This is a genomic window from Pseudotabrizicola sp., assembly GCF_030684215.1.
In the GTDB taxonomy this organism is placed as follows: Bacteria; Pseudomonadota; Alphaproteobacteria; order Rhodobacterales; family Rhodobacteraceae; genus Pseudotabrizicola.
On sequence record NZ_JAUXOV010000071.1, the window covers coordinates 1 to 115,343 of the forward strand.

The window sequence follows — 115,343 nt, forward strand, 5'->3', positions numbered from 1 at the left end:
GACTGAACTGATGCGGTGGATGCCCCCACCCGCCGGCATCGGATAGCATGACGGTTGTATATTCGCTTAGTGGAGGGCACATCGATGACATCAAAGATCAGTATTTTGGCGATCGACTTGGCAAAAGGCAGTTTTCAGGTCTGTGCAGTTGGGCTTGATGGGATGGTTGTTTTCAACCGCGCTATGTCGAGAACGCGTTTGGCAACGCTGTTGGCTGACCACCCTGCCTGCACTGTGGCAATGGAGGCTTGTGCCACCTCGCATCACTGGGGAGGTTTGCGCAAAGCCACGGCCATAAGGTTCGGCTTGTACCAGCTGCTTACGTGAAGCCGTTCGTAAAACGCCAGAAGAATGACCGCGCGGATGCAGAAGCCATTGCGGAGGCGGCCTTGCGACCAACCATGCGGTTTGTGGCAGTAAAGAGCGCGGCAACCCAAGGTCGTGCTGTCGCATTCCGAACGCATCAATGTATGGTTCGACAGCGGACGCAGCTGATCAACGCCCTGCGCGGCCATTTGGCTGAATTTGGGTTGGTCGCACCCAAAGGCCCCGCAAGTCTCAAGCTGCTTGAGAACGCCCTTGCTGACGAGAACACAGACCTGCCCGAGCCGGTCCGACACATGGGGTCGATCTATGTTGAGCAGATTGCGCATCTCACCGAAGTCGTTGACCGGCTTTCCGATGAGTTGGAAACCTCATCGAAGACAGATGAACAATTGCGCAGGCTTTGCACTATCCCCGGTATCGGCCCTGTCACCGCCGGCGCTGTCGCGGCATTCGCCCCTGATCTTGATACATTTGACAGCGGCCGCAACTTCGCCGCTTGGCTGGGCGTGCGGTCCGTCACTCGGACGGATCGCGTTTCGGCCCGCACTGCCGCGACAAAGGTCAACGGGCGGAAAAGCCAGACTGGGATCGGTCAGCAAAATGGGGCAAACCGACATCCGTAGATTGCTGATCGTTGGTGCCATGAGCGTAATCCGCTGGGTAGTTCGCAGAGGCGGCAGTGCAAACCGCTGGTTGGCCGCACTGGTGGCACGCAAACCAAAGATGGTCGCCGCCGTTGCCTTGGCGAACAAGATGGCGCGGATGATCTGGGCACTTTCGACAAAGAAGGAGAATTATCGAATGGCGTGACCTAACCCCGAAAAGGAGAAAGGCACGGCATGGCCGCAAGGCCAGGGTGAGCGATCGACGAGGAGTATGCGATACGGACTTCGAAGTTCAAGGCAGGGAAATTCAGACCCGGGGCTCGAGCGCTTGCAGCTCTCTGAACCGATGTGAACCCAGCCTTCCGAACAGCATACCGGCCCGTGGCGTCATAGAGGGCCACACTCAGAGGCCTGACACACGTCCGATCGAAGACCCCGCAGAAAATCAAAGATAGTGCTTGCCAAACAGGGGGCATCCACACACGTCATGGTATCAGATGCCGGCGGGTGGGGGCATCCACCGCATCAGTTCACCTGGCCAGCGCCGAAGTCGTCCCGCTCACCCTGCGCGAACCATGCCCTTGGCTCGCGGCGGCCCGATGCGGATCGTCGAGATCTTCCGGCGGGGCGCGATGACACAGTCACGCGCACCACCACGGGAGCAGGTCACTCCGGGCGTCTCTGCCAGTTGGAAACGAGGGCGTTCCATCCCTTGCAAGCCAAGATTGCACCAACGTCAAGCGGCAAGAACTCTCCGGCTGCGTCAACATCACACCGTCGCTGTTCCTCTGATAGGGAAACGGTGCCACCTTCACCACTCTTTACCCATAGACAGAGCCCGGTCCGCGCAGCTGCTTTCCTTAGGCAGTCTTTTGCATACGGGGAATGGCGAAAGGTATCGCCATTTGTCTCAAACCCTTTTTCAGCATTTGAAAGGTTCCGACAAAACGATGTCCCGCTCTGTGTTTCATGTCGGTATAAAGGCGGGAAAGTTTGCTAAAGAAGCCTGACTGGGTATTGAGACCCATCAAATAAGCCGAGGTTTGCCATGCGTGTCGATGTATTCAGCACCAAGCCCCACGACCGGTCCCTGCTGAGCCTCGCCGCCGAGGGGCAGGCGCTGGAGTTGAACTTTCACGAAGCGCGCCTGAACAAGGACACCGCCCGGCTGGCGGAAAGCGCAGAGGTGGTCTGTGCCTTCGTCAATGACGATTTGGGCGCCGAGGTGATCGCCGAGCTTGCCGCTTTGGGCGTGCGGATGATCGCGCTGCGCTCGGCCGGATTCAACCATGTCGATCTGATCGCCGCGCAGGCTGCCGGGATTGCTGTGGCCCGTGTGCCCGCCTATTCCCCACATGCAGTCGCCGAACATACGGTCGCCCTGATCCTTGCGCTGAACCGCAAGACGCATCGCGCCTACAATCGGGTGCGCGAAGGAAACTTTGCGCTGGATGGGCTGATGGGCTTTGACATGCATGGCAAGGTGGCGGGCATTGTCGGCACCGGGCTGATCGGCACGGTTCTGGCGCGCATCCTGCGTGGCTTTGGCTGCGAAGTGCTGGCCTGCGATCCCCAGCCCAGTGCCGAATGCGAGGCCTTGGGTGTGGCCTACGTTCCGATGGACCAGCTTCTGAAACGCTCTGACATCATCACGCTGCAATGCCCACTCACCCCTGCAACGCATCATCTGATCAATGACGCGGCCATCGCCGCCATGAAGCCGGGGGTCATGCTGATCAACACCTCGCGCGGCGCGGTGATTGACACCCGCGCCGCGATCCGGGGGCTGAAATCGGAGCAGATCGGGGCGCTTGGGCTGGATGTGTATGAAGAGGAAGGCGATCTGTTCTTTGAAGATCTCTCGGACAGTTTCATCCCGGATGATGTCTTTGCGCGGCTGCTGACCTTTCCCAATGTGCTGATCACGGGTCATCAAGGCTTTTTCACGCGCGAGGCGCTGGAGGCGATCGCCGAAATTACCGTCGCCAATATCACAGTCTTTCGGCAAAGTGGGGTGCCGCTTCATCCAGTTTCCCGGCCGGATTGAGATGCCAACCGCGCTGGCGGCCCTGCCGATCGTTGTTGTGGTCCTGACGATGGCCCTTCTGCACTGGCGCGCGGCGCTGGCCGGTGCGGTCGGGCTTTGCGTGGCACTGGCGGTGATCCTGGGGGGCAACGGTTTATCTGGTGGTGCCGTGATGGTTGCCGGGGTCGCCGCAGAGGCCGCAAGCAGCACGCTTACCATTTTGTGGATCATCTTGCCTGCTCTGGTGATATACGAGGTTCAATCGCAGTCCGGCGCTTTAGAGCGGATACGCCTTGCCCTCACGCGGCTCAGCGATGACCGCGCGGTTCAGGCCCTGCTGATTGCGTGGTTCTTCGGGCTGTTTATGGAGGGGGCCGCAGGGTTCGGGGCGCCTGTGGCGTTGGCTGCTCCGCTCTTGGTCGGCCTCGGCTTCACGCCGGTCAGGGCCGTGACGCTAGCGCTTTTGGGGCATGCGGCAGGTGTGTCGTTCGGGGCAGTCGGCACGCCCGCACTGGCACAGATTGGCCTGCTCGGCCTGCCCGGATCACAGTTGGCAGCGCTGACCATGATGGTGCATGCACTGCCTCTTTGCGTGCTGTCGCTTTGGGTGATGCGTTTGGCAACTGATGTGCCACTGACACGCAGGCATGTGGGGATCGCACTCCTTGCGGCCCTGTGTTTCCTGTTGCCCGCACTGCTGCTGGCCGGGCTGGCCGGGCCGGAATTGCCCACGCTGGGGGGCGCCCTCGCCGGCGGGGCGATCTTTGCCGTGGTCATGCGGTCTCTACACCTGAAGCGGATCGATGAGGGGAAGTGGAGGTTAAGCGATCTGGCCCCGTATCTGCTGATTGTCGCGCTGGTCCTGCTGACACGGCTGCTTCCGCCTGTGCAGGTCGCGTTGTCCAGCCTGTGGTTGGGGTGGGAGTGGTTGGGCTATTCCGGCGGTTTCGCACCCTTTTATCACCCCGGCACTATGCTGGCGGCGGGTTTGGTAGCCGGGGCGTTGTTGACCGGTCGCGGGGCATTGTTGGGGCCAGCCCTTGGCGCAGCCCTGCGCAGGCTTGCCCCTGTCGCATTGGCGCTTCTGGTGATGCTCGCCCTGGCGCGGTTGATGGTGCATGGCGGCCTGATTGCCCAGCTTGCCGGGGCGGCGTCACAGGCCGGGGCGCTGTGGCCGCTGCTTTCGCCGTTCATCGGCATGCTTGGAACTTTTGTCAGTGGTTCGGCCACAGCTTCTAACATCCTGTTTACGGACTTTCAGGCAGCGACGGCGCGCGCCCTCGACCTGCCGGTGGTGCTGATGGCAGCGGCACAAGGCGTCGGGGCAGCCATTGGGAATGCGATCGCGCCGCACAACATCATTGCGGGCGCGGCAACAGTCGGCCTTTCGGGGCGGGACGGAGAGGTGCTTGCCCGCACCCTGATCCCGGTTCTGACCTACACCACATTTGTAGGGATCATAGTCTTCATCGCCTCACGGCAGTTTTGACATTGCTTGGCTTCAACATGACGCAAATGCTTGCAACGCCACAAAAGACGTCAAGGCTTTGACCAGCCAAACGTTTCCACCTGATATACTTTTCGATGTTTGGACAGATTTCCGGCTGGTTCAAGCTACTGCCTGCTCCTGCTGGTCGGCTTCTATACTGTTTAAGCAGACACCGGCACGCGCTTGGGATCCGGTAGATAGACGCACGCATTCTTCAAGGATTACCAAGCAAGGCGCCTACAGATCTAGGGGCTGTTCATAACCATGAGCTTGCGGTCCCGTCCACATACTCAGGCATCCCGGCGCCCGAGGACGATATTCAAGCGGTGTTTACCGTCTTGCAACGCAATTATCAGTCCATTTTCCGCCACAGTCAGTTCTGTGCCGTTCAAGTCTGCAGATCGGATTCCGGCCCCACAGCCGTCAGGATTGTGGATTGACACGGCATAGTGCGCCGCGTCCAGAGTGATGTTCACGGTAAGCTCGGGCCAGAATTTCGGAAGGGACGGATTCAAGCAAAGGGTTCCGCCGTTGCGGGTAAGACCGACGATCCCCTCGATGCCGGCGCGATACATCCAGCCGGCCGACCCCGTATACCAGGTCCAGCCACCGCGACCGGTGTGGGGTGGCGTGGAATAAACATCGGCCGCAACGACGTAGGGTTCAACCTTATAGCGGTCTGCATCGGGGCGGGTCAGAGCATGGTTGATCGGGTTCAGCATCGCGAACAGCTCGTGCGCGGCATCCCCGTCGCCAAGCTTTGCGTGCGCAAGGATCGCCCACATCGCGGCGTGGCTGTATTGGCCGCCGTTCTCGCGCAGGCCGGGTGGGTAGCCTTTGATGTAACCGGGGTCCAACGGAGTACGGTCGAAAGGCGGCGCAAAAAGCAGCGCAAGACCGGGATCGGGACGGATGAGGTGTGTCGTCATCGAGGCCATCGCGGTACGCGCACGGACTGGGTCGGCGGCCCCGGACAGGACAGCCCATGATTGTGCGATGCTGTCGATGCGGCATTCGTCTGAGCTTGCCGAACCGAGCAAGGTGCCATCGTCGAAGGTGCCGCGCCGGTACCACTCCCCATCCCAGCCGTCTTTCTCGATAGCGTCCAGAACCGATCTTGCGTGGGTGCGCCAGCGCTTGGCACGGCCCGGGTCGCGGGCATCGGCCAGCGGGGCCATCAGGTCGATTGTCGCGATCAAAAGCCAGCCAAGCCAGACACTCGTGCCCTTGCCGCCTTCGCCCACGCGGTTCATCCCGTCGTTCCAGTCGCCGGTGCCGATCAGGGGCATTCCATTCTGGCCCGTCAGCGCGATGGCCTGGTCCAGCCCCCGGGCGCAGTGTTCAAATAGGCTTGCGGTGTCTTCGGACACCTGAGGTTGGAAGAAGTCATCATGCGCCCCTGGTGGTACCTGCGGGCCCTGCAGGAACGGCACTTCTTCGTTCAGGATCGACGTGTCACCCGATACAGCAATGTAGCGCGTGACGCCGTAGCCAAGCCACACGCGGTCGTCCGAGATGCGGGTACGTACGCCCTGACCGGAATGTGGCAACCACCAGTGCTGCACGTCTCCCTCGGGGAATTGGCGGGCGGCAGCGCGCAAAAGGTGCGCGCGCGTCATCTCGGGACGCGCGAAAGTCAGCGCCATGCCATCCTGCAACTGGTCGCGAAAACCATAGGCTCCACTGGCCTGATAGAACCCAGCCCGCGCCCAGATACGGCAGGCAAGTGTCTGGTACATGAGCCAGCCGTTCAGCAGGATGTCCATCGCCCGGTCAGGGGAGCGGATCTGAACGCTACCGAGAAGCCCGCTCCAATGGTCTTTTACCGCAGACAGAAGGTCATCAGAATCGACCAAGCGCAATCGTTGGATCAGGGCACTGGCGGTCGTGTCGCTGTCTGTCTGACCGATCAGGAAGGTAAGTGACACCGTTTCACCGGGGCGGAGGGTGACCCGGCGCTGCAAGGCGGCGCAGGGGTCGAGCGCCGGGCCGGTCTTGCCTGAAAGAGGTGCGTTGTGGATGCCAGCCGGAGCGGCATGCGAACCACCAGTCCCGATGAACTCGGCCCGGTCGGCGGTCAGGCTGGACACGCCTGCCCCGAAATCGGCAAAAGCGACGCGACCCGGAAAGGCGGTGCTGAATGTGTTCTGCGCCAGAATCGCCCCGGTCGCAGGATCAATGCGCGTGAGGATATAGGGCGCGCTTGCCCCCCGCGACGTGCCCAGCACCCATTCTGCGTAGGCCGTGACCGCAAGGGTGCGCGTCGTGGTGCCGTTGTTGCGCAGGTGAAGGCGGGTGATCTTGGCGGGCGCATCCAGCGGAACGAACTGGGTCATGTCGGCCGCGATGTCATGCGCATTGTGCTGGAAGCGGGAATAGCCAAAGCCGTGGCGTGCGATGTAAGTGTCAGGTCCGCGAATCGGCAGGGCTGTTGGTGTCCAGACCTGACCGCTCTCCAGATCATGCAGATAGATCGCTTCGCCGGACGGGTCGGTGACAGGGTCGTTCGACCACGGAGTGATCTGATTCTCGCGGCTGTTTTCCGACCAGACGTGGCCATTCCCTTCTGCTGAGACCTGAAACCCGAAGCTTGGGTTGGCGACAACGTTGATCCAGGGGGCCGGAGTGGTGCGCCCGCCCTGAAGGATGGTCACATATTCGCGCCCGTCCAGACCGAAGCCGCCGATGCCGTTGAAGAATTCAAGTTGCGGCAATTCGGGCGGTGGCGATGACGGACTTGGCGCAGTCAGGCTGGCAGCCATCGGCACCGGCACCGGCACCGGAAGGGGTGAAAGGCGCGACAATTGGCTGGCAAGATCACCCCGGCTTGCAACAAGGACCGCGCGCGCCACCGAAACAAGGTGCTCTCTTGCGCCGGGATTGAGAAGGTCGGCGCGCAACGCGTGGATCGTGCCGTTGACCGGGGCGTGGATGCCAATGGCCCGCGGGCGGGAGCGCGCGGCACGCACGGCGCTGTCGATGGCGATCTGCAGATCCTGCACATACGATGAGGTCCGGTCGTTGAGCACGACAAGATCCACTGCATGCTGGTGCATCTGCCAGTACTCATGGGCGCTGATTGCCTGATGTAGGACGGAAATGTCTGCGGAATCGTCAATCCGCAACAACACGATCGGCAGGTCCCCCGATATGCTCAACGCCCAGAGCGCGGACTGCGGCGCCGCGCCCGCAATAATCTGGGCAGGCGAAGCGCGCAGCCGGGCGTCGTTGCGGATGAGCATGCCGCCCAAAGTCTGGAAGTCGGCCGCGTCGGCGTGGGTGATGCCAAGGTGACGCAACTGGACCTGCGCTTGTGTCCAGGCGAGGGTGGCTGCGCGCGCGAAAGCCGAGGGGTCGCGGTGTCGATCCACCAGGTCGAGAAGCGCATCCGGCGTATCGGCAACCATTGTCCAGAAGGTCACGCGGGTGGTGCCGCCAGCCGGAATACTGATCCGGCGACGGATAGAGAAGATCGGGTCCAGAACTGTCCCGGTTGTCCCGGACAGGGGCTGGTCCATCATCGCCGCCGAGGCAATGTCGTGCCCGCGCCCGATGAATTTCGCGCGGTCCGTCTCGATCTGGATCGGGGCGGTGTCTTCGCCCTCTACCACCGCGATATGCGCAGCCCAGACCTCAGGGTCAGAGGGTGAACGCCGGCGGCGGGTGGCGATGACCACACCCAGTTCGGGCAGGAAGTCCGTCACCACGAACATCTTGGAGAAAGCCGGATGTGCCTGATCAGCCGCTGGCGGAGCGAGCACCAGTTCTGCGTAGGATGTCACATCGATTTCCCGGGCGCGCCGCCCGCTGTTGGTCAGGGTGACGCGCCGGGCCTCGGCATCGTCTTCGGCTGAGACAACAACTTCGGTCAGGGTCGTCAGCTGCGGCATATGGTGGGTGAAGGCCGCGTGGTGTTCGCAAAATACGGCACGGTGACTGTCGGTCTTGGCCCGTGTTGGCTGGACGCCAGCCGACCAGACTTCGCCTGAAGCCGTGTCGCGCAGGAACAGGAAAGACCCATGCGCTGCCTGAGCCGCCTCGGGCCGCCAGCGGGTAATCGCCATGTCGCGCCAGCGGCTGAACCCTTCGCCGGTTGCGGTCAGCATCACGCCATAGTTGCCGTTGGACAGAAGATGAGCCGTTGGCGCATCCGTGGCCGGGCTTTCATAGGCCCGGACAGCCGGTGTGTCGTGATTTTCAACAGGGGCGACCAGCACCTCGGTCGCTCGCGGTGGCGCACTGGCGACATCACGGGGAACCCGCTCTTGCAGCAGTAGTTCAGCGCCCTGAATCATCGGTTCGGCATGGAACCTGTCCCGCAGGCGACCATTCTGAAGGATGTTGGCAATGGCGGTGATCGTCATGCCCTGATGATGCGCCATGAAGCTGCGGACGATGGACCGCGTTTCACCGGACTGCAGGCGCGAGGGTGTGAAGTCTACCGCCTCGTAAAAGCCGTAGCGCCCCTCGGCGCCAATGTCTGCAAGAACGGCATAGTTTTGCGCCGCCGCGACCGGGTCGATCATCGCAGCCAGCGCTGTTGCATAGGGCGCGATTACACGGTTCTCGCTGAGACCGCGTTTCAGACCCAGACCCGGCACCCCGAAGTTGGAGTATTGATAGGTCATCTCAAGGTCGCGGGCGTTGTAGGAAGATTCGGATATTCCCCAAGGGATGCTTAACCCTGCCGCGTAACTGCGCTGACGGGCGACGACCAGCCGTGTGGTCTGTTCCAGCACAGATCCTGCCGGAGCGCGCATCACAAGCGATGGCATCAGGTATTCGAACATGCTGCCCGACCAAGAGATCAGCGCAGCAGCCGATCCGATCGGCGTTGTCGGGCGGCCCAGGTGGAACCAGTGCCGGGTGGCCACATCGCCTTTGGCAATGGCAAAAAGGCTCGCCAGCCGCGCTTCAGAGGCAAGTAGGTCGTAACAGTTGGTATCCAGCCGGTTGGTCGCCACGGAAAAGCCGATGGAGAGCAGCTTTCGGTCCGGGTCGAGAAGGAAAGTGAAGTCCATCTCTAGTGCAAGGCTGCGGCAAAGCGACTCGACATCCCGCAGAAGCTGGGTATCGCCGGACCCGGTCTGATCTGACAGGTGATCGGCAAGTGTGGATTGCATCGCGAGCGTCCAGAACTTCGCCTCGGAAGGCGTGTCGCCGCTCAGGCGCACGGCGTTGCCCATCTGCGCTGTCAGCGTTGCGAGGGGCGTCGCCGGATCTGCCGCCGCCGCAGCGATCGCCGTAAGCGTGCGGATGAGGTCCAATTGGTCGGCATCCCGCCCAAGCGAGCGGCGGACAAGAATTGCACAATCGCCCATCGCCTGACGTACGGCCCCGTCTTCGCGCACGGGCTGCGCGGCCCAGGCGCGACAGGACTGCGCCACCGCGATCAGATGCCCCGCAAGATTTCCACTATCAACCGAGGACACATAGGCCGGATCCAATACGCGCAGGTCTCGGGTGTCGTGCCAATTGTAGAGATGGCCGCGAAAGCGTGGCATGCGCTGCATGGTCTGAAGCGTGTCGAGCATCCGCTGCAAGGCCGTCTGTTGGCCGATCCAGCCCATATCATGCGCTGCGACTGTAGAGAGGAGATAAAGCCCGATGTTGGTGGGCGACGTCCGGGTTGCGATGGCGGGTCGCGGGGTTTCCTGAAAGTTGTCGGGAGGCAGAAAGTTTTCCTCCGGTGTGACGAAGGTCTCAAAATACCGCCAGGTTCGCCGGGCAATCAGCCGCAACTCTTGCGCCTGCACCTTGGACAGAGACGCTATGGGCAACGGCAGCCGCGGCAGGCTGATCACTCGGGCAAGGGCTGGCGCAGCGGCCCAGATCAGGCCGAACATTAGCGGCAGCGGCCAGACTTCCGGGTTCAGGACCCATGCCAAGACGCATGCGCCCACACCCAGCACCAGACCAGGCAGCATGGACAGATACTGTTGCATCAGGGTGGGACGCGCATGGCTGTTGGCCTTGGCTGCGGTCATCCATTCCAAAAGGTACCGGCGTGACACCAGAAGCCGCCATGCCGTCCGCAACACCGCGTCCATCATTGTCGCAGCGGTGTTGGCAAGCAATGCCAAGCTGACTGCGATCTGGCCGACAGCGGTCAGGGCATCCGCCCGCAGTGCTGCGAAATGACTACTCAGGGTGATGCCGCTGCGGGCTGGAAAGAAGTCGAAGGGCAATGACAAAAGACGCGGGAGCGCAAGCATCGACACGGTCAGCGCCGTCCACAGTGCGGCCAAGGGCAGCGGCAGCATCCAACCGGCCACAAGCGATAGCAGCGCCAGCGGTGCAAGCATCGACCGCCGCAGGTTATCGATCATTTTCCAGCGACTTATTGCCGGAACGCCGCCCCGGTCGTGGCGATGGCGGCCGAAAATCCATGGCAGAAGTTGCCAATCGCCCCGTGCCCATCGATGCTGGCGGCGGATGTCGACATCGTAGCGCGCCGGATAATCCTCAACCACTTCGATATCCGAGACGAGTGCGGCCCGCGCAAAGGTTCCCTCGAACAAATCATGGCTCAGAAGCGTATTCTCGGGCACCCGACCGTCCAGCGCCGCGTCAAACGCGTCCACGTCATAGATGCCCTTGCCGGTGAACGTGCCCTCGCCGAACAGGTCCTGATAGACATCCGACGTCGCCGCTGCATATGGCTCAATCCCACCGGGGCTGGAGAAAAGCTGCTGATAGATTGATCCGTCCGGCCCGGTGGGCAAAGACGGGCTCACTCTGGGTTGCAATATGCCATAACCGCCTGTGACAGCGTGCTGTGTGGCGTCAAACCGAGCGCGGTTCATCGGATGCGCAATCTTGCCCACCAACTGTGCGACGGTCCCGCGCAATAGCCGGGTATCGGCGTCCAGTGTGATGACATAGCGGACATCGCCGGGCAGCGGACTGCTGACCACCGAGTAGCTGGTATCGGTCGCACCGCGCAGCAGGCGGTTCAACTCGGTCAGCTTTCCGCGCTTGCGTTCCCATCCCATCCAGACGCCCTCGGACGGATTCCACAGACGACGGCGGTGCAGGAAGAAGAAGCGGTCGCTGCCCTCGCTTGGGTAGCGCGCATTGAGGTGCGCAATTGCATCGGACGCGGCAGTGACAAGCGCGGTATCTTCAGAAGCCACCTCTGTGACAGAGTCCGGCGCATCCGAGAGCAAGGCATAATGCACGGCCCCACCGGCACTAGACAAATGATGAACCTCAAGCCGCTCAATCTGCTCCGCGATATCGTCGGTATTGCGCAGCAAGACCGGGACGGCGACCAGAGTGCGCAGATGCAGCGGAATGCCTGTCGACAGATCGAACCCCGGAAGGGGTCTGGGCGACACCGTACGGGTGATGAGTGTATTGACGATTGCCGTCGCCAAATCCACAGCAAGCCAGAACCCGACCATCGCCAGCGCCAGAACGCCGAGCGGGCCAACCCCCGCAGTCGCCATCTCCGCCAACGGTGGGATGAAGATCACCACAGCCACCAAAACGATGGCCCCCAGATAGCCGCCCAACCCCCATCTTCCAACCCGGCGAAACAGCGACAGTCGAGCGGGCGGACGGAACCTGATCGCGGTCTCAAGCTCTCGGCGACCCTCTCCGATCAGCCAGTATCCTGCATCCCGCCGATGCTCGTCTTCACCCTTCCCGGCAAGGGCAAGGGCAGTGTCGGCCACCTCGCCTTCAGTCAGCGGCGCATTATGTGCAAGAATTTCGATTTCGGTCCGATAGCGGTTGCGCGTGGCAAAATCCATCGCGGCATAGGTGGGATTGTCCCGTAACCGTGCATCGACCAGACTCACGTCCTCGAAAAAATCGGCCCAGTCCATCTCTGAAGCAAGACGGATCGACGTAACGATGTTGCGCATGGTCACGTTCGACGCGCCAAGCCGAGCCTGAGTGTTGGCAATCACCTCATCAACCGACGTACCCTGGCGGGTCAGACGATCTTCCAGCCAGCCCAAAAGGGGTGTCTGCAACGGATCAAGGCCCCGAAGCCGCTTGGCGATCTGGCCAGCGACAATTTCCGGCAGCGCTCTCGATTCATAAGGCGCTACGACCCTTTGCATGACGGATAGCGCGGTTTCTCCGTGCGTCTGCGACGCGCTCAACGCCGCATCGACCATCGCGTCCGCCTGAAGGCGCTTCGAGTGCCCCTCGACGATCTGTAGCGCAAGACGGCGCATATTCTCGATCAGGACAATACGGAGTGTAATGGCCACGGCCCAGAGTTCGCCGATCATCAGTGGCTGGACGTGCTGATACGCTTTGACATAGCGTGCCAGGATCGGCCCGGACATCAGGCTGTCGGTATGGGCGACATAGGCCCACGTCAGGCCAAACACCCTCGGGTAGCCCGCAAACGGCCCCTCGGCGAGCTTCGGTAGCTGACGATAATACCCCGGCGGAAGGTCGTCGTGGATCTGGCGAAGCTGCTGTTCAACCAAGTGGAAGTTGTCCAGAAGCCACTCAGCCGCCGGGGCAATCACCTGCCCGGACTGCACCGCTTGTGCACAGCTCCGGTAGGCCTGCAGAAGAATGTCGCCATTCTCCCTTACCCTGCGGCTAAGCGGCTGGACCCGCAGGGCCTTGCCCGTGGTTATCAGCTGGGCTGCCGCCAAGCTTTGCGCGTGATGCTCAAGACGCTCGGTACCGAAAAGGTCAGACCGGATCGGAGCGCTGTCATCCCAGACGTCGGGAACCGCCTTAAAGCGCACACCCATCGACGCCTGCATGAGGCGGAACTTCCCTTGCCAATCTGTCACTTAGCGGGTGTCTTGATCTCGGAATCCGTGACAGCAAAGACTTGGGTGTCTGCGATACCCGGCGTTGTGTCGTCACGGCGTTTGAGCGTGCGGACCGACCCTTCGCGGGCTGCAATACGGTCGTCGCCCCAGTCAGCACGAATGCGGCGGGTCATCACCGCCCATTTGCTTTCGATCTGATCCCATTTCATGGCTTCTATCCTTTCAGGTCATGGCAGTGCCCACGTCTTGACGTCGCTCGAGACTGAACGCCCCACGCTGTCATCAGGTTCCGTCTTCGAAGCGCCGTCTTTGTAAAGGCCAGCAGGTGAGAAATCCTGATCGGGCTTCACTCGTTTCGTGTCATTCCCACACTTTCGGCGATGCATTCTTGCAGGCCGAAAAATTCACGAATCCAATACTGTCTTGCTATAGTGAGAGTGTAGCACGACTCGTCGCTGCGGGGTAGGTGAATGCGATCCGGCATATTCGGCGACAGCATTTTCTTGCCGGGTCACATCTTGGCGCGCCAGTGACGCGGCAAGCAGCCCGTCGTGGTTGCCGCAATCATGGCGGGTTCCACTGAACCTGAACGCGACGACGGGAATGGCGCGACCAGAAATCGCGATGGCATCGGTCAGTTGAACCTCGCCGCCCTTTCCGCTTGGGGTATTGTCCAACACATCGAAAATCAGCGGATCAAGGATGTATCGGCCGACCGCCGCATAGGATGACGGCGCGGTTCCGGGCGCCGGTTTTTCGACCATTCCAGACACTGGCAGACACCTGTCCCTGGGCAATCCGCCCAGCCGAAAGATACCGTATTGCGACGTTTCCTCAGCCTTAACTTGCATCGCGGCGACCATGTGACCGGACGCGTACTGCGACGACATTTCGGAAAGACAGTTGGGGCCCATGACAATGTCATCGGGAAGCAGCACCGCAAAGGGACCGGGCAGTGTGACGTCCCTACAGCAAAGGACAGCATGCCCCAACCCGAGCGGGCGGTCCTGAAAAACGTACATAATTTGCGGGCCAGTCTTGATTTTCGGGCCGATCGTGATTTGCGGGCCAGTCTTTTGTGCAGCACTGGATGACTCGTCATGCCCTGCGGTTTGGAGATTTTTACTGGCCAGGTAGGCCTGAATCGCAACCTTTGCAGTGCTGATTACGACTACAATCCGCTCTGCACCCAGGCCGATGGCTTCCTCGATGGCGAAGTCCAGCACCACGCGGTCGTAGACCGGCAAAAGCTCTTTTGCCGTCACTTTGGTCGCAGGCAACAGGCGGGTACCAAGACCCGCGGCTGGAATGATGACAGTCCTGATAGATGTGTCCGACATGCCTGACTCCAGTGTTTGAATGTGTTCGCACTGACAAACACGACTGGTGCCCAGAAGGTTCCCTTGTGGGGCGCACTGTTGCACAAATCAGCTTATGGCCGAGCGTCCCCCTCCCCTGCATAACCCCCCCTCACAGCTTCTGTGACAGGTATGCCAAGCGCGGCGACGCGGACCAGGAACTGTCCGTCCTGACGATCAAAGTCCCTAGCGCTCAGGCGACGGCCCGGCAGTTTAACACAGTGCATCTTCGTTTCGACGCAGCTTCGGCAGTGATACGACACTGGATTCGCGAGATGAATCCCTGATGGAAACAGTGCAACAGTGGCCTGCCCCATGGTCACGACCCAAGTCTTTCGGCCCTGACCGTATACCCGATCGGTAGAGCAACAAGTGTGTTTACGCTTGTGCAATTACCGCGACGCAGCCTTGAGCAACCAGGCGGATGCCCCAACTGAATTTCAGAGTTGACGACCGATCCATCTCAGAATAGTAATCCACTTGGATGTTATTTGGATGATTTAATGCCAGCCCTACAAAAGACAACAGCCGAACCCCGCCCCAATGACAGTGAAAAGGTCACGATCAACCTTGGTCACATCGAGGCTGGGCAGATCGAGCTGCTGGTTCTGGAGGGGTTCTACGCCAACCGGTCGGACTTTATTCGAACGGCGATCCGCAACTTGATCGACAAGCATGCTGTCGCAGTCGAACAGGCAATGGCGCGGCGGCGCGTGGTGCTTGGCTTGCACCGCTTTACGAAGTCGGAACTTGAGGCTCTGCTATCAAGGGGCGAAGCGCTGGAAATCAGAGTGCTTGGCCTCGCAGTGATAGAGCCAGACGTCCCTGTCGATCTTGCCCGTGCCACCATTCTTTCGGTGTCGGTCTTGGGTGCGTTTCAGTGCAGTGCCGCTGTGAAGTCGGCGCTTTCAGATCGAATGTCCTGACCCCTTATTCTGGAAAGACCGCAATGAACCGCAAATTCCTGGCTGGCATGGCCGAGGCAACGGCGTTGACGCGCGCTGGTAAATTGACCGACGCGACTGAAGTACTGCAACGCATGCTGCAAGGCAGCACCGACGAACATCACGGGTCCGTGGAAGATGCTACGGCAGACGGCGATATCATCGACGGTGTCTTTACTGTTGCGGCCGACCCCCTCCGGGAGCCCGCCGGGAAAGGCACCGCACCCAAACCTGATCAAGGTGCAGCCACCCCAAAGCCGCGCAAACCGCTTGGTGCGACCTTGCGTGACATTTCGCGTGGCGGAATGCCGGATACGGGCCACCGAACAGCGCGACCGCTTGGGAAGGATGCTAATTTTACCCTGCATAGGCACAACAGTGCGGCAGGTTCGCGTGATTTCATGGTGTTCTTGCCCCACCCAATGCCGACGACTCCTTGCCCGGTTGTTGTGATGCTGCACGGTTGCACCCAATCGCCACAGGACTTTGCTGACGGCACCCAGATGAACGCGCTTGCCCATTCTGAGGGGGTAATCGTCGTATATCCGGCCCAGCCAGTCGGGGCGAATATGAACAAATGCTGGAACTGGTTCCGGCCAGAAGATCAGCAGCGCGAGACTGGCGAGTTGGCCATTGTTGCGGCAATCACCCGCGACGTGCTTTTGGCCCAAAATGCAGATCCGGCTCGGGTGTATGTGGCAGGTTTGTCGGCTGGCGGGGCGGCGGCGGTTTTGCTGGCCCAGGCTTACCCCGATCTGTTTGCGGCTGTTGGCGTTCATTCCGGCCTCGCAGCGGGTGCTGCAACGGATATGCCGCAAGCCTTTGCGGCCATGCGCAATGGCGCGTCAGGAACAGTGACGCAACACAAAATCCCGACAATTGTGTTCCACGGAACGGCCGATACCACGGTCCATATCGACAATGCCCATGCAGTGGTCGAACAGGCGCAACGCGGTCTGGGGGGCAAGCGCAGCACCACCAAATCCACTCCGGCCAACGGCAGGTCATATGATCGAACCATCCTGAAGTCAGCCGAAGGCACAACCCTGGGCGAAGTATGGCTGATCCATGGGGCGGGCCATGCCTGGGCGGGGGGTAGCACGGCAGGCAGCTTTACCGACCCCAAAGGTCCCGATGCCAGCGCTGAAATGCTGCGCTTTTTTGCGCAACATCGCCGCGACTGACCGACCGACATTCCGGCCAGAACGCCAGATTCAACAGCGCGAGGCCAGATTGGTGCGCTGAGGGGATGGAACCGTTCGGGAGGTCACGAGTTGAGTGCTTATGAAACCAGCCTTTAAAAGGGCGCGTACACTCAAGGATTACCATGAACAGCATCATCTACCTAGTCGGCCTTGTTGTCGTCGTCCTCGCCGTTCTTTCCCTTTTCGGTCTGCGTTGATCGCACAAGAAGGATCAGAAGATGGAAAGAACTGAACAGATGACCCAAGCCTCGGCACCGTCAAAGTCGCTTGAAGGGTCTTATATCGACTGGGCTGCCATTTTCGGCGGCGGCGTAGTCGCAGTGGCCGTCGGGTCGGTGTTTGCGGGCTTTGGCGCCGTGCTGGGACTGTCAACAATTTCTGCAGAACCGGGCAAAGGCAGCTTCAGCTTTATGCTGGTGATCAGTGCCCTCTGGATCATTGCAACTTTGGTCAGCAGCTATGCGGCTGGTGGCTATATCGCAGGACGGATGCGTCGGCGGGTCGACAGTGTAGGTGCAGACGAAGTCACCGTGCGCGACGGGATCAACGGGCTTGTGGTCTGGGGATTAGGGATCGTTGCTTCGTTATTCTTGTTGGGAGCGGCGGTGTCAACAACGGTTTCCGCCGTCGGATCCGCCGCCACGACGGTGGGTGCTGTCGCCGGTGACGTTGCAACAGCAACCGGATCAGTGGTTGGTGGCGTTGCCGAAGGGGCAGTCTCTGCCGCCGGTGCGATGGTTCCCGAACAAGCCGTGCAAAACCCGATGGCTTATGTCAGCGACACCTTGCTGCGCCCGGCTCAGGCGACTGCTGGCACCAACGCACCTGAAACGGTCGCACGCGAAACAGCGTCAATCATGGGAAACATTGCTCTGACGGGTGAGGTTTCAGATGCCGAACGCAGTTATCTGATCAGTGCTGTGGTCGCAAACACTTCTGTTTCGCAGCCAGAGGCCACGACCCGCGTCGACAACGCCATCGCCACTGCACAGAAGACCCGCGCCGATGCGATCCAGACCGCAGAAACGGCCAAGGCCGAAGCCGACCGTTTGGTCGAAGACGCCAGGCAAGCAGCTATTGACGCGGCAGAAGTTGCCCGCGTCAGTGCAATCCTGACGGCTTTCATTCTGGCCGCCGCTGCAATGGTTGCCGCCGCTGCCGCCTACGTTGGAGCCGTGCGTGGAGGTCGCCACCGCGACGAAGGCCGCATCTTTGGCGGCTTTGCATACCGAGGGTAACTCTTGCTTTTTCCGAGCAATTTGGCCGCTGCGCAAGCAGCGGCCAAATTGTTTGAAATGCTTTGTGGCACCAAGCCAGGCGGATGAAACGATGAAGCCGTCACGGTTCCCGGCGCGATGCTCCCTCTCGTGCATGCAAACATGCACTGCCGGGCAATGGGTCACCGAAATGCCCGAGATCGGCACCATCTCCGGCGAAGAGGCTGCGGCACTCACTGGAGGTCACCGGGCCCTGCGGCACGTGATGTTCCAAGCGGCACTGGTCGCGGCACATCACAACCCAAGCCTGAAATCCTGCGCGGATCACCTCTGCAAGGCTGGCAAGCCGCACAAGGTCATCATCACCGCCCTCTCCACAAAGCTCGTCACCATCGCGAACGCCCTGTGCAAGGGCCGTCAGAAATGGACCGCCGCAACGGCGTGAGAGATACAGTTGCTTCTAGATGCGGCGCCGCCAAAAGCTGTCGACCTGCTTTGGTCAAACGGAAACTTATCAGTCGTGCACTTCTGCGGATGACCTACTGTCGCTCAAAAGCAAGCGCGTCATCATGTCGATAATTTCATGTTCGTTATAGGGTTTTGAGGAGAACAGGCTCCCCGATGGCAGGCTGCTTTCTTGAAGAATCGTCATGCCAGACGCGACGAGCAGCTTCACGGGAGGCCATCGGTCACGGATGTAATGCGAGAGCTTGATGCCATCCATCGTGCCGGGCATTTGCACATCGGTAAAGACCAGATCGATGTCATCTCGCGATTCCAGAATGCGGATGGCTTCGGCTGCATCACAGGCTTCCAGCGCCTCGTAACCGGCAGAGCGAACAAGGTCGAGGGCCCCCATCCGAATGAGCGCATTGTCTTCGACCACGAGGACCACAGCCTTACCGTTTTTCATCTGCTTCTCGTCTCTCAAAATTAAAGGCCCGCAGGCTTTGACAGTAAACCAAAGCGCGTCAGCATCTTTTGGTTCCTACGCAACGGAGCGGATGCCTTCTTGGTGATCGGCACTCCCACGATGACTGATCGTGACAGCAGTGCCCGGATTTGCTTCGCTCATCTGAAGTTCGCACTTCAGGTTCTTGGTCAGTGCTTCCACAATCCCGGTTCCAAGGCCTGCTTTAGGCGCGCTGCTGCCCGCTTGCATGCCGATGCCATTGTCCGTGACTGATAAGGTCCAGTTGCTGCCTTTTGCAAGGTAGCCAACTTCGATCCTGCCCGTCGCCTGATCAGGGAACGCGTGCTTGAGCGCGTTGATCACCAGTTCGGTGACAATGAGCCCCAGACTGACGGAAACCTCTGCTTTTACGGCACTGTCATCGGCGATGACTGAAATCGAGAGGCGATCAGGGTCAGCAATCATTGATGCGCCGAGGCTGTCGCAAAGTTGCGTCAGATAGGTGCGTATCCCGACCTCGCCGCCAAGGGAGGTTGAAAGCTGCTTTTGCACCGCTGCAATCGACATGACCCGGTGATGGGCATTGTGAAGGTGACCGCGCACCTCTTCGGACAGCACCTTTCGTGCGCTCTGCATCAGAACGCTGGCAATGATCTGCAGGCTGTTCGCAACCCGATGCTGGACTTCCTGAAGCAGAATTGCCTTTTCCCGAACCAGATCGTCTTTGATGCGCGCTTCGGCACGCATGTCCGTCACATCGGTCACCGCAAGCAGCATCCGGATACGATCCTTGTCGCCGTCATCCAAAGTGCAGGCGTTGACGACCAGGTTCCGTATCTTCCTGTCCTGCCGAATGAGGTCAATCTCGTAGGCTTCGATATGCGCACTTCCCGCAGCGGTCGCCTTCAGCAGCGAGGCAAGATTCGGCATCGCCCACTCTCCGTTTCCTACTGCGCTGAGATGCCTGCCGGGAAGCGTCACCGGATCAATCTCAAAAGCCCGGCAAAATGAAGCGCTTGCAGCGATGATCACCTGATCTGCGGAAAGAAAAAGCAAAGGCTCATGTGAGGAGACCACCACGGCAAGTGTGCTCGCCGCTTCGAGGTGGTCAAAAGATGTCTTGGACATGTCAGAAGTCCTCTTGGGCCGAAAACTCGCGGAGCGAGCCAAAATTCGGCAGAAACGCAGTCAAAAGGCACGCCCTCAACTAACGATCAACCCAGACGTATCACATCGTTCCCAGGCCGGCACTACACTTAATCGGCCGGGGGAGGAGATAGCTGAACAGAACACGCCGATGTCCGCCTCACGAGCGATGTGGCACCTCAAACAAAGCCCTCCCCAAACGCAAAACGCCCACCCCTCTCGGGGCGGGCGTTTCCGTATTCGGTCGCTCAGGCCGCGCTTAGCGGCGCAGGCCGAGGCGGGCGATCAGGGCGGTGTAGCGTGCCTCTTCCTTGCCTTTCAGATAGTCCAGCAACTTGCGGCGCTGGGCGACCATCATCAAAAGACCACGACGCGAGTGGTTGTCTTTCTTGTGGCTCTTGAAATGCTCGGTCAGGGTCGCGATGCGCGACGACAGGATGGCCACCTGAACTTCCGGCGAGCCGGTGTCGTGTTCTTTGGTGGCGTATTCCTTGATCAGGCGGGCTTTTTCTTCGACGGTGATCGACATCGGATATCTCCTTGAGCAGAAGGGTGACGGTGCGAGCCGGGATGTCGTCCAGCAAGACCATTGGGCCCCGAAAACATCGGGGATGGGAGCGTATAGGAGAAAACCGGCGCAAAGAAAAGCCCTCATGTGCGGGGGAGCTTTGGTCACGCAAGGCAGCGTTAACGATGCGCCCAGAATTCGCGACGGCACCCTGTCAGAACTCAACGATTCGTGATATGGATACTGGAAGAGTTTTCGTTTGCAATCGAGGGGTTGCACGGCGAATTGGTTAACGTGCAGGTTGCGGCAAGGGATTGGCTGATGTTGGCATTGCTGGCAATTATGGGTGCCTTGGGCGCAGGCCTTCTCGCTGATGGTCTCCTGCGCACCTCGGGTGCCGAGGAAGACGCCGAACCAGAGGCGGATGATCAAGACCCGTCAGCCGAAGGAGAAGACGAAAATGCTTCGCTAGGTTGGCTCCTTGCCGATACAGATACAGATACATCAAACGGAACACGATCCGGCTATGTTGATGACGGAATGCCCGTTTCGGATGACATAGCAGAACCAGAGGCGGCACCGGTCGCCCTTACGGGCGACGGTGGGGCCAATATTCTAAGTGGCGGGGCCGGAAATGACACGCTGTCCGGCGGTGGCGGCGATGACCAACTTGTCGGACGCGGCGGCAATGACAGACTGTCGGGCGGTTCAGGACGTGATCATCTGGATGGAGGCGACGGCGATGACAGCCTGTTTGGTCAGGGCGGCAATGATGTCCTGATCGGCGGGGCGGGCGATGATCTACTTTTTGGTGGCAGGGGCGCGGATCACCTTGCCGGTGGTGAGGGCAATGACCATCTGATCGGTGGCGGCGGGGCCGATACGCTGATGGGCGGCGAAGGTCACGATACGCTTGATGGCGGCATGGGCCGCGACTGGCTGGCGGGCGGAGCCGGAAATGACCTGCTGATCGGCGGCGGATCGCAAGACACGCTGGATGGCGGATCTGGGAATGACACGCTATGGGGTGGGTTCGAAGGACGCAGTGATGCCGCGGTGGATGTGCTGAACGGTGGCGCGGGCGACGACTTCATAGGCATCGGCCCAGGCGACATCGCCATGGGTGGGTCCGGTTCCGATACCTTCCAGCTGCAAGATTTCGCACCCGGCCTGCCAGTGTCGGAGATAGTGGATTACAGCCCCGACGAAGATCAAATTGTGGTGGTCTATGACCAACTGCAGCATCCACTCCCTGCCCTATCGGCAGAACCCGTTGACGGAACAGATGATGTAACTCTGTTGCTCGACGGTGTCGCAGTGGCCCTGATCCGCAACGCTGTAGGGCTCGACCTGTCATTGATCCAACTACAGCCTTCCTGAACGCAAGACAGGCCTGCAGTCAGTCCCACAGTTCAGGCTGCTGAGCGTAGGCGATATACAAAGGATGCTTGGGTTGACCCGAGGCTGTCATCCCCAAATGCCATAACGGCTGCCCAGTGCCGCGCAATAATCGCGCCACAGCGTCTCCCCGCCCCAGATGCAGACCGTGGCCACCCCAAGCACAGACCACCCGACCGGGCTGCCAGTCCACTACGCTCGACAGGATCGCCATGTCATTGCCTGGCCCGACCGGATCCTCAAAGGCCCGCATCACCTTTGGGTCTGTCGCGCGAAAGCCGAAGATGTTCACAACACGGAATGCTCCAAACCCCAGCGCACGCGCACGACGCTCACAGCGCTCCACCGTCGGGTCGTTTTGTACCTCGGTCGCAGTCGACGGATTAAGCATCACAAACAACGCCCGCTCACCCCCCCGGTCCCAGACCCTGGTCAACAGATAGCGATAGCGCTCGCAGGGTGAATATACCGCCTCCGATGCAGCTTCCCCCTTCAGATGCTGCCGTACAATCAGTCCCACATTTCTTTGCATTTGCTGCTTTCCAAATACTCCCGCGCGGAGCGCCCCCACCGCGCCGCGCTCACCCTCGTCAAAAGGCCTGGCTGTGGCAACGCCGTCATGCGGGGCTCGATGCCCCGCATGACGGCCACCGGCTTATGTGTTGAACACCCGGTTCGGGTGCAGTTCTCCAGCCTTGTAGATGCCAACCGCCACCGCGCGGCCTTGGTAACTCGCCCAAGCCTCGTCCCCCCAGTCCACGCTAGAGGTCAGCACCATTCCCGGATTGCCATTGCGCAAACGCGCGGCGCCTTCGGGCGTGGCGGGCAACTCGGGAAGGTCGGTCAAACCCAGTTCCAGCGGGAGCAGCAGGGCGTCGATTTCATCTGTTCGGGCAAGGCGGTCGATGTCTTCCAGCGTCGCCGCCCCAGTCACCTCAAACGGGCCGGACCAAACCCGACGCAGCCAAGCCACATGGCCAAGACAGCCCAAAGCCTGCCCCAGATCGCGCGCAACCGACCGCACATAACCGCCTTTGCCGCAGATCATTTCCAGATCAACATGGTCGGCATCGGGCCGTGACAGCACCGCCAGCTTTTCCACCCACAAGGGACGGGCCACAAGATCCATCTCGATCCCTTCGCGCGCCAGATCATAGGCGCGTTCACCATCGACCTTTACCGCAGACACCTGCGGCGGCACCTGCATGATGTCGCCGCGAAATGCCGCCAAAGCCACCTCGATTGCGGCATCATCCGGCCGCACATCGCGTGTTTCCAGCACAGTGCCAGAGGCATCATCGCTGCTGGTCGCCGCGCCGAAGGCCACCCGGAAGTGATAGCATTTCAGCCCATCGGTGACAAAAGGCACCGTCTTTGTCGCCTCACCCAAAGCAATCGCCAGAACGCCAGTGGCGTCCGGGTCAAGCGTACCGGCATGACCCGCCTTTTGCGCCTGAAACGCCCATTTCACCTTATTGACAACAGTGGTCGATCCAACCCCTGCCGGTTTATCGATGATGACCCAGCCGGACACAGCCCGGCCCTTTTTCACGCGGCCCATGTTTTCAGTCCTTGTTGACGACGGTGCCGACCATCGGTCCCATGGCAAAGCCAAGGTCGTTGCGCCGGACTGCAGGCGCGTAAAGACGCGAGATCTTACCATCAAAATACAGCGCATCGGGGAGGCCGAGCGCATCGCGGAAGAACCGGGCGAATCGGTGGAAGTTCACCCGGTCGTTGGAAATGACGAACACCGCGCGTGTGCCATCGGCGCTGACACCCACGCCGTTGCGGATAAAGGTGCTGTCGCTGTCGGGGATCAAGCGTGGGTGCAGCGCTCCATCTATCACCAGCATCGGGCCAGATTGTGTTGCATAGCTGCATTTGGGCGGCGTGGCGGAAAACGCGCGGCTTTCGACCACGGAAAACCGTTCGCCAATGCAGAATACGCCATTGGGCAGCAGGCCAAAATTTCCCGGCCCCTGTGCTGTCACGATATCCGACTGCGTGCTCCCTTGCTCGATCAGCAGGCCCACAGGCGCACGGTTCGGGTGATACATGCCCGCATTCATCGCAAAGCCAAGCGTCTTGCCCTCAGCCGCCAAGGCGGCGTTCACCGCATTGAAGCTGCCCAAAGGGCCAGAGGGACCAGAGTGGAACAAACGCAGATCTTCGCCCACTCTCACTTCACAGGCAGTAAAAGACGTATCCTCAAAGCGCTGAATTTCGCAAACAGCCGAATCCGCCACCTGCGGCAGCAGGAAGGCGAACAAGGCGGCAAGACGCAGCATCGCTCAGACGTCCCCGTTGGCGTCACCTTCGTCATCCGGCGACGACAGGTCTTTCACAACCTTTGGATCGGCAAACAAGCGGCGGGTTTCATCCAGGCGGTCAAAGGTCTCGTCCGGGCGGAAGCGCAGATCAGGCGCGTATTTCAGGGTCAGTTGCGACGCGACGCGGTGGCGCAGTTCTCCCTTGTTCCGGGCGAGGGCGGCAATCGCATCCTCAACCGGGACCGATCCCATCAGAGGCATGATATAGACCGTCGCCACCTTAAGATCGTTGGAGCACGACACCTCGCCCACGGTGATCGACATGCGATTCAGGTCTGGGTCGTGGATTTCGCTGCGGTTCAGCACATCGGCCAGCGTGCGGCGGATAAGTTCGCCGACACGAAGCTGGCGTTGATTGGGGCCATCGCCCGAGGAATTGCGTTTATTCGACATGGGGGCCACATAAGCTGTTTTTACCCGCCCCGCAACGGCGGGCTTTTGTCGCGCGCGCCAACACGCTACACCGCGCGGGCGCAACTGGGAGAACCACCATGCAGACCTTGCCAGGAATCGTCGTCACTGGGGCATCGGGCCGGATGGGGCAAATGCTGATCCGAACGATTGCGGCGTCGGACAAGGCGCGGCTGGTCGGCTGTCTGGAGCGGTCGGGCCATGCGTGGATCGGCCGCGACATAGGTGACTGTATGGGCGGCGCGTCCATCGGGGTTCTGGTGACTGATGACCCGCTGGAGGCCTTTGCCCGGGCGCAGGGGGTCATCGACTTTACCGCGCCCGCAGCCACTGTCGAATTTGCGGCGCTGGCAGCACAAGCGCGTGCGGTGCATGTGATCGGCACAACAGGGCTTGAGCCGGGCCATATCGCCGCAATCGATGCTGCGGCACGCCACGCGGTGATCGTACGGGCGGGAAATATGAGCCTTGGAGTCAACCTGCTGGTACGGCTGACGCAAAAGGTAGCGCAGGCGCTGGATGCCGATTGGGATGTCGAGGTGGTCGAGGCGCATCACCGGATGAAGGTGGATGCACCGTCAGGCACCGCGCTGATGCTGGGTCAGGCGGCGGCGGACGGGCGCGGAGTGACGCTTGATCAGGCCATGGTGTCGGGGCGAGACGGGATCACCGGCGCACGCGAGCGGGGCACCATCGGGTTTTCCGCGATTCGCGGTGGCGATGTGGTGGGCGAGCATGACGTGATCTTTGCCGCCGATGGCGAGCGGATTGTGCTGCGCCATCTGGCCACCGACCGCACGATTTTCGCCCGTGGCGCGCTTAAGGCAGCGCTGTGGGGCCAGACACAAAAGCCCGGTCACTATGATATGATGGATGTTCTGGGGCTTTAACGCTGGACAGTGTGAACCAAACGCCCCCGACGCTCGTATACGAAAAGTATCGTCCATCGAGGTTGCCATGCACCGTGTTCTTCTCGCCCTGCTGATCTGCGTCCTCCCAGCCCTTACCTTGGCCAATACGGCCGGGCCAATTCGCGACAAGACGGCGTTTCTATCCTTTGTGCAGGGCAAAGAGCTGCGGATCGGGTTGTATAACCTGTCGCTAAAAGTGACGCCGGATGGCAAGATCACTGGATCGGCGCTGGGTTGGGGCATCAGTGGCAACTGGGTCTGGCAGGATGGATACTTTTGCCGCGACATGGATTGGAGCGGCTATGCCATACCCTTCAACTGCCAGTTGGTCGAAGCCATGGATGCCAGCCGCTTGCGCTTTACCTCGGACAAGGGGCAAGGCCAGTCAGCCTCGTTTCGGCTGCGATAAGGCTTAGAAGTCGATGGCCAGACCCTTTTTCTCCCAATCGCCATAGCGCACGGGTTCGGGGCCATCTCTGCCCCCAAGCTCTTTCGGCAGCGTCATCGCTTCGGCATGCCGTCGGCGCTCTTCTGCTTCGGCAAGGGCGCGCTTGGCGGCTGGGGGAAGATCAACGGGGGGCAAATCGGGTGTATCGGTCATGGCGGCTTTCCTGTCTGTGCTTCTTGATATACGGCGTTTGACCAGCGAGACAAGAAGCAGGGGCGTCGCAGGATGAAGGCCGGAACCGAAAGCGTGACCGCACGCAGTGCCGCCGTGGGTGTGCTGAACGCCGTGCTGGGCGAAGGCATGATGCTGTCACAGGTGGCGCTGCCTGATGGCCTGTCGGGGCCGGATCGCGCGCGGGCCGAGCGGTTGGCGGCGCAGGTGCTGCGCCAGATGGACCGGATTGACCGGGTGCTGAAGCCGTTGCTGCGCAAGGTGCCCCCTTTGGCGGTGCTGAACATTCTGCGGCTGGCGGTGTGGGAACGCGCGGACGGTGCCGCAGCACATGGCGTGGTGAATGAGGCGGTGGCGTTGGCGCGCCGCGGCAAGCGCACCACGCATCTGTCGGGGCTGGTGAATGCGGTGCTGCGCGCTCTGCCGGAGTTGGTCGATCTGGCCGCCCTGCCCGCGCCCCAACTGCCGCGCTGGATCCGGCAGCCGCTGGTGCATGCGTATGGGCGTGAAGTGGTAAGCGCCATTGAGGCCGTGCAGGCGCAGGTGCCGCCGGTGGACATCACACCAAAGGCAGGCGCTACTGCGCTGCCAGAGGGCGAGCTTTTGCCAACGGGCAGCATCCGGCTGGCCAGTGGCGGGCAGATCACCCAACTGCCGGGCTATGCGAGCGGCGACTGGTGGGTGCAGGATGCAGCGGCGGCCATGGCGGTGCGGCTGATGGGCGTGCAAAAGGGTGAGGCGGTGCTGGATATCTGCGCCGCCCCGGGTGGCAAAACGCTGCAACTGGCAGATACCGGGGCTGTGGTGACCGCGCTGGACATCTCTTCGCCCCGCATGGCGCGGGTGGCGGAAAATCTGGCGCGCACTGGTCTGAGTGCTGCGCTGGTGGTCGCGGATGCACTGCATTGGGCGCCCGAGGATAAGTTTGACGCGGTTTTGCTGGATGCGCCCTGCTCGGCAACAGGGACACTGCGGCGGCACCCGGATCTGCCGTTCATCAAGGACGGGTCGGAAGTTGAAGGGCTGGTTGCGCTGCAAGCGGCGCTGATCGACCGGGCGTTGGGATGGCTGAAACCGGGCGGGCGGCTGGTGTATTGCACCTGCTCGCTGCTGCCTGCAGAGGGCGAAAACCAGTTGGCGGCGGCGTTGCTGCGGCACCCGGGGCTGCGCGTTCAGCGACCAGCCCTGCCTTGGGTGCAGGCGGAATGGATTACCGAGCAAGGCGCAGTCCGGTTGCGGCCCGATCTGTGGGCCGAGCGCGGCGGGATGGACGGGTTCTTCATAGCCACGCTCATCGCTCCCTGACGGTCAAGGCGATGGAAGACCGGCTATTTACGCGGTGCAAACATCCGGTAATAGGCCCAATCGGGCAAGAATTGCGACAGCCGGAACAGCCAGGAAAACATCAACGGAAAGCTTTTCTTGAACGTGTCGCTGTTCATGTGTTCGAACATCTCGCGCGCGGCCTCTTCCGGTTCCATCAGGAAGGGCATTGAGAAATCGTTCTTGTCGGTCAGCCGGGTGCGGATAAAGCCAGGGTTGGCCACCTGCACATCAATGCCGCTGTCCCGCAGGTCGGCATAAAGACATTCCGCCAGCGACATGACCCCGGCCTTCGAGGCGGTGTAGCCAATCGAACCCGGCAAACCACGAAACCCGGAAAGGGAGCCGGTGATCACCACATGCCCCGATCCGCGAGCCACCATACCGGGCAAAACAACCCCGATCACGCGGGCGCAGCCGGTGAAATTCACGTCGCACATCGCCTCGACTTCATCAGCCTTCCACTCTTGTGCTTTGGTCGGCCAATAGACCCCTGCAAGATATACCACGCCATCTACCGGCCCGATCTGATCGGCGGCGGCCTGCACAGAAGCACGGTCGGCTACATCACAGGCAACGGCGCTGCCTTTGCCTGCCAGTGTGGCCACGGCTGCGGTAAGACGATCTTGTGAACGGGCAGACAGGATCACCTCGGCCCCGGCGCGTGAGAGCATCTGGGCCAGAGCAAGGCCAAGGCCCTCGGACGCGCCCACGAGCCAGTAGCGTTTTCCTGTCCAGTCTCTCATCGTTTGTATCTCCTTCATCCGGCGTCCATGAGCATATTCTGTATAAACGGGTGCGGTTGGTGATGGTTCCGCTGAAGGCCGACGCCACGGCCTGTTACATCAAGGTTGTGTCCCCTCGCCCTCGGGTCAAGCCTTATGCGTGGGTTTCGGCTGTTTCGGCTGTTTCAGTTGTGACCAGAAGCGCCATGGCAATAAGTTTGAGCGCGCAAGGCAGTGCGGCGTAGAGCAGGGACAAGGCCAAAAGCGCATCGGGCGGGTTGTCTGTGCCCGGGGTGAAGCCTGCGGCAGACAGCGCGGGCAGAAGCGTAGCTGCGGCCAGGGCAAGCGAAAGCTTGGACATAAAGGACCACAAGCCGAACGCTGCGCCCTCGCCCTTGCCAAGGGCAGACAGGCGGCGTGCGAACAGGGCAGGCAACAGGGTAAGGTCGGCACCCAGCGCGGCACCGGATGCCGCACAGATCACGGCAAAGGGCAACGCATCGCCTTCGCGCAAGGCGACAGCCCAGAGGAAGGCGGCGATGGCCAGCGCCATGGCGGCCAGCAGGCTGCGCTTTGCGCCAAAGCGGGCGGCGCTCCGGCTCCAAAACGGGGCAGAGGCGGCGGCGGAGAGGAAGAACAACAAAAGCAACGGGCCCTCAAGACCGGGGGCGCCAAGGCGGCTTTCGACGAAAAAAAGGAACAGGGTGGAGGTCACGGCCACAGGGGCCGCGTTCAGCAGCGCGATCAGTAAAAGACGGCGCGAGAGCGGGTCGGCGAGAATGGGGCGGAACAGGCCGACGGCATCGGCAGGGGTCTGCGTTGCCGGGGCGGCGGTCCATTCACGGCGCATCGTGACCACGGCGACGAGCGCAAGCAAGGCGAAGCCAGCGGCAAAGCCGGTGAAGGGGCGGTCCGTAAAGCTGCCAAGCACCACCGGCGCAACGGCGGCAAGCGAAACGCCCAAAAGCGACCCGGTTTCCCGCCAGCCCGCAAGCCGGAAGTGGCCAGTGGGGCCAAGCAGGGCAGCTTTTTCGACGCCTTGGGCGTAGAAAACGATGGTGAGAAACGAAAACCCGCTGAACAGCAGCGCAAGGGTTATGGCGAACCATGCCAACGGCGCTATGGGCGGGGCAATGGCGAAAAGGCCAATCATTGCAAGGGCCATCACCATAGCCGCCCCCCAGACCAAAGCCGCGCGGCGCTTGCGCCCCGCCTCGGCCAGCCAGCCCAACAGGGGGTCTTGGACCACATCAATCAGACGCAGCGCGGCAAGGGTTAGCCCAAGTGCAGTCAAGCTGGTGCCGTAGGTGTCAACATAGAATTTGGGCGCGTGAATATAGATCGGCAAGCCTGCAGCGGCGATCATGGCCGCGAACAGCGACCATGGCCAAAGCGGCGGCCAGAGCGGGGCAGCTTTGGTCATCTGGTGACGTCTTCGGCCGGGGGCTTGGGGTGGCTGCGGAACTTTGCGCCCTTGATCGCCAGTTTCAGTGCCTGCCAATGGATCAGCGCCAACACCCGGCGCGAGCCAAACGGGCGGCGCAGGCAGGCGCGCAGAATGCCCGTGTTGGTCAAGGGCACACGGGCGCCGGTCAGGTTGGTAAACAACCCGCCACCCGGAGTGGTGTAGTCGATCCAGATGCCGATACGGTCGTCGGTGATGTCAAAGCGGAACGCATAGCCGCCCTCGATCGGTTGAAAGGGTGAGACATAGAAGATCTTGCGCGCGCTGAGTGTATCCTCGCGGGTGATCGGGCCATGGTTGTCGTGATGCGCAAGGTAGGAGTGGCGGTCGCCATAGGTGTTCGACACTTCGGCAATCACCGTGCGCAGATCGCCCGCCGCATCATAGCACAACCAGAACGAGACCGGGTTGAAGACATGCCCCAGAATGCGCGGCTGAGCCATCAGGATAATGCGGGCGGGTGTTGGAAGGTTGTGCGTGGCCAGCACCTCGCGCACCCATGCCGACCCCCTGCCCTGCCCCGGCAGCCCGCCATGGTCAGTGTCCCAAAGCGCAGTCAGGTTGCGGCGGTTGCGACCAAAAAGGCTTGGCCCATCTGCGGGGGCCTCGACATCAAGGGCAATGTAATCAACGGTATAGCGAAAGCTGTTCTGGACCGCGCCCTTGCGGCCATGAAACGTCTGACCGTGGATCATATCCACTGTCATACGGTCATGCCAGACGCGCTTCGGTGGCCCATTGCGGTCACCGCATCCACTGCGCTGCCGATACCATCTTCATGGAAGCCGTTTTTCATCCACGCGCCACAGAACCATGTGTTTGCGGTGCCGTTCATCATTCGGATAGCCCCTTGGGCCGCCAGCGCCGCCGCATCATAGACCGGGTGGCGGAAGGTGACACTGTCATAAATGCACTCATCCCGGATCGCGCGGTTGCTGTTGAGCGTTACAAAATGCGGATCATCCTGCGGGATGGGTTGCAGGCTGTTCATCCAATAGGTCAGGTCGATGCGGTCGCCTGGCCCGCCTTTTGGCTCAACATAGGCCCAGCTTGACCAGGTCTTGCGCAGCCGCGGCATCAGGCTCTCGTCGCAGTGCAACACGGCTTCATTCGACTGATAACGCACGGCCCCCAAGCTGGCGCGTTCGGCGGCAGAAGCATCGGACAGCAGCGCCAATGCATCATCGGAATGGGTCGCAAAAATGACGTCATCAAACGATTCCCATTCCGAGCCGTGAGGGCGGACCTGAACGCCGCCATCGCCCCGCTGCACAGCCGCAATGGTGGCCCCAAGCCGCAGATCTACGCCCTGCCGCACCAGTGCGGCCTGAAGGCGCTGCACATATTGCACCGAGCCGCCCTGAACGGTGAACCATTGGTGCTGGCCTTCGGTATGCAAAAGCCGGTGGTTGTTGAAAAACCGGATCATCGCATCCGCTGGAAAATCGAGGATACCCTTGGTCGGCGTCGACCAGATCGCCCCCGAGAACGGGGTGATGTAATAGTCGCGGAAATAATCCCCAGTGCCAAGCGCCGCCAGCAGATCGCGGATCACCATACCGGGCTTGGCGACTGACACCGCGTGCTTGTTGAACCGCAGAATATCGCGGATCATACCGATAAACTTCGGGTTCAGCAGGTTTTTGCGCTGGGCGAACAGGGTATCAAGATTGGCCAGCGCATATTCGATGCGGCCACCGTCAATGCTGGCGCCAAAGCTCATTGTGCTTCTGGCCGTGGGCACGTCGAGTTTTTCAAACAACCGGACGAGATGCGGATAGTTGACATGGTTGAAAACGATAAATCCGGTATCCACCGGCTGATCCCCGCGCTTGCCTGCCATAACAGTGCGGGCATGCCCTCCAAGTCGCCGCTCAGCCTCGAACAACACGACATGGTTAGCATCACCCAGCATATGGGCAGCAGACATACCAGTGATGCCCCCCCCGATCACGGCAATGCGGCGCGGAGCAGAGGCGGCGGTCTCGAATGGCATAGGACGGCTTTCTTTGTTCGTTTTGCGGTTATACGCACAGATCGTCGCGCAGATCACTTGTCCAGTTGCAGCGCCCACGCAGGATTGACAACGATTGTACGAAAACCAGATTGCTGAAATGTGATCCAACCTAAGACATGCCGCGTAGACAGAGTATGATGTTCGATGCAATTGCACCCCAGAAAGCGTATGCAACTGTCAACCCTCGGCTTTACGCTGCGGGCGATAGGTGTATGACGCCGAAAAAGGGGAACCTGCGTTTGACAGCAGATGCCGAACAAATCGATTGGTCAGCCCTTGTTTTCCGGGTGCGTGACGATCAGGACAAGGTGGCTTTTGCTGCCCTGTTTCGGCATTTTGCGCCACGGGTAAAGGCGTTCTTGATGAAATCAGGGGCAAGTGAAGCCTTGGCCGAAGAATGTGCGCAGGATGTTATGGCCACGCTTTGGCAAAAGGCGCGGCTGTTTGATGCAGAGCGGGCATCGGTGGCCACTTGGGTCTTCACCATCGCCCGAAACCGACGGATCGACGCGCTGCGCAAATCGCGTCGCCCCGAGCCAGAAGAATTACCATGGGGACCAGAACCCGAACCCGATCAGGCCGAGGTGCTTGAGGCTCAGCAAGAAACCGAACGCTTAGGCACTGCGCTGGCACAATTGCCCTTGAAGCAGCGCGTTTTGATTGAACGGGCCTATTTTGGCGACCTGTCGCACAGTGAAATTGCGGCCGAAACCGGCTTACCGCTGGGAACAATCAAATCGCGGATACGACTGGCGCTGGAACGGCTGCGCCATCAGATGGATGTGAAGGCAACGGATAAATGAAGATCAAACATCACATGTCGGATGAATTGTTGATGGCCTATGCGGCAGCAGAATTGCCGGAAGCATTCAACCTTGTAATTGCAGCACATCTTTCGATGTGTGACGAATGCCGCGCGCGGTCGATGGCCTTTGACGCCCTTGGCGGGGCGGTGATTGAAGACAGCACCTGCGACATGTCGGCGGGCAGTCTTGAGACGTGCCTGGCGCGGATCGGCGCCATGTCGCAAACCGATGCCCCGTTGGCACGGCGGCAGGACAGTGTTTTGCCCGCCCCTTTGATGGATTATGTGGGCGGCGGGGTAGATTCGGTCAAATGGCGCCCGCTGGGCATGGGGGTGCGCCAAGCGATCTTGCGCACGGGTGACAAAGGGGCTTCTGCGCGGCTTTTGTACATTCCCGCCGGGGCTTCAATGCCGGATCACGGACATAACGGGCTGGAACTGACCTTGGTCTTGCAAGGTGCGTTCCGCGATGAGGCAGATCGTTTTGCCCGCGGCGATGTTGAAATTGCCGACGCGTCGGTCGAGCATACCCCGGTTGCCGAAGCGGGAGAGGCTTGTATTTGCTTGGTGGCAACCCAAGGTTCGTTGAAGTTCACCGCCCTTCTGCCGCGTCTGGCACAGCCGTTCTTCCGGATCTGATCACTCGGCCGCGCTGGGGGCAATCACTGGTGTGGACGGGGTATTGGCGATTTCCTCAAAGTCAAAATTGTCCAGACGGCGGGCGCGTTTGGTGGCTTTGTCAGAGCTGATCTTGATTTCCTCGATGTCTTTTGCCGCCTGCACAAAATGCCGGTCAAGGTTTTCGACACGTGTGCCCAGACGGTCGACATCGGCATAAAGCAACGCCAGTTCCTTGCGGATCGCGCCCGCCTGCTCACGCATCCGGGCATCTTTCAGCACCGCGCGCATGGTGTTCAGCGTGGCCATGCAGGTGGTGGGCGACACAATCCAGACCTTTACCGCAAAGCCTTCGCGGACGATTTCGGGGAAGTTCGAATGTAGTTCGGCATAAACAGCCTCGGACGGCAGGAACATCAAAGCGCCGTCGGCAGTTTCCCCTTCGATGATGTATTTCTCGGCGATGGCGCGGATGTGCTGGCGCACTGCACCGCGCATCAGGGTTGCTGCTTCTTGTGCCTGCCGGGGGTTTTCGGCGCGGCGGATCGCCTCATACGCCTCAAGCGGGAATTTCGCGTCAATAACGATTGGTCCGGGAGGTTGCGGTAAATGGATCAGGCAATCGGCGCGGCGGTTGTTCGAAAGCGTGGCCTGCATGGTGTAGGCGTCTTTCGGCAAGGCTTTTTGCACGATGTCATGCAACTGGATTTCACCAAAGGCACCACGCGTTTGCTTGTTGGACAAGATATCTTGCAGGCTGAGCACATTGCCCGACAGTTTCTCGATATTCGCCTGCGCTTTGTCGATGGTCTCCAGCCGTTGCTGCAATTCGCCCAAAGACCGCGCCGTCCGGGTAGAGGTGCCGTGCAGGCTTTCACCCATCTGGCGCGAAACTTCGGCAAGGCGCTGCTCCATCACTTGCAACATTGCGGTTTGGGAAACGGCCTGTGCCTCGGACACATGGTGCAGGCCACCCGCCAATCGTTCCTGGCCGTCACCCAAATTTTGCACGCGCTGCGCCAGCCAGCCAATTTCGCGCATCAGGGGTTCGGCCATGGTCGCCGACCGCCCCGCTGTACGCAAGATAAGGGCAAGGAATATCAAAAGGATCAGCGCCGCACCGCCAAGAACCAGCACCTCGGGGTCGGTGATTGCAAAAGTCTGGCCAAAAAGAGTGATCATCTGCGCCCGAACAACCGCTCAATATCGTGGAGTTTCAGTTCAACATAGGTAGGGCGGCCATGGTTGCACTGGCCCGAATGCGGTGTCGCCTCCATCTCGCGCAAAAGCGCGTTCATTTCCTCGGCCCGCATCTGTCGGCCCGAACGGACAGAGCCGTGGCAGGCCATCCGCGACAACACCGCATCAATTTTTGCGCGGAGAAGGTGGGTTTGGCCGGCGTCGGCCAGTTCATCAAGCACGTCGCGGATCAGCGCAGCGGCGTTGACTGTGCCAAGAACAGCCGGAGTTTCGCGCACCGCGATAGCATTGCCGCCAAACGGTTCAATCACCAGCCCGATTTCGGCCAGCGTGGGCGCAGCATCAAGCAGGCGCGTGGCATCGGTTGCGGACATTTCCACGATCTCTGGGATCAAAAGCGCCTGTGCGGCGATTCCAGTATCGGCCATCTGGCGTTTGAGGCGTTCATAGACCAGCCGTTCATGCGCGGCGTGCTGATCAACAATGACGATACCCGTCTCGGTTTGGGCGATGATATAGTTTTCATGCAGCTGTGCACGGGCCGCACCAAGCGGGTGGCTCTCATCGCGCGGCTCGTTGCGATCTTCGATCCGTGCCGTCGGCATTTCGGCAAAGCCCGAAGCGGGGTCGGGTGCCTGAAAGGCAAAGGCGCGGGCAAAACTGGCCTGCGAGGGGCGGTCCATCTGATAAACACGCGGCGGCTCGGGGCGCATGGCGGCAAGGGTTTCCGTGGCCACGGTGGTAGAAGCGCGGTGACCTGCGCCCGAAAGTGCTGAGCGCAGGCCGGTGATGATCAGGCTACGGGCGGCGTCGGGTTCACGGAAGCGGACCTCGGCCTTGGCGGGGTGGACGTTCACATCCACTCGTTCTGGGTCGCACGACAGGTTCAGCACGGCGGCCGGGTGGCGGTCGCGTGACAGGAAATCGAAATAGGCAACCCTCAGCGCGCCCAAAAGCAGCTTGTCCAGCACCGGGCGGCCATTGACGAAGACAAATTGCTGTGCCGATGAGCCGCGCGAATAGGTGGGCAAAGCAGCATATCCGGTCAGGTGCAGCCCATCGCGGGGAACGTCGATGCGCAGGGCATTGCTTGTGAAATCTGCGCCCAGAATGCCGGTCAAGCGACCGTGTAGCGCGTCAAAGAAATCGCCCGATTGCGGGTCAGCACGAAACAGTGTGCGGCTGTCACCGTTTGATACTTCGGTCAGGGTAAAGCCGACATGCGGTTCGGCCATGGCCAGCCGCCGCAGCACCTCGGCGATCGTCTGCGCCTCTGCCCGGTCGGTGCGCAGGAATTTCAGCCGCGCAGGTGTGGCGTAGAACAGATCGCGCAGTTCAACCACAGTGCCACGAGTCAGCGCTGCAGGGCGCACACCGGCCATACGCCCCCCGGCGACAGTGATCTGCGCTGCATCTTGGCCCGCCGCGCGGGAGGTGAGGGTCAGGCGACCCACAGCACCCAGCGAAGCCAGCGCCTCACCGCGAAAGCCAAAGCTGTGGATGTTCAGAAGGTCTGATCCGTCGATCTTTGACGTGGCATGCCGGGCAATGGCAAGCGGCAGATCGGCGGCGGTCATGCCGCAGCCGTCGTCTGTCACCCGGATAAGCGTCTTGCCACCATCGGCAAATTCCACCGTGATGCGGGTGGCCCCCGCGTCGAGCGCGTTTTCCACCAGTTCTTTGACCGCAGAGGCCGGACGTTCGACCACCTCTCCCGCGGCGATGCGGTTGATTGAAGCCTCGTCCAGCGGCCGGATGACCGGGCGGTCCATGGATATGTTGGGGGTCGCCATGTTCATACCCCCAAGTTTAGCATCACTCGTCCTTAAGGGCCATAGATTCGGTCAATCGGTCGAGCCAACACCTTCGGGCTGGCCCACAACCACAAAGCGCAAATCTGCCTCGCGGAACAAGGTTGCCGCTACCCGCGCCACGTCTTCCATCGTGACCGCTTCCACCTTGGCGTTGCGGGTTTTCGGGTAGTCCGGCGCAAGGCCAATCATCTGCATCCCGACCAGCATCGCCGCAATAGGCCTGTTGCCATCGAAACGGAGCGGGTAATTGCCTGTCAGGTAGGTCTTGGTGTTTTCCAGCTCAGCCGCAGTTACACCATCGGTGGCAATCTTGCGCCATTCGTCGCGGATAACGTCAATCGCCTGCCCCACGGTGCCATTGGCCGAGGAAAACTGCCCCATCAGCAATTCGGCTTGATCGTAGCCCAGCAAATAGCTGCCGATACCATAGGTCAGGCCGCGACGATCACGCACTTCGGACATCAACCGCGCCGAAAACCGCCCGCCGCCCAGAATTTCGTTCAGGATGGAGGCCGCGAAAAAGTCGGGGTCATCGCGTTTGATACCCTGATGGCCAAAGATCACGGTCGATTGCGGGCCGGGGAAATCCTGAACTGTAATGCCCCCTGTCAACGCCATCGGCGCGCGGTCTGGCAGTGGTGCGCCCGTGGCAGGCAGAGCCCCCAGCAGCGTGTCCAGCAAAGGGCCAAGCTCTGCCGCCGAAATATCGCCCGCCGCCGAGACATAGATCCGGTCAAGCGCAATAGAGGCGCGGTGCGCGTCCAGTATGTCATCGCGGGTCAGCGCAGTGACGGACTCCTCCGTGCCATCGCCGGTGCTGGCATAGGGGTGATCGCCGTAAGCCATTTCGCGCAGGCGACGGCTGGCAAGCGTGCCGGGATTCTTGGCATCTTGCCGCAAGCCTGCAAGCACCTGGCCCCGCACCCGGTCAAGCGCGTCTTGGTCAAAGCGCGGCTCCACCAAGGCGCGGCGCAACAGATCAACGGCCTCGTCCCGGTTTTCGGTCAGAAAGCGGGCCGACACGCCAACGGAATCCTGATCCGAGGAAAAGCTGAAACTGGCGGCCAAAGAATCGCGGGCGCGGGCGAAACCGACAGAGTCGAGATCACCGGTGCCTTCCTCGATCATGGCTGTCATCAGGTTGACCGCGCCGCGCTTGCCAGGCATGTCCAACGCAGTGCCCCCCCGAAAGCGAATTTCCAGCGCAGTAAAAGGAATGCCCGGCTCTTCGACCAGCCAAGCGGTGATACCACCCGGCGAAGTCACGGTCTGGATGTCAATTTCGGCGCGGGCGGGCAGTGCAAAGGCCACCAACAGGGCCGCGAGTTTAAACATATTCATTGCGCGGCCTCTTCAGTGGGCATCAGCCATCCGGTCACTGCGCGGTTGCGGTTCAGCACCTCACGCGCGGCATCTTGCACCTGTTCGGGAGTCACCGCATCCAGCACGGCAGGCCAGTCCTGCACATCCTGCACGGTCAGACCAACGGCCAAGGCTTCGCCATAGCGGCGGGCAAGTCCATCAACGTTGTCGCGGGCATAGATCTGATTGGCGCGGATCTGGGTCTTGATCCGGGCGAAGTCTTCGGCATCCGGTCCCGCGTCAACGAAATCGGCGATCACAGCATCCATCGCAGCTTCAGCCGTGGCCAGATCAACACCCGGCATCGGCACCACAAGCAGCCCGAATGTGGACTCGTCCAACCCCGTCCCGTCATAGAATGCCGAGGAATACACCGCCACCGGATTTGCCCCGAATTGCAACGCCTGCGCAAAGAGCGAGGTCTGCCCAGAGCCGCCCAGAATCTCGGCCAGAATGGTCAGCGCAGCGGCCTTTTCCTGATCGCCCGGATCGCGTTCCGGGGCAAGATAGCTGCGCAACACATATGGCTCTGACACACGCTGATCGGTCAGCGTCATGCGACGTTCCGCGATTTGCGGCGGCTCAGCCGGGCGTTTCCGGTCGGTGATGGCATCAGATGGTGCCAACGGGCCGTAATGCCTTTGCGCCATCTCGCGCACGGCTTCGGGCGTCACATCACCTGCGACCACCAGAATAGCGTTATTTGGCGCATAAAAGCGCGTGTAGTGATCCAAGGCCGCCTGACGGTCGAGCGTCTCCATCTCGTGCAGCCAGCCAATGATGGGAATGCCGTAGGGATGGTTCAAAAACTGGGCGGCGCGCATTTGTTCTTGCAACAGCGCCCCCGGGCTGCTGTCTGTGCGTTGCTTGCGCTCTTCGATAATCACCGCGCGTTCTGTCGTGATATCATCTTCGGAAATCTGCAGGTTGCGCATCCGATCAGCCTCTAGCCGCATCATCAGAACAAGACGGTCTGCCGCAACGCGCTGAAAATAGGCAGTATAATCCCAGCTGGTAAACGCGTTGTCATTGCCGCCCTGCGCCTCGACCGTGGCCGAGAATTCTCCGGGTGCAAGCGTATCGGTGCCCTTGAACATCAGGTGCTCCAGAAAATGCGCAATGCCGGAACGGCCGGGCGCCTCGTCCGCTGCGCCGGTGCGATACCAGACCATTTGGGTAACAACCGGGGCGCGGTGATCTTCGATCACCACCACCTCCAGCCCGTTATCGAGACGAAAGGTGGTGACATCTTCGGCCAGAAGCGGTGTGGCGGCCAAAAGGCATAGCGCAAGTGTGCGACGCAGCATTGCGGAGAATTCCTTGATGGTTATACAACAAAGCTACGCGGCGGCGCGCAATGCGCAAGCCCTGCTTACGGCAAAGTGACCAAGGCAGACCTGCGCAGACTATTCGCCCTTTTTCGGCGGCGGTGCAGACGGGGTCCGGACACCGCGCTGACGCCAGCGCCACAGTTCGGCGTGCTGATCAAGCTGCTGATCCTCATAGGCGCGGTAATAGACGTTCACGTTGAACAGGCGTTCCAGAATACGGCCATTGTTGTCACGCCGCCATTGCAGATCCTCTGCCGCGACGGTCTGCCGAATGCCCGCTGCAATGCCAAAGCGCGACACATGACTGACCAACCCGGCATCAAGTCCTGCCCCTGCACCCGGACGGCCACCAAGCGCGATGATCGCATCCGCTTCTGGCGTGGGGTCTGTGCGGTTGCTTCCGCCCAGCGTTGGTTCAGGCAATTGCGCAAGGTCGGTCGGCATTTCCAAAGGCTTGGGTGGCAGAATGCCGAACTCATCCGGGCCAGAGGTCGACGAGCGCACATTCATCAGTTGGGGTGGCTTATCACCATTGCCGCAACCAGCAAGAATCGCCGCGCATGTCATCGCGAGGATTATCCGTGCTGTCTGCATCATCGCCTCCACCAAGTCAGTCGTTCATGTTCTTAGCGCAATCGTCACCCCGCGTCACGGGGTCTTTCGGCGCGGTTTGCGAGGTGTCTTATCTTTGCCGCCTCCGGTGAACAGTACCAGCCCTGCAGCGCCCGCAAAGATCGCAATATCAGCCACGTTGAACGCATAAGGGTTTTCAATCCCGCAGCAGGACATGTTCAGAAAATCGGCCACTGCGCCGTAGATAATTCGGTCAATCACATTGCCCAGCGCACCGCCAACCAGCAGCCCCGCCGAGATTTGCGCCCAGCGCCCCGGATTTTCCCGCCCCACCCAGACCCAGACCCAAGCCGAAATTGCCAGTGAAATCAGGATCAGACCCCAGCGCACCAGATCGGCATCATTGGCCAGCAGGCCAAAGTTGATCCCCCGGTTCCACGCCATGCGGAACACGAGGAAAGGCGGCACCACCTCGATCACGCCACGCTCGATCAGGTTAAGGCCCTGAACAACGGCCAGCTTTGAAAGCTGGTCAAGGACAAAGGTTGTAATCGCTGTGATGGTGGCTGTACGCATGAGTCAGTGCCGGAAATGGCGCATGCCGGTGAAGACCATAGCAAGGCCCGCTTCATCCGCGGCGGCAATCACTTGTGCATCGTTCATGCTGCCGCCGGGTTGGATGACCGCTGTCGCCCCAGCCTCGGCCACTGTCAGCAAGCCGTCGGGAAAGGGGAAGAACGCGTCAGAGGCGACGGCAGAGCCAATGGTCAGCGGCTGCGGCAGGCCCAGCGCCTCGGCCATGTCCTGCGCCTTGCGCGCGGCGATACGGGTGCTGTCGACCCGACTCATCTGCCCGGCCCCGACACCGACCGTTGCTACGTCCTTGACGTAGACAATGGCGTTGGATTTTACGTGTTTGGCGACTTTCCACGCAAACAGCAGGTCGGCCATTTCCGCATCTGACGGCGCGCGTTTGGTCACCACCTTCAGATCGGCGGGGTTGATCCAGCCGTTATCACGGTCCTGCACCAGCATCCCGCCCGACACCTGTTTAAAGGCAAGGCCACCTGCGCGCGGATCGGGCAGGCCCGCCGTTGTCAGCAAGCGCAGGTTTTTCTTGGCCGCAAAGATCGCGCGGGCCTCATCACTCGCGCCCGGTGCGATGACGACTTCGGTGAATATCTTGACGATCTCCTCCGCCGTTTCAGCATCAAGCGGTTGGTTCAGCGCGATAATCCCGCCAAAGGCAGAGGTCTGATCGCAGTGATAGGCACGCAGATAGGCATCTTTCAGGCTGCTTGCCCGCCCCACGCCGCTGGGGTTTGCGTGTTTGATGATCGCGCAGGCGGGGCCTTGATCGGGGGCGAATTCGGCTACCAGTTCAAAGGCGGCGTCAGTGTCATTGATGTTGTTGTAGGACAATTCCTTGCCCTGCCACTGGCGAGCAGTAGAGACGCCTTCGCGCTTTGACCCATCGGTATAGAACGCCGCCATCTGGTGCGGGTTTTCGCCATAGCGCAGGGTTTGCGCCAGTTTGCCCGCAAAAGAACGGTTGCGTGGGGCCTTTTCCTTGATCTCGCCCGCAAGCCAAGTGCTGACAGCGGTGTCATAGGCGGCGGTCTTAGCATAAGCTGACAGTGCCAGCTTCTGGCGGAAGGCAAGGCCGGTCGCGCCGTCCTGTGCTTTCAACTGGTCCAGCAGCGGGGTGTAGTCGGCCGGATCTGTGACCACCGCCACAAACTTGTGGTTCTTTGCCGCCGCCCGGATCATGGCCGGGCCGCCGATGTCGATGTTTTCGATGCAGGTGGCGTGGTCAGCACCCTTGGCCACTGTCTCCTCGAACGGATACAGGTTGACGATAAGCAGGTCGATCGGTTCGATCCCGTGGGCGGCCATGGCGACAAGATGTTCATCATCATCGCGCAAGGCCAGCAACCCGCCATGCACCAAAGGGTGCAGCGTTTTCACCCGGCCATCCATCATTTCGGGAAAGCCCGTCACGTCAGACACATCGCGGACCGGCAGGCCTGCGGTGCGTAGCATCCCCGAGGTGCCGCCCGTAGAAATCAGCTCCACCCCCATGGCGTGCAGCGCGCGCGCAAAGTCCAGAAGGCCCGATTTGTCAGAGACGGAAATCAGCGCGCGGCCGATAGGGACGAGGTTGGTCATGGGCAGCCCTTTGGTCAGAGGGGGACCGGGGTGTCATCGCGGTCCAGATCGCGGATGGCCAGCGGAGTATCCTGTGCTTTGGCCAAGGTCCAGCCGATACGGGTCTCAATCTCGGCCGCATGACCGGAAAGCACGATCTGTTTGGTCGCACGCGGCTTTAGACGGCCACGTTCCAGATAAACCGACGGCTCCAGCGCCAATTTGGCGCGGCTGTCATGGCGGAACACCCATATTTCGCCTGATTTCAGGGCGATCGATATAGCATTGCCTCCCATGTCGAGGGTCGAATCAGTGTCGGGGTGCAGGTGAAAGCGGATCGAAAACGGCACGCCCTGCAATCCGGTCGCGGTCAGCACCCGTTCAAACCGGGCTTTGCCCTGTGAGTTCAGGGAGATAAGCGTATCGACCCCGGCGATATGACGCCCGTCGATAGACAGTGCCAGATCGCGCGCATGGGTAAGCCCATGGGTAAGCGCCCAGCCATCATGGGCGGCATGCAAAGCGGCCCCTTCGGCTGTGGACTGTTGGCGCAAGGTCAACACAGTGGCACGTTCTGCCAGTATCTCGCCCTCACCCGCCCCAAAGCGGGACGAAGACGCGCCGTCGATGCCCAGCGTGGAATGCGAGGGGGTTGCCCGCCCTGCCCTCCGCCATTCCGTGCCAAAGGGCGCGCCCGATCCGCAGTTGACCACCAGCGGTCTGCGGCCTGACGTCACCTCCATTGCGAGGGTGGAGGCGTGGGCCGATCCGCCCGCACGCCCGCCGGGGGGCGCTGCGGCATCGAGCAGAATCGAGGTGCGCGCGAATGACAGACGCACATAGCCCATAGCCGGGGCGTTGCCGTGGCCCAGTGCCTTGTGCGGGCGAATTCCTGCACTGGCAAGTGCCTGGTCCAGCCGCCCTTCGGCCCCTTTGCCCCCGCCATGAAATCGCGCCAGTCCGCCATCGGCATGACGCAACGCACGCAAGGTGGGGGCGATGCGTTCAATAGCGTCAAGGTGCTCGTCGGGCACCGGGTGGCCTGCCTCGGTCAGGGCAAGTGCGGCCCAGTTCAACAGGGTGAACACCTCCAGCAGTTCTTCGGGGTTTCGGGTGGTGATACCACCACCTGCATCCACTTCGGTCTTGGCTTCAACAGCCAGCGCGGCAACGGCAGGAGAGACCAGAGACTCCATCCCGATCAACGACAAGCCTGCATAAACCAGCCCGGTCAAGGCCTCGAACCGCGGCAGGCCGGGGGCGGCTTTTGACCAATGGCGCGACAAATAGCGGGTCTGCACGGTCAGTGCCCGGTAATAGGCGTCGGTTGCACCTCTGTCCGCACCGTTCAACAAGAACAGCGCATGGTGAATCCAACGGATCACCCGCCGCCCGGTCAGGTTTGGCGTCCAGCCGGGACCACGGCCCGCGCCAAAACGATCAATCCACTCATGGGTCCAGTTCTGCGCTCGGCTGCGGGCCTGCGCATCGCCCAGCGCAGCCAGATCGTCAAGCCAGCCAAAGCCTTGAAGTTCCGCAGCAAAATCGACATCGGGTGGGGCAATATCCCACAATCCAGTGCCGGGGGCTTCAATCAGGTGGCCAGAGAACAGGTAGTTACCCGCCACCAACTGCCGTCCCTTGGCAAACAGCCCAATCGAGCGCGGTTCGGGCGACGAGGTGAACCCCTGCGCCATAGGGCCACGCGCTGCGCGCCACACGGCAAGCCGCGCGCGCCAACCGCCCGCGCCAAAGCCACCATGAGATGCGCGATATGTCGCCATTTGGTTCCGCCCGCCCTGCCCGCCCGGATTCCCGGTGCTTGTCAGCGCGCAGCATAGCCGATGCGCGGGGCGTCTGTCACCCCACGCTTCACGGGCTAGCCCAGATGATCAACCCGCTGAAGATACTGCACCAACCCCTGCACCTGATCCATCCAGACCGCGATCAGTTTCGGGTCATGCGGGGCTGCATGCACACCCGCCGGAATTTCGCGGCTTGCCACCGCCTCAACCCCCAATGACACCGGGACCGAGACCAGACGACCCATCGCGGTGCCGCGCGCATCGCCTGCAGCATCCATCGCCCATGTTTCATGGAACACCGGGCGGCCATCGCGTTCCGCCTTCAGGCTGACGAACAGCACCACGCGGTCGGGTTCCCCCGGCGCATAGGAATTGTCTTTCAGAAGCACATTGGCGCGGGTGGTCAGGGCGGTGTCGATCTCGGCAGGGGTCAATCCTTCCAGTCCTTCGATCTCGGCAAAGATCGGCGCCCATGCGTCGGCCCAGCCGTTCAGGCGGATGGTGCCGCGCACAAAATCGCGCAGTTTCCATGCCGGATCAAAGCGGTAGTCGGCGATAAAGGGCAGGCTGTCGCGGTTTGGATAAACCTCAAAGCTCTCCGGCTGCGGCAGCGGGGCATCATAAGCGGTGATCGCATCCCAAGGCCGATTGACTCGCAGTTCCGAGAAGTTGCGCAAAGAGCGCGAGGGCGAGCGCAGGGCTTTCAGCACACCCGCCGGGGCCCATGAGAATTTGTAGCGAAAAGCGTTGGCCAGTTTGGGCACACCACCACAATAGCTGGTGAAGCTAAGCACGTTATCGGCGTGATAGGCGGGGCTGGCGCGGTAGCGCGCCACCAGATCATGCGCCATCAGGTGGTCAATGCCAGGATCAAGTCCGATTTCATTCAGCGAAACGAGGCCCTTTTCGCGAAACTGTGCATCCAGCGCACGCATGTCCGGCGCGATATAGCTGGAGGAGACAAAGTTCGCCCCTTTTTCCAGACAGAGCTGCGCAATCGGCACATGCTGATCGGCGGGCAGCATGGAAATGGCGATGTCGCCGGGCTGCAGGGCATCGGCCAGCGCCTGCGTGGTAAAGGCGCGGATGTCGGTGGCGATATCGCCCACCGCTTCACGCGCTTTGTCGACCGTGCGGTTCCACACCACAACCTTGTTGCCGCCGTCAATCAGCCGCCGCAGACCGGGGATTGAGGACAGACCCGTGCCGCACCAATGAATTGTCATATCCGTATCCCCTTAGACAGTTGCGATATGGCGGTCATATTCCGCCTTTGCCCGCCCCCAGACGCCCGCATCAAGTGCAGTCAGCGTCAGCAGGCTGGGCAAAAGTTGGGCTGCGTAATCCTCGCTTGATTCCACGGGCAGCAAGGAGGGCAGGTTGTCGATGGCAGTCACATCCAGCGGTGGATTTTGCGCCACTCGCAGCGCAGGCGCGGCCCAGTCGGTCGCGCGGTCATAGACCTTGATCGGCGAGAAATCCGAGGTGGGATCGCAGGCGATGTCACCGATCACGGTCAGCGCGCGGGATTCGGCTTTGGCGCTTGCGGGCACAAAGACCGGGCAACCGGGGCGGGCGAGGATGCAGTTCAGGAAAATCTCATGCTGAAGCACCTCGGGGAATGGACCGCCGTGCGCGGTTTCGGCCATGTCCCATTTGGTAACCTTGACGCCAAGGGCTTCGCACAGGTCACTTGCCCCGGTGCCAACCCGACCCAGCGCACCGATGACAATGGCGCGGGGGCGCAGCATCGTGTGCATTTCATCCGCCAGATCATCCAGCAGCGCCTGACGCCCCGGATATTTGGCGACAGGGCCGACCAGTTCGCCGCGCTGTTGGGCAGCCCATGTTTTCAGCGCCACAGCGGCCCCGGCATAACCCGCCCAATAGCCAAAGGCGGCGACACGGCGACCGTCTTCATTCACCAGATATTCCAGATCATACAGCGTGCCACCGCCTGCCTTGAAGCGTTTCAAAAGCGCGCGCCCGGCGGGTTGGCCCTTGTAGGCATGACCAAACATGATGTGGCGGTGCGGCAGCGGAGTGCCGTCTTCGGGCAGTTCTTTCAGGCCAAAGATGATGGCGTCAGCGGGAGCCTGAGGCCATGAGTTTTTTTCGGCAATCTGGCATCCCGCCTGCACATAGCCATCAAGCGGAATCGCGCGAACGGATGATTTCTCGACCGTCACCCGCAGCCCGGCCTGCACCAATGCGGCGGCACCGCTTGGTGTAAGGCCCACACGTTCTTCATTCGGGCGCTGTTCGGCCCGGACCCAAAGATGTGTCATTCGGTTGTTCCTTCGATAACATAGCCGCGCCTCATCGCCCGTTTGCGCCACCGCTCGGCGGCCATGCAGGCATCGCGCAGGTTTGAGAACCAGACCAGCAGATGTTGGCCGCCCCGTCCCTTTGGCCCCCATTCGCGCATGACGGAATACTCGCCAAACAGGTTATATGCAACCTCGACCCGGTAGAAGCGGGCGCGGCGTTGGGCGGTGCGGGTCATGAGAAAGGTCAGCAAAAGGCAGCCTCCATCTGGTCTTTCGGGTTCAGAGTTATCAGATATGACAGCGGGAAAAAGGAGAAAGCGATGCGCAACGGGATGCTTGCACTGGTGATTGCTGCCTTGGCCGGGGGGGCATGGTGGTTGTGGCAGGGGCGTTTGGCCAAGCCGCTGACAGCCGATGCGCTGGCCACGCGGCTGGCAGTGCCTTTGGCTGCGCCAGAGGGACCGCTGGCGGTCTATCACCTTGGGCATTCGCTGGTCGGGCGCGATATGCCCGCCCTTCTGGCACAGATGGCGGGGCATGATCACGCCAGCCAATTGGGGTGGGGCAGCAGCCTGAAAGACCATTGGCACGACGAAGTGGCCGGGTTTGAGACCGAAAACGCCCATGCACGACATCGCCCGGCAGGGCAGGCGCTGGACAGTGGCGACTATCAGGTGGTGGTGCTGACAGAGATGGTCGAGATCCGCGATGCCATCCGCTATCATGACAGCGCGCAACATCTGGCGCTGTGGGCACAGCGTGCACGCAAAGCGCGGCCCGATGTGCGGCTGTATCTGTATGAGACTTGGCATCGTACCGATGACTCCGAGGGTTGGTTGGCGCGGATCGACGCTGACAGCGCGCGCTATTGGCAGGGCGATGTGCTGGCTGGCGCGATGGCGCAGGAGGGTGTGGGCGCGATCTATGTCATACCAGGAGGCCCTGTGATGGCAGCGGTGGTCCGCGCAATTGACGCCGGGCAGGTGCCGGGACTGACCACGCGCGACGATCTGTTTGCCAGCGATGAGGTAGGGGCTGTCGATTCGATCCACTTCAACGATGCTGGCGCTTATCTCATGGCGCTGACCCATTATGCGGTGATCTATCAGCGCAACCCCAAGGGATTGCCCCACAATCTGACCCGCGCCGATGGGGCCCCGATCACAGCACTGTCAGAAGACACCGCGCGGGCGCTGCAACGGATAGTCTGGGACACGGTTTTTCGCTATGGTCTGACAGGCATGTCAAACGGTTAAGGTGATCAAGTGGGCTTTTTTGCGCTGTTGACGGATGTTCTGTTCGTGGGTCACAGTCTTGTCGGCCCCGATCTGCCCCCATTGGTCGAGGGTGGATTGCGGCTGATGGAACAGCCCGCGACGGTTTCAGCGCAGATCATCAACGGCGCGCCTTTGCGCTTCAATCTGCAAAACTCGGCCACCGCCGAAGGGGTGGATGCCCGTGCCGAACTGGCCAAGGGCAAGACCAAGGTGCTGATCCTGACCGAAGCGATACCGCTGGCCGAACATCTGCGCTGGAGCGACACGCCGGGGGCTATTGCCGCTTTTGCCGGGTTGGCGCGGGCTGGCAACCCGGATGTACGGGTGTTCGTCTACGAGACATGGCACAGCCGCAATTCCAGCACACCCGTTGAGGGCGACACCAATGCGACCCTGCCATGGCGCGAACGACTGACGGCGGACCTGCCGCAGTGGGAAGGGGCCTTGCGCGCATCAGGGGCGGATGTGGCGCTGATCCCTGCCGGGCAAGCGATGGCACTGCTGTCGGATGCGGTAGCAGCTGGCACGGTGCCGGGTGTGGCGACGATGGATACCTTCTTTTCCGACGACATCCATCTTTCGGATAAGGGCAAGTATTTCGTGGCACTGGTGCATATCGCCGCGATCACCGGAGCCTCGCCCGAAGGGTTGCCCGCGCAGATGACCCGCACATGGCGAAGCCGCGATGCGGTGATTGGCGACGATCTGGCCGCGGTGTTGCAGCGTCTGGCATGGCAGGCCGTGAGCGGCTACGCGCCCGTCGCTGTCTCCGACACAACGGCAGAGGCGGCGCCACAGCCGGTGGCGAAACCGGAACCAGAGCCGATGGCTGAGGCCACGACCGTTCCCGCTGTGGTAGAGCCGGTGGCGGCGACTGCTGTGCCAGAACCAGCGCCCCCCGCAATGATGACCGCAACGGATACAGCAGCATTGACGCCGATCACCAACCCAAACCTTGCTCTGGGATTGCATGGCATCACCGATTGGTCAGTGCAGCAGCCATTCCTTGATGTGATGAAAACCGCCCGCGACTGGACCGGGCATCTGCCCGGCCAATATGGCGGCTGGGACCATGACCGGATGGCGGCGGCGGGAGTGTTGGGGCCGAACGGCTGGCCCACAGCGATTCCGCCCGAAATCACCGGTCTGTCCACGCTTGTCATGGTGGATCTGCCAGCCGATGCGGCTGGCGTTGCAGGGCACTATCTGGTCACCTATGCGGGCAAGGGCGATCTGCGCATAGATGGGCGCGCACAGAATGTGGTGTATGCGGACGGCACCGCGCAGTTTGATTTCACCCCCGGAGAGGGCGGGGTGTTTCTGCATCTGGATGCCATCAACGCGGCGGACCCGATCCGCGACATCGTCATCGTGCGCGAAGATCGCGCGGCGCTTTTGGCTGACGGGGCTGTGTTCAACCCCGATTGGCTGGCACGGCTGCGCGGGGCAAAAACCATCCGTCTGATGGACTGGATGCGCACCAATGACAGCAAACTCGCGCAGTTGGAGGATCGACCAAAGCCGCAAGATTACACTTGGACGCGGATCGGTGCTCCGATTGAGGTGATGGTGGCGCTGGCCAATGAATTGGACGCAAACCCTTGGTTTACGATGCCGCATCTGTCGTCAGATGAACTGGTCAGGTTCTACGCCACCGCCGCACGCGATGGGCTTGAACCGGGCTTGGTGGCCCATGTCGAGTTTTCTAACGAGGTCTGGAACTGGCAGTTTGATCAGGCGGCCTGGGCCGAAGAACAGGGACGCGCACGCTGGGGGGGCGACTCGAAATGGGTGCAGTATTACGCCCACCGCGCAGGCGAGGTGGCAACAATCTGGACCGATGTCTTCGGGGCCGAGTCAGACAAACGGTTGGTGAGGATTCTGGCCACTCAGACCGGATGGCTGGGGCTGGAGGATCAGATTCTGACCGCAGCGGATGTGGTGGCCGAAACCGGAACGGCACCGGCCACGCTATTTGATGCTTATGCTATCACCGGTTATTTCAGCGCCCTTTTGGGCAGCGACGAAAAGGCTGCAATGGTGCGCGGCTGGATCGCCGAGTCAGAGGCGGCGGCACGCACAGTCGCACAGGCGCAGGGCTTGCAGGGGGTTGCGGCAGAGGCATTTGTCGCATCTCACCGCTTTGATGCGGCGGTGGCCTTTGCCTTACCGGAACTGGAAAGCGGTGCGATCAGTGGCAATGCCGAGGATAGCGTGACCGATTTCCTGACCCGCATTCTGCCGCATCAAGCACAGGCAGCCGCAGCCCATGGCCTGCGGCTGATGATGTATGAAGGCGGCAGTCATGTGGTGGGCAACGGTGCGCAGGTTGATGATGATGCGATGACCGCTTTTTTCGTGCATCTGAACTACACTCCCGAAATGGCACAGCTTTATGACCGCGTTCTGAAAGGCTGGGCGGCGGTGACTCCAGAGCCGTTCAACGCCTTTGTCGATTTGGCCAGCCCCGGCAAATGGGGCAGTTGGGGGGCCATGCGGCACTTGGGCGATGACAACCCGCGCTGGCAGGTGCTTGCCAAAGGGTGCCTTGATTGCTGAGCGTGATCATCCCGGCCTCGAACGAGGCTGGCTATATTGGCGATTGTCTGACGCATCTGTGCGCCTCGGACGCGGCGGCGGTGCAGGTGGTTGTGGTGGCAAATGGCTGCCGCGATGATACCGCCGATGTGGCGCGGGCGGTGCTGGCCACACATCTGCCGCAAGACTGGTCCAGCCGGGTGCTGGAACTGGCGCAGGGCTCAAAACCCGGCGCGCTGAATGCGGGCGATGCGGCGGCGCTGCATCCGCTGCGGGTCTATCTGGATGCAGATGTAATTGTATCATCGGGGCTGCTGGGGGCGCTTGCCAACGCTTTGGGAACCGATGCGCCACTCTATGCCAGTGGCACGCCGGTTATTTCGCGAGCAAAAAGCGCGGTGACCCGTGCCTATGCCCGGTTCTGGCAAAAGCTGCCGTTTAACCAGACCGCGGCCCCCGGCTACGGGCTGTTTGCGGTGAATGCGGCAGGGCGGGCGCGCTGGGGCGTGTTTCCGGCGATCATCTCGGACGATACTTTTGTGCGGTTGCAGTTTTTGCCGGCTGAGAGGGTTCAGGTTTCAGACACCTATATCTGGCCCATGATCGAAGGCTTTTCGGCATTGGTGCGTGTGCGCCGGCGTCAGGATGCCGGGGTGCGCGAACTGGAAGCGCAAAACCCCGGTCTGCTGACACGGGAAGGCAAGCCCAAGCTGACCAAGGCCGCGCTGATTCGGCTGGCGTTGGCAGACCCTGTGGGCTTTACCTGTTATGCCGCCGTGTCGCTGGCGGTGCGGACTAAGCGGGGCAGCGCGGGGTTTACGCGGGGACGGTAGACGCGCCTAAAGATCAAAGGTGGCAAACACCGGCACATGATCGGACGGTTGCAGCCAGCCGCGCACCGGGCGCAGGATGCGGCTGGAATGCGCGGCAGTGGCGATATCGGGCGTGGCCCAGATATGGTCCAGCCTGCGGCCCTTGTCTGCCGCATCCCAGTCGGCGGCGCGGTAGGACCACCAGCTATACAGCAACCCGTCGGGAATATCCTTGCGGGTGATGTCCTGCCAAGCCCCCGCCTCCATCACCTGAATGAGATGTTCGACCTCAACCGGGGTGTGGCTGACGATTTTCAACAGGGCTTTGTGGCTCCAGACATCATCCTCGCGCGGGGCGATGTTCAGGTCGCCCACAAGGATAGAGCGGTCGGGCTTGTCCCAGCGGCACCATTCGCGCATGTCGGTCAGGAAATCGAGCTTTTGCCCGAACTTGGCGTTCACCTCACGGTCGGGAATGTCGCCACCTGCAGGGACATAGCAGTTGTGGATGGTCACGCCGTTTTCCAACCGGGCCGCCACATGGCGGGCATGGCCCATGGCGGCAAAGTCACGCTCGCCTGCATCCATGATCGGCAGCTTGGAGATAATCGCAACGCCGTTATACCCTTTTTCCCCCCGTGCCACCATGTAGCGGTAGCCAAGTGCCTGAAACTGTTCGACCGGGATTTTCTCGACCGGGCTTTTGCATTCCTGCAGGCACAGAATGTCAGGAGATTCCTCGGCCATCAGGCGGGCGACCAGACCTTCGCGCAAGCGGACGGAATTGATGTTCCAGGTGGCGAGGGTGAAGGTCATGCGTGTCTCCTTTTGTTGGGCGCAGATTAGGGGGCTCGGGGGGGCATCTCAACCCTTGTCGTGGCCGGGCACTTACGCAAAGCTGCGCAAAACAAGGGGGCGAGCATGCTGCTGACACAGAACCGCAATTACCGATTGGTGTTTTCGGCATCGGTCGTGTCAAACCTTGGAGACGGGGTGCTGGCGCTGGCGCTGCCTTGGCTGGCGACCGTTCTGACCCGCGATGCTATGCTGGTGGCGCTGGTTGCAATGGCGCAGCGTTTGCCATGGCTGCTGTTTGCATTACCGGCTGGGGTGTGGACCGACCGGGTCGACCATCGCGGGTTGATTTGGCGCGCAGATGCGTTGCGGGCGGTCATGGCGGCGGGCATCCTGATGCTGGCGCTGTCGGCAACCCCGGATCAGGCGCTGCTGATCTGGCCGCTGGCGCTGCTGGCGTTCCTTTTGGGCGCGGTCGAGGTGATCCGGGACAATGCGGCGCAAACCATCCTGCCATCGGTGGTGGCAAGCGCCGATCTGGAGCGTGCCAATGGCCAGATGTGGAGCGCGGAAAAGGTGACGGGTGAGTTCATCGGCCCGCCACTAGCTGGGGTGCTGATCGGGGTGGGGCTGGCGGTGCCGTTCGGGTTTGATGTGCTGACCTTTGCGCTGTCGGCGGTGCTGATCTGGCTGATCGCGATGCCCCCGCGCGTTCTGCCGGTGCCACAGGCTTTTTGGCCAGCGCTGCGTGAGGGGATCGTGTGGATCAAGGGGCAGCCAGTGATCCTGACGCTGGCGCTGATGCTGGGGGCGGTGAACTTCCTGCATATGGGTGCGTTCACCATGCTGGTGCTGTATTCTCAGGAGGTGCTTGAACTGGGGCCCGCTGGCCACGGGCTGCTGCTGACCGTTGGCGCGGCGGGTGGTGTGATGGGCGGACTGATTGCACCTGCAATTGCCACGCGGCTGGGGATGAAGGCCAGTCTGCTGCTGGCACTGGTGGGATTTGGGGCAAATTATGCCATTTTGGCGGTCTTGCCGACTATCATATCTGCCGGGGTGGCGATGTTTGTCGGGGCGGCCGCATCGATGCTGTGGAACGTGGTCACGGTGTCTTACCGCCAACGCATCATCCCTGCGGGCATTCTGGGCCGGGTAAACAGCATTTACCGCTTTTTCGGCTGGGGCTCGATGCCCTTTGGGGCGCTCGCGGGCGGGCTGATCGTGACGTGGGGCGAGGTTGGACTGGGCCGCGACATGGCGCTGCGCCTGCCCTTTGTGGTGGCGGCTACGGGCATGGCGCTGGTGGCAGTGGTAGCAGTTGCCCGTATCCCCCGGAAGGTATGAACATGGGAGATCACAGAGCCCGGCCAAAAAAAGGCCGGGCACAAGGCCCGGCCAGGTCCAACAGGGAGGTGCCGTGCCATAACCCCGACACGACAAGGGGAACTCTTGTCATCAATCTCAACCTTAAAGGTATAATAAGGGTGAACATGGCGACAATAGGACGTTAGGCCACCAGACGATATCCGCCGCTTTCTGTGACCAAAATGCGCGCATTTGAGGGATCTGGTTCGATCTTTTGCCGCAAACGATAAATATGGGTTTCAAGCGTATGGGTCGTGACCCCCGCGTTATAGCCCCAGACTTCGTGCAGCAGAACGTCGCGAGCAACAACCCCAGATTGCGCGCGATACAGGAATTTCAAGATGTTAGTCTCTTTCTCGGTGAGACGGATTTTCTTTTCTTTTTCATCCAGCAGCATTTTTTGCGCGGGCTTGAACGTGTATGGCCCAAGCTGGAAGATTGCGTCTTCGGATTGCTCATGCTGGCGCAATTGCGCACGGATACGGGCCAGCAGAACGGGAAACTTGAACGGCTTGGTCACATAATCATTCGCGCCGGCGTCAAGACCAAGGATCGTGTCCGAATCACTGTCATGCCCGGTCAGCATGAGGATCGGGCATTTCACGCCTTGCTTGCGCATCCGGCGGCACAATTCGCGACCGTCAGTATCGGGCAGGCCGACATCAAGGATGACCAGATCGTAAAGCGCGGCTTTCGCCTTTTCCATGCCCTCGGCGCCATTGCTGGCCTCAAACACGTCGAAATCTTCGGTCATGACGAGTTGCTCGCTCAGCGCTTCGCGCAGGTCGTCATCGTCATCCACCAGCAGGATCTTGCGCAGTTGCGCCATGGGGGCCTCCTTTTATTCGTCTGGGGTATCACATGCGCGTGCATCGCGCTCTCGACAAGAATTGTAACCTTTGGCTCACGCGGACGTGTCGGCTGCTGTGGATATGTTTCAATTCTGTAATTCCCCGGCTAGAGATAAGCGCAGGAGAGTGCCATGACCCTTGCCCCGACCATCACTGAACGACTGAACCGTGCGCGGGGCGATCTGCGTATGGGGGTGCCAGTCGTGCTGTCCGGGGGCGGACGCGCCGCACTGGTGGTCGCAGTAGAAGCGCTGACGGCAGAGCGACTGGCGGGGTTGCGTGAATTGGGCGTGGCGGAACTGGCGCTGACGGCGCGGCGGGCAGAAACGCTGAAAGCGCGCGCCTATGATGGTGATCTGGCGCGGATCATGGTTCCTTTGGATGCCGGGGTGGCATGGTTGCGCGCGCTGGCTGACCCGGCGGATGATCTGCGGATGCCGATGAAAGGGCCGCTGCGGTCTGTACGTGAGGGCGGGCCAGATTTGCACCGTGCCGCTGTCGCTCTGGCCAAATCGGCGCATCTGCTGCCTGCGGCTCTGCTGGTGACCGTGCCGAACGGGCTGGCCTTGGCGGCGGAACTGGGGCTGACCTTTCTGCCGATGGATGCGGTGGCCCCTGCCCTGCTGGAACTGTCGCCGCTGCACGCGGTGACGTCTGCCCGGTTGCCGATGATGGCCTCTGACGCGGGGCGGGTTCATATTTTCCGCCCCGAGGATGGGGGCGATGAGCATTACGCGATTGAGATCGGCCAACCGGATCGCAATGCTCCGGTTCTGGCGCGTCTGCATTCGGCCTGTTTCACAGGTGACGTGCTTGGCAGTCTGAAATGCGATTGTGGGCCACAGTTGCGCGCGGCCTTGGCGCAGATGGGTGCCGAAGGCGCTGGGGTGCTGCTTTACCTCAACCAAGAGGGGCGCGGGATTGGGCTGGCCAACAAGATGCGCGCCTATTCCTTGCAGGATCAGGGGTTTGATACGGTCGAGGCCAACCACCGCCTTGGGTTTGAAGATGACGAGCGCGATTTCCGCATAGGCGCGGATATCCTGCGGCGAATGGGGTTTTCATCGGTGCGGCTGTTGACCAACAACCCGAAAAAGCTGGCGATGATGGAGTCTTGTGGCGTGAAGGTCGTGGAACGGGTACCTTTGCAGGTCGGCAAGACAGCGCAGAATGCTGAATATCTGGCCACCAAGGCTGCGAAATCGGGGCACCTTTTGTGACACCGCTGGATCTGATGGTCACCCGACAGGGCGCGTGGTTTATGGGGCGTCATTTCCCCTGCTCGGTTGGACGCGGCGGCATTGTGCCCGCGCGCGCCAAGCGTGAAGGCGATGGGGCCACACCTGCGGGGGTGCATCGGTTTGTGGGCATGCTCTATCATCCCGCCCGCCTGACCCCACCGGCCGATTGGGCCCTGCCCACCGCCCCTGCCGACCGCTGGTCGGACGACAGCGCGGACCCCGACTATAACCTGATGGTCCGCCTGCCCCATGCATTCAGCCATGAGCGGTTGCAACGGCCCGACCCGCTGTATGATCTGATCATGATCACCGACTGGAACTGGCCGCAGGCTGAACCGGGGCGCGGATCTGCTATTTTTGTGCATACTTGGCGCAGCCCGCGCTTTCCCACGGCAGGCTGTGTGGCCTTTGCGCGGGCTGATCTGCTGTGGATCGCCGCGCGGATACGGCATCAGAGCCGCTTGATCATCCGCGTCTAAAGCTCTTTCCAAACCGCTTTGGATTGCCTAGTCTGCCGTCACGAACAGTGGGAGGACGACGATGGCCAAAGCAACCGCAACGGCGGATGACGAGATTTTCGCGCTGCGGCTGGAACGGTCTGCCCCCGATATTTGGCCCATGCTCGACGCGCTTTATGGCCGCCACCCCGCCTTTGACGCTTTTCGCGCTAACCTATTGAAGACACTAAAAAAGGCTTGGGATGCCCGGCCCGTCGATCTGAAACGGCTGGACCTGAAGCGCGACCTTGAACCCGATTGGTTCCAGCGCCCGGATATGGCGGGATATGTGTTCTACATCGACCGTTTCGCGGGGAACTTGCGCGGGGTGCTGGACAAGCTGGATTACTTGACCGATCTGGGCATCACCTATATTCACTTCATGCCCTGCCTGAAGCCACGCCCCGGTGACAGTGACGGCGGCTATTCGGTGATGGATTACCGTCAGATCAACCCAGCCTATGGCACGATGGCAGAGTTTGAACAGGTGACTGCCGCATTGCGGGCGCGAGGCATGTCGGCTTGTATTGATCTGGTGCTGAATCACACGGCCAAAGAACATGCTTGGGCAAAAAAGGCCGCAAAGGGCGATGCGCGCTATCAGGATTACTACCTGATGTTTGACACGCCCGAGATGCCTGACCGCTATTCCGAAACACTGGTCGAGGTGTTTCCCGACAATGCGCCGGGAAATTTCACCCATTACCCCGACCTTGGCAAATGGATCTGGACCACGTTCAACGAACACCAGTGGGATCTGAACTGGGCCAATCCGCAGGTGTTTCTGGAAATCGTCGAGATCATGCTGCATCTGGCCAATCGCGGTGTCGATGTGCTGCGGCTGGATGCGGTGGCCTTCATGTGGAAGCGGCTTGGCACGCGCTGTCAGTCAGAGCCAGAGGTGCATATGCTGCTTCAGGCCCTGCGCGCGTGCAGTCGCATTGCGGCCCCGGCGGTGATTCATCTGGAGGAGGCAATCGTCGCCCCGTCCGAAATGCTGCCCTATCTCGGGCGCGGGCAACATGATGGCAAGGAAGGAAACCTTGCTTATCACAACAGCCTGATGGTGCAATTCTGGGGGGCACTGGCCACGCGCGATACGCGGTTGATGGGGCATGTCCTGTCAACCCATTTCCCCGAAACCCTGCGCAATGCGACCTATGCCACCTATATCCGCTGCCATGATGATATCGGCTGGGCGGTGACGGATGAGGACGCAGCAGCGGTCGGCATGTCTGGCCCGGCGCATCGGGGGTTCTTGTCCGAGTTTTATGAGGGCGGGTTTCCCGGCTCATTCGCCACGGGCGCGCTGTTTCAGGTGAATGAGGCGACGGGCGATAAACGGATTTCGGGCAGCTTTGCCTCGCTCGCCGGGTTGGAGCAGGCGCAGAAACTGGGCGATGTGGCAGGGGTGGAAATGGCGGTGCAGCGGATGCTGCTGGGCCATGCGCTGATTGCCAGTTTTGGTGGTATCCCCTTGATTTATATGGGGGATGAACTGGCCCTACCCAATGATTACAGCTATCTGGACACGCCCGAACACGTCCATGACAGCCGCTGGATTCACCGCCCGCGCATGGATTGGCAGGCGGTGGCGCAGCGGCACGATGGCACCAGCCCCTCGGCGCAGGTGTTCTGGGGCACGCGGCATATTTTGGCGCGCAGGCGGGCGGTGGCGGGGCTGCATGCTGGCAATGGCACGCGGGTGGTGTTCCCCGATGCGGGCGGCGTATTTGCCTTTCAGCGGCTGGCACCAACCGGAGTGGTGCTTTGCCTGTTCAACTTTACCGAACATTGGCAGCATATTTCCGAAGATTGGGCGCGCGCACAAGGGGTTAGCCTGATGCACGACGCGCTGTCGGATCATCCGGTTGAAACGCATCATGGGGCCGTGGCCTTACCGCCCTATGCGCGGGTGTGGATGGTCTGATCAGCCATAGGTTCGCGCGCCGAAAATCGCGCTGCCAACCCGAATATGGGTGGCCCCATGCGCGATGGCGGTTTCAAAATCGCTGCTCATGCCCATCGACAGACCGGAAAGGTCGTTGCGGGCGGCGATCTGTGCCAGCAGCTTGAAATGGGGGGCCGCGTCTTCGGCTTCGGGGGGAATGCACATCAGCCCCTGAACCGGCAGATCCATGGCGCGGCATTGCGCGACAAATGCATCGGTATCATCCGGCAGAATGCCCGCTTTTTGCGGCTCGGCCCCGGTGTTTACCTGAACGAAAAGCTGCGGGCTGGCCGCTCGCGTCTGCGCCAGTTTTGCCAGCTTTTCCGCCAGCGACATCCGGTCAAGCGTGTGGATGGCGTCAAACAGCTCAACGGCCAGCTTGGCCTTGTTGGTTTGCAGCGGGCCGATCATGTGGACTTGCACCGCACCAAAGCGGGCGCGCAGATCGGGCCATTTTGCCTGTGCTTCCTGCACATAGTTTTCACCGAACAGACGGTGCCCCTGTTCCAGCACATCAACCACACGGTCCAGCGGCTGCACTTTTGACACGGCGATCAACTGAACCGACCCCGGCGCGCGGTTTTGCGCGGCGCAGGCTGTCGTCAGACGGGACTGGATAGCGGCAAGTGACATGGAAACCCCTGGATTGATGCTGCATCCCCATAGCACAAAAGAAAAGAGCGGGCACGAGGCCCGCTCTTTCCGTCGCAATGATCTGTTAAGATCAGAACGAGAACTTGATGCCGAGGTCGGCGCGGATTTTCGAGCCTGCTACGTTGTTGTCAACTATGCCGCCCGAAAGGGTTGCGCCGCCGCCGAGAGCGTAGTCAGCACCGATGCCGTAGCCAGTTGCGCTAGCACCACCAATTTCGGTTTTCTTCACGTAGCCTTTAACGGTCAGAGCGTCGACTTTGTGGGTCACGCCGATACCGTAGTGCTTCAGACTGGCGAGCGTGCCCGAACCGTCGCCGTAGAAAGCTTTGACGGTGGTCGTGCCGAATGTGGCTTCGCCGCCAACGATCAGGTGCTTGGCGGAAGGGCCAGCGGTCGGATCAGCAACTTCGTAACCCAGCGAGACCGAGTAGCCATCAACGGCATACTTCACACCAACCGAGTAAGCTTGCACGCCGTCAACTGCAGCGTAGATGCCACCAGCGTTGGTTGCGCCATCGTTCATGCCCAAGGCAAAAGTCAGGCCACCGGTCGAATAGGTGTACAGAGCGCCTGGGTTGGTTGCCGAGGGGTAGAATGCGCCGTCACCGGTCAGGAACAAGGTGTCATTGTCGGAAGCATTCAGGGCAAGACCGCCGCTCAGATCCTGGAAACCAACTTCTGGCAGGTTGCCAACAACTTCTTCAGCAGCACCAACCACGTCACCCATGGTCAGCTTGCCGAAAGCGCCCGAGATGAACACGGAACCAGCAGAACCGTTCGAAGCAGGACCAGCGTCATGCACGCCGAATTCACCACCGAATGCCAGACCCGAGTCGGTTTCGCCCGACATCGAGATCGTGGCGCGAACACGGCTGGAGAATTGCAGTTTGTTTGAAACAGCGTCACCGTTATAAACAACACCCATACGTGCGTTGCCCGACAGTTTCACTTCAGCAGCGGCGACGGTGGCGGTCATTGCCAGAACGGTCGTCGCGAGAAGAACTTTTTTCATGTTATTCCCTCTTTCCTCAAGGTAAGCCCGCCGCAGGGGAATCCGCAGTCGGAATGATCGTGTTTTCCACCCAGACCCGCCTGATTGCAACGAAGACCGTATCTGCCGCCAAAAACCAAGGATGCGTGGTGCAGCAATGCCACAGATCGGTGACAGGCGGGGCGCGCCACACCTAATACAAGCCAGCCAGTCAGATGGCGGCTGTGAAAAGCCTTGGCACGCCCCAAGGCCTAGGCTAGACACCATCTAAAGAGATTGCGGGGGTGCAGATGTTCTTTCACCGTCTGGCACGGGTTGTCATTTTGACCGGACTTGTCGGCGGGCTTTCAGCCTGCGGAAGCGGATTTGCCAGCGGCGACAGTGGCCTGTTCCGCCGGAACGCGCCCGGTATTCCCAGCGAACGCCAGCTTGACCAGAAAGCGCGCGCCGATGCCCAGCGTGAGGCGCTGGCCCGCGCATCTGGCGCAGATGAGCCAAGGTCGACCATCTGGGATCTGTTCGGCAACCGCGATGACCCGAACACGACGGTCGAGGTGAACAAATACCTGTGGCAGGCCAGCCTTGAAGTTCTGAACTTCCTTCCGATTGAATCTGTGGACCCGTTCACGGGCGTTATCTCGACCGGGTATGGCACGCCTCCGGGCGGTGGCCGCGCCTATCGCGCGACAGTTTATGTGCAAGACCCGGCGCTGGATGCCCGGTCGCTGCGTGTGGCCCTGCAAACGCGGGGCGGCGGCGCTGTTTCCGCAGAAACCGCGCGGTCGATCGAAGACGCGATCCTGACCCGCGCCCGGCAACTGCGCATCCGCGACAGCAAGCTGTAAGCTGTACACAGGCATCAAAGGCATATGCGGGGCGCTTCGGTGCCCCGTTTGTTTTTTTGCGATCACGACCGCGTGATCTGTCGGGTTGCGCGAAACTTATCACCAGTCTCGACTCGTTCCCCAGATGTCGGCGGCCAATGACGGCCAGCCATCACCCGGAGGAAGCCCTATGAAATTGTCCCTTGCCGCCCTGCTGCTTACCCTTGCCACCCCGGCGCTTGCCGAGAACCCGATGGTTGGCGGTGCGCCGATGCTCGAGTCGAAGAATATCATTGAAAACGCGGTAAACTCTGCCGACCACACCACTTTGGTTGCAGCTGTGCAGGCCGCTGATCTGGTGGATGCGCTGCAAGGCCCCGGCCCGTTCACCGTGTTTGCGCCCGTGAACGCTGCCTTTGCCGCCCTGCCCGCCGGCACCGTTGACACGCTGTTGATGCCGGAAAACAAGCCGATGCTGACCAAGATCCTGACCGCGCATGTGGTGTCGGGCAATCTGTCGGGTGCCGAAATCATGCGCCGCGCCAAGGCATCGAAAGACCGCTACTTCCACATGCAAACCCTGTCGGGCGATGCGCTGTCCGCCACCGTGCGTGGCAACAAACTGTATATCATTGATGAATCGGGCAATGCGTCGCAAGTAACCATCGGCGACGTGAACCAGTCGAACGGCGTGATTCATGTGGTGAACAAGGTGCTGTTGCCCAAGTAAATGATCCTGTGCCCTGTTATATCTGTGGGGTGAGTGTTTGCGTGTGTGTCGGGCGGCCGGTCGATCAGACCCGCCGCCCGTTTGCCTTTGGTGCAAGACTTGCCTGACCACTGGACCTTTTGCCCCGCATCGGTGTAACTCCGCGCATCACCCGGAGGTCTTTGTCATGTTGCGCTACGAACCCGCCCAGATCGAACCCAAATGGCAAGCCGCCTGGGATGAGGCACAGGCCTTTCTGGCACGGCGCGATCCGGCCAAGCCGAAGTATTATGTGCTGGAGATGTTCCCCTATCCGTCGGGGCGCATCCACATGGGCCATGTGCGCAACTATACCATGGGCGATGTGGTGGCGCGGTATAAGTCAGCGCAGGGGTTTTCGGTACTGCATCCAATGGGTTGGGATGCATTCGGGATGCCTGCCGAGAATGCGGCGATGGAACGCGGCGGCCACCCGAAGGACTGGACCTATAGCAACATTGCCGACATGCGTGGCCAGATGATGCCGCTGGGTCTGTCGATTGACTGGACCCGCGAATTCGCCACCTGTGATCCGGAATATTACGGCCAGCAACAGGCGATGTTCATCGACATGCTCAGCGCCGGGCTGGTCTACCGCAAGAATGCCGTGGTGAACTGGGACCCGGTCGATATGACCGTGCTGGCCAATGAACAGGTGATCGACGGCAAGGGCTGGCGGTCTGGGGCTGCGGTTGAACGGCGCGAACTGACACAGTGGTTTTTCAAGATCTCTGACTATTCCGAGGAACTGCTGTCGGCGCTGGACGGCCTGACGCACTGGCCCGAAAAGGTGCGCCTGATGCAGGCGAATTGGATCGGGCGGTCGCGCGGGCTGCAATTTGCCTTTGATACAGTAAGCGCGCCTGAGGGGTTTGAACGGCTGGAGGTGTACACAACCCGGCCCGACACGCTTATGGGGGCAAGTTTTGCGGCGATCTCCGCCGATCATCCTTTGGCCAAGGCCCTGGAATCCGATCCGAAAGTGGCGGCTTTCGTGGCAGAATGTCGCCGGGGTGGCACCTCGGCCGAAGAGGTCGAGACGGCAGAAAAGATCGGCTATGATACCGGTATCCGTGTCAAGCATCCGCTGAACCCAGATTGGGAATTGCCGGTCTGGATCGCGAATTTCATCCTGATGGATTACGGCACCGGGGCAATCTTCGGCTGCCCGGCGCATGACCAGCGCGATTTTGACTTTGCGACCAAGTATGACCTGCCGATCAGTGCTGTGTTTCTGCCCGAAGAACGTGGCGAGGCAAGCGATGAGACCTTGGCCGAAGCGTTTGTGCCGATGAAATCAGAGCGCGTGCGCTATGTGCGTGGCTTTGCCGGGGATGGCCTGCAAACTGGCGACGCGGCAGTCGCCGCCGCGATTTCTCACGCTGAAGCAAATGGTTACGGCACCGGCGTCACCAAGTTCCGACTGCGTGACTGGGGCGTATCACGTCAGCGCTATTGGGGCTGCCCGATTCCGGTGGTTCATTGTGAGACCTGCGGCGTGGTGCCCGAGGCCAAGGAAAACCTGCCGATCCGCCTGCCCGATGACGTCAGTTTCGACGTGCCCGGCAACCCACTGGACCGTCACCCGACGTGGCGCAACTGCACTTGCCCGAAATGCGGCGCGGCGGCCCGGCGCGAAACCGATACCATGGATACCTTTGTCGATTCGTCCTGGTATTACGCCCGCTTCACCGCCCCACGCGCGGCAACGCCCACTTCGATGCCGGATGCCGACTATTGGATGAATGTTGACCAATACATCGGCGGGATCGAGCACGCGATTCTTCACCTGCTGTATTCGCGCTTCTTTGCCCGCGCGATGGCCAAGACCGGGCATCTGCCTGAGTCAGCGATTGAACCGTTCAATGCCCTGTTCACCCAAGGCATGGTCACGCACGAGATTTACAAAACCACCGACGCCAATGGCCGCCCGGTCTATCACCTGCCCGAAGACATTGTGCGCACTGACGCGGGTGCCAGCCTAGCCGACGGCACGGTGGTAGAGGTGATTCCTTCGGCCAAGATGTCGAAATCCAAGAAGAATGTCGTTGATCCGATGAACATCATCGCGTCCTTCGGGGCCGATACCGCGCGCTGGTTCGTGTTGTCTGACAGCCCGCCAGAGCGGGATGTAGAGTGGACGTCCTCGGGCGCCGAAGCCGCGTTCAAGCATCTTTCGCGCGTCTGGACACTGTGTTCGCGAATTGGCGAGATGCCTGCCGATCATGTGGGTGAGGGCGACGACGATCTGCGCCGGGCCACGGCAAAGGCCATCGACGATGTGACCAAGGGAATCGACAGCTTTGCCTTTAACAAGGCGATCGCGGTGCTTTACGGGTTCACCAATACGCTGGCGCGCGCCAATGCCAGCACAGCCGTGATGAAAGAAGCCATCCGCACATTGGCGCAACTGATGCAGCCCATGGTCCCGCACATCGCAGAATCGGTCTGGGCCTATCAGGGTGGCCAAGGGCTGTGCTGCCAGGCAACCTGGCCAAAAGCAGACCCTGCGCTTCTGGTCGATGATACTGTCATTCTGCCCATCCAGATCAATGGCAAACGCCGGGCGGAAATCAGCGTGCCAAAGGATATGCCCGGATCAGAGGTTGAAAAGATTGCGCTCGCGAATGAGGATGTGATCAGGTTCCTTGCCGGTCAGCCGGTAAAGAAAATCATCGTCGTTCCGGGGCGTATCATAAATGTTGTTGCCTAACCGCCGAACTGTGCTTTTTGCGCCACTCGCCCTTGTGGCCTGTGGTTTTGCGCCCGCCTATGGTCCCGGTGGCGTGGCAGAGGGATTGCAAGGCCGGATCAGGGCTGCAGACCCCAAAGACAAGCTGGGCTTTGATCTGGTCGAACGGCTGGAGGAACGGCTGGGCCGACCTCAGGCGGCCCGCTTTGATCTGGCCTATACCATTGTGACCAAGGCCGAGACGCTGGGCGTTACCCCCGAAAATGCGATCACCCGCTATCACCTGACCGGATATATCGACTGGACCCTGACCAGCCGCGAATCTGGTCAGCGCGCGACAGGTGGGCGGGTGCAGGGCTTTGCCGGTTATTCTGCAACCGGCAGCACTGTTGCAGGGCTGACGGCAGAGCAAGACGCGGCCTTTCGGCTGATGCGCATGTTGGCCGATCAGATTGTCACCCGGTTGATTGCGACATCGGGCACTTGGGCATGATCCTCAAGGGGATTGAGGCAAGCCGCTATTTCGCCAAGCCCGACCCATCCAAGGCCGGATTGCTCATCGCCGGAGCAGACCCGATGCGGGTCGCGCTGAAACGACAAGAGGTTATCGCCGCGTTGATCGGGCCAGAAGGCGAAGGCGAAATGCGCCTGACCCGCATTCAGGCGGCGGAATTGCGCAAGGATGGTGCCGCACTTTTGGATGCGGTCAAGGCGGTAGGCTTTTTTCCCGGCCCGCGCGTTGCCTTCGCCGAAGACGCAACCGATACCTTGGCCCCCACAATTGCAACGGCATTGAAAGACTGGAAGCCGGGTGACGCGACGATTGTTGTCACCGCAGGCAACCTGACCGCAAAATCTGCTCTCAAGGCGCTGTTTGAAAAACACCCGAATGCGTTTTGTGCGGTCCTGTATGACGACCCTCCCTCGCGTGAGGAAATTGAGGCGGCGCTGACAAAGGCCGGGCTGACCAGTATTGATCGCGAGGCGATGGCTGATCTGACCACTCTGGCCCGCGCGCTGGATCCGGGCGATTTCCGGCAAACGTTGGAAAAGATCGCCCTTTACAAATATGGCGACCCAACGCCCCTGACCCCTGCCGACGTAGCCGCCATGGCCCCAACCACGCTGGAGGCCGAGGTGGATGATCTGCTGCATGCCGTCGCCGACGGGAAGGCGACGGCCATCGGGCTGTTGATGCGCCGGTTGGAGGGGCAGGGCATATTGCCAGTAACCATCTGCATTCAGGCGCTGCGGCATTTTCGGGCACTACACATGGCCGCATCTGATCCGGGTGGCCCGGCGATGGGGCTTCAAAAGGCCCGGATTTATGGCCCAAGGCGCGATCAGATGCAAAGGCAGGCGCAGGCGTTAGGGATGCGCAATCTGGAACGCGCCGTCTCGGAATTGCTGGAAACCGATCTTACCTTGCGCTCTGCGTCACGGGCGCCGGGAATGGCGTTGATGGAACGCGCCTTGATCCGGTTGGCGATGACCCCACGCTAGGATAAGACTTGGCCAACGCGAGTTTAACGCAAAGCACGGGATCGTCAGAATGTCAGAGTTTGAAACCGTGCTGGCCCCGCTTGCGCAGATCACCCGCAAGAACAAGGCCATCGAGGCTTATGTCTACTGGCACAAGGATGGCGCGTGGTCGGATGCATCAGGCGAAAGTCTGGACAGCGAAGAAATCACGTTTTACGCCGAGGGTCTTTTGATGGAAGGCTTTGGGCTGGCCTGGGACCATCTATCGGACCCCGACCTTGGCGATCTGATCCGTCTGTGCTTCTGGCAAGGCACCAAGCCGGAACTGCCAGCCCTGACGCAAGTAACACTATGGCTGTCTGGCGGCGCAAGCACGGCTTAGGGCTGTGCGCCGACGTTCATCACCCAGTAGGTTTTTCCCGAACCACTTGCGACAGCCAAGCCGATTTCCCTGACCTGAGGCTTGAGAATATTCGCCCAATGTCCCGGAGATTGGCGCCAAAGCTTTGCCGCCTCTGCAACATTTGCGCGGCCCGTATAGGCAATGTTTTCAGCAACAACCCGATAACGATACCCATTTGCCTTTGCTCTTTGCCCCAGTTTTGGCCCGCCAGCGCGCTGATGCGCGAAGTAATTGCGTGTCGCCATATCACACGCATGGCTTTGGGCTGCCGCACTCAGCGAAGATGACTGTTTAAGCGGGTTTAACCCATTGGCTTGCCGTTGCTGATTGATCCATTGGATCATCCCGGTTTCCAAGGATGCGCCTCCGGGTGGCTTTGCGCAGGCTACGGCAAGGGTTGGGGCAGAAAAGGCAAGCAAAACTGCAAGAACAATCAAGCGCATGGGGGTTCCTTTATGTTCGCCTGAGAAAGACCTTACCCATAAAAACGGTCTGGATGGGGGAATATTCTGCAGCAACGCAGTTTTTTTCTTATACAAGTGTTGCCCTGCGACCTGCCCACTTTCCTGTCGCCCAGCACGCCGTCAGCAGGTAGCCACCTGTCGGGGCCTCCCAATCCAACATTTCTCCGCTTGCATAGACACCAGGCAATGTGCGCAGTTCCAGCCCTTCGGTCAAACTGTCGCGTGTGATGCCACCCGCAACCGATATGGCCTCGTCCATCGGGCGCGGTCCTGTGAGGGCTATGGGCAGTGCGGTCAGCGACTGTTCCAAAGGAAGACCACGGCCAAACTCCATCACCAATGCGGCAGCGGCAGCTGACAGACCCAACTTGCGCAAACGGTTGGCCTGACTGTCAGTGCGCTTCAGACGTGCGATGCGGGCAGCCAAGATCAGAGGCGCAAGATCTGGAAGCAGGTTGATGGTTAACGGGACCCCGTCGCGCAGAAACCGGCTGAGTGCGTAAATCGCGCTCCCCTCAACCCCGCGCGAAGACAGCACGAACTCTCCCCGGATCTGCTGTCCCCCGGCAGACAATAGCGCAGACTTGATCGGCTGACCAAAATTGGGGGCCATATGGGCAGACCAGTCAACACCAAACCCCATATTCGCCGGACGAAAAGGGGCGATACTGACACCTCGGGCGGTCATCCACGGCACCCATGCTGCATCAGACCCCAAGCGCGACCAACTGGCCCCACCCAAGGCAAGAACGGTCACACGAGGGCGCAAAAGCTGCGGGCCTTCGGGCGTGGCAAAGCGAAAGGCATCGCCCTCCCAGCCCTGCCAACGCCAACGGGTGCGCAGATCAACCCCTTGTCCTGCCAAGCGTTGCAACCATGCCCGCAACAGGGGTGAGGCTTTCATCGCCTTGGGAAACACCCGTCCAGAGCTGCCGGTAAACACGTCCTGCCCCAGATCACGGCACCACTGCGCCACCTGTTCCGGCCCGAAATCTGCCAGAATGGGGGCCAGCCAGTCGGTGTTGAAGGCAGCGGCAAAGGTGTCCGGCGGTTCATCCTTGGTCACGTTCAGCCCGGACTTGCCTGCCATCAGAAACTTGCGCGCCGGTGTTGGCTTGGCTTCGGCCACCACAACCTTGCGTCCGGCGAGGGCCAGTTCTTCGGCTGCCATCAGCCCGGCGGGGCCTGCGCCTATGACCAGCGCATCAATCATGGCGCAGGTGGATGTCTCAGGTGAACAACACGCTGAGGGAACGGCATTTCAATGCCTTCGGCTTTCATCGCGTTCCAGACGGCGAACAGCACCTGCGACTTGTATTTGTTTAACCCGTCATCAATTCCGTTCACCCAGTATTCCACAATGAAATCCACCGAGGATTCACCGAACCCGTCCAGTTCACAATCCGGCGCTTCGGGATGTTTCAGCACAAAAGGCAAGGCGGCAACGGCTGCTTCTATGATTGCAGGCACGCGGTTGATGTCGGTGTCATAGCTGACCGAAAACTCCGCTTCATAGCGATTGGCGCTGCCCTGATCCGAATAATTGATAACGCGGCTGGTGATGAAATGCTCGTTCGGGACCACGATCCACTTGCCATCAAACGTCTCCAGAATGCAGGCGCGGGCTGTCATCTTGACGATCGTGCCCTTTTCGCCGCCGTCAAGTTCAACATAGTCGCCCACGGTGGTCTGGCCCTCAACAAGCAAAATGATGCCCGAGATGAAATTGGCGGCAATCTGCTGCAAACCAAGGCCAATGCCGACGCCCAACGCGCCACCAAGCACAGCAATCGCTGTCAGGTCGATGCCCATGATGCTCATGAGCAAAATGAACGACGCGCCGAAAATAACGATCTCGGTCGCCTTTACAGCCAGTTCACGGGTGGCCGGGCGCAGTTCCTGTTGCGCTTTGATATAGCTGGCGGATTGCCGGTTGGACCAAGACCCCATCCAGAACAACAATGACCCTGCAATCATGCCGCGGATCAGCGACAGAGCCGAAAACTGGATATTGCCCAGTTCCACACGCGTTTCTGAAAGCGCCAAAGTGATCTGATCCAACACCCCCAACGCATACAGTGCGGCAACCGGGATCAGCACGTATTTGCCAAGCAGATGCAGGAAGGAATCTGTCACCACGTCACGCACCAGAGTACGGGCGGCAAGAAACAGGAAGACCCGTTTGCCAAAGGCAATCACCTCACCAGAGCCGAACATCGTCCGGGTCAGGCTTTCTCCGGTTGCCGTCAGCCCGTAGGCGATCAAGGGCAGCAAGAGCGGCAGGAATGTCAGGGCAAAACGACGCGCCGTCGGAAGCAGGCCTGTCGCAGTCTCTTTTGGCGTCAGAACTTTGCTCAGCACCGCCGAAAGCCGCACAGCAAGGACACGCGCCGCCAGATACGCAATCGCCAACAAGGCAAACTGCGACCATGCCGCCGGAGAAAACAGCCAGCCAAGCGCGATCTGTCCGGCCTGATCCAGCCAGTCCAGTGCCTGTGCTATCACTTCACTTTCACCATTCATCGCGCCTCACCGAACCTTGACACCAACCTGTATTCCTTTGGCGCGGAAAAGGTTTGCTGACAAGGGGATCGGCACGAAACGACCCGCTTCGTGCGTTTGCCACGAAAGATGCAGGCATCCCCGGCGCATAGACATCCCTGAGCTGTTCACAAAGTGATACTAGCATTCGAAAAAACCCCGCCATGCGGACATGGCGGGGCAAGTGGCACCGCAGGCGGACTACGGTGCAGGCGTACTGATTTGAATATGGGGTGTAGGGCGGGGTTCACCCCGCCCTCCGATTCGACCCTACGTCAGTTCGGGCGGGCCTGATCGGCCTCCATCTCGGCGCGGATCTGCTGGCGTAGAATGTCGATGGGGATCATCTTGCCATCACGCTTGAAGTGCCAATAGGTCCAGCCGTTGCAAGATGGCGCGCCCTCATAGGCGGCGCCAACCTGATGGATAGACCCTTTCACATCATTGCCCACCAACGTACCATCGGCGCGCACCTTGGCCATGTAGCGGTTGCCGACCGAAAACAATTCCTCGCCCGGACGCAACATGCCGCGTTCCACCACCTGCCCGAAGGGCACGCGCGGTTCTGATCGTTTCGATCCGGTGATTTCCAGCGCCGAGGCGTCAAACTTGCGCACGCGGGCAAGCCGCGCTTCGGCGACAGTGCGATACGCTTCTTCGCGTTCGATCCCGATGAAATCGCGACCCAGCATCTTAGCCACAGCGCCGGTGGTGCCCGTGCCAAAGAACGGGTCCAGCACGACATCGCCGGGGTTGGTGGTGGCAATCAGGATACGGTGCAAGAGGCTTTCCGGCTTTTGCGTCGGATGCGCCTTGTCGCCATTGGCATCTTTCAGCCGCTCATGCCCGGTGCAGATCGGCAGAACCCAGTCTGACCGCATCTGAATACCGTCGTTCAGCGCTTTCAGTGCCTCATAGTTGAAAGTGTACTTTGCGCTCTCATCACGCGACGCCCAGATCAGGGTTTCATGCGCGTTGGTCAGGCGTTTGCCTTTGAAGTTCGGCATCGGGTTTGATTTGCGCCAGACCACATCATTCAGCAGCCAGTAGCCCTGATTTTGCAATTCGGCCCCAAGACGGAACACATTGTGATAGCTGCCAATGACCCAGATCGCGCCGTTGGGCTTAAGCAGGCGCTTGGCGGCTTTCAGCCACGCTCTGGTAAATTCGTCATAGACAGCAAAGCTGCTAAACTGGTCCCAGTGGTCATCAACCGCATCAACCTTGGAATTGTCGGGCCGGTGCAGATCGCCCTTTAGCTGCAAATTATAGGGCGGGTCCGCGAAGATCAGATCAACAGAGCCCGCAGGCAGGCTGTTCATCAAGTCGATGCAGTCGCCTGCAAGGATCTGGTTCAGGGGCAGGTCCGCCACTGTCACTTTAGTCTTTGACGTCATCTTCTGCCTCTGTCCCCGGCGTCATTCGGTGCGCCGTTCTTGTGGATAAGAATGAGTCAGAGATGATTCGGCGTCAAATTCTTTATTGAATCAACAGGTTATCTATTTCTCTTGATACAAGATATTGTGGACAGGCTTGAACGAACGTCTATGAACGGGGGTCACCCCAAGATTTAGAAGCGCACTCAGGTGCGCTTTGGTCGGGTAACCTGCGTTCATCTCCCATCCATAGCCGGGATATTGTTGCGCCAAATCCACCATGAGGCGATCACGTGTGACTTTTGCGCAAATCGACGCGGCGGCGATTGAGAGTGATTTGGCATCACCTTTAATGATCGCCAGCCCCCGGCATGACAGGTTTCGGGGAATCATGTTGCCGTCGATCAGCGCGAAATCGGCGCTCAGCGCTGCCACCGCGCGTTCCATCGCCAGATGGCTGGCGCGCAGGATGTTCAACGTGTCGATTTCCTCGACGCTCGCATGGGCGACGGCGATTTGCGCCACCTGCTGCAGCTCGGCAAACAGGGCTTCACGGCGCGCGGTAGTCAGCGCTTTGGAATCAGCAAGCCCCGCGGGAATGCGGGTTGGGTCCAGCCGGACGGCCGCAGCGGTAACCGGGCCGCACAATGGCCCCCGGCCCACCTCATCGACCCCGACGACAAAAGCCGCCCCCTGTGACAGAGCGGCAAGTTCATGGGTGAAGTCTGCTGCGTGTTTTATCATACCCCGGCATAGCGCGGGTTCAGCCCAGGAAAAAGGGGGTGGGAGCTGCTCACCCTCCCACCCCCGCAAAGGGACTCAATAGGCGTGGCGGGGACGTCCACGGCCGTAGTCCCGTCCGTGCCCGCGCCCATGGTCACGAAAACCACGATCGTGGCCACGACCAGACTCGACGCGGAAACCCGCATTGCGCAGGCAGTCTTCGGAATAGACCCGGTCCACGCGGCCAAAAACCCGCGCGTTGTTGGCGCAATGACGCGGCAGGCGATAATCAAAGCCTTCGCGGCGTAGGCAGCGTTCGGGGAAAACGGTGACGTCACGGCGTGCGCCAGAAATTTCGATGGCACAGACCGACGGCACGCGGGGAGACCGCGCCTGAACCGGGGGCTGCGGCACGGGCGCAGGCTTTGCCCGCCCCTTGTCAATCGAGTGGACAATGGCCCCGATCGCGACGGCAGCAACAAGTGCCTTGGCCAGATTGTCACTGGACCGATCCGCGCGGGCGGGCAAGGCTGTTGCAGTCATCAGCGCAAGTGCTGCAGCGGCAGCGGTTATAACGGTAATAATGCGGCGAATGGGGCGCGTGGTTTCACGGGGCATGGACGAGGAGATGGCGGTGGACACGGCAAACATGGGGGCCTCCTGTCAGTATGGGGTTGCGGTCTGTTGGCGCGACCATCGCACCAGATCCGATGTCCAAACCGTGCCTCCCCCTGCCCCGGACAGGCAATATCGGCTGCTTGATATGCGATAACAGCACCTGTCAGGCCCCCTTGATATTGAATATCGCAGTAAACACGCGCAACTCTGTGGTCAGAACAAGCAGCCCCGAGCAGGAGCAAGATATGAAAACCCCATTGCTGATCTATGCCGGCCTTTTGGCCATGGCGTTGACAAGCCCCGCTTCGGCGGAATGCTACGCAGATTACAAGGCCAAGCAGGATAACCCCTTGCGTCTGCATTATGGTGTGGCGCAAGTCAGTGACGGCAACTGTTCACCGGGCGCCGCCCAAGGTGAATTGAAGCCTCGGCTTGCGTCTGCGGGCTGGACGTTGTTGAACGTGTTGGCAACATTCGGGCCCGAGGGCCTTGGCGAAAGGCAAGCGAGTGCAGGAGAATTCTACCTCCGTTACTGAGAGTCTGAAAGCTGGCAACCGGGTTGTCAGCTTTGGTATCGCGGGAATTGTGCTGATCCTGTTTGGCGCGGCGTTGTTTTTGTTCCTCAGCCTGCCTGATGCCAACGCGTTCAACACGCGGGTGGAACGGTTGTTCGTGGAAAACGACAATTTGACCACGGGAGCCGAGATCAAGCTGCTGGAGATTTTGGCGCAAAGCGGCACCTCGTTTTCCGAGGTGCTGCAAAGCTACCGCATGGTGATCTTTGTGCTGCTGGTGTTTTCCACCGCGCTTTTGGTGGCCGCGCTGGTCTTTCTGGTGATGATCATTGCCCTGAACCGCCGGATTTCCGCGATCCAACGGTCAGGCATTCAGGTGGCCAGCCTGATGATCAGTCGCGAAGGTCGGGCGGTCTATATCAACGACATGGAATTTGCGCTGACCGAGGCGGCCCTGGAAACCCTGTCGGTTCTGGCCGAGGCGCGGATGGACGATGAAGTTCTGACAGGCGCGCAGATCGAATCGGTGATCTCGGGCCGCAATGAGGGAGATTGCGACGAAGCCGCCGGGGCCACCCGTGTCAAACGACTGCGCGATACGCTGGGCAATCAGCTGGTCAGCGAATTGCTGGTCAAGACGATTGCGCGCCGGGGTTATGTTCTGGCGGTGGGAAAAGACGTTATCCGCATGGTCTGACTGTCATCTGCCCGTCACAGGGCTTGCATAGGGGGGTGGGGGGTCATACATAGCGCCCCTCTTGTCCTTCTGCTGCCCTGAGGGGGATGCGATGATCCAGACGCCGTTTTACCTGATCGACCGTGCCAAACTTGCACGCAATATGGCCATCATGGATGAGCTTCGGCATGCGTCCGGGGCAAAGACCCTGCTGGCGCTGAAGTGCTTTGCCACATGGGGCGTGTTCGACCAGATGCGGCAGCATATGGACGGCACCACGTCGTCCAGCCTGTATGAGCTGAAGCTGGGCCGTGAGCGGTTTGGCAAAGAGACACACGCCTATTCGGTGGCATGGGCAGATCATGAGATTGCCGAGGCCGTGGGCTATGCCGACAAGATCATCTTCAACTCCATCGGTCAGTTGGAACGGTTCGACAACCAGTCAGCCAGCATCAACCGTGGCCTGCGCCTGAACCCGCGCTTTTCGACCAGCGGGTTTGATCTGGCCGACCCGGCCCGCCCGTTCAGCCGTCTGGGCGAATGGGACGCCACCAAGATCGAGCGGGTGATGGACCGGATTTCCGGCTTCATGATCCACTACAACTGCGAGAACGACGATTTCGACCTGTTCGACCAGCAGTTGTCCCGGATCGAGAATGAATTCGGCACCCTGCTGTCGCGCCTGCAATGGGTCAGCCTTGGCGGCGGGATTCATTTCACCGGGACCGGCTATCCGGTGACCAAACTGGCCGCGCGGCTGAAAGCGTTTTCGGAACGCTTCGGCGTGCAAGTCTACCTTGAACCCGGCGAGGCTGCGATCACCGGGGCGGCGTCGCTGGAAGTCACAGTGCTGGATGTGCTGAACAACGGCAAGGATCTGGCGGTCGTCGATTCGTCGGTCGAGGCGCATATGCTTGACCTGCTGATCTACCGCATCGCAGGCAAGATCGACACCGATGGCGATCACCCGGTCCAGATCTGCGGCAAATCCTGTCTTGCGGGCGATGTGTTTGGTGAATTCAATTTCCCCGCACCGTTGCAAGTCGGGGACCGGCTGAGCATCGCGGATGCCGCGGGCTATACGATGGTCAAGAAAAACTGGTTCAACGGGGTGAAGATGCCGGGCATCGTCATCAAGGAGTTGGACGGGTCGATGACCGTCGCACGTGAATTCGGCTATGCCGATTTTGAAGGCAACCTTGGGTAACCCCGGTTGCGCCCTTCCCTCTGTCCTTAAAGGAGACGGTTCGAAGTGAAACGGAATGTTCTGATCATCGGCGCTGGTGGCGTGGCCCAAGTGGTCGCGCACAAAGCTGCACAGCACAATGACCGCCTTGGCGATCTGCACATCGCCAGTCGCACCGTGGCCAAGGCGCAGGCCATCATCGAAAGCGTGCATGCCAAATCCGCGATGAAGGTGCCCGGCGTGTTTGACGCCCATGCGCTGGACGCGATGGATACGGCGGCGGTTGTCGCGCTGATCAAGGTAACGGGCAGTCAGATCGTGATCAACGTAGGCTCGCCTTTCGTGAACATGACGGTGCTGGATGCCTGTATTCAGGCGGGTGTGGCCTATATGGACACCGCGATTCACGAAGACGCAGGCAAGATTTGCGAAGCGCCACCGTGGTATGGCAATTACGAATGGAAGCGGCGTCAGGCCTGCAAAGATGCTGGCGTGACGGCAATTCTGGGCGTGGGGTTCGATCCCGGCGTCGTCAATGCCTATGCCCGCGTCGCCGAAGGCCTGATGGATACCATCGAGTCGATTGATATCGTCGACATCAACGCCGGATCACATGGTAAATGGTTTTCTACCAACTTTGACCCCGAAATCAACTTCCGCGAATTCACCGGCACGGTGTATTCTTGGCAGAACGGGGCCTGGCAGACGAACAGCATGTTCGAGGTCGGCCAGACCTTCGACATGCCGGTCGTGGGCGCGCAAAAGGCCTACCTGACTGGCCATGACGAGGTGCATTCGCTGTCAGCGCGCTATCCGGCCGCTGATGTGCGGTTCTGGATGGGCTTTGGCGATCATTACATCAACGTGTTTACCGTGCTGAAAAACCTTGGCCTGCTGTCGGAAAAGCCGGTGAAAACCGCTGAAGGGCTGGAGGTTGTTCCGCTGAAGGTGGTCAAGGCCGTGCTGCCAGACCCGGCAAGCCTTGCCCCCGACTACACGGGCAAGACCTGCATCGGGGATTTTGTGAAAGGCACCAAGGACGGCAAACCCGTCGAAGTGCTGATCTACAACGTGGCCGACCACAAGGAAGCTTACACAGAAGTCGGCTCTCAGGGTATCAGCTATACCGCTGGCGTGCCGCCCGTGGCCGCCGCGCTGTTGATCGCCGATGGCGTCTGGGATGTGGGCAGCATGGCAAATGTCGAAGACATGGATCCGGCCCCCTTCATCAACCTGCTGAACGAAATTGGCCTGCCCACGCGCATAAAGGATGCCTCTGGCGACCGCGCCCTAACGCTGTAAAAGATCAACCCGCCGGAAAGGGCGGGTTTTTTCCACGCGCACAAACAATGTGGCGATCAGACCCGACCCTAGCCCCGTAAATCCTCTTTGAACAGGCTTGACGGGCCCTATATGCTTGCCCAACATTTATATGCACAAGCCAGTTGGCCCCTGAAAATCAGGGGTCAGGCGAAACGTCAGCACCTTACCGATGACCAAGGATCACCCCCATCTGCAACCTTTACTCCCAGACCAAAAGTCAGGACGCGATGCGCCATGTGTTCGACGCCATTGCCCAAGAGGGCGAAGGCTTTGACGACCTGACCGGCAACCTGCCACCAATGCCGGGTATCTGGCCGGATTACCCCGCGCCGGTCTTTCGTCATGGCGCGCCGGGCGGCTGGCAATTGTCAATGGCCCGCTGGGGCATGCCGACGCCGCCGCAGTTTCTGACAGGCAAGCGCACCGATCCCGGCGTGACCAACATCCGCAATCTTGACTCACCGCATTGGCGGCGCTGGCTGGGGCCCGCGCATCGCTGCCTCGTGCCGTTCACCCGCTTTGCCGAACCGGACATCCGCCCCGGACCGGGCAAGGTTAAGCCGGTGTGGTTCGCCCTTGGCGAGGACCAGCCTTTGGCGTTCTTCGCTGGCATCCGCACCGACTGGACCTCGGTGCGCAAGCTCAAAGAGGGTAAGGTGACGGTGGACGCCTTCGGCTTCCTCACCTGTGCGCCCAACCGCGAGGTGGAGCGGGTTCACCCCAAGGCCATGCCGGTCATTCTGGTGCGCCCCGAAGAATGGCGCACATGGCTGACCGCGCCGATCGAAGACGCGCTGCATCTGCAACGCCCCTTGCCGGATGGCGAGCTGGATATTGTGGTGGAGGATGCGCATGACCACCCTGCGTGACTTAGCCCACCGCCCACCGCCCGCTGATCCGCTCACCCTGACCACGGCCCGTGTGCACGAGGCCGAAGGACCGGGGCGGCGCAGCTTTGCTCTGTTTCAGACCCTGCGCCACCCCGGCGCGGTGCTGTGGGTGCTGCCCGCGCATGAACCCCAGCGGCCCATGCTGCGCGGCCTGCCCGAGGGCCTATCCGAGCGCCTGCTACTGCTGACTCCCAAAAGCGAGACCGACCTTTTGTGGTGTGTCGAAGAGGCCTTGCGCGCCGCCCCGGTCGGGCTGGTCATTGCCGAGCCGCAGCAGGTATTGTCCCTGACCGCAGGCCGTCGGTTGCAACTTGCAGCCGAGGTTGGGCGCACAACCGGGCTAATGCTGATCCGCGAGGGTCAGGGCAGTTCTGCCACGCACACCCGTTGGCGTTGCGCGCCCACACCTGCGACCAGTGCGGACTCGACTCTGCACCACTGGAGTCTTAATAAGAACAAAAAGGGAACTCTTGGACAGTGGGTTGTGAACTGGCATGGCGCGTCGGCTGCTTTCAATCTGGTTCCCGAGGCTGGCAAGCGATGCCAGCCTGCGGAACCGACCCGTTGAAGGGCCGTTTGCCCTGACCCATCGGTCGGGCAATGCGGATCATCTGCATTGCCTGAACCGCACGGCAGGCCAGCGCGGATTGCATCGCGGCATGGCGCTGGCCGATGCCCGAGCGATCTGCCCGGATCTCTCCACTCGACCCGCCGATCTGGCGCACGAAGCGGCAGCGCTGGCCAGCCTGCGGCGGTGGGCCAGCCGCTATGCCCCAATGGTCGCCAGTGACGGCACCGACGGGCTGATGGCCGACATCACTGGGGTCGCGCATCTGTTTGGCGGCGAGGCAGAACTGCAGGGCGACCTGCACGCCCGGCTGGACCGCGCCGGGCTTTCGGTCACCAGCGCCATCGCAGGTACGCGCGGTGCGGCTTATGCGCTTGCCCGTCATGGCGGCGGGATCATTGCCGATGGCGCGCTGGCACAGGGCGTTGACCGGTTGCCGGTATCCTCCCTGCGCATCGACCATGCCACGGCCGAGGCGCTGACCCGCATGGGCCTGTCGCAACTGGGCGCGCTGATCGCCCAGCCCCGCGCGCCTTTGGCCCGACGTTTTGGCCCGGCACTGGTGCTGCGGCTGGACCAACTGTTGGGTCACCAGCCAGAGCCGGTGGCAGCAGGGGCAGAGCCACCGCATTTCGGGGTGCGGATGACCCTGCCAGACCCCATCGGTCTTCAGTCCGATGTAATGGCAGGTCTTGCACGGCTCCTTGACCGGCTCTGCGCGACGCTGGCCCAACACCACCACGGCGCGCGCCGTCTGCGGCTGGAATTGCACCGGGTGGATCATGCGACAGCGCAGGTCGAAATCGGTCTGGCGCGCCCGATGCGTGACCCGCTGCGCATGGCGGCTTTGTTCGCCAAAGGGGTGGACGAGGTGGACGCAGGCTTTGGTATCGACGCGATGCGCCTCTCTGCCCCGATCACCGAGCCGATGCCGCCCGAACAGATCGGTAGCGGCCCCGCCGTGCGGCACGAGGATGCGCTGGCCGATCTGGTCTCGCGCCTTGGTAATCGCATCGGGTTTGACCGCGTGCTGCGGATGCAGCCTGCCGACAGCAAAATCCCCGAACGCAGCTTTCAGCTGGTCGCTGCGGCATGGTCGGAACCCGTGGCCGTTCCGCCCCGGCATGGCCCAACGCGCCCCCTTACGCTGTTTCCACCCGAACCCGTCAGCCATGCTTCCGGTCATCCGCCAGCGCAGTTCCGATGGCGGCGGATGCGCTTCACCACCCTGCGCGCGCATGGCCCGGAACGGATCGCACCGGAATGGTGGTTCGACGATCCGGCCTGGCGCACGGGCCTGCGCGACTACTGGCGGATCGAGACCCGCGAAGGCCCGCGCCTGTGGTTGTTCCACACACCGCAAGCCCCAGACTGGCCCGCGCCTGCAGGGGCGCAAAACTGGTGCGTGCAGGGGGAATTTGCCTGATGCCCCTTCATCTTGACCCAAATACTCTGGGGGGGCCGGGGGGCAAAGCCCCCCGGCCCTACGCCGAGCTGTGCGTCACCTCCAATTTTACCTTCCTGACCGGAGCCTCGCACCCAGAGGAACTGGTCACGCGCGCGGCAGAGCTTGGCCTGACCGCAATCGCCATCACCGACCGCAATTCGGTGGCGGGTGTCGTGCGGGCGTTTTCGGCGCTGAAGGAACTGACGCGGCAGCGCGAAGAGGCGCAAACAACCGATCAGATCGCGCAGGACGGGCCAAGCATCCGCTCGCAGCACGTCACCGACCATTCCAGCCGCCAGACCGTGCCACATTTCACCGGTGCTACCGCCACCCCGGTTCTGCCCGATACAGCCCTGCCCCGGCTGATCCCCGGCGCACGGCTGGTGCTGACCGACTCGGCTGTCGAATGGCTGGCCTTGCCGACCGATGTGGCGGCGTGGTCGCGGCTGACTCGTCTGCTGTCTTTGGGCAAACGCCGTGCGCCAAAGGGCGAATGCCACCTGACCGGTGCCGATCTTTTGGATTGGGGCGCTGGCCTGATCCTGATCGCCCTGCCGCCCGACCTGATGGAGGCCGATGCACGCCAAGCCGCCGCCACCCGTGCCGACATGGCCCGCATTGCAAAAGCCTTTCCCGGCCAGTGCTTTCTGGGGGCGGCCCCGCAGTATGATGGCCGCGACCAGCCCCGGCTGGACCGGCTGGCGACCCTCGCCCAAAGCACAGCCCTGCCCATGATCGCGGTCGGCAATGTGCTGATGCACCGCGCCGCCCGCCGCCCGCTGGCCGATGTGCTGACCTGCCTGCGCATTGGCTGCACCATCGACACCATCGGCCAGCACCGCTTGACCAATGGCGAGCACCGGCTGAAATCCGGGGCCGAGATGGCGCGGCTGTTCCACCGCTATCCCGCAGCGCTGCGCCGCACGGTCGAGATTGCGAATGCCTGCGCCTTTCGTCTGGACGAGCTGCGCTATCAATACCCCGATGAGGCGCAGAACGGCGAACCGGCGCAGGCGCGGCTAGAGCGTCTGACCCGGAACGGCCTGCTTTGGCGCTACCCCGATGGCGCATCCCCCAAGATCATCGCCCGGGTGGAAAAGGAACTCGCCCTTATCCGCGACGTCGAATACGCGCCGTATTTCCTGACCGTTCATGACATCGTGGCCTTTGCCCGATCAAAGGGCATCCTGTGTCAGGGGCGCGGCTCTGCGGCCAATTCGGTGGTGTGCTACCTGTTGGGCATCACCGAGGTGCCGCCCGAATCCATTACCCTGATCTTTGAGCGGTTCATCAGCAAGGAACGCGGGGAGCCGCCGGATATCGACGTCGATTTCGAACACGAACGCCGCGAAGAGGTGATCCAGTGGATCTATGACCGCTATGGCCGCGAGCGCGCGGGCCTGACCGCAACCGTGATCCATTTCCGCTCGCGCGCCGCCATACGTGAGGTCGGCAAGGTCATGGGGCTTTCACAGGATGTGGTGGCCCGCCTGTCGGGTCAGATCTGGGGCTGGTCGTCATCGGCCCCCGGACAGGACCGGATGCGCGACGCGGGCCTTGATCCGACCGACCGCCGCATGATGCTGACCACACAGCTGATCGCCGAGATCATCGGCTTTCCGCGTCACCTCAGCCAGCATGTCGGCGGCTTTGTCATCACCCATGGCCGGCTGGATGAGCTGTGCCCGATCGAGAATGCCGCGATGGATGATCGCACCATCATCGAATGGGACAAGGATGATATCGCCGCGCTGGGGCTACTCAAAGTGGATATTCTGGCGCTTGGCATGCTGACCTGTATCCGCAAGGCGTTCTCGTTGCTGAAGGACCATCGCGGGCTTGGCCTGACGCTGGCCAATACCCCCGCCGAAGACCCGGCGATCTATGACATGTTGTGCCGCGCCGATGCCATCGGGGTGTTTCAGGTGGAAAGCCGGGCGCAGTTGAACTTCCTGCCCCGGATGCGCCCGCGCGAATTCTACGATCTGGTCTGTGAGGTCGCCATCGTGCGCCCCGGCCCAATCCAAGGCGGCATGGTGCATCCGTTCATCAACCGCCGCATGGGCCGCGAGTCGGTCGAAGACCTGGGCCCCGCGATGATGGAGGTGCTGGGCCGCACTTACGGCGTGCCGCTGTTTCAGGAACAGGCGATGCAGATTGCTGTGGTGGCGGCAGGCTTTACACCGTCCGAGGCGGACCGTCTGCGCCGGTCACTGGCCACCTTCAAACGCATGGGCACCATCGGGTCATTCCGCGACCGCTTTGTGTCTGGCATGCTGGAACGCGGATATGACGCCGATTTCGCCACGCGCTGTTTTGCACAGATCGAAGGCTTTGGCAGCTATGGTTTCCCCGAAAGCCACGCCGCCAGCTTTGCCCGGCTGGTCTATATCTCAGCCTGGCTGAAGTGCCATCATCAGGCGGTGTTCACCTGCGCGCTGCTGAACTCCCAACCGATGGGCTTTTACGCCCCTGCCCAGCTGGTGCGCGATGCGCGCGATTGCGGGGTCGAGGTGCGGCCGGTGTCGGCCGATCATTCGCAGTGGGATTGCACCCTGGAACACCGCGCCGACGGCCAGCTTGCCCTGCGACTGGGGTTTCGCCAGATCAAAGGGCTGCGTGAAGAAGATGCAAACTGGATCGCAGCCGCGCGAGGCAACGGCTACCCCGATGTGGAAAGCCTGTGGCGCCGGGCGGGCGTGCCGCCAGACACGCTGGAGCGGTTGGCCGAAGGCGATGCTTTTGCCGCCCTTGGCCTGAGCCGCCGCGATGCACTTTGGGCTGCCAAGGCATTGCGCGCCCCTGCCCCGCTGCCGCTGTTCGGCCCGGATGGTGAAGGCGGGGTTGAACCCGCTGTCAGCCTGCCGCGCATGACCCTTGGGCAAGAGGTGATCGAAGATTACCTATCGCTGCGCCTGTCCCTGCGCGCGCATCCGGTGGAACTCTTGCGCCCGCGCCTGCCAGAAAGCCTGCCCAGTGACAGACTGGCGCAGACACAGGGCCGCGTCACAATAACCGGCCTTGTGATCACCCGCCAACGCCCCGGCACCGCGTCCGGCGTGATTTTCCTGACGCTGGAGGATGAAACCGGCACCGCCAATGTAGTGGTCTGGAAAAAGGTGTATGAAACGTTCCGCAAGGCCGTCATCGCTGGCCGCCTTGTGCGGGTGCGTGGCCAGATCGAACGCGATGGCCCGGTTGTCCACCTGATCGCCGAGCATGTCGAAGACGTCTCGCCGTTGCTGGCCACCCTTGGCCGCCCGGTGATCATCCCGTCCAACGACGGGCGCGCGGATGAAACCAAGCGGCCCGTCAACAGCCGGGCGCAATCAAGCGCCCGCCACCCTCGCGAACAGGCAAGAAAACTATTCCCCAGCCGGGATTTTCATTGAATGCCAGAAGCCGCCATTTGCTCACAGCGGCCAGACAGTCCCGCAGACCCGAATCGGCTGGCGATCAGGCAAGCGCAAAGCGCTTTAACTTAAAAACCAGTCTTAATGATAAGGAGTGGTGAGCCGGACAGGATTCGAACCTGTGACCCGCTGATTAAAAGTCAGCTGCTCTACCAACTGAGCTACCGGCCCACAACTTGGGCGCTGATTACGGTCAGCGACGGGTGGGGTCAAGGGCAAAAGATGCAGGGCTCTGGCAAATTCATCGGATCGGGCGTATATGCCCCGACATGGACCAAATGAACCTGCCAAATGGCCTGCCCTTCATGAAAATGCACGGCGCTGGCAATGACTTCGTGGTGATCGACTCGCGCGGGCGCGCGGGCGCGATGGTGACGCCTGCGCTGGCAAAAGCGTTGGGCGACCGGAATCGTGGCGTGGGCTTTGACCAGTTGGCCGAGATTCGCGACGGCGCGGCGGGGGCCGATTTCACTCTGGATTTCTGGAACAGCGATGGCAGCCGTGCCGGGGCTTGCGGCAATGCAACGCGCTGCGTGTCGGATTATGTGATGCGCGGGTTGGGGCTGGATGCTGTGTCCTTGATCACAGCGCGCGGCGGGTTGTCAGCGGTGCGCACGGCGGATGGCCGGGTATCTGTGAACATGGGCGCGCCGCAACTGGACTGGCAGGCAGTGCCCGTGGCGCAGGACGTTGATCTGATGCACCTGCCCCTGCTCGGTGATCCGGTCGCTGTGGGCATGGGCAACCCGCATTGCGTGCTGTTTGTTGACGACGCTGAAGCGGTTGATGTAGCAGGCCTTGGGCCCCGCTATGAACATGATCCGCTGTTTCCACAGCGCACCAATGTTGAATTTGCGTCCCTCATCGGGCCAGATCATCTGCGTATGAGGGTGTGGGAGCGGGGCACGGGCATTACGCTGGCCTGTGGCTCTGGCGCCTGTGCCACCGCCGTTGCCGCCCATCTGCGCGGGCTGACCGGGAGACGGGTCACGCTTGACCTTGATGGCGGAGTGCTGGAAATCGACTGGCGCGAGGATGGCGTCTGGATGACCGGCCCGGTTGCACATGTGTTTGACGGCTGGCTGTCGCCCGCGTTTCTGGCGGCGCACACATGACAACCCCGGTTTTTGCCACGCTGGGCTGTCGCCTGAACGCCTACGAATCCGAGGCGATGAAGGAGTTGGCTGAAGCCGCTGGCCTACAAGGCGCGGTGATTGTGAATACTTGTGCGGTAACAGCCGAAGCGGTACGCAAAGCCAAGCAGGAAATCCGCCGGCTGTCCCGCGAAAATCCCGGTGCTGCGGTGATTGTCACCGGATGCGCCGCACAGACCGAACCCGAGACCTTTGCCGCCATGGCTGAGGTAACCCGCGTGATCGGGAACCACGAAAAAATGCAAGCCGAGACGTGGCAAGGCATGACTGGCCCCGATTTCATCGGCCAGACCGAGCGTGTTCAGGTTGATGACATCATGTCAGTGCGCGAAACCGCAGGCCATCTGATCGACGGCTTTGGCCGCCACCGCGCCTATGTGCAGGTGCAAAATGGCTGTGACCACCGCTGCACCTTTTGTATTATCCCTTACGGGCGCGGTAATTCCCGCTCGGTTCCGGCGGGCGTGGTGATTGAGCAGATCAAGCGCTTGGTAGACAAGGGTTTTAATGAAGTGGTGTTGACCGGTGTTGACCTGACGTCTTGGGGGGCGGATCTGCCTGCCTGCCCACGTCTGGGTGATCTGGTGATGCGCATTCTGCGCCTTGTGCCCGACCTGCCGCGCCTGCGCATTTCGTCGATCGACAGCATCGAGGCGGATGACAACCTGATGCTGGCCATCGCTACCGAGCCGCGCCTGATGCCGCATCTGCATCTGTCCTTGCAGGCGGGCGATGACATGATCTTGAAACGGATGAAGCGGCGGCATCTGCGCGATGATGCGATCCGATTTTGTGAAGATGCGCGACAGCTGCGGCCCGATCTCGTCTTCGGGGCGGATATCATCGCAGGTTTTCCAACCGAAACCGAACAGATGTTTGAAAACAGCCTGAAGTTGGTCGATGACTGCGGGCTGACCTTCTTGCACGTCTTTCCGTTCAGCGCACGCAAAGGCACGCCAGCAGCACGGATGCCTTTGGTCAAAGGGCCAGACATCAAGGCGCGCGCCGCGCGGCTGCGGGCCAAAGGCGCCTTGGCACTTACGTCGCATTTGCAAAGCCAGATTGGCCAGACCCATTACATTCTGATGGAAGGCCCACGGATGGGACGCACCGGACAGTTTACCGAAGTTGAGTTTGTGGCAGATCAGCCCGAAGGTCAGATCATCCAAGCGCGCATCGACGGGCATGGCCCCACACGCCTGATCGCGCGCACAGGTTCAGCCTAGACGTCTCCGGCGGGAGTATTTGCAAAGCAGCAATCGGCGGACCGTCATTTTTACCGGACTTGCTGCATTTTTCGTGCGCGGTCCCGTACAGATCGCCGACGTCGCTCTGGGGCGATGCGGTAACGCGCCGCAACTTTACAAATCCATTGCAAATTTACAGGCCGCTTTGTATTTGTTGATGATCCGAAAGAAAGCCCCACACAGACAGATGACCCCCAGAGACCCAGACCGCAATGGCCCTGCCGATCCGTGGCTTGCTGAAGCCCCTCGGGCGGTGCTGCTGGCCGATGTTGTCTATGACAGGATCCGTCGTGCCATCGTGCAGGGGGACTATGCGGAGGACGAGCGGTTGCCGGGGGAAAACAGCCTTGCCACGCAATTCGACGTATCGCGCCCTGTTGTCCGGGCAGCACTGAAACGGTTGCGCGACGAGGGGTTGATTACGTCGCGGCAAGGATCGGGCAGCTATGTTTCAGCCACGGTCGCGCCAAAGACCTTGGCATTTCAGCGGTTAGAGACCATCGCCGATCTGCAACGCTGCTACGAATTCCGGCTGACCATCGAACCCGCCGCCGCCGCCCTTGCTGCCATTCGCCGCAGTGAGTCTGCATTGGCAGAAATCAGCAATCTGTTGCAACTGCTGCGCGACGCGACCGAGCGCCAAAGCCACCGCGAGGATGCGGATTTCAGCTTTCATCTGGCGATTACGGCCACATCCAACAACCAGTATTTTGAAACCTCGATGCGGGCGCTCAAGGATCATATTGCGGTGGGGATGAAGTTTCACGGGCTGTCACTGCGCACAGTCAGGGGCGGGCTGGATCATGTGCTGGAAGAACACACCGCCATCTTTACTGCGATCAAAGACGGCAAGGCGGACGCCGCACATGACGCCATGAAGCGGCATGTCGAGGGGTCGCGTGACAGGTTGTTCGAAGGGCGGCTGCTTGATTTGTCGTCGCGCTAAAACGCTTCGCGATAGATGGCTTCAACCTGTTCCACGGACATGTCACGCGGGTTGTTGTCCATCAGGCGGCGAATGGCGTGTGCCTCGGCCGCCCATTTCGGCAGATCGGCAGCGGTTGCCCCGTGCTCTGACAGGCGCATCGACACTCCAAGACCCGCACACCAATCGCAGGCATCGACCAGCAAATTCTGAGAGTTCAGCGACAAGAGCTCGGCAATCTCGGCCGTTTTGTCTGTGGCAACGGGCTGATTAAAGGCCAGTACATGCGGAAAGATTATGGCATTCGCCACGCCATGCGGCAGCTTCAGCCGTGTGCCAAGTGGATAGGCCAAGGCATGCCCCGCCGCAGTGTTCACCGGCCCCAGACAAATGCCGCCGTAATAGGCCGCAAGCAGCAAACCCGCCCGCGCCTCGGCATCATTGCCATCGGCCACGGCACGCGGCAGATAGCGCGCCACCAATGATATGCCCATGCGGGCATACCCGTCGATCATTGGGTGGGCCTTGCGGTTGGTAAACGCCTCAACGCAATGGGCCATCGCGTCAATTCCGGTTGCGGCTGTGACCGCAGACGGGACAGAAAGTGTCAGGTCCGGATCAAGGGCCACCATGTCGGCCAGCAAAAGCGGACTTTCAACGGCCATTTTGTTCAGCGTGGCAGCATCAGTGACAAGGGCGCGAATGCCTGCCTCGGACCCGGTACCAGCGGTTGTTGGCACAAGGGCAAGCGCGCTTTGCCGGGCGGTCACTTTGTTTGGCCCCACCACATCGCTCAGCGTCTGATCGCCGCGCAGCACCGTCACCAGTTTTGCCAGATCCATCACCGATCCGCCGCCAAAGCCGATGACCAGTTCAGGGTCCGCTAAGCGCGCCGCCGCCAGCACCAGATCAAGGTTGTCGGTATCGGGTTCCGGATGCACCTGATCGCAGACGGTCACATCGCCACGCAGCGCCAACCTGTCCAGATTGCCCAGCATCGGCTTTTGCGTCAGCACCAGAATGCGGCTGTAACCTTGGGCAGCGGCCCAAGCCCCGACCTCGGCGGCGGAGCCTGCGCCGACCTCAACCCGGCGCGGTTGGTGAATACGCAAGGGGCGGGCGTAGTCGGTCATTGTGCAAACTCCTTTACCGTGCCGCCGATGGCCAGCAACCGCCCACGCAAATCAGCCAGTTCGTCTGACGTCAGGCTGACAAGCGGCGGGCGAAGGCGTGTCCATCCCACCTGCCCGTAACGCGAGGCGATCATTGCCTTGATGGCGGGAAGCTGGGTGTAGCTGTTTGACAGGTCACGGTTCGCGTTGATCCGGGACTGCGCTGCAGCGACTGCATCTTTCATGGCGATGTCGTTTGCACCTTTGAACACGGTCGCCAGATCTGCCCCAACAAGGTTTGAGGTGGCAGTGATGCAGCCAGCCCCGCCCGCCTTCATCAGTGGCAACAGCAACGGGTCCGCCCCTGCCAGAACCGAAAAGCCGGGAAAGCGAGCAATGATTTCCAGCATATTGTCGAGTTTGCCGGCGGAATCCTTGATGCCGACCACCGTTTCGGGAAATACCGCCACAAGCCGGGCAATCAGATCATGGCTGATCGGCACGCCCGAGATTTGCGGGATGTGATACAGGATGATCTGCAGCCGGCTGTCAGCGATGGTCTCGATGATCTGGGCATAGGCTCGGAAAAGGCCTTCGTCACTGACGCCTTTGTAATAGCTGGGCGGAAGCATCACGACGCGGTTCACCCCCAAGGCAAGCGCGTGGCGGGTCAGATCGATCGTCTCGGGGGCGGCATTAACGCCGGTTCCGGGCATCAACCGGGTGGGCGGCAACCCTGCCTCAATAGCGGCTTCAAGCAATGCGCGGCGCTCGGCAAGGCCAAAGGAATTGGCCTCCCCGGTCGTGCCCAAAAGGGCGACACCATCGCAGCCATCGGTCAGCAACTGATGGCAATGTGCGGTAAAGGCGGCCAGATCGGGCGACAGGTCGGCTTTGACCGGGGTGGCGGCAGCACAGTAAACGCCGGTGACAGGCAGGGTCATGATGGGGCCTTTGGCGATACGGCCATGCGCCGGGCATAGGCAAGGGCATGGTCAAGGTTGATGTTGTTGGCGATGCCCTTGCCCGCGATGTCAAATGCGGTGCCGTGATCAACCGAGCAGCGGTCGATGGGCAAGCCCAGGCTGACATTGATTGCGGTGTCAAAGGCCACCAGCTTGATCGGGATATGGCCCTGATCGTGATACTGGGCGACGACCAGATCGAACGCCCCCTGATAGGCGCGGTGAAAGACGGTATCGGCAGAGATCGGGCCGGAAACGTCGATGCCCTCGGCACGGGCCATGGCGACGGCGGGGGCGATGTGGGTATCGTCCTCATCCCCGAACAGACCGCCCTCACCGCAATGCGGATTGATCCCGGCGACAGCGATGCGGGGCGTTTGGCCAAGGCGACGGAAATGCGCGTGGCCAGCGCGAATGGTTGCCAGAATCCGGTCTGGTCGGGCGCGGTCGATGGCCCCCTTCAGAGAGATATGGGTGGAGACGTGGATCACGTTCAGCCGCTCTGACGCCAGCAGCATGAAACTGGATTTTGCGCCGGTCAGGCTGGCCAGCATTCCGGTATGCCCATCATAGTGATGGCCCGCCGCATTCAGTGCTGCCTTGTTGATCGGGGCAGTGACGATGCCGGCGATCTGGCCCGCCTCGGCCTGACGCACCGCCGCCTCGATAAAGCGGAAACACGCCTCACCGCCGCGCGGGTCAAGCTGGCCAAAGGGCAGCAGATCGCCGGGAATATCGGTGTGACACAGGTCTATGCTGTCAAGCAACAGGTCAGAGCCCAGAACCGCAATGGCCGCCGCCAGACTGTCGCGGTTGCCGAACACGCGATAGCGGGAGCGGTCTTCGGTGGGCATAGCGGACAGAGATTTGACGATTATTTCCGGGCCAACCCCCGCCGGGTCGCCCATGGTGATACCGATGGGGGTGATACCGATGGCGGCTGTCATGATTGTCCTTCCCAGTTGGTCTTGTCCGCGCGGCTGACGGCATGGCATGCGATGTGGTGGCCCGGTGTGACCGCGCGCCACTCCGGCACTTCGGCCCGGCAGCGATCGCGGGCGATGGGACAACGGGTGTGAAACCGGCAGCCCGCTGGTGGGTTCAGCGGACTTGGCACCTCGCCCGTCAGGCGTTGGCGGTTGACGGGCGCGCGCGGATCGGGTTTCGGCACCGCAGACAACAGCGCGCGGGTGTAGGGGTGCAAGGGCCGGGCAAACAGATCCCCGGCCGGGGCAAGTTCGGTCAGTCGGCCCAGATACATCACACCAACCCGGTTGCTGATATGGCGCACCACGGCAAGGTCGTGCGCGATGAACAGGTAGGTCAGCCCGTATTTTTCGCGCAAGTCCAGCAGCAGGTTCAGAATCTGTGCCTGCACCGATACATCCAGCGCCGAAATTGCCTCGTCGCAAACGATGAACCGTGGCTGACAGGCCAGCGCCCGCGCAATCGCCACGCGCTGCCGCTGGCCACCCGACAATTCGTGCGGATAGCGATTGGCAAAGCGCGGGGTCATGCCAACATCGGCCAGCAGATCAGTGACACGAGCGGGCAACTCGGCCCGGCTGGCAAGGCCGTGAAACAAGATTGGCTCTGACAGCGCCTCGCCAATGGTCATGCGGGGGTTGAGGGTGGAATAGGGGTCTTGGAACACGATTTGAAGGTCGCGGCGGAAGGGGCGCATGGCGGCTTCGTCCAACCCGGCAATCTCTTGCCCCTTATACTTGACCGACCCGCCCGAAGGCTGGTGCAGATTCAGGATGCAAAAGCCGGTGGTGGATTTACCGCAACCGGATTCGCCCACCAGCGACAGGGTTTCGCCCTCGATAATATCGACCGAGAAATCATCGAGCGCCCGCACGGTTGCCGCGCGATCACCGAACGCGCCGAGTGTCAGGCCAAAGTGTTTGGACAGGCCCCGGATTTCCAAAAGCGCGGTCATGCGACGGCCCTTTCGATGACAATCGGGCAGGCGACCCGGTGGCGTGGGTCGCTGCCGGGCACCGGGGCCAGTTTTGGCACCGCGTCCGAGCATGCAGGCTGCGCCAGCGGACAGCGCGGCGCAAAGGGGCAACCGGGCGGTCGTCTTCCGGGCTCTGGCGGTGTGCCTGTGATTGAGGGCAAGCGCGACATCGCCTCCCCCGCCAGCGTCGGCAGTGAGTCCAGCAGCGCGCGGGTATAGGGGTGAGTGGGGCGGTCAAAAATCTCGGCAACCGGGGCATCTTCCACCACGGTTCCCGCGTAAAGCACTGCGATACGGTCGGCCAACCCGGCAATCAGCGCCAGATCATGGGTGATCCAGACCACCGACATATTCAGCCGGGTTTTCAGGTCGCGCACCAGATCGACGATCTGGGCCTGAATGGTCACATCGAGCGCCGTTGTCGGCTCGTCCGCGATCAACAGTTTCGGGTGCCCCGCCAGACCCATGGCGATCATCACGCGTTGGCGCATCCCGCCGGACAACTCATGCGGCCAAGCCTGCGCGCGATCTTCGGGGGCGGGAATACCGACAAGTGCCAGCAGTTCCACGGCACGAATGGCGGCCTGCGGTTTTGTCATGCCCTTTTGATAGATCAGCGCCTCGGCGATCTGATCGCCAATACGGATCACCGGGTTCAGGCTGGTCATCGGGTCTTGGAAGATAAACCCAATCTCTGACCCGCGCACACGGCGTAGCGCGCCGGGAGTCATTTTCAAAAGATCCTTGCCGCCAAACATCGCACTGCCCGCAGTGGCGCGGATGCGGTTTGGAAGCAGCCCGACGAGTGACAGCATGGTCAGAGACTTGCCACAGCCGGACTCCCCCACGATGCCAAGGCTTTCGCCAGCCATGACGGTAAGATCAATGCCATCGACCACACGGGCCGGGCCTTCATCCCGGGCAATGTCGATGGTCAACCCCCGTATTTCCAGAAGCGCTGTCATTTCTGCCCCTTCGGGTTGAGGGCATCATTCAGACCGTCACCAAGGAAATTGAACGCCACCGTCACCACTGCCAGAACAGCCGCCGGGGCAACCAGCAGGTGGGGATAATTGGTCCAAACCCGCAGCCCGTCGGAAATCATGTTACCCCAGCTTGGGGTTGGCGGCGTTACCCCTACGCCAAGGAAAGAAAACGCGCTTTCCAGCACCATTGCAGTGCCCAAACCCGCCGACACCGCCACAATCAGCGGCCCCATCGCATTTGGCAACACATAGCGCGTCAGAATGATCCGGTTGGTCAGGCCCAGTGCGCGGGCAGCGGTGACATAGGGGCGATTGCGCACCGACAGCACCTGCGCCCGGACCAAACGCGCATAGGCAGGCCATGAAATCAGAGCCATCGACCCGAACACCAGCACAAAATCAATCAAGGTGGAATTGCGGTAGATCGGGTTCAGCGTCTCAATATACCGCGCTTCCATCCACTGGCTGATCGGCTGTTTCAGGCTGGCGTTTATCACGACCACCAGCAAAAGCTGGGGCACAGACATAGTGATATCGGTGAACCACATCACGAACCTATCAAACGGCCCACCGAAGAACCCGGCCACAGCGCCAAGACTGACGCCGATGAAAACCGCCGTCACTGTCACCCCGATCGCCACCAGAAACGCTGTGCGCGCGCCAAACATCAGCCGCGCCAGCACATCGCGGCCAAGATCATCGGTGCCAAGCCAATGGCTGGCCGAGGGCGGCTGGTTGCGCACATCCAGATTCTGCGACAGGAAATCATAGGGCGAAAGCCAAGGCCCGATCACCGCCACCAGAACCACACCGAAGATGATGAACAGCCCCGCCACCGCCAGCCGGTTGCGGCGCAACCGCCGCCACGCATCGCGCCACAATCCACTTGGCCGGTCATCGGTATCAATCATCGTCATGATTACCGCGCCCCCTTTGCATCAGCAGCGCGAGGGTCCAGCAGCGGGTACAACAGATCGACCAGCAGGTTCGAGGCCATCACCAGAAATGACCCGATCAGCGTGATCGCAAGGATCACCGGGAAGTCAGAGTTGATCAGCGCCTGCACTGTCAGACGACCCAGACCGGGCAGGCCAAACACCAACTCCACGAAGATCGCGCCATTCACGATGGTGATCATGATCAGCCCCAACTGTGTGACCACAGGGGTCAGCACCGGGCGCAGGATATGGCGCAGGGCGACCACCAGTTCAGGCACACCCTTGGCGCGGGCAGTGCGGACATAATCCTCGCTCATCACTTCAATCACCGCAGCGCGGGTTTGCCGCAGGATCAGCGCAATCGGTTGAAACGACAGCACGATCAGCGGCAGGATTATCTTGACCGAAAACAAACCGCCCCACCCATAGGGCATGGAGCCTTCGGGCAGCACGACCAACAGCAGCACCATCAAAAGCGGCCCCGCCACATAGGCTGGGATCGCCCAAAGCGTCACAGCGGTGCCCAGAATGATGTAATCGAGCCGCGAGTTCTGCTTCAGCCCAGCCAGCATCCCCAGAGGAATGGCGACAACAGCCGTCAGGATGATCGAACACAGCCCCAGCAGAAATGACACCGGGGCCGCAGCCGAAATCATCGCCCAGACCGAGCGGCCAGAAAACAGGGAGTTGCCAAAATTGCCTTGCAGAAGGTTCCAGATATAGCTGCCGAACTGTACCAGAAACGGGCGGTTCAGGCCCGCCTGCTCGCGGATTGCCTCGATCTTCACCGGGTCATAGGCCACATCGCCGGGCGCGCGCAAAAAGATCAGCTTGATCGGATCGCCCGCGCCATAAAACGCCAGCGCATAGACCCCCAGCATCACCAGAAGGACCGAAGGCACCCAGATGAGAAAACGGCGGATGATGTAGGCGAGCATAGTACCCCCAGCCGGGAAAGGAACGGGGCACAGCCGCATGGCCATGCCCCGCTTTTGACGTCAAGCAGATCAGCCGACGGTGATTGCCCAGGGTGCAACCACTTGCCAATCAAGGTTTTTCTCTATGCCCGTCACGTTGGCATTGGCCCAGCGGCTCATGGTTTGCTTATACCAGGGAAGGAACATGAAGTCGTCGCGGAATGCACGCTGCGCCTCTTGCGCCAGTGCCACCCGTGCCGGATCGTCAGCAGGTTTGGCCAGCGCCTCGGTAATTTTGGCATCGACCACATCGTTTTTGTAGCCGCCCATCTTGCCGATGGCATTGCCCGAGGTGCTGGCGATAGACCCGGCCAGATATGACGGTGCATCGGGAACGCGGGTGCCAACGTCATCGCGGAAGATCTGGATCGAGTTTTGATCGGGACCAGAGTACTGGTCTTGTTGTGGCTTCATATCAACTGCGGCAATGCCCAGATTTTGCCGCCACTGTTCCGCAATATATTGCGCCGCCGCCTCGTTCGCCGGGCTGGAGATGCCGACAAACATGATCTTTGGCAGCTTTTCTGGCCCGCCATAGCTTGAATCAGCCAGCAGTTGCTTTGCCCGCGCCGGGTCGAACGGATAGGGGACAAAGGCCGGATCGTTATCACCTGGAACGGAATTCATGACCATATCGGTTTTCTGGTGCGGGCCATCGGGGAAGCTGGCCTTGATTAGCCCGTCACGATCCACCGCAAGGATCAAGGCTTCACGCACCTTTGGGTCATCCATAGGCGCGCGGGACGCATTGAACCAGAAATGCTGGCTGGTCGGAATGGTCGGCCCGTCGCCGAACCCGGCCCCCAGATCCAGCGCCATCGTTGATGTCACCAGTTCGGTATGCGCCTGATACTCGCCTGATTTCAGCATCTGCGTCGCGGTGACGTTATCTTCAACCGAGGTCAGTTCAATGCGGGCAAGCTGCGGTTTTGGTCCAAAGAAATTCGGGTTTGGCACAAATACCAGCGCACCCGCATCCAGATCAGCTGATTCAAGCATGAACGGCCCCGATGTGGCGCCGTTCGCGCCCAGGAAGAAGTCTGCAACCTCGGCCCCATCTGCGCCACGTGCGACCGAGGCTTTGACGATTGGCGCGATGTGGTTGGCAAGGCGCTGGAAAAAGATCGGGTCCGGGCCGGTCAGTGTCACAGTCAATGTGCCATCACCTGCCACGATGCCACTGATATCAGTTGCGGTGCCATCCTTGACCGCCGCAAAGCCATCGACATTCGACAAAACCTGATCAATCCGCTGGTTCTTGCTGGTCGGCATCGCCGCCAGTTCCCAACTGCCCTTTACATCCGCCGCGGTAATTGCCGACCCATCTGCGAATGTGGCCGCCGGATCGACGGCAAATGTCCAGACCGTGAAATCATCATTCGGCATCCATTCGGTCAGAACATAGGGCTGAATTTCGCCACTTTCGTTGAAATACATCGCACTGGCATTCCAGTACGAATTCCAACGGAACGGCACCCCACCCCCGCGCAGCGGCGACCAGTCCTGACTGAAGGCCGGATGGATCGCCTTGAGCACCTGCCCATCCTGCGCCATTACGATCCGTGCACCCGCACCCAACGCAGCTGCCGCCACCACGCTTCCAACGCCGAGCTTCAGCAACCCACGCCGGGTCAGCGCGCTTTTTTCCATGTGAAAATCTGACATGTCTTTCCTCCCTGACTGTGCTGGCTGACGGTGCCACCGTGGCGGCTTTCTTCGAGTCCGCTTCAACGCGAAAAGACAGCCCTGGCAAATATTTGTCAACTTGTTAGTTACAAAAACAAGTTTTGACAGAGTAAGAACTAGAAATCAGAGGCGTAATTCAATATTTATAACTATATATCAATTAGATATCTGACATCCGCCCGAAAGCACCACATCGCAGCGCTTGACAAAAAACTTTACAAGTTGTGATCATCCGACAGCGAAACCCACTCCGGATGCCCCAAATGCCCACTTTCCCAGACCGCGAACTGACATCAGCAGAAGTTGCTGCCGCGATGGATGGGCGGCTGCGCGCCCATGCAACAACGGACCGCAAAGATGCGTTCTTGCCCTCCCCCGCGATACAGAACCACGCGGCAAACCTGCATTTTCTGCCCGATGGCAGTTTGGCCTGTGTCTGGTTCGGCGGCACGATGGAAGGGATGGGTGATATCTCGGTCTGGATGGCAACGCTTGCGCCTGACAGCGATTGCTGGTCGCCAGCACGCCAGTTGTCAGATGATTCGGCCCGGTCAGAACAAAACCCGCTGTTGTTCACCGCACCCGATGGTCGGGTCTGGCTGTTTCACACCAGCCAGCCCGGTGGGCGTCAGGACGAATGCGAAATCGTTGCCCGCATTTCTGACAACGGCGGCCATAATTTCGGCCCCGCCCGCCGCATTGGTGATTTTCGCGGGATCTTCGTTCGCCAGCCCGCGCTGATCGGACCAGATGGGGAATGGCTGTTGCCCGGCTTTCGCTGTGTCACACCGCAAACCGGACGCTGGACAGGAGACCACGATCTGGCTGTCATGCTGATCTCATTCGATGCGGGAAAGACATGGGTGGCCCGCGACGTACCGGACAGTCTGGGGGCGGTGCATATGAACCCTGTTGCCGCCCAAAATGGCACCATTCCTGCGTTTTACCGTGACCGTTTTGCCCGAACTGTTCGGCGCAGTGTGTCGGTGGATGGTGGGCTGACCTGGTCTGCGCCATCCGCCACAGACCTGCCGAACAACAACTCGTCCGTGCAGGCGATCCGGCTGCAAGATGGGCGTATTGCGATTGTGATGAACCCGGTCAACGCCGCCATGTCCGCCGACCGCCGCCTTTCGCTATATGACGAGCTGGACGATGACACACCCGAAACCGAGCCGCAGGCCAGCGCCGGGGCGATCTGGGGCGTATCGCGTGCGCCGATGACGCTGGCGATTTCAACCGACAATGGCCTGACTTTTCCCCAGCGCCACCACATTGACACAGGCACCGGGCTGGCGCTGTCAAACAATTCCAAAGACGGGATCAACCGCGAACTTTCCTATCCGTCGATTTTGCAGGATGCGAAGGGCCGATTGCACATCGCTTACACCTATCATCGCCGCGCCATTCGCTATGTCCGGCTGGCGCAGCCACCACAGGTCAGCGGGGCGGCGGGTTAAGCGCCTTGTTATAGGGCTTCCAGTCGGTGATGTCGGGATAGTGAAACTTGCGCCACGCCCGCACGCGGGGGTTCATCATGCGCCGCCACAGCAGCGGGTTCATCGCGATGAATACCATCAGCGGATAGCCCAGAGGCAGTTGAGGGGCCTGATCCTCGCCATAGGTTTGAAGCAGTGGAAACCGGCGGTCTGGCTTGAAATGGTGGTCGGAATGGCGTTGCAGGTTGATCAGCAACCAGTTTGACGCGGTATGCGATGCGTTCCAGCTGTGATGCGGTTTGACATGTTCATACTTGCCATCGCCCAGATGCCGCCGGGTCAGGCCGTAATGTTCGACATAGTTCACCGCCTCCAACTGCCAGATTGCAACTGCGGCCTGATAGACGAACAGCCCAAGGCCAAGCCAGCCACCTAGCGCAATTGCCAGCATAAGCATCGCCGCTTGCAAAGCGCCGTAGCGCCAAAACGGGTTACTGCGATGCCACCACGGCAGGCCGCGCCGCGCCAGCATCGCGGCCTCGGCCCGCCATGCAGATACCGGGCTTTGGCGCAGAACACGCGGAAAAAAGCGGTGAAAGCCTTCGTTATAGCGCGCCGTCACCGGGTCGCGGCAGGTGCCGACATAGGTGTGATGCACCCGCAGATGTTCCGACCGGAAATGGGAATACAGCACCGATGCCAGCAAGATATCGGCTAGCCAGCGTTCCAGCTTGTTCTTCTGATGCATCAATTCATGGCTGTAGTTGATCCCGATTGTGCCTGTGACAATGCCGATGCCAAAGAACAAAACCCCAAGCTCCAGCCCGGAAAGATGGCTGGTATGGGCGGCATACCAGATGGTGCCAAACAGGATAAACATTTGGACAGGCGGCCAGATCAGGGTCAGAAACTGATACCAGAACAGCATCTCATCGGGGGTTTCTGGGTCAGCATTGCGTTCGTTCAACCCGGTTAACGCATCAAGCGATGAATAGACCAGAATGGAATAGACCGGAACCACGGCTGTGAACCACCCGCCATAAGTGGCGCCGATCAACGCAAGCGGCACGATCCCAAGGGTCAGCCAGAACGGCATGGCCTGAGCAAATCCGATCTTCTGGCGCGGGCGGTCTGTCATGTTTGGCCATCTGTTTGCTGGCAGATGATGGGCCAGCGCGGTGGGTTTCTCAACGGGACATGTTGCCCCGCAGGTGATCATAGGCTTTGCGCATCACTGTTGGCAGGTCAGAGGCGCTGAAATCGTTGTGAGAGATAAACTCCCCCCGTGTCACGATGGTCCCGTTTGGCAGTTCTGCGACAAGAAGTGTCAGGTATAGATGAAAATGGGTGAATGTGTGGCGTATTTCGCCAATGTCTTGCCACTGAGCCACCGCCGGGGCAGCAGCGCCATTGCCATCCCAATCGTCACCGGGAAAGCCCAGCATCCCGCCCAGCAACCCCTTGTCGGGGCGACGTTGCAGCAAAATCGCGTTGCCTTGTGTCGCCATCCAAAGTGAGCCGCGACGGACGGGCTTTTCGGGCTTTGGCATCTTGCGGGGCAATTCTGCCTGTATCCCCTCGTGGCGGGCGGCGCAGGCATGGGTCACCGGGCAAATCCCACAAGCCGGGTTGCGTGGCGTGCAGATGGTGGCACCAAGATCCATCACGGCCTGTGCGTAATCGCCGGGGCGCTGATCAGGTGTCAGGGAAGCGGCCAGCGCTGTCAGCTCTGCTTTGGCCACAGGCAGTGGGGTTTGCACCGAAAACAACCGGGACATGACCCGTTCCACATTGCCGTCAACGACCGTTGCCGCCTCGTCATAGGTAATTGCGGCCACGGCACTGGCGGTATAGGGACCGATGCCGGGCAGGGCCAGCAGGCCATCACGGCTGCGCGGAAACACCCCGCTGTGGTCGGCAACAACGGCCCGCGCAGCCTTCAGCAGGTTGCGGGCGCGGGCGTAATAGCCAAGGCCCGCCCATTCGGCCATCACATCCGCATCCGGCGCGGCGGCAAGATCGGCCACTGTTGGCCAGCGCGCCGTGAAGCGGTGAAAGTAGTCTTTGACGGCCGCAACCGTGGTTTGTTGCAGCATCACCTCGGACAGCCAGACTCGGTAAGGATCGGGCAGCACGCCACGCTCGCGATCTTGCGGCGAAACACGCCACGGCATGACGCGCGCATGGCGGTCATACCAGCGCAGCAAAGCCTCACTCAATTCTGCGTCACGCAATCTTTATGCCCTTTGTCGCGTCTTGCCACTGGCGGTGCGGCCTTGGCAGGTTAAGATAGCGCAAGTGTCACAGGATACCAGATGGCCCGCAACGCGACCCCATATACAAAGCCGAGCCGCCGGATGCGTGGGTTTGAACCGGCTTTTGGCCTTATGAAAGACCCTGTCCGCACGGCCGGAGAATCGCGCGGTTTTGCCATCGCCCGGTTGCTTACCCATTGGACCGAGGTTGTGGGCGAGGAACTGGCCAAATGCACCCGCCCGGTCAAGGTAGGCTATGGGCGCGAAGGGTTTGGCGGAACACTGACGCTTTTGACGACAGGGCCAATGGCCCCGATGATCGAAATGCAAAAGGAAATGATCCGCACCAAGGTCAACGCAATCTACGGCTATAACGCGATTTCGCGAGTGTTGCTGACCCAAACGGCACCGATTGGTTTTGCCGAAGGTCAGGCCGAATTCACGCCCGCCCTGAAAGCCCCGCGGGCAACAGACCCGGCCATCAAGGCCGAGGCGACGCAAACAGTGGCCCCGATACATGACCCCGGCCTGCGCGCAGCACTTGAAGCCCTGGCCGAAAACATCCTAAACCGTCGCAAGACGACAGAAGGCGAGAAATGATGTCAAAGAAAACCACTCTGGCCGCTTTGGCCCTGATTATGGCGGGCGGGTTTGGCCTTTGGTCGGTAACCTCTGGCAATGTCAATCAAACGCTTGCGCCGGTTTCCAGCGCCGTCGCACAAGAAACTGCACCTGCGGCAGATGTACCAGCCATCGAGGTCAAGGACATGACCCTTGGCCCGGTCGATGCCAAGGTGACGGTCATCGAATATGCGTCCTACACCTGCCCGCATTGCGCGACCTTTCATGCAAATGTCTTCAAGGATTTGAAAAAAGATTACATCGATACCGGCAAGATTCACTTCATCTACCGTGAAGTTTACTTTGACCGTTATGGCCTGTGGGCCTCAATGGTTGCGCGCTGCGGCGGGGACATGAAGTATTTCGGGGTGCAGGAAATGCTTTATAAAGACGTGCAGACATGGGCAGGGTCGGATGACCCGAATGTAGTTGTTGGCAACCTGAAAAAGATTGGCCGGACCGCTGGGATGGATGATGCACAGCTTGATGCCTGCATGCAGGATGGCGCTATGGCTCAGGCGATGGTTGATCGTTTTGAGGCCTCGATGAAAGAGCATGATGTGCAAGGCACGCCGACTCTGGTCATCAACGGCACCAAGCATTCGAACATGACTTATGCCGAGATGAAAACCATTCTTGACGCAGAGCTTGCCAAGTAATGTCCACGCCTCTTGCCGGTGTGAAGGTTGTTGAACTGGCGCGGATTCTTGCGGGACCGTGGGCCGGACAAACTTTGGCCGACCTTGGGGCAGATGTGCTAAAGGTTGAGGCCCCCGAAGGCGACGATACGCGTCGCTGGGGGCCCCCGTTCATTGAACGCGATGGCGACCGATCAGCCGCCTATTTTCATGCGACGAACCGGGGAAAGCGGTCGGTCGTGTGCGATTTTCGGACAGCCGAAGGGCAAGAGATGGTGCGGCATCTGGTTGCGGATGCCGATGTGGTGATTGAGAACTTCAAGGTCGGGGGCCTGGCAAAGTATGGGCTGGACTACAACAGCCTGAACAAAGTGAACCCGCGGCTGATCTACTGCTCCATCACCGGATTTGGGCAAGACGGGCCTTACGCCCACCGCGCAGGCTATGATTTTATCATTCAGGGCATGGCCGGATTGATGAGCGTGACCGGTGATCCGGACGGTCAGCCGCAAAAGGTCGGGGTTGCCGTGACCGACATTTTCACTGGCATCTATGCGGCCACCGCCATTCTGGCCGCGCTGCACCAAAGGCACAGCACCGGCCTTGGCCAGCACGTTGATATGGCGCTGATGGATGTGGCGGCGGCAACCATGGCCAACCAGTCAATGAACTATCTGACAACCGGGGTTGCACCAAAAAAGATGGGCAATGCCCACCCGAACCTTGCGCCCTATGCAGTGTTTGACTGTGCAGATGGCTGGTTGATTCTGGCGACCGGAAATGACGGACAGTACCAACGCCTGTGCAAAATCCTTGGTCTGGACGACATGGCAACCGCTCCAGCGTTTCTGACCAACGCCGACCGCGTGCAGAACCGAGACGTGCTGACCACGCAATTAACCGCCGCAACCAGCACATGGACCAAGGCCGACCTGCTAACCGCCTGTGAGGCGGCTGGCGTGCCTGCCGGGCCGATCAATGATTTGGGCGAGGTTTTTGCCGATCCGCAGATCATCGCGCGCAAGATGCAGATTGCGCCAGATGGCGTGCCGGGCGTGCGCTCGCCTTTCCGGTTTTCCGGCGCTGACCTTGCGCTTGACAGACCTGCCCCCAAACTGGGCGAACATCAGGCCGAGGTTGGCTAAGGCTGCGGCGGTGCTAAAGCATTTTGGCGATAGCCGCATCCAGCGCAGACCAGTCCGCAACCTCTAGCCGCACAACAAGCGTCAGCACCTTTGGCCGGAAACTGGCAGGCAGGCGCACCTGATCTTTTTCTGTTGTCACCAGTTGTGCACCCAGACCGTTCGCCTCGGCTTCCAGACGCCGCAACAGAGTGTCGGACAAGGGCTGATGATCATCCAGCGAAACGGCGCGCACAATTTCAGCCCCCTGACTGCGCAGGCTCGCAAAGAACTTTTCAGGATGGCCGATCCCGGCAAAGGCCAGCACCCGCTGGCCCTGCCAATCCATTCCCATTTGCACCGGCTTCAGCGCGCCCCGCAGGTGCGGAAGCCTGATCAGATGGCCCCATTCCCGAAGAAAACGGTCCTGCCCATCCGCCTCACCAATCGACAAAAGCGCATCCGCCCTTGAAAGCCCGGCCTTTACAGGTTCGCGCAACGGCCCGGCGGGAAGGCACAGACCGTTCCCGAACCCACGCGCGACATCGACAACGACAAGAGACAGATCCTTGTAAACCGTGGGGTTTTGAAACCCGTCGTCCAGCAAAACGATCGCCGCGCCTGCCGCTTCGGCCGCCTGCACCCCTGCGGCGCGATCTTTGGCCACCCAAGTTGGTGCGAATGCGGCCAGCAGCAGCGGCTCGTCGCCGACTTGGGCCGCAGTGTGCCGTTGCGGATCCACCAAGACCGGCCCGGACAAAGACCCGCCATAGCCACGAGACACCACATGCGCGCCCGAGACCCGGCCCAAAAGCGCAATGGTGGCGGGCGTTTTGCCAGTGCCGCCAACATTCAGATTGCCGATACAGATCACCGGAACAGCAGCGCGATAGCCAGAACGCGCCACGCGCCGGGCGGTCGCAGCGCCATAAATCTGGCCCAGTGGCTGCAACAGACGCGCGGCCAGTCCGGGGGCGGCTGGGGGATTGTGCCAAAAGGCAGGCGGCCGCATCAGACTTTCGCCCTTTTGATCTTCCGGACCAGCGAAACCACGCCTTCCGTCACCTCTGCCCCATCAGAGGCCACCCTCCATGCCGCTTGCGCAAGGCGTGCCGCGCGGTCTGGCGACAGCAAATCAGACAGGGCTTCGCCCAGATCGGTCGCACTTCCCACCGCCCGGGCCGCGCGCGCGGCCCCCAAGCGTCCGAAAGTGCCGCCAAATGGACCCGGTCTCGGACCGTACAATATTGCCGACCCAAGGGCCGCCGGTTCCATTGGGTTTCTTACGCAACCCTGCCCCGCCAGACTGCCGCCCATGAACGTAATGGGCGCAAGCCGATACCAAAGGCCCAGCTCTGACATGCCGTCGGCCACGAAAACTTCGACCTCTGGTTCGGGCTCCTGATCGTGTGTCCGTTCGGCGACAATCCAGCCTTCATCATCCGCCAGCCGCTTCGCGAGCGCCCCGGAGCGCGCCGGATCTTCTGGTGCGACGATCAGCAAAAGACGATGGGCCAAACTTTGCGCCGCGCGATGTGCGGCAATAACGGCGGCCTCTTCAGCTTCGGGCAACCCTACCGCCAACCACACCGGGCGCGTCGCCAGCAGTTTTGCCAGGGCCGCACGCTCAGCCTCCAGACAGGACAAAGCGGCACTGTCTTCCTCCATTCGTCCGACGGCACTGACAGCGGCCAAAGATGCGCCACTCTTGCGAAAGGCGCGTGCTGACGCCTCGTCTATGGTCAAAACATGCGAAAAGCTTTGCAATGATGCCCGCATAAGACCGGGGTACCAGCCCTCACGCTCCTTTAGAACATAGGGCGCACGACCATCCACCATGAGCAAAGGCAGACCAAGTTCCCCCGCCTCGTGCAGCAAAGAGGGGCGCAGTTCGCCGTCTGAAAAAAGCACCATTTCGGGTTGCCAGTGATTCAGAAACGCACGCGCCTCGGCTGGTCTGTCGATGGGTGGCGGCTGGTGAACAAGACCTGTCAGAGGCGACACCGCCTCAGGACAGGTGAACAACACATTAACGCTGTCTTCGTCGATCAGTCTGGCCGCCAGTTCCAACAAACCTCTGGCGGTTTCGGCGGTCGGCGAGTGCATCCAGATCAGGCGACCGGGCATCCGGTCGGGCCAGACGACCCCGGCAGTCGGGTCTCGCCGGGGGCGCAGGTTATAAAGCGTCAGGCCAAGGGAATGAACCATTTGGGTCGCAGGATTACCGGCCCAGTTCTTCCGTTGCAGAGGCGGCCTGCTCCTCATCGCGCAGACGGTGAATATGGGCAATGAAATAGCGCATATGAGCGTTATCCACTGTCCGCTGCGCCTCGGCTTTCCAGGCTTTGTGAGCCGCCGCATAGTCGGCAAACATTCCGACGATGTGAATATCATCCACATTTTCAAAGGTTGACTTGGAGGGGTCAACCAGTTCCCCGCCAAACACAAGGTGTAGCCGCTGAGTCATTCATATGCTCCGTCATCTGTTGGTTGCTTCCACCCCGGTAAGACAGGGTAAAGAGCCCAAGGGCAAGATCAAGCCCGCATCCGAAGGGTCGGCGTTTCCGATTTCGAAAGATTCGCTTCGTAAGGTCTGCATAAGCACCAGAACGGTGCGTGTAAATCGGGCGGGTGGCGCATGCGGCAGAATGCAGTTTTACGGGTTGGCTTGGCTGTTGTGTGGCTTGCGGGCTTGTCACAAGCAGATCAGTCGAATGCATTCGCTCTTTCATCGCATGGCGGGGTCAATCCTTGCGACAACGCTGCGGCAAAGGCGGCAAAGTCCAGCGGCGCACCGCTTGATGTTCTTATGGCAATCGCACGGGTTGAAACGGGGCGCACCATCGGTGGCGTGTTTTCGCCTTGGCCATGGGCGGTCAATCAAGCCGGGACCGGTTCTTTCTTTGACACCGCGCAAGACGCGGTGGTTCATGTTTCGCAGGCCATGACCAATGGTGAGCGCAACATTGATATCGGTTGTTTTCAAATCAATGTTCGCTGGCACGGTGATGCATTTGCATCGCTGGATGCGATGTTCGACCCAAACCAAAATGCATCTTACGCCGCTCATTTCCTGCTACGGCTCTATGACGAGTTTGGGACATGGGACGGCGCGATCGGGGCCTATCACTCTCGGCAAGCAGGGGCCGCGACAGCCTATTTGTCCAAGGTTTCGGGTTTGATGGCAGGACCCCCGCCACAGCCCATCGCGCTATCAACCGCGCAGCGCGACAACCGCTATCCATTGCTGCGTTCCGGCCCCTCCGCTGGGAATGGGTCGCTGGTTGCCACCAGGTCTGACCTTCCTGCCATCCCATTGTTCCGGTAATCGCAAGATGACCGTCCAGGACCGAATAGCTCTTTTCTTTCGTCCGACCATCCTGCTTGCCTTGGCGCTGATGACCATCATCGTGATGATGGTGCTGCCCGTACCGGCATGGATGCTCGACATCGGGCTTGCACTCTCATTTGCACTTGCGATCCTGATGCTGACGGTGACACTGTTCATCGAACGGCCACTCGATTTCTCGGCATTCCCGACAATCTTATTGTCATCGCTGATGTTGCGGCTGTCGCTCAACGTGTCCTCAACCAAACTGATCATTGGCGAAGGGCACACCGGAACGAGTGCTGCCGGGGCTGTGATCGAAGGGTTTGCCAACTTCATCATGGGCGGCAACGTTCTTTTGGGTCTGGTCATCTTTTGCGTTCTGCTGATCGTGAACTTTATGGTCATCACCAAAGGTGCGGGCCGGATGGCCGAGGTTGGTGCCCGCTTTGCACTGGACGGTATGCCGGGCAGGCAGCTCGCGATTGACGCCGATATGGCCGCCGGTGCCATTGACCACGCCGAAGCCAAAGAGCGGCGCGAACGTGAACTGGCCGAGACGAACTTTTTCGGCTCGCTCGACGGCGCGTCAAAATTTGTCAAAGGTGACGCGGTTGCAGGCCTTCTGATCACCATGCTGAATATCGTCATGGGGCTAGTGATGGGGGTGTTTTTGCACAACATGCCCATTGGCCGCGCGTTCGAAACCTATGCCATCCTGACCGTCGGCGATGGTCTTGTCAGCCAGATCCCGGCGGTCATCATCTCTGTGGCGGCGGCTTTGCTGCTTGCCCGCGGTGGCGCAAAGGGCGCGGCAGACGTTTCTTTCTTCGCACAACTGGGCCGGTATCCCGGCGCGCTTGGAACGGTTGCCGTTCTGATGGCTCTGTTCGCGCTTGTACCGGGGATGCCATTTTTGCCGTTCATTCTTGGGGCTGGCACTTTGGCGGGAACTGCGTTGCTGGTCCACAGGCGCAATGAGCAGCCAAAAAGCGAACCTTCACCAACGACCGAGCCACAACGAAAGCGGGCCTTGGGTGATGTTCTTGATTTTGATGAACTTCATCTGGAATTTGCGCCTGACCTGATTGCGATGGTGCTTGATCCCGCCACCGGTCTTGATGGTCGCATCGGAAACATGCGTAACCATATTGCGGCAAGCTATGGCCTTATACTGCCCGAGATCCGGCTAACAGATGAACCCTCTTTGCCGCCCGGCAGCTACCGCATCCGGATACAGGGGGTGGAACGTGTGACCAACCGGCTGATGCCGGACCGCTGTCTTGTTCTGCTGAACGAGGGCATGCCAGCGCCTGATGGTGTAGATGTTAGTGAACCGGTTTACGGCACACCGGCCCGCTGGATTCTGCCTGACATGCAGGAAGATGCGGCAATCGCGGGCATGACCGTCGTCTCTCCCCCCGAAGTGCTGGCAACCCATTTGCTGGAGGTGATCCGCGCCAATCTTGCCCGTCTGCTGTCGCTGCGTGGTCTCCGGCGGCTTTTGGATGAATATGTTAACGTATCAGACCCTTCACGGGCCGAGTCCAATCGCAAGCTGCTGGATGACATGATCCCGGAAAAGGTGCCGGTTGATTTACTGCTGTCCGTCTTGCGACTTCTGCTGGACGAGCGGGTCTCTGTCCGCAATCTGCCCTTGATCCTTGAAGCGATTGCAGAAGGGCGGGGCCTGCCCTCGGCCGAAGCGATCTGCGAACATGTCCGCCAGAAAATCGGTTTTCAACTGGTGGCAGACCTGAAGCGCCATGACGGCACGATCCCATTGATCCAAATTGCGCCAGAATGGGAAAAAACCTTTGTGGCCTATCAGGTTGACGGAGAACGCGGGCACCGAGACGTTGCGCTGCCGCCAGAACAGTTCTCGCGCCTGTCTGGCCTTTTGGCCGAAAAGATAAACCGGGCCACCGAAAGCGGCATCAATGCAGCCATCGTGACGTCAACACTCAGACGGCGCTTTGTCAGAACCGTGCTTGCCGCCAAAGGGTTAAGCACGCCAGTCCTGTCCTATGAGGAGATCGGCCTAGAGGCGCGGCCCGCCATTGTTGGCCTTGTTCCGCAATGAACGAGATGCTCACCCTTCTGATGGCGTTTCATGGCCTTGCCGCCGATCAGGCCGAGGTGGCAGCGCTTGTTTTTCTGCGTGTCGGTGCCGTGATGGCAAGCTTGCCCGCTTTTGGTGAAGTCACCATCCCTGCACGTATCAGGCTGGTGCTGGCCATTGTCTTTTCCGCCGCGATCTTCCCCGCAGTCCAGCCCACGCTGCAAGACATTCCACTGGAGACCGGGTTCGCCCCGGAAGTTCTGATCGGTCTGGCGCTTGGCATCATGGTGCGGCTGTTCGTGCTGTCGCTGATAACGGCGGGATCTATCGCCGCAAACGCCACATCTTTGTCACAGCTTTTCCCCGCCGGAGCAGAGGCGCAGCCTGCAATATCCAAACTTCTGGTGGTCACGGGTCTGGCGCTTGCCGTCACAACCGGCTTCCACCTTCGAGTGCTTGATTACCTGCTGCTCGGCTATGACTTGCTGCCCGCCGGGCACTGGCCATCCGCGGGCTTGCTTGCCGAATGGGGCGTCGCCCAGACCGGGCGCGCTTTCGCGATGGCCTTCATGATTGCCATGCCCTTTGTCATTGCATCGCTCATTTATAACGTGGCGCTTGGGGTGATCAACCGCGCCATGCCACAACTGATGGTCATGTTCGTCGGCGCCCCAGCCCTGAGCCTTGGCGGGCTGGTACTGTTCGCACTTGTTGCCCCTTTGGGTCTGGCTGTCTGGCTCCAGACCCTGAACAGCTTTCTTGCCGCGCCTGCAGCACCGATACCCTAGCCTAACATGTCAAACTCCGATGACCAAAGCCCCGGCGATAAAGAGCACGATCCAAGCGAAAAGAAGCTGGCGGATGCGCGTCGCAAAGGTGACATCGCCAAGTCGACCGAGCTTTTGGCCGCCGCCGCCTACACCGGGTTGCTTCTTGCGGGACTTGCTGGGGATCAGGCAGTGACAAAAGCTGCAACCACGGGCCGCATTCTGATTGAGCAGGCCCCAGAAATCGCGCGACTTGCCACAGGATCTGCTCGCACCGTTGTTGGCGGAATTATTCAGACTGCAATCTTTCCCTTGATTTTGTTGCTTTTTGTTCCTGCAGTGATGGTGGTTTTGGCCCTTATCGCTCAACGCGCTATTGTCTTTGCGCCCGACAAGCTGGTGCCCAAACTGTCACGCATTTCTCCATTGGCGACGGCGAAGAAAAAATTTGGGGCTGAGGGTCTTTTCGAATTTGCAAAGAATTTTGCAAAGCTGATGATAGTCGCAATTGCCCTTGGATGGTTCCTTACGGGCCATGTTGACAGCATTCTCGCAACTGCGACACTCGATCCGAGACAAGGCCTAAGTCATCTTGTCACCTTGCTTGCTCAGTTTCTGGTCATCGTCATTTTGGTGACTGCGACGATCGGGGCCGGTGATCTTCTGTGGCAGCGCCACGCTCTTTTGCAGCGCAATCGGATGTCGCGAAAGGAACTGATGGATGAGATGAAAGAAAGCGATGGTGATCCGCATGCCAAATCGCAGCGGCGACAACGCGGGCAGGAAATTGCGATGAATCAGATGCTTGCCGATGTGGTCACGGCGAATGTTGTCATCGTCAACCCGACGCACTTTGCCGTTGCGCTCAAATGGAACAAGGGGGCCCGCAGCGCGCCCATAGTAGTGGCAAAAGGGGTGGATGAGATTGCTCAGCGCATTCGCAAAACCGCTGCGGAAAGCGGCGTGCCGATCCATTCTGACCCACCAACGGCGCGCTCACTGTTTGCCACAGTAGACATCGGCAAGCCCATCGGACGTGATCAGTACCGCGCAGTGGCAGCAGCAATACGCTTTGCCGACGCGATGCGTAAACGCGCTCGGGACAGAATCCGATGAACACCGCGGATCGACTTCGCCAGCTCAAAGCAATCACAGATCTTATGCGAGACCGCGATCTGTCACGCCTGAGTCTTGCTTCCCTGCAGAAGGCCAAGATAGAGGCGCTTCTTGGCAGTCTGGACAAAACGCATTCTGCACCTGGATTGGACCCGATTGTAGCGGCACAGGTTGTTGACCGTTTCGGCCTTTGGACAACAAATCGTCGGATTTTGCTTAATCAGCAACTTTCCCGCGCAACCGCCGACTGGCTGGGTGCAAGGGCCGATGCGCAAAGATCCTTCGGGCGGGCTGAGGTTGTAGACAAGCTGACATCAAAGCGATGATGCCCCAGCCAAATACGGGGCAGCAGACATAACAATGCCGGACAGTTTCATTGACACATGGCCCGGCATCGGCCCAATCGGTCTGCCCTTTGGGTCAACCGCTGGTCAGGATTTGGCAGGATCATCCGAGGTTTCGGTTTCAGCTTTTTCTGGTGCAGCTGCGGGCCGCGCGCCCAAAGAAAATTGCTTCCACTTCCGGGACTTCGGGCTGCCGGGTTTGCTGAGGAATTCGGTAAGGTCAAAGGGTGTTTTCTGCGGGGAATATCCCATGGTCAGGCTCCTGTCAGGCTGGATTCGGTGTAAAACCGGCCGGGACAGAGCCTGCCATGACGCCGCACATAGACTCTGTGCAGGTTTACTCAAGATGGGGTTCCGGGTGGTGATAAACCAGTGCCATTGCATAACAATCGCGCAAGCCAAGGGGAACACCCGCAACTTTTGACCCGCCCCAAACGCAAAGGGGCGGTGCCTTTGATCAGAAGTCGAGGTTTTCCACGTTCAGCGCGTTTTGCTGAATGAACTCCCGACGTGGCTCCACCACATCGCCCATCAGCTTGGTGAAAATGTCGTCCGCCTCGGCAAGATCATCAACTTTCACCTGCAACAGCGTGCGCGCTTCGGGGTCAAGCGTGGTTTCCCACAGCTGTTCCGGGTTCATCTCGCCCAGACCCTTATAGCGTTGCAGGGTCAGACCCTTTTCGCCTTCGGCCAGAATGGATTTCAGCAGATCTGTCGGCCCGTAAACCAGCTGCTCACGATCCTTGCGGACCAGCTTAGCCGGATCGCGGAACGTATCCCGCGTTTCGCGCGAGATTGACGCCAACCGCCGCGCTTCGCCGGATCGCAACACAGCACCGTCCAGCGTCCGCAACTCTTCAACCCCGCGCAGGATGCGAGACAGGCGGATGCCATGTTCCTGGGTGATGCGCCCGGCCCAGCCTTTTTCATATTCCGCGGCAATCAGGTTCAGACGATGCGCCACGGTATCGGCCACGGCTTGCAGATCGGCATCTGCTTGGCCGGGGTCAAACGCGCCCGACAGCGCCGCCTGTTCCAGCAGATTACGCGGGTAATTGGTGGGGAACGATTCCAGCACCCGACGGAATTGACGCGCGCCATTGATCACCCGGCGCAGGTCTTCGCCTGCCAGTTCTTCACCTGAGCCAAGCCGCAGAATCGCGCCATCCAGCCCCATGTCGATCAGGTAATCTTCCAGGCCGGCCTGATCCTTGATGTAGACCTCGGACTTGCCGCGCGCCACTTTGTACAGCGGTGGCTGCGCAATATACAGGTAGCCGCCCTCTATTAATTCGGGCATCTGGCGGAAGAAAAACGTCAGGATAAGCGTCCGGATATGCGCGCCATCCACATCGGCGTCGGTCATAATCACGACCTTGTGGTAGCGCAGTTTCTTGATATCAAACTCGTCGCGACCAATCCCGGTACCCAATGCGGTGATCAGCGTGCCGATCTCTTGGCTGGCCAGCATCCGGTCAAACCGCGCGCGCTCTACGTTCAGGATTTTGCCCTTCAGCGGCAGAACCGCCTGATTGGAGCGTGACCGCCCCTGTTTGGCTGACCCGCCCGCCGAATCCCCCTCGACGAGAAAAATCTCAGACTTGGCCGGATCGCGCTCCTGACAATCGGCCAGTTTGCCGGGCAAGCTGGCCACATCCAGAGCCGTCTTACGCCGGGTCAGTTCGCGCGCTTTGCGCGCCGCCTCACGCGCCAAGGCTGCCTCGATGATTTTGCCAACGATAATCTTGGCCTGCGCCGGATTTTCCTCAAACCACTCGGCCAGCTTTTCGTTCACCAGATTCTCAACCGCAGGTCGCACCTCGGAAGACACCAGTTTGTCCTTGGTCTGGCTCGAGAATTTCGGGTCAGGCACCTTGACCGACAGCACACAGGTCAGCCCTTCGCGGGCGTCATCCCCAGTGAAATCAACCTTTTCCTTCTTGGCAATGCCCTTGGCCTGCGCATAGCCGTTGATCGTCCGCGTCAGCGCACCCCGGAAACCGGCAAGGTGCGTGCCGCCATCACGCTGCGGAATGTTGTTGGTAAACGGCAGCACCATCTCGTTATAGCTGTCATTCCACCACATCGCGACTTCAACGGTCATACCGTTACGCTCACCGATCATATAGATCGGCTCTGCCATGATCGACGATTTGGAACGGTCAAGGTATTTCACATATTCGCGCACACCGCCGTCATAATATAACTCTGTATGCAACGGCTCTGCAGGGCGCTCATCCTCAACGATGATACGCACGCCTGAATTCAGAAATGCCAGTTCCCGCAGCCGGTTTTCCAGTGTTTTGAAGCTGTAGTCGAGGTTGGAAAACGTCCCCTCCGGAATGTTGACCTTGGCCGACGCCAAAAACCGCACCTCTGTCCCCTGCATCCCAGGCGCAGGACCAATGGCGCGCACGTGCTCTACGCATTCGCCATGCTCGAACCGCGCGCGATACTCGGTCTCGTCGCGCCACACAGTCAGTTCCAGCCATTCCGACAGAGCGTTCACGACCGAAACACCAACCCCGTGCAAACCGCCAGACACTTTATAGGCGTTGCCAGAGTCATCAGTGTTGTTGAACTTCCCGCCGGCATGCAGTTGAGTCATGATGACCTCAGCCGCCGAAACGCCCTCTTCCGCGTGAATATCAACCGGAATTCCGCGCCCATTGTCGCGCACCGATACGCTGGAATCCGCGTGGATCTTGACTGTCACCGCAGTAGCATGACCGGCAAGGGCCTCATCAATCCCGTTGTCCACCACCTCATAAACCATGTGGTGCAGACCCGACCCGTCATCGGTGTCACCGATATACATGCCAGGGCGCTTGCGAACCGCCTCTAACCCCTTGAGAACTTTGATGGAATCGGCGCCGTATTCGGCGGGTTTGCGGGCAGCTTCGGCCATGCGTCTAGAACCCCAAATTATGTCTGCGATTTATACCCCCGGGGGCTGGGAATGTCACCCCTAAGACACAAGATTTGGGGGTCAGGTAAAGGGAATCACGCAACCCACCGCAATCAGCAAAACCCCCGACACCATGTTCAGTCGCTGCAAGGCCGCTGGGCTTTGCAGCAATCGCCGCGCCCGGTCCAGAAACAACGCCAACCCCAGATTTCCCAGCATCGGGATCAGCGCAGAAACCGCCAGAATCGCCGCCACATCCCAGGCCGTCACCCGACCAAGATCAAAGAAGCCCGGCAAAAAACCCATGTAGAACAAAATTGCCTTGGGGTTGCCGATCACCGCCGCCACGCCCACCGAAAAGCCGGCCCAGACACCGGGCCGCGTCAACCGGCTGTCTGCACCCGGCACCGCTGCCGGCTTGCGCAGCAACAAAGCCCCCATCACGATGAAGACCGCCGCAGCCGCCCAGCGCAATATTTCCAACAAGCCGCCATAGATCGACAAAACCCAAGCCAGCCCCAGAATGGCGCAAAACGGCCAGATCAGATCGCCCAGCGCTACTCCCACTGCCAAGGGCCAAGCCCCCGCCATCCCACCCGACAGCGCCCGCGCGGTCAAAGCCACCCATACCGGGCCGGGAATGACCCACAGCCCTACCATCGCCAGTGCATAAAGCCCCAATTGATGCAGCGTCACGGTCATGGCAGCGTCAGCGTGCCGTCTTTGTTCAGCGGCCAGAACGGATTCATCGCCACTTCCCACACATGCCCATCCGCATCGGCCCAATAGCCCGAGTACCCGCCCCAGAATACCTTCTCGGGCCGCTTCAGCGCCACAGCCCCTGCCTTCAACGCCGCCTCAAAGGCAGCGTCAACTTCGACCTCGGTTGCAAAGTTCTGCGCCAGCGTAACTGCGCCAACGCCCAAATCAGCCCCCGGCCGCCCTTGATCGGCAGCTAGAGCCGCGCGGCCAAACAATCCCAGCACCGCGCCCTGCATCTGGAAAAAAGCCACGCCGTCCTGGCTTTCACGATGTTCAACCCAACCCAACCGCGCGTAAAACGCCCGTGCCGCGGCCAGATCGTTCACCCCTAAGGTGATCAAGGTCACCCGCTGCAACGTCATTCCCGCACCTCCGACACACCACCATCTTCAGTCACGGACAGGCTTTGCGCCCGCCCACCCAGAGTATCGAACAAGGCAGGCTCCGTCCCTGTCATCACAGCCTGCGCGCCCAGCGCACAGATCTCATCATACAAGGCCGCGCGCCGATCCGCATCCAGATGCGCCGCGACCTCGTCCAAAAGCACCACGGGCGCCCGGCCAAGATCGGCGGCCAAGGCCCGTGCGTTGGCGAGGATCAGCGAAATCAGCAGCGCCTTCTGCTCTCCGGTCGAACACTGTGCGGCCTCCACTCCTTTGGAGGCAAACACCGCTGCCATATCCAGGCGATGCGGTCCCTGCAAAGTGCGTCCCGCAGCCATATCGCGCGCGCGCCCCTCGGCCAACGCCAGTGCCAGATCGACATAGCCTCCCTCTGGATGCACCAAGGATAGATCAGCGCGCGGAAACACCGTCTCGGGCCCCTCTTGCGCCGCAGCAAGTCGCGCAACCGCCGCCGCCCGGTTGGCATCGATCTGCGCCGCCGCCTCTGCCATGCGCGCCTCAATCACCCCATACCAATGCGCATCCCGCACCTGATCCTTCAGCATCCGGTTCCGTTCACGCATCGCCTTGTCATAGCTCAGCACAGCCTCGCCATGTTCAGGCGTGAAACTCAGTGTCATCCGGTCCAGAAAGCGCCGCCGACCCTCGGCAGCTTCGATCCACAACCGATCCATCGCGGGCACCAGCCACAAAACCCGCAGCACGCGCCCCAGCATCGCCTGCGTCGCGGCCTTGCCATCGATCCGCACCACCCGCGCGTCCGTGCCTTCAACGAAAGTGACCACCTCATGCGGGGCGTCCAGACCGTCAACCTCTGACGTCAGCTTCCAACCCAACGCATCAGGGCGCCGCGCAAGATCATCAGCCCCTGCCCTACGCAAACCACGGCCCGGCGAAAGCAAGGAAATTGCTTCCAGAATATTCGTCTTGCCTGCACCATTTGGCCCATGGATAGCTACAGGCCGCCCGTCAAAGACAAGCCGCGTCAAGCGATGGCTGCGAAACTGCGACAGCATCAGCGATCTGATCGCAAGGCCAGCCAACCGCTGCCCCTTTCATCTTGGCAAAAATACTCTGGGGGTCCAGGGGTAAAACCCCCGGTCCGCCCGACGTCACACGCGCATCGGCATGACCACATAGATTGCGCTTGTGTCATTCCCTTCGCGCATCAATGTCGGATCGCCCGAAGAGTTGAACAGGAACACAGCATTTTCCCGGTCCACCTGGCTTGCGATTTCCAGCAGATATTTGGCGTTGAACCCGATCTCAAGCCGCTCGTCGCTATAGGCAACTGCCAACTCTTCTTCGGCCGCACCTGAATCCGGTGCATTGACTGACAGGATCAGCCGATCCTCATCCAAAGACAGCTTCACGGCACGCGACCGCTCGCTCGACACTGTGGCAACGCGGTCCACCGCCTTGGCAAACTCGCTCGCGTCCACTTCCAGCCGCCGGGTGTTTCCGGTCGGAATCACACGGGTATAGTCAGGAAAGGTGCCATCGATGACTTTTGACGTCAAAGTGATGGCCGGGGTGGCAAAGCGGATTTTTGTCTCGCTGACCGAAACGGCGATGGTCGCCTCGTCATCATCAAGCAGCTTGCGCAGTTCGTTCACGGTCTTGCGCGGCACAATCACGCCCGGCATTCCCGTCGCGCCATCGGGCAACGCCGCATCAATCCGTGCCAGACGGTGTCCGTCGGTCGCCACGGCACGCAGCACCGGACCATCTTCACCGGTCGAGACATGCAGATACACGCCGTTCAGGTAATAGCGCGTCTCTTCCGTCGAAATCGCAAACTTTGCCTTGTCGAACAAACGACGCAACGCCGGAGCCGGGGCGGAAAAATTCGATGAATATTCCGACGTCGCCATCACCGGGAAATCTTCTTTCGGCAGCGTCGCAAGGCTGAACGACGAGCGCCCCGCCATAATCGACAGCCGCCCCGAGGCCGGGTCTTCGGTCAGGTTGACCAGTGCGCCATCGGGCAATTTGCGCACGATCTCATGCAGCATCACTGCAGAAACCGTGGTTGCGCCCGGCCGTTCCACAACTGCGGCAGCGCGGTCCAGAACCTCAATATCCAGATCGGTGGCCCGGAACGACACCTGCGCGCCTTCTGCCTCTATCAGCACATTGGCCAAAATCGGAATGGTGTTGCGGCGCTCTACAACGGACTGGGCCTGCGCAAGGGCCTTCAACAATGTGCCACGTTCTATCGAAAGCTTCATCTTACATCCCCCTGTCGGGCCGATTTAGGGACGCCGACATTACCCGTTTCTTACGGGTTCACAAGTGTTTGTCAGACTTTGTGGGGCTTTGCCAGCAAGGTCAAGGCCCACCCCGCAACACCCCGTCCGGCATTTATTCCCTTGGGTTCGTCCACAGGAGAAATCCGTGCAAAGCTTTGAAATCAAGTTGCTTTACGGATTGACCACTGGAAGCATCCAAAAATCAGCTTTGCAAAAGCCGCTTCAAAAGCTGCACATCATCTGCCAGTTGCCCATCGCCCGTCATCAATTCCTCGATCTTGCGAATCCCATGCATGATCGTTGTATGATCCCGGCCCCCGAACCGACGGCCAATTTCCGGCAGACTGCGGCTGGTCATCTGCTTTGACAGATACATCGCCACCTGACGTGGCCGCGCAATCGTCCGCAACCGTTTAGGCCCGATCATATCCGACAGCCGAACGTTGTAATGCTCGGCAACCTTGCGTTGGATTTCTTCAATCGTCAGGCGCTTTTCCGAAGACCGCAGAATATCGGACAGACATTCCTGAACCAGATCAAGGTTGATCTCTCGCCCGACAAGCGATGCAAAAGCAAACAGGCGCATCAGCGCACCTTCCAGCACGCGCACGTTGGTCGTGATCCGATGCGCCAGAAACTCCAGCACCCCCGGTGCCAAGGTCAGACCACGGTATTGGTTGGAATAATGCTCCAGCTTGGATTGAAGGATGCCCAAGCGCAGTTCGTAATCGGTTGGATGCAGATCGACCACCAAGCCGCATTGCAGGCGCGAGCGGATGCGTTCCTCCAAATCCTTGATTTCTCCCGGCGCACGGTCAGCAGAAATAACGATCTGTTTGTTCTGATCAACCAGAGCGTTGAAGGTGTGAAAGAACTCTTCCTGCGTGCTGTCCTTGCCTGCGATGAATTGCACGTCGTCAACCATCAGTACGTCAACAGACCGGAACAACTCTTTGAAATCCATGATCTGGCGATCGCGCAATGCCTGAACAAAGCGATACATGAACTGCTCGGCTGACAGATACAGCACGTGCAAATCGGGACGGCTCACTTTCAATTCGTGCGCGATAGCGTGCATCAAATGGGTTTTGCCCAGACCAACGCCACCGTAAAGAAACAGCGGGTTGAATGTCACGGGTCCGCCCTCTGCCACCCGGCGGGCAGCAGCATGGGCAAGCTCGTTCGGCTTGCCGACCACGAAATTGTCAAAGGTAAAGCGCTGCTCAAGCTGTGCTCCGCTGACCTCATCCGTACCGTTCACGCGGGCGCGCCCAGCCTTTGCGGCCGGACGGGCAGCCGGTTTGGTGGCCGCAGACCGCTCTGCCGCTGCGCCCACGGTGAATTCCACGCGCTCGACAGGAGATCCAGCAACAGCGAGCTGACCACGAATATGGTCGGCAAAATTGCGCGAGACCCAATCGCCGAAGAATGTTGTCGGCACCTCAAAACTGGCGACGCCGTTTCTCAGATGCGACAAACGAAGTGGCTCAATCCATGTAGTGTAGTTATTTTTACCAACCCTCTTGATCAGCTCTTCCCGAACCTGTCCCCACGTGTCGTTCGTCATTCGTTTTGACCTGTTTTTATTTGCCCGCCACTTCCGGTCCCCCGGTCAGGCTTGTTTCCCACACACACCTTGCAAACCCCATCGCTTAGGATTTTCCGCTCCGTTACAAATACGAAAGCGGCCGACCCGTAACGGATCAGACAAGGACACATCACAGAACCACGAAACTGGCCCTGCAAGGCCAGCTCCATCGAACCACCTGAGTGCGGAATAGACCGCAGACAGCACAACGCATTGATCATTCATACAAATTGTTAGGCAAAGCTGGCAGCAAGGCCCAACAGTTCGTTGTGCAAGATCGCGTTATGTCCCCCAAGACGAAGTGAATCACCTCGCGAAGCTAGCAAGCTGGCACTGACCTTCGCAACTGAACTATTAAGTTGACACAGGTTTGCCATCAGCGAATCCGGCGGCTCTGGCAAATCGGCAACGTGCGGCCTGAAAAGTGCCTGAAAACTTGGGCAGGGCATGAAAAAAGGGCGCCCCTTGCTCAGGGCGCCCTTGACACAAAATTGAAAAGAACGACTCAGGCAGCCGGGGTCGACAAAGCCTTCACGCGCGACGACAGGCGCGAGATTTTGCGCGACACGGTGTTCTTGTGCAGCACACCTTTCGTCACACCACGGGCCAGTTCTGGCTGGGCGTTTTTCAGCGCTTCAACAGCAGCTTCGGAGTTTCCCGACGCAATCGCTTCTTCAACTTTACGGACAAAGGTACGGATACGCGAACGACGCGCCTTGTTCACGGCATAGCGCGCTTCGGATTGGCGGGCGCGTTTTTTGGACTGTTCAGTATTTGCCATTGTTGTGGCCTTTCTTGGGTCTGATTCAATGCGATCGCACGAAAGCCCCAAGACCCCACTTTAAAGGAGGGGATGATTCTTGCCTAAGCGGGCCCACGCGCATGTGGGGCGGCGTATAAGATGATTTGATCCGAAAGAAAACAGAAAATTCGGCTTATTTGTCGCGGAACTGCGGCTGGCGCTTCTCAAGGAAGGCGGCCATCCCCTCTTTCTGATCTTCGGTGGCAAACATCGAATGGAAGACGCGGCGTTCAAACAGCAACCCTTCGGCCAGGCTGGTTTCCTGCGCCCTGTTCACGCATTCCTTGACCGCCATCGAAGACAACAGCGACTTTTCGACGATCTTTTGAGCAATTTTCATCACCTCGGTTATCAGATCCTTGGCTGGAAACACCCGGCTGACGAGACCACAGCGCTCGGCCTCGGCGGCATCCATGAAGCGGCCTGTCAGATGCATATCCATCGACTTTGATTTGCCAACAAACCGCGTCAGACGCTGGGTGCCGCCCATGCCAGCCACGATC

General features: G+C 60.5%; 103 protein-coding genes, 1 tRNA gene and 2 pseudogenes (1 of these 106 running past the window's edge). 46 read left to right on the top strand and 60 right to left on the bottom strand.

From position 1 onward, the window contains the following. Positions 1-84: 84 nt before the first annotated feature. The 3 genes and pseudogenes from Q8K08_RS15945 (at position 85) to Q8K08_RS15955 (ending at position 4,447) form a co-directional block, all read left to right on the top strand. Positions 85-1,137 (top strand): annotated as a pseudogene (locus tag Q8K08_RS15945) (IS110 family transposase). An 843-nt stretch (positions 1,138-1,980) separates the two neighbouring features. Next, positions 1,981-2,979 carry a 2-hydroxyacid dehydrogenase gene (locus Q8K08_RS15950; protein ID WP_304800836.1) on the top strand — a complete coding sequence of 333 codons (999 nt, stop codon included), beginning with the start codon at positions 1,981-1,983 and terminating at the stop codon, positions 2,977-2,979. Between the two features lies 1 nt (position 2,980). Continuing rightward, positions 2,981-4,447 (top strand): L-lactate permease, encoded by a 1,467-nt coding sequence (locus Q8K08_RS15955; protein ID WP_305250717.1) that lies wholly within the window; start codon positions 2,981-2,983, stop codon positions 4,445-4,447. A gap of 290 nt (positions 4,448-4,737) precedes the next feature. On the opposite strand, the gene Q8K08_RS15960 is transcribed toward Q8K08_RS15955, so the two are convergent. The 4 genes and pseudogenes from Q8K08_RS15960 to Q8K08_RS15975 all read right to left on the bottom strand — a co-directional run. Then, on the bottom strand, positions 4,738-13,185 hold the full coding sequence (locus Q8K08_RS15960; protein WP_305250718.1) for a GH36-type glycosyl hydrolase domain-containing protein: 8,448 nt from the start codon (positions 13,183-13,185) through the stop codon (positions 4,738-4,740). A gap of 26 nt (positions 13,186-13,211) precedes the next feature. Beyond that, the gene (locus Q8K08_RS15965) at positions 13,212-13,406 is read right to left on the bottom strand and encodes a hypothetical protein (protein ID WP_304800829.1); all 195 of its coding nucleotides are present in this window, start codon (positions 13,404-13,406) and stop codon (positions 13,212-13,214) included. A 195-nt stretch (positions 13,407-13,601) separates the two neighbouring features. Further along, entirely contained in the window at positions 13,602-14,537 is a 936-nt protein-coding gene (locus Q8K08_RS15970; RefSeq protein WP_304800826.1) for a UTP--glucose-1-phosphate uridylyltransferase, read from the bottom strand. Positions 14,538-14,629: 92 nt separating this feature from the next. Further along, positions 14,630-14,812, bottom strand: a pseudogene (locus tag Q8K08_RS15975) (IS5/IS1182 family transposase); the annotation flags it as partial. Between the two features lie 246 nt (positions 14,813-15,058). On the opposite strand from Q8K08_RS15975, the gene Q8K08_RS15980 reads away from it, so the two are divergent. The 4 genes from Q8K08_RS15980 (at position 15,059) to Q8K08_RS15995 (ending at position 18,366) form a co-directional block, all read left to right on the top strand. Next, complete coding sequence (locus Q8K08_RS15980; protein WP_305250719.1) at positions 15,059-15,481, top strand: CopG family transcriptional regulator; 423 nt, start codon at positions 15,059-15,061, stop codon at positions 15,479-15,481. Positions 15,482-15,504: 23 nt separating this feature from the next. Then, complete coding sequence (locus Q8K08_RS15985) at positions 15,505-16,683, top strand: PHB depolymerase family esterase (RefSeq protein ID WP_304801619.1); 1,179 nt, start codon at positions 15,505-15,507, stop codon at positions 16,681-16,683. Positions 16,684-16,922: 239 nt separating this feature from the next. Further along, the gene (locus tag Q8K08_RS15990) at positions 16,923-17,942 is read left to right on the top strand and encodes a hypothetical protein (protein WP_305250720.1); all 1,020 of its coding nucleotides are present in this window, start codon (positions 16,923-16,925) and stop codon (positions 17,940-17,942) included. A gap of 169 nt (positions 17,943-18,111) precedes the next feature. Continuing rightward, on the top strand, positions 18,112-18,366 hold the full coding sequence (locus tag Q8K08_RS15995) for a hypothetical protein (RefSeq protein WP_304800468.1): 255 nt from the start codon (positions 18,112-18,114) through the stop codon (positions 18,364-18,366). A 69-nt stretch (positions 18,367-18,435) separates the two neighbouring features. Here Q8K08_RS15995 and Q8K08_RS16000 read toward each other — a convergent pair whose 3' ends face one another. The 3 genes from Q8K08_RS16000 to rpsO all read right to left on the bottom strand — a co-directional run bounded on the left by Q8K08_RS16000 (position 18,436) and on the right by rpsO (position 20,509). After that, positions 18,436-18,834, bottom strand: a complete 399-nt coding sequence (locus Q8K08_RS16000) for a response regulator (protein ID WP_304800469.1) — start codon at positions 18,832-18,834, stop codon at positions 18,436-18,438. Positions 18,835-18,909: 75 nt separating this feature from the next. Continuing rightward, a complete protein-coding gene (locus Q8K08_RS16005) occupies positions 18,910-19,962 on the bottom strand; it encodes a sensor histidine kinase (RefSeq protein ID WP_305250721.1) in 1,053 nt (350 codons plus the stop codon). A gap of 277 nt (positions 19,963-20,239) precedes the next feature. Continuing rightward, the gene (gene rpsO, locus Q8K08_RS16010) at positions 20,240-20,509 is read right to left on the bottom strand and encodes a 30S ribosomal protein S15 (RefSeq protein ID WP_304800471.1); all 270 of its coding nucleotides are present in this window, start codon (positions 20,507-20,509) and stop codon (positions 20,240-20,242) included. Between the two features lie 210 nt (positions 20,510-20,719). On the opposite strand from rpsO, the gene Q8K08_RS16015 reads away from it, so the two are divergent. Beyond that, complete coding sequence (locus tag Q8K08_RS16015) at positions 20,720-21,868, top strand: calcium-binding protein (protein WP_305250723.1); 1,149 nt, start codon at positions 20,720-20,722, stop codon at positions 21,866-21,868. Positions 21,869-21,887: 19 nt separating this feature from the next. On the opposite strand, the gene Q8K08_RS16020 is transcribed toward Q8K08_RS16015, so the two are convergent. The 4 genes from Q8K08_RS16020 to rbfA all read right to left on the bottom strand — a co-directional run bounded on the left by Q8K08_RS16020 (position 21,888) and on the right by rbfA (position 24,612). Then, positions 21,888-22,400, bottom strand: coding sequence for a DUF1643 domain-containing protein (locus tag Q8K08_RS16020; RefSeq protein ID WP_304800501.1), 513 nt, complete (start codon positions 22,398-22,400; stop codon positions 21,888-21,890). Between the two features lie 141 nt (positions 22,401-22,541). After that, positions 22,542-23,447 (bottom strand): tRNA pseudouridine(55) synthase TruB, encoded by a 906-nt coding sequence (truB, locus tag Q8K08_RS16025; protein WP_304800473.1) that lies wholly within the window; start codon positions 23,445-23,447, stop codon positions 22,542-22,544. Between the two features lie 4 nt (positions 23,448-23,451). Beyond that, the gene (locus tag Q8K08_RS16030; RefSeq protein ID WP_305250724.1) at positions 23,452-24,177 is read right to left on the bottom strand and encodes a phosphodiester glycosidase family protein; all 726 of its coding nucleotides are present in this window, start codon (positions 24,175-24,177) and stop codon (positions 23,452-23,454) included. Positions 24,178-24,180: 3 nt separating this feature from the next. Continuing rightward, positions 24,181-24,612, bottom strand: coding sequence for a 30S ribosome-binding factor RbfA (rbfA, locus tag Q8K08_RS16035; RefSeq protein WP_305250725.1), 432 nt, complete (start codon positions 24,610-24,612; stop codon positions 24,181-24,183). 98 nt (positions 24,613-24,710) lie between these two features. On the opposite strand from rbfA, the gene dapB reads away from it, so the two are divergent. Next, on the top strand, positions 24,711-25,520 hold the full coding sequence (dapB, locus tag Q8K08_RS16040; RefSeq protein WP_304800479.1) for a 4-hydroxy-tetrahydrodipicolinate reductase: 810 nt from the start codon (positions 24,711-24,713) through the stop codon (positions 25,518-25,520). 67 nt (positions 25,521-25,587) lie between these two features. Next, positions 25,588-25,950, top strand: coding sequence for a dihydrodipicolinate reductase (locus Q8K08_RS16045; RefSeq protein ID WP_304800481.1), 363 nt, complete (start codon positions 25,588-25,590; stop codon positions 25,948-25,950). A gap of 3 nt (positions 25,951-25,953) precedes the next feature. On the opposite strand, the gene Q8K08_RS16050 is transcribed toward Q8K08_RS16045, so the two are convergent. Continuing rightward, complete coding sequence (locus tag Q8K08_RS16050) at positions 25,954-26,142, bottom strand: DUF1674 domain-containing protein (RefSeq protein ID WP_304800482.1); 189 nt, start codon at positions 26,140-26,142, stop codon at positions 25,954-25,956. Positions 26,143-26,214: 72 nt separating this feature from the next. Here Q8K08_RS16050 and Q8K08_RS16055 point away from each other — a divergent pair, with 72 nt between their 5' ends. Then, a complete protein-coding gene (locus Q8K08_RS16055; RefSeq protein WP_304800484.1) occupies positions 26,215-27,465 on the top strand; it encodes an RsmB/NOP family class I SAM-dependent RNA methyltransferase in 1,251 nt (416 codons plus the stop codon). A 23-nt stretch (positions 27,466-27,488) separates the two neighbouring features. On the opposite strand, the gene Q8K08_RS16060 is transcribed toward Q8K08_RS16055, so the two are convergent. The 4 genes from Q8K08_RS16060 to Q8K08_RS16075 form a co-directional block, all read right to left on the bottom strand. Further along, positions 27,489-28,229 (bottom strand): SDR family oxidoreductase, encoded by a 741-nt coding sequence (locus tag Q8K08_RS16060; RefSeq protein ID WP_304800486.1) that lies wholly within the window; start codon positions 28,227-28,229, stop codon positions 27,489-27,491. Positions 28,230-28,362: 133 nt separating this feature from the next. After that, entirely contained in the window at positions 28,363-29,631 is a 1,269-nt protein-coding gene (locus Q8K08_RS16065) for an MFS transporter (RefSeq protein WP_305250727.1), read from the bottom strand. Beyond that, positions 29,628-30,380: a DUF1365 domain-containing protein gene (locus Q8K08_RS16070; protein ID WP_305250728.1), complete on the bottom strand. Its 753-nt coding sequence runs from the start codon at positions 30,378-30,380 to the stop codon at positions 29,628-29,630. Before Q8K08_RS16070 ends, Q8K08_RS16065 begins: the two co-directional genes overlap by 4 nt. Then, a complete protein-coding gene (locus Q8K08_RS16075) occupies positions 30,377-31,669 on the bottom strand; it encodes an NAD(P)/FAD-dependent oxidoreductase (RefSeq protein ID WP_304800492.1) in 1,293 nt (430 codons plus the stop codon). Before Q8K08_RS16075 ends, Q8K08_RS16070 begins: the two co-directional genes overlap by 4 nt. A gap of 260 nt (positions 31,670-31,929) precedes the next feature. Here Q8K08_RS16075 and Q8K08_RS16080 point away from each other — a divergent pair, with 260 nt between their 5' ends. Further along, complete coding sequence (locus Q8K08_RS16080; RefSeq protein WP_370654133.1) at positions 31,930-32,493, top strand: sigma-70 family RNA polymerase sigma factor; 564 nt, start codon at positions 31,930-31,932, stop codon at positions 32,491-32,493. Then, on the top strand, positions 32,490-33,134 hold the full coding sequence (locus Q8K08_RS16085; RefSeq protein WP_305250730.1) for a ChrR family anti-sigma-E factor: 645 nt from the start codon (positions 32,490-32,492) through the stop codon (positions 33,132-33,134). Before Q8K08_RS16080 ends, Q8K08_RS16085 begins: the two co-directional genes overlap by 4 nt. Here Q8K08_RS16085 and Q8K08_RS16090 read toward each other — a convergent pair whose 3' ends face one another. The 11 genes from Q8K08_RS16090 to Q8K08_RS16140 all read right to left on the bottom strand — a co-directional run bounded on the left by Q8K08_RS16090 (position 33,135) and on the right by Q8K08_RS16140 (position 45,852). Continuing rightward, a complete protein-coding gene (locus tag Q8K08_RS16090) occupies positions 33,135-34,295 on the bottom strand; it encodes a DNA recombination protein RmuC (protein ID WP_305250731.1) in 1,161 nt (386 codons plus the stop codon). Beyond that, complete coding sequence (mutL, locus tag Q8K08_RS16095; RefSeq protein ID WP_305250733.1) at positions 34,292-36,112, bottom strand: DNA mismatch repair endonuclease MutL; 1,821 nt, start codon at positions 36,110-36,112, stop codon at positions 34,292-34,294. The genes Q8K08_RS16090 and mutL overlap by 4 nt, the downstream gene beginning before the upstream one ends. A gap of 45 nt (positions 36,113-36,157) precedes the next feature. Further along, positions 36,158-37,468, bottom strand: a complete 1,311-nt coding sequence (locus Q8K08_RS16100) for a pitrilysin family protein (protein WP_304797332.1) — start codon at positions 37,466-37,468, stop codon at positions 36,158-36,160. Further along, positions 37,465-38,796: a pitrilysin family protein gene (locus Q8K08_RS16105; RefSeq protein ID WP_305250736.1), complete on the bottom strand. Its 1,332-nt coding sequence runs from the start codon at positions 38,794-38,796 to the stop codon at positions 37,465-37,467. The genes Q8K08_RS16100 and Q8K08_RS16105 overlap by 4 nt, the downstream gene beginning before the upstream one ends. Before the next feature lie 99 nt (positions 38,797-38,895). Next, positions 38,896-39,414 (bottom strand): DUF3035 domain-containing protein, encoded by a 519-nt coding sequence (locus tag Q8K08_RS16110; protein ID WP_305250737.1) that lies wholly within the window; start codon positions 39,412-39,414, stop codon positions 38,896-38,898. A 54-nt stretch (positions 39,415-39,468) separates the two neighbouring features. Continuing rightward, positions 39,469-39,969 carry a signal peptidase II gene (gene lspA, locus Q8K08_RS16115; protein ID WP_304797336.1) on the bottom strand — a complete coding sequence of 167 codons (501 nt, stop codon included), beginning with the start codon at positions 39,967-39,969 and terminating at the stop codon, positions 39,469-39,471. Between the two features lie 3 nt (positions 39,970-39,972). After that, complete coding sequence (purH, locus tag Q8K08_RS16120; protein ID WP_305250738.1) at positions 39,973-41,562, bottom strand: bifunctional phosphoribosylaminoimidazolecarboxamide formyltransferase/IMP cyclohydrolase; 1,590 nt, start codon at positions 41,560-41,562, stop codon at positions 39,973-39,975. A 14-nt stretch (positions 41,563-41,576) separates the two neighbouring features. Then, positions 41,577-43,325 carry a heparinase II/III family protein gene (locus Q8K08_RS16125; protein ID WP_370870557.1) on the bottom strand — a complete coding sequence of 583 codons (1,749 nt, stop codon included), beginning with the start codon at positions 43,323-43,325 and terminating at the stop codon, positions 41,577-41,579. Positions 43,326-43,420: 95 nt separating this feature from the next. Next, the gene (locus Q8K08_RS16130) at positions 43,421-44,572 is read right to left on the bottom strand and encodes a saccharopine dehydrogenase family protein (protein ID WP_305250739.1); all 1,152 of its coding nucleotides are present in this window, start codon (positions 44,570-44,572) and stop codon (positions 43,421-43,423) included. 12 nt (positions 44,573-44,584) lie between these two features. After that, complete coding sequence (locus Q8K08_RS16135) at positions 44,585-45,634, bottom strand: saccharopine dehydrogenase (protein ID WP_304798538.1); 1,050 nt, start codon at positions 45,632-45,634, stop codon at positions 44,585-44,587. After that, entirely contained in the window at positions 45,631-45,852 is a 222-nt protein-coding gene (locus tag Q8K08_RS16140) for a WGR domain-containing protein (protein WP_304798535.1), read from the bottom strand. The genes Q8K08_RS16135 and Q8K08_RS16140 overlap by 4 nt, the downstream gene beginning before the upstream one ends. A gap of 84 nt (positions 45,853-45,936) precedes the next feature. On the opposite strand from Q8K08_RS16140, the gene Q8K08_RS16145 reads away from it, so the two are divergent. From Q8K08_RS16145 to Q8K08_RS16155, 3 genes are read left to right on the top strand one after another with little or no spacing between them, the layout of a single operon-like run. Then, positions 45,937-46,872 (top strand): hypothetical protein, encoded by a 936-nt coding sequence (locus Q8K08_RS16145; protein ID WP_304798532.1) that lies wholly within the window; start codon positions 45,937-45,939, stop codon positions 46,870-46,872. 9 nt (positions 46,873-46,881) lie between these two features. Continuing rightward, positions 46,882-49,452 carry a hypothetical protein gene (locus Q8K08_RS16150; protein ID WP_305250741.1) on the top strand — a complete coding sequence of 857 codons (2,571 nt, stop codon included), beginning with the start codon at positions 46,882-46,884 and terminating at the stop codon, positions 49,450-49,452. Further along, the gene (locus Q8K08_RS16155) at positions 49,446-50,264 is read left to right on the top strand and encodes a glycosyltransferase (protein ID WP_304801243.1); all 819 of its coding nucleotides are present in this window, start codon (positions 49,446-49,448) and stop codon (positions 50,262-50,264) included. Before Q8K08_RS16150 ends, Q8K08_RS16155 begins: the two co-directional genes overlap by 7 nt. A gap of 6 nt (positions 50,265-50,270) precedes the next feature. Here the strand turns inward: Q8K08_RS16155 and Q8K08_RS16160 are convergent, their stop codons facing one another. Then, positions 50,271-51,059, bottom strand: coding sequence for an exodeoxyribonuclease III (locus Q8K08_RS16160; protein ID WP_305250744.1), 789 nt, complete (start codon positions 51,057-51,059; stop codon positions 50,271-50,273). Between the two features lie 105 nt (positions 51,060-51,164). Between Q8K08_RS16160 and Q8K08_RS16165 the strand changes: the two genes are divergently transcribed. Then, on the top strand, positions 51,165-52,385 hold the full coding sequence (locus Q8K08_RS16165) for an MFS transporter (protein WP_305250746.1): 1,221 nt from the start codon (positions 51,165-51,167) through the stop codon (positions 52,383-52,385). Positions 52,386-52,548: 163 nt separating this feature from the next. Here the strand turns inward: Q8K08_RS16165 and Q8K08_RS16170 are convergent, their stop codons facing one another. Further along, positions 52,549-53,235: a response regulator transcription factor gene (locus tag Q8K08_RS16170; RefSeq protein ID WP_304801252.1), complete on the bottom strand. Its 687-nt coding sequence runs from the start codon at positions 53,233-53,235 to the stop codon at positions 52,549-52,551. Between the two features lie 153 nt (positions 53,236-53,388). Between Q8K08_RS16170 and ribA the strand changes: the two genes are divergently transcribed. The 3 genes from ribA (at position 53,389) to Q8K08_RS16185 (ending at position 56,925) form a co-directional block, all read left to right on the top strand. After that, complete coding sequence (ribA, locus tag Q8K08_RS16175; RefSeq protein WP_304801255.1) at positions 53,389-54,477, top strand: GTP cyclohydrolase II; 1,089 nt, start codon at positions 53,389-53,391, stop codon at positions 54,475-54,477. Further along, positions 54,474-54,977, top strand: coding sequence for a L,D-transpeptidase (locus Q8K08_RS16180; protein ID WP_305250749.1), 504 nt, complete (start codon positions 54,474-54,476; stop codon positions 54,975-54,977). Before ribA ends, Q8K08_RS16180 begins: the two co-directional genes overlap by 4 nt. Positions 54,978-55,038: 61 nt before the next feature. Further along, on the top strand, positions 55,039-56,925 hold the full coding sequence (locus Q8K08_RS16185; protein WP_305250751.1) for an amylosucrase: 1,887 nt from the start codon (positions 55,039-55,041) through the stop codon (positions 56,923-56,925). On the opposite strand, the gene Q8K08_RS16190 is transcribed toward Q8K08_RS16185, so the two are convergent. Continuing rightward, a complete protein-coding gene (locus Q8K08_RS16190) occupies positions 56,926-57,579 on the bottom strand; it encodes a YggS family pyridoxal phosphate-dependent enzyme (RefSeq protein ID WP_304801261.1) in 654 nt (217 codons plus the stop codon). A gap of 91 nt (positions 57,580-57,670) precedes the next feature. Further along, complete coding sequence (locus Q8K08_RS16195; RefSeq protein ID WP_305250753.1) at positions 57,671-58,612, bottom strand: porin; 942 nt, start codon at positions 58,610-58,612, stop codon at positions 57,671-57,673. A 269-nt stretch (positions 58,613-58,881) separates the two neighbouring features. Between Q8K08_RS16195 and Q8K08_RS16200 the strand changes: the two genes are divergently transcribed. From Q8K08_RS16200 to Q8K08_RS16225, 6 genes are all read left to right on the top strand, one after another. Continuing rightward, positions 58,882-59,436 (top strand): DUF3576 domain-containing protein, encoded by a 555-nt coding sequence (locus tag Q8K08_RS16200; protein WP_305250754.1) that lies wholly within the window; start codon positions 58,882-58,884, stop codon positions 59,434-59,436. 169 nt (positions 59,437-59,605) lie between these two features. Then, complete coding sequence (locus Q8K08_RS16205) at positions 59,606-60,145, top strand: fasciclin domain-containing protein (protein ID WP_305250755.1); 540 nt, start codon at positions 59,606-59,608, stop codon at positions 60,143-60,145. Positions 60,146-60,311: 166 nt separating this feature from the next. Beyond that, positions 60,312-62,876: a leucine--tRNA ligase gene (leuS, locus tag Q8K08_RS16210; RefSeq protein WP_305250756.1), complete on the top strand. Its 2,565-nt coding sequence runs from the start codon at positions 60,312-60,314 to the stop codon at positions 62,874-62,876. Between the two features lie 10 nt (positions 62,877-62,886). Then, the gene (gene lptE, locus Q8K08_RS16215; RefSeq protein WP_305250757.1) at positions 62,887-63,348 is read left to right on the top strand and encodes an LPS assembly lipoprotein LptE; all 462 of its coding nucleotides are present in this window, start codon (positions 62,887-62,889) and stop codon (positions 63,346-63,348) included. Next, positions 63,345-64,358, top strand: a complete 1,014-nt coding sequence (holA, locus tag Q8K08_RS16220; RefSeq protein ID WP_304802540.1) for a DNA polymerase III subunit delta — start codon at positions 63,345-63,347, stop codon at positions 64,356-64,358. The genes lptE and holA overlap by 4 nt, the downstream gene beginning before the upstream one ends. A gap of 49 nt (positions 64,359-64,407) precedes the next feature. Continuing rightward, the gene (locus tag Q8K08_RS16225) at positions 64,408-64,719 is read left to right on the top strand and encodes a hypothetical protein (protein ID WP_304802538.1); all 312 of its coding nucleotides are present in this window, start codon (positions 64,408-64,410) and stop codon (positions 64,717-64,719) included. Here the strand turns inward: Q8K08_RS16225 and Q8K08_RS16230 are convergent. The 6 genes from Q8K08_RS16230 to Q8K08_RS16255 all read right to left on the bottom strand — a co-directional run bounded on the left by Q8K08_RS16230 (position 64,716) and on the right by Q8K08_RS16255 (position 70,495). Continuing rightward, complete coding sequence (locus Q8K08_RS16230; RefSeq protein WP_305250759.1) at positions 64,716-65,279, bottom strand: CAP domain-containing protein; 564 nt, start codon at positions 65,277-65,279, stop codon at positions 64,716-64,718. The two genes, Q8K08_RS16225 and Q8K08_RS16230, sit on opposite strands and share 4 nt — an antisense overlap. Continuing rightward, entirely contained in the window at positions 65,272-66,414 is a 1,143-nt protein-coding gene (locus Q8K08_RS16235; protein WP_305250815.1) for a TIGR03862 family flavoprotein, read from the bottom strand. The genes Q8K08_RS16230 and Q8K08_RS16235 overlap by 8 nt, the downstream gene beginning before the upstream one ends. Beyond that, positions 66,414-67,727 (bottom strand): mechanosensitive ion channel family protein, encoded by a 1,314-nt coding sequence (locus Q8K08_RS16240; RefSeq protein WP_304802534.1) that lies wholly within the window; start codon positions 67,725-67,727, stop codon positions 66,414-66,416. Before Q8K08_RS16240 ends, Q8K08_RS16235 begins: the two co-directional genes overlap by 1 nt. Before the next feature lie 293 nt (positions 67,728-68,020). Beyond that, the gene (locus Q8K08_RS16245; RefSeq protein WP_304802550.1) at positions 68,021-69,142 is read right to left on the bottom strand and encodes a site-specific DNA-methyltransferase; all 1,122 of its coding nucleotides are present in this window, start codon (positions 69,140-69,142) and stop codon (positions 68,021-68,023) included. Positions 69,143-69,244: 102 nt separating this feature from the next. Continuing rightward, positions 69,245-69,865 (bottom strand): ribonuclease HII, encoded by a 621-nt coding sequence (locus tag Q8K08_RS16250; RefSeq protein WP_305250761.1) that lies wholly within the window; start codon positions 69,863-69,865, stop codon positions 69,245-69,247. A 75-nt stretch (positions 69,866-69,940) separates the two neighbouring features. Further along, the gene (locus tag Q8K08_RS16255; protein WP_304799872.1) at positions 69,941-70,495 is read right to left on the bottom strand and encodes a hypothetical protein; all 555 of its coding nucleotides are present in this window, start codon (positions 70,493-70,495) and stop codon (positions 69,941-69,943) included. 212 nt (positions 70,496-70,707) lie between these two features. Here Q8K08_RS16255 and Q8K08_RS16260 point away from each other — a divergent pair, with 212 nt between their 5' ends. The 8 genes from Q8K08_RS16260 (at position 70,708) to Q8K08_RS16295 (ending at position 80,459) form a co-directional block, all read left to right on the top strand. Beyond that, complete coding sequence (locus tag Q8K08_RS16260) at positions 70,708-70,998, top strand: hypothetical protein (RefSeq protein ID WP_304799870.1); 291 nt, start codon at positions 70,708-70,710, stop codon at positions 70,996-70,998. Further along, positions 70,970-71,674, top strand: a complete 705-nt coding sequence (locus Q8K08_RS16265; protein ID WP_305250763.1) for a hypothetical protein — start codon at positions 70,970-70,972, stop codon at positions 71,672-71,674. The genes Q8K08_RS16260 and Q8K08_RS16265 overlap by 29 nt, the downstream gene beginning before the upstream one ends. Positions 71,675-71,765: 91 nt before the next feature. Next, complete coding sequence (locus Q8K08_RS16270) at positions 71,766-72,860, top strand: carboxynorspermidine decarboxylase (protein WP_304799708.1); 1,095 nt, start codon at positions 71,766-71,768, stop codon at positions 72,858-72,860. 45 nt (positions 72,861-72,905) lie between these two features. Next, the gene (locus Q8K08_RS16275) at positions 72,906-74,141 is read left to right on the top strand and encodes a saccharopine dehydrogenase family protein (protein ID WP_304799710.1); all 1,236 of its coding nucleotides are present in this window, start codon (positions 72,906-72,908) and stop codon (positions 74,139-74,141) included. Between the two features lie 209 nt (positions 74,142-74,350). Further along, positions 74,351-75,031 carry an SOS response-associated peptidase gene (locus tag Q8K08_RS16280; RefSeq protein ID WP_304799715.1) on the top strand — a complete coding sequence of 227 codons (681 nt, stop codon included), beginning with the start codon at positions 74,351-74,353 and terminating at the stop codon, positions 75,029-75,031. Continuing rightward, the gene (locus Q8K08_RS16285) at positions 75,015-75,620 is read left to right on the top strand and encodes an ImuA family protein (RefSeq protein WP_305250767.1); all 606 of its coding nucleotides are present in this window, start codon (positions 75,015-75,017) and stop codon (positions 75,618-75,620) included. The genes Q8K08_RS16280 and Q8K08_RS16285 overlap by 17 nt, the downstream gene beginning before the upstream one ends. Continuing rightward, positions 75,547-77,046, top strand: coding sequence for a DNA polymerase Y family protein (locus Q8K08_RS16290; protein ID WP_305250768.1), 1,500 nt, complete (start codon positions 75,547-75,549; stop codon positions 77,044-77,046). Before Q8K08_RS16285 ends, Q8K08_RS16290 begins: the two co-directional genes overlap by 74 nt. Then, complete coding sequence (locus Q8K08_RS16295) at positions 77,046-80,459, top strand: error-prone DNA polymerase (protein ID WP_305250770.1); 3,414 nt, start codon at positions 77,046-77,048, stop codon at positions 80,457-80,459. The genes Q8K08_RS16290 and Q8K08_RS16295 overlap by 1 nt, the downstream gene beginning before the upstream one ends. 116 nt (positions 80,460-80,575) lie before the next feature. Here Q8K08_RS16295 and Q8K08_RS16300 read toward each other — a convergent pair. Next, a tRNA-Lys gene (locus Q8K08_RS16300) sits at positions 80,576-80,651 on the bottom strand. Positions 80,652-80,749: 98 nt separating this feature from the next. Between Q8K08_RS16300 and dapF the strand changes: the two genes are divergently transcribed. From dapF to Q8K08_RS16315, 3 genes are all read left to right on the top strand, one after another. Then, a complete protein-coding gene (gene dapF / locus Q8K08_RS16305; RefSeq protein WP_370870558.1) occupies positions 80,750-81,595 on the top strand; it encodes a diaminopimelate epimerase in 846 nt (281 codons plus the stop codon). Continuing rightward, on the top strand, positions 81,592-82,860 hold the full coding sequence (gene mtaB / locus Q8K08_RS16310; protein WP_305250772.1) for a tRNA (N(6)-L-threonylcarbamoyladenosine(37)-C(2))-methylthiotransferase MtaB: 1,269 nt from the start codon (positions 81,592-81,594) through the stop codon (positions 82,858-82,860). Before dapF ends, mtaB begins: the two co-directional genes overlap by 4 nt. 208 nt (positions 82,861-83,068) lie before the next feature. Next, positions 83,069-83,827: a FadR/GntR family transcriptional regulator gene (locus Q8K08_RS16315; RefSeq protein WP_305250773.1), complete on the top strand. Its 759-nt coding sequence runs from the start codon at positions 83,069-83,071 to the stop codon at positions 83,825-83,827. On the opposite strand, the gene Q8K08_RS16320 is transcribed toward Q8K08_RS16315, so the two are convergent. The 8 genes from Q8K08_RS16320 to Q8K08_RS16355 all read right to left on the bottom strand — a co-directional run bounded on the left by Q8K08_RS16320 (position 83,824) and on the right by Q8K08_RS16355 (position 92,412). Then, the gene (locus tag Q8K08_RS16320) at positions 83,824-84,939 is read right to left on the bottom strand and encodes an iron-containing alcohol dehydrogenase (protein WP_304804829.1); all 1,116 of its coding nucleotides are present in this window, start codon (positions 84,937-84,939) and stop codon (positions 83,824-83,826) included. The genes Q8K08_RS16315 and Q8K08_RS16320 overlap by 4 nt on opposite strands. Beyond that, a complete protein-coding gene (locus Q8K08_RS16325; RefSeq protein ID WP_305250774.1) occupies positions 84,936-85,862 on the bottom strand; it encodes a dihydrodipicolinate synthase family protein in 927 nt (308 codons plus the stop codon). Before Q8K08_RS16325 ends, Q8K08_RS16320 begins: the two co-directional genes overlap by 4 nt. Further along, positions 85,859-86,830: a 4-hydroxythreonine-4-phosphate dehydrogenase PdxA gene (gene pdxA / locus Q8K08_RS16330; protein ID WP_305250775.1), complete on the bottom strand. Its 972-nt coding sequence runs from the start codon at positions 86,828-86,830 to the stop codon at positions 85,859-85,861. The genes Q8K08_RS16325 and pdxA overlap by 4 nt, the downstream gene beginning before the upstream one ends. Then, positions 86,827-87,825 (bottom strand): ABC transporter ATP-binding protein, encoded by a 999-nt coding sequence (locus Q8K08_RS16335; RefSeq protein ID WP_305250776.1) that lies wholly within the window; start codon positions 87,823-87,825, stop codon positions 86,827-86,829. Before Q8K08_RS16335 ends, pdxA begins: the two co-directional genes overlap by 4 nt. Then, the gene (locus Q8K08_RS16340; RefSeq protein WP_305250777.1) at positions 87,822-88,811 is read right to left on the bottom strand and encodes an ABC transporter ATP-binding protein; all 990 of its coding nucleotides are present in this window, start codon (positions 88,809-88,811) and stop codon (positions 87,822-87,824) included. Before Q8K08_RS16340 ends, Q8K08_RS16335 begins: the two co-directional genes overlap by 4 nt. Next, entirely contained in the window at positions 88,808-89,749 is a 942-nt protein-coding gene (locus Q8K08_RS16345) for an ABC transporter permease (RefSeq protein WP_305250778.1), read from the bottom strand. Before Q8K08_RS16345 ends, Q8K08_RS16340 begins: the two co-directional genes overlap by 4 nt. Before the next feature lie 2 nt (positions 89,750-89,751). Beyond that, entirely contained in the window at positions 89,752-90,708 is a 957-nt protein-coding gene (locus Q8K08_RS16350) for an ABC transporter permease (RefSeq protein WP_305250779.1), read from the bottom strand. 69 nt (positions 90,709-90,777) lie between these two features. Then, the gene (locus Q8K08_RS16355) at positions 90,778-92,412 is read right to left on the bottom strand and encodes an ABC transporter substrate-binding protein (RefSeq protein ID WP_305250780.1); all 1,635 of its coding nucleotides are present in this window, start codon (positions 92,410-92,412) and stop codon (positions 90,778-90,780) included. 284 nt (positions 92,413-92,696) lie between these two features. On the opposite strand from Q8K08_RS16355, the gene Q8K08_RS16360 reads away from it, so the two are divergent. After that, a complete protein-coding gene (locus Q8K08_RS16360) occupies positions 92,697-93,893 on the top strand; it encodes an exo-alpha-sialidase (RefSeq protein ID WP_305250781.1) in 1,197 nt (398 codons plus the stop codon). Here the strand turns inward: Q8K08_RS16360 and Q8K08_RS16365 are convergent. Both Q8K08_RS16365 and mutY read right to left on the bottom strand, forming a co-directional pair. Continuing rightward, positions 93,874-95,010, bottom strand: coding sequence for an alkane 1-monooxygenase (locus Q8K08_RS16365; RefSeq protein WP_305250782.1), 1,137 nt, complete (start codon positions 95,008-95,010; stop codon positions 93,874-93,876). The genes Q8K08_RS16360 and Q8K08_RS16365 overlap by 20 nt on opposite strands. 49 nt (positions 95,011-95,059) lie before the next feature. After that, positions 95,060-96,106 (bottom strand): A/G-specific adenine glycosylase, encoded by a 1,047-nt coding sequence (mutY, locus tag Q8K08_RS16370; RefSeq protein WP_305250783.1) that lies wholly within the window; start codon positions 96,104-96,106, stop codon positions 95,060-95,062. An 81-nt stretch (positions 96,107-96,187) separates the two neighbouring features. On the opposite strand from mutY, the gene Q8K08_RS16375 reads away from it, so the two are divergent. Genes Q8K08_RS16375 through Q8K08_RS16385 form a run of 3 tightly spaced genes read left to right on the top strand, consistent with a single transcriptional unit; the run spans position 96,188 to position 98,531 of the window. Continuing rightward, positions 96,188-96,727, top strand: coding sequence for a DUF721 domain-containing protein (locus Q8K08_RS16375; RefSeq protein WP_304799397.1), 540 nt, complete (start codon positions 96,188-96,190; stop codon positions 96,725-96,727). After that, a complete protein-coding gene (locus Q8K08_RS16380; protein ID WP_305250785.1) occupies positions 96,727-97,407 on the top strand; it encodes a DsbA family protein in 681 nt (226 codons plus the stop codon). The genes Q8K08_RS16375 and Q8K08_RS16380 overlap by 1 nt, the downstream gene beginning before the upstream one ends. After that, complete coding sequence (locus Q8K08_RS16385) at positions 97,407-98,531, top strand: CaiB/BaiF CoA-transferase family protein (protein WP_304799401.1); 1,125 nt, start codon at positions 97,407-97,409, stop codon at positions 98,529-98,531. Before Q8K08_RS16380 ends, Q8K08_RS16385 begins: the two co-directional genes overlap by 1 nt. A 13-nt stretch (positions 98,532-98,544) precedes the next feature. Here the strand turns inward: Q8K08_RS16385 and lpxK are convergent, their stop codons facing one another. From lpxK to Q8K08_RS16400, 3 genes are read right to left on the bottom strand one after another with little or no spacing between them, the layout of a single operon-like run. After that, entirely contained in the window at positions 98,545-99,519 is a 975-nt protein-coding gene (gene lpxK, locus Q8K08_RS16390) for a tetraacyldisaccharide 4'-kinase (protein ID WP_305250786.1), read from the bottom strand. Beyond that, positions 99,519-100,715: a 3-deoxy-D-manno-octulosonic acid transferase gene (locus Q8K08_RS16395; RefSeq protein ID WP_305250787.1), complete on the bottom strand. Its 1,197-nt coding sequence runs from the start codon at positions 100,713-100,715 to the stop codon at positions 99,519-99,521. Before Q8K08_RS16395 ends, lpxK begins: the two co-directional genes overlap by 1 nt. 13 nt (positions 100,716-100,728) lie before the next feature. Further along, positions 100,729-100,974: a DUF4170 domain-containing protein gene (locus tag Q8K08_RS16400; RefSeq protein WP_304799407.1), complete on the bottom strand. Its 246-nt coding sequence runs from the start codon at positions 100,972-100,974 to the stop codon at positions 100,729-100,731. A gap of 171 nt (positions 100,975-101,145) precedes the next feature. Between Q8K08_RS16400 and Q8K08_RS16405 the strand changes: the two genes are divergently transcribed. Genes Q8K08_RS16405 through Q8K08_RS16425 form a run of 5 tightly spaced genes read left to right on the top strand, consistent with a single transcriptional unit; the run spans position 101,146 to position 106,106 of the window. Continuing rightward, on the top strand, positions 101,146-101,835 hold the full coding sequence (locus Q8K08_RS16405; RefSeq protein ID WP_304799409.1) for a transglycosylase SLT domain-containing protein: 690 nt from the start codon (positions 101,146-101,148) through the stop codon (positions 101,833-101,835). A gap of 7 nt (positions 101,836-101,842) precedes the next feature. Continuing rightward, the gene (flhA, locus tag Q8K08_RS16410) at positions 101,843-103,918 is read left to right on the top strand and encodes a flagellar biosynthesis protein FlhA (RefSeq protein WP_305250789.1); all 2,076 of its coding nucleotides are present in this window, start codon (positions 101,843-101,845) and stop codon (positions 103,916-103,918) included. After that, positions 103,915-104,685 (top strand): flagellar biosynthetic protein FliR, encoded by a 771-nt coding sequence (locus tag Q8K08_RS16415; RefSeq protein WP_304798105.1) that lies wholly within the window; start codon positions 103,915-103,917, stop codon positions 104,683-104,685. The genes flhA and Q8K08_RS16415 overlap by 4 nt, the downstream gene beginning before the upstream one ends. Positions 104,686-104,691: 6 nt before the next feature. After that, entirely contained in the window at positions 104,692-105,780 is a 1,089-nt protein-coding gene (locus Q8K08_RS16420) for a flagellar biosynthesis protein FlhB (protein WP_304798107.1), read from the top strand. After that, positions 105,777-106,106, top strand: coding sequence for a hypothetical protein (locus tag Q8K08_RS16425; protein WP_304798109.1), 330 nt, complete (start codon positions 105,777-105,779; stop codon positions 106,104-106,106). The genes Q8K08_RS16420 and Q8K08_RS16425 overlap by 4 nt, the downstream gene beginning before the upstream one ends. 105 nt (positions 106,107-106,211) lie before the next feature. Here Q8K08_RS16425 and Q8K08_RS16430 read toward each other — a convergent pair whose 3' ends face one another. The 9 genes from Q8K08_RS16430 to Q8K08_RS16470 form a co-directional block, all read right to left on the bottom strand. Beyond that, positions 106,212-106,376, bottom strand: coding sequence for a hypothetical protein (locus Q8K08_RS16430; RefSeq protein WP_304798111.1), 165 nt, complete (start codon positions 106,374-106,376; stop codon positions 106,212-106,214). Positions 106,377-106,581: 205 nt separating this feature from the next. Beyond that, on the bottom strand, positions 106,582-109,032 hold the full coding sequence (gene gyrB / locus Q8K08_RS16435) for a DNA topoisomerase (ATP-hydrolyzing) subunit B (protein WP_304798113.1): 2,451 nt from the start codon (positions 109,030-109,032) through the stop codon (positions 106,582-106,584). Positions 109,033-109,113: 81 nt separating this feature from the next. After that, positions 109,114-109,734 (bottom strand): LysE family translocator, encoded by a 621-nt coding sequence (locus Q8K08_RS16440; RefSeq protein WP_304798115.1) that lies wholly within the window; start codon positions 109,732-109,734, stop codon positions 109,114-109,116. Continuing rightward, positions 109,731-110,156 (bottom strand): VOC family protein, encoded by a 426-nt coding sequence (locus Q8K08_RS16445; protein WP_305250793.1) that lies wholly within the window; start codon positions 110,154-110,156, stop codon positions 109,731-109,733. Before Q8K08_RS16445 ends, Q8K08_RS16440 begins: the two co-directional genes overlap by 4 nt. Then, entirely contained in the window at positions 110,153-111,241 is a 1,089-nt protein-coding gene (gene recF / locus Q8K08_RS16450) for a DNA replication/repair protein RecF (RefSeq protein ID WP_304798118.1), read from the bottom strand. The genes Q8K08_RS16445 and recF overlap by 4 nt, the downstream gene beginning before the upstream one ends. Positions 111,242-111,310: 69 nt before the next feature. After that, positions 111,311-112,429 carry a DNA polymerase III subunit beta gene (gene dnaN, locus Q8K08_RS16455; protein WP_304798120.1) on the bottom strand — a complete coding sequence of 373 codons (1,119 nt, stop codon included), beginning with the start codon at positions 112,427-112,429 and terminating at the stop codon, positions 111,311-111,313. Between the two features lie 223 nt (positions 112,430-112,652). Continuing rightward, a complete protein-coding gene (gene dnaA / locus Q8K08_RS16460; RefSeq protein WP_304798122.1) occupies positions 112,653-114,017 on the bottom strand; it encodes a chromosomal replication initiator protein DnaA in 1,365 nt (454 codons plus the stop codon). A gap of 526 nt (positions 114,018-114,543) precedes the next feature. Further along, positions 114,544-114,819, bottom strand: coding sequence for a 30S ribosomal protein S20 (gene rpsT / locus Q8K08_RS16465; RefSeq protein ID WP_304798124.1), 276 nt, complete (start codon positions 114,817-114,819; stop codon positions 114,544-114,546). Between the two features lie 154 nt (positions 114,820-114,973). Continuing rightward, positions 114,974-115,343: the 3' portion of an enoyl-CoA hydratase gene (locus Q8K08_RS16470; protein ID WP_304798126.1), read on the bottom strand. 407 nt of this gene lie beyond the right edge of the window; the window shows 370 of its 777 coding nt (coding positions 408-777); the start codon falls outside the window, past its right edge — the gene reads right to left on this strand; its stop codon occupies positions 114,974-114,976.

Coding starts and splice junctions, on each gene's coding strand:
- Q8K08_RS15950 (WP_304800836.1), top strand. CDS start 1,981: ATGCGTGTCGATGTATTCAGCACCAAGCCCCACGACCGGTCCCTGCTG.
- Q8K08_RS15955 (WP_305250717.1), top strand. CDS start 2,981: ATGCCAACCGCGCTGGCGGCCCTGCCGATCGTTGTTGTGGTCCTGACG.
- Q8K08_RS15960 (WP_305250718.1), bottom strand. CDS start 13,185: ATGCAGGCGTCGATGGGTGTGCGCTTTAAGGCGGTTCCCGACGTCTGG.
- Q8K08_RS15965 (WP_304800829.1), bottom strand. CDS start 13,406: ATGAAATGGGATCAGATCGAAAGCAAATGGGCGGTGATGACCCGCCGC.
- Q8K08_RS15970 (WP_304800826.1), bottom strand. CDS start 14,537: ATGTCGGACACATCTATCAGGACTGTCATCATTCCAGCCGCGGGTCTT.
- Q8K08_RS15980 (WP_305250719.1), top strand. CDS start 15,059: ATGCCAGCCCTACAAAAGACAACAGCCGAACCCCGCCCCAATGACAGT.
- Q8K08_RS15985 (WP_304801619.1), top strand. CDS start 15,505: ATGAACCGCAAATTCCTGGCTGGCATGGCCGAGGCAACGGCGTTGACG.
- Q8K08_RS15990 (WP_305250720.1), top strand. CDS start 16,923: ATGGAAAGAACTGAACAGATGACCCAAGCCTCGGCACCGTCAAAGTCG.
- Q8K08_RS15995 (WP_304800468.1), top strand. CDS start 18,112: ATGCCCGAGATCGGCACCATCTCCGGCGAAGAGGCTGCGGCACTCACT.
- Q8K08_RS16000 (WP_304800469.1), bottom strand. CDS start 18,834: ATGAAAAACGGTAAGGCTGTGGTCCTCGTGGTCGAAGACAATGCGCTC.
- Q8K08_RS16005 (WP_305250721.1), bottom strand. CDS start 19,962: ATGTCCAAGACATCTTTTGACCACCTCGAAGCGGCGAGCACACTTGCC.
- rpsO (WP_304800471.1), bottom strand. CDS start 20,509: ATGTCGATCACCGTCGAAGAAAAAGCCCGCCTGATCAAGGAATACGCC.
- truB (WP_304800473.1), bottom strand. CDS start 23,447: ATGGGCCGCGTGAAAAAGGGCCGGGCTGTGTCCGGCTGGGTCATCATC.
- Q8K08_RS16030 (WP_305250724.1), bottom strand. CDS start 24,177: ATGCTGCGTCTTGCCGCCTTGTTCGCCTTCCTGCTGCCGCAGGTGGCG.
- rbfA (WP_305250725.1), bottom strand. CDS start 24,612: ATGTCGAATAAACGCAATTCCTCGGGCGATGGCCCCAATCAACGCCAG.
- dapB (WP_304800479.1), top strand. CDS start 24,711: ATGCAGACCTTGCCAGGAATCGTCGTCACTGGGGCATCGGGCCGGATG.
- Q8K08_RS16045 (WP_304800481.1), top strand. CDS start 25,588: ATGCACCGTGTTCTTCTCGCCCTGCTGATCTGCGTCCTCCCAGCCCTT.
- Q8K08_RS16050 (WP_304800482.1), bottom strand. CDS start 26,142: ATGACCGATACACCCGATTTGCCCCCCGTTGATCTTCCCCCAGCCGCC.
- Q8K08_RS16055 (WP_304800484.1), top strand. CDS start 26,215: ATGAAGGCCGGAACCGAAAGCGTGACCGCACGCAGTGCCGCCGTGGGT.
- Q8K08_RS16060 (WP_304800486.1), bottom strand. CDS start 28,229: ATGAGAGACTGGACAGGAAAACGCTACTGGCTCGTGGGCGCGTCCGAG.
- Q8K08_RS16065 (WP_305250727.1), bottom strand. CDS start 29,631: ATGACCAAAGCTGCCCCGCTCTGGCCGCCGCTTTGGCCATGGTCGCTG.
- Q8K08_RS16070 (WP_305250728.1), bottom strand. CDS start 30,380: ATGACAGTGGATATGATCCACGGTCAGACGTTTCATGGCCGCAAGGGC.
- Q8K08_RS16075 (WP_304800492.1), bottom strand. CDS start 31,669: ATGCCATTCGAGACCGCCGCCTCTGCTCCGCGCCGCATTGCCGTGATC.
- Q8K08_RS16085 (WP_305250730.1), top strand. CDS start 32,490: ATGAAGATCAAACATCACATGTCGGATGAATTGTTGATGGCCTATGCG.
- Q8K08_RS16090 (WP_305250731.1), bottom strand. CDS start 34,295: ATGATCACTCTTTTTGGCCAGACTTTTGCAATCACCGACCCCGAGGTG.
- mutL (WP_305250733.1), bottom strand. CDS start 36,112: ATGAACATGGCGACCCCCAACATATCCATGGACCGCCCGGTCATCCGG.
- Q8K08_RS16100 (WP_304797332.1), bottom strand. CDS start 37,468: ATGAATATGTTTAAACTCGCGGCCCTGTTGGTGGCCTTTGCACTGCCC.
- Q8K08_RS16105 (WP_305250736.1), bottom strand. CDS start 38,796: ATGCTGCGTCGCACACTTGCGCTATGCCTTTTGGCCGCCACACCGCTT.
- Q8K08_RS16110 (WP_305250737.1), bottom strand. CDS start 39,414: ATGCAGACAGCACGGATAATCCTCGCGATGACATGCGCGGCGATTCTT.
- lspA (WP_304797336.1), bottom strand. CDS start 39,969: ATGCGTACAGCCACCATCACAGCGATTACAACCTTTGTCCTTGACCAG.
- purH (WP_305250738.1), bottom strand. CDS start 41,562: ATGACCAACCTCGTCCCTATCGGCCGCGCGCTGATTTCCGTCTCTGAC.
- Q8K08_RS16125 (WP_370870557.1), bottom strand. CDS start 43,325: ATGGCGACATATCGCGCATCTCATGGTGGCTTTGGCGCGGGCGGTTGG.
- Q8K08_RS16130 (WP_305250739.1), bottom strand. CDS start 44,572: ATGACAATTCATTGGTGCGGCACGGGTCTGTCCTCAATCCCCGGTCTG.
- Q8K08_RS16135 (WP_304798538.1), bottom strand. CDS start 45,634: ATGACACATCTTTGGGTCCGGGCCGAACAGCGCCCGAATGAAGAACGT.
- Q8K08_RS16140 (WP_304798535.1), bottom strand. CDS start 45,852: ATGACCCGCACCGCCCAACGCCGCGCCCGCTTCTACCGGGTCGAGGTT.
- Q8K08_RS16145 (WP_304798532.1), top strand. CDS start 45,937: ATGCGCAACGGGATGCTTGCACTGGTGATTGCTGCCTTGGCCGGGGGG.
- Q8K08_RS16160 (WP_305250744.1), bottom strand. CDS start 51,059: ATGACCTTCACCCTCGCCACCTGGAACATCAATTCCGTCCGCTTGCGC.
- Q8K08_RS16165 (WP_305250746.1), top strand. CDS start 51,165: ATGCTGCTGACACAGAACCGCAATTACCGATTGGTGTTTTCGGCATCG.
- Q8K08_RS16170 (WP_304801252.1), bottom strand. CDS start 53,235: ATGGCGCAACTGCGCAAGATCCTGCTGGTGGATGACGATGACGACCTG.
- ribA (WP_304801255.1), top strand. CDS start 53,389: ATGACCCTTGCCCCGACCATCACTGAACGACTGAACCGTGCGCGGGGC.
- Q8K08_RS16185 (WP_305250751.1), top strand. CDS start 55,039: ATGGCCAAAGCAACCGCAACGGCGGATGACGAGATTTTCGCGCTGCGG.
- Q8K08_RS16190 (WP_304801261.1), bottom strand. CDS start 57,579: ATGTCACTTGCCGCTATCCAGTCCCGTCTGACGACAGCCTGCGCCGCG.
- Q8K08_RS16195 (WP_305250753.1), bottom strand. CDS start 58,612: ATGAAAAAAGTTCTTCTCGCGACGACCGTTCTGGCAATGACCGCCACC.
- Q8K08_RS16200 (WP_305250754.1), top strand. CDS start 58,882: ATGTTCTTTCACCGTCTGGCACGGGTTGTCATTTTGACCGGACTTGTC.
- Q8K08_RS16205 (WP_305250755.1), top strand. CDS start 59,606: ATGAAATTGTCCCTTGCCGCCCTGCTGCTTACCCTTGCCACCCCGGCG.
- leuS (WP_305250756.1), top strand. CDS start 60,312: ATGTTGCGCTACGAACCCGCCCAGATCGAACCCAAATGGCAAGCCGCC.
- holA (WP_304802540.1), top strand. CDS start 63,345: ATGATCCTCAAGGGGATTGAGGCAAGCCGCTATTTCGCCAAGCCCGAC.
- Q8K08_RS16225 (WP_304802538.1), top strand. CDS start 64,408: ATGTCAGAGTTTGAAACCGTGCTGGCCCCGCTTGCGCAGATCACCCGC.
- Q8K08_RS16240 (WP_304802534.1), bottom strand. CDS start 67,727: ATGAATGGTGAAAGTGAAGTGATAGCACAGGCACTGGACTGGCTGGAT.
- Q8K08_RS16245 (WP_304802550.1), bottom strand. CDS start 69,142: ATGACGTCAAAGACTAAAGTGACAGTGGCGGACCTGCCCCTGAACCAG.
- Q8K08_RS16250 (WP_305250761.1), bottom strand. CDS start 69,865: ATGATAAAACACGCAGCAGACTTCACCCATGAACTTGCCGCTCTGTCA.
- Q8K08_RS16255 (WP_304799872.1), bottom strand. CDS start 70,495: ATGTTTGCCGTGTCCACCGCCATCTCCTCGTCCATGCCCCGTGAAACC.
- Q8K08_RS16260 (WP_304799870.1), top strand. CDS start 70,708: ATGAAAACCCCATTGCTGATCTATGCCGGCCTTTTGGCCATGGCGTTG.
- Q8K08_RS16270 (WP_304799708.1), top strand. CDS start 71,766: ATGATCCAGACGCCGTTTTACCTGATCGACCGTGCCAAACTTGCACGC.
- Q8K08_RS16285 (WP_305250767.1), top strand. CDS start 75,015: ATGACCACCCTGCGTGACTTAGCCCACCGCCCACCGCCCGCTGATCCG.
- Q8K08_RS16290 (WP_305250768.1), top strand. CDS start 75,547: ATGGCGCGTCGGCTGCTTTCAATCTGGTTCCCGAGGCTGGCAAGCGAT.
- Q8K08_RS16295 (WP_305250770.1), top strand. CDS start 77,046: ATGCCCCTTCATCTTGACCCAAATACTCTGGGGGGGCCGGGGGGCAAA.
- dapF (WP_370870558.1), top strand. CDS start 80,750: ATGGACCAAATGAACCTGCCAAATGGCCTGCCCTTCATGAAAATGCAC.
- mtaB (WP_305250772.1), top strand. CDS start 81,592: ATGACAACCCCGGTTTTTGCCACGCTGGGCTGTCGCCTGAACGCCTAC.
- Q8K08_RS16315 (WP_305250773.1), top strand. CDS start 83,069: ATGACCCCCAGAGACCCAGACCGCAATGGCCCTGCCGATCCGTGGCTT.
- Q8K08_RS16320 (WP_304804829.1), bottom strand. CDS start 84,939: ATGACCGACTACGCCCGCCCCTTGCGTATTCACCAACCGCGCCGGGTT.
- Q8K08_RS16325 (WP_305250774.1), bottom strand. CDS start 85,862: ATGACCCTGCCTGTCACCGGCGTTTACTGTGCTGCCGCCACCCCGGTC.
- pdxA (WP_305250775.1), bottom strand. CDS start 86,830: ATGACAGCCGCCATCGGTATCACCCCCATCGGTATCACCATGGGCGAC.
- Q8K08_RS16335 (WP_305250776.1), bottom strand. CDS start 87,825: ATGACCGCGCTTTTGGAAATCCGGGGCCTGTCCAAACACTTTGGCCTG.
- Q8K08_RS16340 (WP_305250777.1), bottom strand. CDS start 88,811: ATGACAGCGCTTCTGGAAATACGGGGGTTGACCATCGACATTGCCCGG.
- Q8K08_RS16345 (WP_305250778.1), bottom strand. CDS start 89,749: ATGACGATGATTGATACCGATGACCGGCCAAGTGGATTGTGGCGCGAT.
- Q8K08_RS16350 (WP_305250779.1), bottom strand. CDS start 90,708: ATGCTCGCCTACATCATCCGCCGTTTTCTCATCTGGGTGCCTTCGGTC.
- Q8K08_RS16355 (WP_305250780.1), bottom strand. CDS start 92,412: ATGTCAGATTTTCACATGGAAAAAAGCGCGCTGACCCGGCGTGGGTTG.
- Q8K08_RS16360 (WP_305250781.1), top strand. CDS start 92,697: ATGCCCACTTTCCCAGACCGCGAACTGACATCAGCAGAAGTTGCTGCC.
- Q8K08_RS16365 (WP_305250782.1), bottom strand. CDS start 95,010: ATGACAGACCGCCCGCGCCAGAAGATCGGATTTGCTCAGGCCATGCCG.
- Q8K08_RS16375 (WP_304799397.1), top strand. CDS start 96,188: ATGGCCCGCAACGCGACCCCATATACAAAGCCGAGCCGCCGGATGCGT.
- Q8K08_RS16380 (WP_305250785.1), top strand. CDS start 96,727: ATGTCAAAGAAAACCACTCTGGCCGCTTTGGCCCTGATTATGGCGGGC.
- Q8K08_RS16385 (WP_304799401.1), top strand. CDS start 97,407: ATGTCCACGCCTCTTGCCGGTGTGAAGGTTGTTGAACTGGCGCGGATT.
- lpxK (WP_305250786.1), bottom strand. CDS start 99,519: ATGCGGCCGCCTGCCTTTTGGCACAATCCCCCAGCCGCCCCCGGACTG.
- Q8K08_RS16395 (WP_305250787.1), bottom strand. CDS start 100,715: ATGGTTCATTCCCTTGGCCTGACGCTTTATAACCTGCGCCCCCGGCGA.
- Q8K08_RS16400 (WP_304799407.1), bottom strand. CDS start 100,974: ATGACTCAGCGGCTACACCTTGTGTTTGGCGGGGAACTGGTTGACCCC.
- Q8K08_RS16405 (WP_304799409.1), top strand. CDS start 101,146: ATGCGGCAGAATGCAGTTTTACGGGTTGGCTTGGCTGTTGTGTGGCTT.
- flhA (WP_305250789.1), top strand. CDS start 101,843: ATGACCGTCCAGGACCGAATAGCTCTTTTCTTTCGTCCGACCATCCTG.
- Q8K08_RS16415 (WP_304798105.1), top strand. CDS start 103,915: ATGAACGAGATGCTCACCCTTCTGATGGCGTTTCATGGCCTTGCCGCC.
- Q8K08_RS16420 (WP_304798107.1), top strand. CDS start 104,692: ATGTCAAACTCCGATGACCAAAGCCCCGGCGATAAAGAGCACGATCCA.
- Q8K08_RS16425 (WP_304798109.1), top strand. CDS start 105,777: ATGAACACCGCGGATCGACTTCGCCAGCTCAAAGCAATCACAGATCTT.
- Q8K08_RS16430 (WP_304798111.1), bottom strand. CDS start 106,376: ATGGGATATTCCCCGCAGAAAACACCCTTTGACCTTACCGAATTCCTC.
- gyrB (WP_304798113.1), bottom strand. CDS start 109,032: ATGGCCGAAGCTGCCCGCAAACCCGCCGAATACGGCGCCGATTCCATC.
- Q8K08_RS16440 (WP_304798115.1), bottom strand. CDS start 109,734: ATGACCGTGACGCTGCATCAATTGGGGCTTTATGCACTGGCGATGGTA.
- Q8K08_RS16445 (WP_305250793.1), bottom strand. CDS start 110,156: ATGACGTTGCAGCGGGTGACCTTGATCACCTTAGGGGTGAACGATCTG.
- dnaN (WP_304798120.1), bottom strand. CDS start 112,429: ATGAAGCTTTCGATAGAACGTGGCACATTGTTGAAGGCCCTTGCGCAG.
- dnaA (WP_304798122.1), bottom strand. CDS start 114,017: ATGACGAACGACACGTGGGGACAGGTTCGGGAAGAGCTGATCAAGAGG.
- rpsT (WP_304798124.1), bottom strand. CDS start 114,819: ATGGCAAATACTGAACAGTCCAAAAAACGCGCCCGCCAATCCGAAGCG.